The sequence below is a fragment of the Synechococcus sp. A15-44 genome (assembly GCF_014280115.1).
GTDB lineage: Bacteria > Cyanobacteriota > Cyanobacteriia > PCC-6307 > Cyanobiaceae > Parasynechococcus.
The window spans coordinates 1,199,075-1,309,588 of sequence record NZ_CP047938.1; the positions used below are offsets into that span (position 1 = coordinate 1,199,075).

Annotated in this window: 120 protein-coding genes, 1 tRNA gene and 2 pseudogenes (2 of these 123 only partly in view); 46 read left to right on the forward strand and 77 right to left on the reverse strand. The window is 61.0% G+C overall.

What is annotated here, in order from left to right:
- From SynA1544_RS06670 to SynA1544_RS06685, 4 genes are all read left to right on the forward strand, one after another.
- Positions 1-8, forward strand: partial view of a trans-aconitate 2-methyltransferase gene (locus SynA1544_RS06670; protein ID WP_370594106.1) — the final stretch only. It extends 670 nt beyond the left edge of the window; the window shows 8 of its 678 coding nt (coding positions 671-678); the start codon falls outside the window, past its left edge; it ends in the stop codon at positions 6-8.
- Between the two features lie 6 nt (positions 9-14).
- Entirely contained in the window at positions 15-1,661 is a 1,647-nt protein-coding gene (locus SynA1544_RS06675) for a peptide chain release factor 3 (protein ID WP_115008995.1), read from the forward strand.
- Between the two features lie 69 nt (positions 1,662-1,730).
- Positions 1,731-1,952, forward strand: a complete 222-nt coding sequence (locus SynA1544_RS06680) for a hypothetical protein (RefSeq protein ID WP_115162081.1) — start codon at positions 1,731-1,733, stop codon at positions 1,950-1,952.
- A gap of 41 nt (positions 1,953-1,993) precedes the next feature.
- A complete protein-coding gene (locus tag SynA1544_RS06685; RefSeq protein WP_186515292.1) occupies positions 1,994-2,689 on the forward strand; it encodes a CPP1-like family protein in 696 nt (231 codons plus the stop codon).
- Positions 2,690-2,692: 3 nt separating this feature from the next.
- Here the strand turns inward: SynA1544_RS06685 and hslO are convergent, their stop codons facing one another.
- Both hslO and SynA1544_RS06695 read right to left on the reverse strand, forming a co-directional pair.
- Positions 2,693-3,610 (reverse strand): Hsp33 family molecular chaperone HslO, encoded by a 918-nt coding sequence (hslO, locus tag SynA1544_RS06690; RefSeq protein WP_186515293.1) that lies wholly within the window; start codon positions 3,608-3,610, stop codon positions 2,693-2,695.
- A 14-nt stretch (positions 3,611-3,624) separates the two neighbouring features.
- Positions 3,625-4,263, reverse strand: coding sequence for an ABC transporter ATP-binding protein (locus SynA1544_RS06695; RefSeq protein ID WP_186515294.1), 639 nt, complete (start codon positions 4,261-4,263; stop codon positions 3,625-3,627).
- A gap of 41 nt (positions 4,264-4,304) precedes the next feature.
- Between SynA1544_RS06695 and SynA1544_RS06700 the strand changes: the two genes are divergently transcribed.
- The gene (locus SynA1544_RS06700; protein WP_186515295.1) at positions 4,305-4,754 is read left to right on the forward strand and encodes a DUF3531 family protein; all 450 of its coding nucleotides are present in this window, start codon (positions 4,305-4,307) and stop codon (positions 4,752-4,754) included.
- Positions 4,714-5,478: a 16S rRNA (uracil(1498)-N(3))-methyltransferase gene (locus tag SynA1544_RS06705; protein WP_255477761.1), complete on the forward strand. Its 765-nt coding sequence runs from the start codon at positions 4,714-4,716 to the stop codon at positions 5,476-5,478. The genes SynA1544_RS06700 and SynA1544_RS06705 overlap by 41 nt, the downstream gene beginning before the upstream one ends.
- Here SynA1544_RS06705 and SynA1544_RS06710 read toward each other — a convergent pair.
- Positions 5,468-5,884, reverse strand: a complete 417-nt coding sequence (locus tag SynA1544_RS06710; protein ID WP_186515296.1) for a hypothetical protein — start codon at positions 5,882-5,884, stop codon at positions 5,468-5,470. The genes SynA1544_RS06705 and SynA1544_RS06710 overlap by 11 nt on opposite strands.
- An 86-nt stretch (positions 5,885-5,970) precedes the next feature.
- Here SynA1544_RS06710 and SynA1544_RS06715 point away from each other — a divergent pair, with 86 nt between their 5' ends.
- Positions 5,971-6,690 carry a TIGR00297 family protein gene (locus tag SynA1544_RS06715; protein ID WP_255477762.1) on the forward strand — a complete coding sequence of 240 codons (720 nt, stop codon included), beginning with the start codon at positions 5,971-5,973 and terminating at the stop codon, positions 6,688-6,690.
- Here the strand turns inward: SynA1544_RS06715 and SynA1544_RS06720 are convergent, their stop codons facing one another.
- On the reverse strand, positions 6,691-7,416 hold the full coding sequence (locus SynA1544_RS06720; protein WP_186515299.1) for a sigma-70 family RNA polymerase sigma factor: 726 nt from the start codon (positions 7,414-7,416) through the stop codon (positions 6,691-6,693).
- A 113-nt stretch (positions 7,417-7,529) separates the two neighbouring features.
- On the opposite strand from SynA1544_RS06720, the gene SynA1544_RS06725 reads away from it, so the two are divergent.
- Complete coding sequence (locus SynA1544_RS06725) at positions 7,530-7,694, forward strand: PCP reductase family protein (protein WP_115082491.1); 165 nt, start codon at positions 7,530-7,532, stop codon at positions 7,692-7,694.
- 3 nt (positions 7,695-7,697) lie between these two features.
- On the opposite strand, the gene SynA1544_RS06730 is transcribed toward SynA1544_RS06725, so the two are convergent.
- Genes SynA1544_RS06730 through SynA1544_RS06755 form a run of 6 tightly spaced genes read right to left on the reverse strand, consistent with a single transcriptional unit; the run spans position 7,698 to position 12,949 of the window.
- Positions 7,698-7,865, reverse strand: coding sequence for a hypothetical protein (locus tag SynA1544_RS06730; RefSeq protein ID WP_011364263.1), 168 nt, complete (start codon positions 7,863-7,865; stop codon positions 7,698-7,700).
- 54 nt (positions 7,866-7,919) lie between these two features.
- Positions 7,920-8,606, reverse strand: coding sequence for a GDSL-type esterase/lipase family protein (locus SynA1544_RS06735; protein ID WP_186515300.1), 687 nt, complete (start codon positions 8,604-8,606; stop codon positions 7,920-7,922).
- On the reverse strand, positions 8,603-10,135 hold the full coding sequence (locus SynA1544_RS06740; protein ID WP_186515301.1) for a phosphonate ABC transporter: 1,533 nt from the start codon (positions 10,133-10,135) through the stop codon (positions 8,603-8,605). Before SynA1544_RS06740 ends, SynA1544_RS06735 begins: the two co-directional genes overlap by 4 nt.
- Entirely contained in the window at positions 10,114-10,818 is a 705-nt protein-coding gene (locus SynA1544_RS06745) for an ATP-binding cassette domain-containing protein (protein WP_186515302.1), read from the reverse strand. Before SynA1544_RS06745 ends, SynA1544_RS06740 begins: the two co-directional genes overlap by 22 nt.
- Positions 10,815-11,738 carry a putative selenate ABC transporter substrate-binding protein gene (locus tag SynA1544_RS06750; protein WP_186515303.1) on the reverse strand — a complete coding sequence of 308 codons (924 nt, stop codon included), beginning with the start codon at positions 11,736-11,738 and terminating at the stop codon, positions 10,815-10,817. Before SynA1544_RS06750 ends, SynA1544_RS06745 begins: the two co-directional genes overlap by 4 nt.
- A 32-nt stretch (positions 11,739-11,770) precedes the next feature.
- Positions 11,771-12,949 (reverse strand): pyridoxal phosphate-dependent aminotransferase, encoded by a 1,179-nt coding sequence (locus tag SynA1544_RS06755; protein WP_186515304.1) that lies wholly within the window; start codon positions 12,947-12,949, stop codon positions 11,771-11,773.
- An 86-nt stretch (positions 12,950-13,035) separates the two neighbouring features.
- On the opposite strand from SynA1544_RS06755, the gene SynA1544_RS06760 reads away from it, so the two are divergent.
- The 4 genes from SynA1544_RS06760 to SynA1544_RS06775 are packed head-to-tail and all read left to right on the forward strand — an operon-like array spanning position 13,036 to position 16,598.
- Positions 13,036-13,437: a VOC family protein gene (locus tag SynA1544_RS06760; RefSeq protein WP_186515305.1), complete on the forward strand. Its 402-nt coding sequence runs from the start codon at positions 13,036-13,038 to the stop codon at positions 13,435-13,437.
- On the forward strand, positions 13,434-13,997 hold the full coding sequence (locus tag SynA1544_RS06765; protein ID WP_186515306.1) for a uracil-DNA glycosylase: 564 nt from the start codon (positions 13,434-13,436) through the stop codon (positions 13,995-13,997). Before SynA1544_RS06760 ends, SynA1544_RS06765 begins: the two co-directional genes overlap by 4 nt.
- A 20-nt stretch (positions 13,998-14,017) precedes the next feature.
- On the forward strand, positions 14,018-15,214 hold the full coding sequence (gene ispG, locus SynA1544_RS06770) for a (E)-4-hydroxy-3-methylbut-2-enyl-diphosphate synthase (RefSeq protein ID WP_115162065.1): 1,197 nt from the start codon (positions 14,018-14,020) through the stop codon (positions 15,212-15,214).
- 34 nt (positions 15,215-15,248) lie between these two features.
- A complete protein-coding gene (locus SynA1544_RS06775) occupies positions 15,249-16,598 on the forward strand; it encodes a S41 family peptidase (RefSeq protein WP_186515307.1) in 1,350 nt (449 codons plus the stop codon).
- Between the two features lies 1 nt (position 16,599).
- Here SynA1544_RS06775 and SynA1544_RS06780 read toward each other — a convergent pair whose 3' ends face one another.
- Together SynA1544_RS06780 and mfd are read right to left on the reverse strand one after the other, a co-directional pair.
- The gene (locus SynA1544_RS06780; RefSeq protein WP_006849887.1) at positions 16,600-16,767 is read right to left on the reverse strand and encodes a hypothetical protein; all 168 of its coding nucleotides are present in this window, start codon (positions 16,765-16,767) and stop codon (positions 16,600-16,602) included.
- Between the two features lie 79 nt (positions 16,768-16,846).
- Entirely contained in the window at positions 16,847-20,425 is a 3,579-nt protein-coding gene (mfd, locus tag SynA1544_RS06785; protein ID WP_186515308.1) for a transcription-repair coupling factor, read from the reverse strand.
- A gap of 37 nt (positions 20,426-20,462) precedes the next feature.
- Between mfd and SynA1544_RS06790 the strand changes: the two genes are divergently transcribed.
- Together SynA1544_RS06790 and SynA1544_RS14700 are read left to right on the forward strand one after the other, a co-directional pair.
- Positions 20,463-20,726, forward strand: a complete 264-nt coding sequence (locus SynA1544_RS06790) for a hypothetical protein (protein ID WP_255477763.1) — start codon at positions 20,463-20,465, stop codon at positions 20,724-20,726.
- Between the two features lie 40 nt (positions 20,727-20,766).
- Positions 20,767-20,901 carry a hypothetical protein gene (locus SynA1544_RS14700; RefSeq protein WP_006851938.1) on the forward strand — a complete coding sequence of 45 codons (135 nt, stop codon included), beginning with the start codon at positions 20,767-20,769 and terminating at the stop codon, positions 20,899-20,901.
- Between the two features lie 30 nt (positions 20,902-20,931).
- On the opposite strand, the gene SynA1544_RS06795 is transcribed toward SynA1544_RS14700, so the two are convergent.
- Complete coding sequence (locus SynA1544_RS06795) at positions 20,932-21,438, reverse strand: hypothetical protein (RefSeq protein WP_186515309.1); 507 nt, start codon at positions 21,436-21,438, stop codon at positions 20,932-20,934.
- 289 nt (positions 21,439-21,727) lie between these two features.
- Here SynA1544_RS06795 and SynA1544_RS06800 point away from each other — a divergent pair, with 289 nt between their 5' ends.
- On the forward strand, positions 21,728-21,922 hold the full coding sequence (locus SynA1544_RS06800; RefSeq protein WP_114989119.1) for a hypothetical protein: 195 nt from the start codon (positions 21,728-21,730) through the stop codon (positions 21,920-21,922).
- A gap of 214 nt (positions 21,923-22,136) precedes the next feature.
- Here the strand turns inward: SynA1544_RS06800 and SynA1544_RS06805 are convergent, their stop codons facing one another.
- Positions 22,137-22,892, reverse strand: coding sequence for a hypothetical protein (locus tag SynA1544_RS06805; RefSeq protein WP_186515310.1), 756 nt, complete (start codon positions 22,890-22,892; stop codon positions 22,137-22,139).
- A gap of 38 nt (positions 22,893-22,930) precedes the next feature.
- Between SynA1544_RS06805 and SynA1544_RS06810 the strand changes: the two genes are divergently transcribed.
- From SynA1544_RS06810 to SynA1544_RS06820, 3 genes are read left to right on the forward strand one after another with little or no spacing between them, the layout of a single operon-like run.
- Complete coding sequence (locus SynA1544_RS06810) at positions 22,931-23,668, forward strand: DUF475 domain-containing protein (protein WP_115162059.1); 738 nt, start codon at positions 22,931-22,933, stop codon at positions 23,666-23,668.
- On the forward strand, positions 23,658-23,996 hold the full coding sequence (locus SynA1544_RS06815; protein WP_186515311.1) for a DUF6464 family protein: 339 nt from the start codon (positions 23,658-23,660) through the stop codon (positions 23,994-23,996). Before SynA1544_RS06810 ends, SynA1544_RS06815 begins: the two co-directional genes overlap by 11 nt.
- Positions 23,997-23,999: 3 nt before the next feature.
- Positions 24,000-24,650, forward strand: coding sequence for a hypothetical protein (locus SynA1544_RS06820; RefSeq protein WP_186515312.1), 651 nt, complete (start codon positions 24,000-24,002; stop codon positions 24,648-24,650).
- 1 nt (position 24,651) lies between these two features.
- On the opposite strand, the gene fmt is transcribed toward SynA1544_RS06820, so the two are convergent.
- The 11 genes and pseudogenes from fmt to SynA1544_RS06875 all read right to left on the reverse strand — a co-directional run bounded on the left by fmt (position 24,652) and on the right by SynA1544_RS06875 (position 34,651).
- Positions 24,652-25,668, reverse strand: a complete 1,017-nt coding sequence (fmt, locus tag SynA1544_RS06825; RefSeq protein WP_186515313.1) for a methionyl-tRNA formyltransferase — start codon at positions 25,666-25,668, stop codon at positions 24,652-24,654.
- A gap of 2 nt (positions 25,669-25,670) precedes the next feature.
- Entirely contained in the window at positions 25,671-27,041 is a 1,371-nt protein-coding gene (locus SynA1544_RS06830; RefSeq protein WP_186515314.1) for a TldD/PmbA family protein, read from the reverse strand.
- Positions 27,041-28,451, reverse strand: a pseudogene (locus SynA1544_RS06835) (TldD/PmbA family protein). Before SynA1544_RS06835 ends, SynA1544_RS06830 begins: the two are co-directional and overlap by 1 nt.
- Before the next feature lie 32 nt (positions 28,452-28,483).
- A complete protein-coding gene (gene acsF, locus SynA1544_RS06840) occupies positions 28,484-29,554 on the reverse strand; it encodes a magnesium-protoporphyrin IX monomethyl ester (oxidative) cyclase (protein ID WP_186515315.1) in 1,071 nt (356 codons plus the stop codon).
- 66 nt (positions 29,555-29,620) lie between these two features.
- Positions 29,621-30,058 (reverse strand): DUF2996 domain-containing protein, encoded by a 438-nt coding sequence (locus SynA1544_RS06845; protein ID WP_186515316.1) that lies wholly within the window; start codon positions 30,056-30,058, stop codon positions 29,621-29,623.
- 45 nt (positions 30,059-30,103) lie between these two features.
- Positions 30,104-30,589, reverse strand: coding sequence for a hypothetical protein (locus SynA1544_RS06850; protein WP_186515317.1), 486 nt, complete (start codon positions 30,587-30,589; stop codon positions 30,104-30,106).
- Positions 30,586-31,194 carry a flavin prenyltransferase UbiX gene (locus tag SynA1544_RS06855; RefSeq protein WP_186515318.1) on the reverse strand — a complete coding sequence of 203 codons (609 nt, stop codon included), beginning with the start codon at positions 31,192-31,194 and terminating at the stop codon, positions 30,586-30,588. Before SynA1544_RS06855 ends, SynA1544_RS06850 begins: the two co-directional genes overlap by 4 nt.
- Positions 31,195-31,197: 3 nt before the next feature.
- A complete protein-coding gene (locus tag SynA1544_RS06860; protein WP_186515319.1) occupies positions 31,198-33,534 on the reverse strand; it encodes an RNB domain-containing ribonuclease in 2,337 nt (778 codons plus the stop codon).
- A gap of 100 nt (positions 33,535-33,634) precedes the next feature.
- Positions 33,635-33,952 (reverse strand): TMEM165/GDT1 family protein, encoded by a 318-nt coding sequence (locus tag SynA1544_RS06865; RefSeq protein ID WP_115132611.1) that lies wholly within the window; start codon positions 33,950-33,952, stop codon positions 33,635-33,637.
- A gap of 2 nt (positions 33,953-33,954) precedes the next feature.
- Positions 33,955-34,287, reverse strand: coding sequence for a TMEM165/GDT1 family protein (locus tag SynA1544_RS06870; RefSeq protein WP_186515320.1), 333 nt, complete (start codon positions 34,285-34,287; stop codon positions 33,955-33,957).
- The gene (locus SynA1544_RS06875) at positions 34,277-34,651 is read right to left on the reverse strand and encodes a YkgJ family cysteine cluster protein (protein WP_186515321.1); all 375 of its coding nucleotides are present in this window, start codon (positions 34,649-34,651) and stop codon (positions 34,277-34,279) included. The genes SynA1544_RS06870 and SynA1544_RS06875 overlap by 11 nt, the downstream gene beginning before the upstream one ends.
- Before the next feature lie 108 nt (positions 34,652-34,759).
- On the opposite strand from SynA1544_RS06875, the gene psb30 reads away from it, so the two are divergent.
- Positions 34,760-34,867, forward strand: a complete 108-nt coding sequence (psb30, locus tag SynA1544_RS06880; protein WP_025362280.1) for a photosystem II reaction center protein Ycf12/Psb30 — start codon at positions 34,760-34,762, stop codon at positions 34,865-34,867.
- A gap of 10 nt (positions 34,868-34,877) precedes the next feature.
- Here the strand turns inward: psb30 and recJ are convergent, their stop codons facing one another.
- Positions 34,878-36,776: a single-stranded-DNA-specific exonuclease RecJ gene (gene recJ / locus SynA1544_RS06885; RefSeq protein ID WP_186515322.1), complete on the reverse strand. Its 1,899-nt coding sequence runs from the start codon at positions 36,774-36,776 to the stop codon at positions 34,878-34,880.
- A gap of 32 nt (positions 36,777-36,808) precedes the next feature.
- Between recJ and SynA1544_RS06890 the strand changes: the two genes are divergently transcribed.
- The 3 genes from SynA1544_RS06890 to SynA1544_RS06900 are packed head-to-tail and all read left to right on the forward strand — an operon-like array spanning position 36,809 to position 38,863.
- Positions 36,809-37,588 carry an HAD-IA family hydrolase gene (locus tag SynA1544_RS06890; RefSeq protein ID WP_186515323.1) on the forward strand — a complete coding sequence of 260 codons (780 nt, stop codon included), beginning with the start codon at positions 36,809-36,811 and terminating at the stop codon, positions 37,586-37,588.
- Entirely contained in the window at positions 37,585-37,896 is a 312-nt protein-coding gene (locus SynA1544_RS06895) for a DUF565 domain-containing protein (protein ID WP_186515324.1), read from the forward strand. The genes SynA1544_RS06890 and SynA1544_RS06895 overlap by 4 nt, the downstream gene beginning before the upstream one ends.
- Complete coding sequence (locus SynA1544_RS06900) at positions 37,886-38,863, forward strand: phosphoribulokinase (RefSeq protein ID WP_186515325.1); 978 nt, start codon at positions 37,886-37,888, stop codon at positions 38,861-38,863. The genes SynA1544_RS06895 and SynA1544_RS06900 overlap by 11 nt, the downstream gene beginning before the upstream one ends.
- Here the strand turns inward: SynA1544_RS06900 and rpmF are convergent.
- The gene (gene rpmF, locus SynA1544_RS06905) at positions 38,827-39,003 is read right to left on the reverse strand and encodes a 50S ribosomal protein L32 (RefSeq protein WP_006851068.1); all 177 of its coding nucleotides are present in this window, start codon (positions 39,001-39,003) and stop codon (positions 38,827-38,829) included. The two genes, SynA1544_RS06900 and rpmF, sit on opposite strands and share 37 nt — an antisense overlap.
- Positions 39,004-39,090: 87 nt before the next feature.
- On the opposite strand from rpmF, the gene ftsH reads away from it, so the two are divergent.
- The gene (ftsH, locus tag SynA1544_RS06910) at positions 39,091-40,890 is read left to right on the forward strand and encodes an ATP-dependent zinc metalloprotease FtsH (protein WP_186515326.1); all 1,800 of its coding nucleotides are present in this window, start codon (positions 39,091-39,093) and stop codon (positions 40,888-40,890) included.
- Positions 40,887-43,631, forward strand: coding sequence for a UPF0182 family protein (locus SynA1544_RS06915; protein ID WP_186515327.1), 2,745 nt, complete (start codon positions 40,887-40,889; stop codon positions 43,629-43,631). Before ftsH ends, SynA1544_RS06915 begins: the two co-directional genes overlap by 4 nt.
- 43 nt (positions 43,632-43,674) lie before the next feature.
- On the opposite strand, the gene SynA1544_RS06920 is transcribed toward SynA1544_RS06915, so the two are convergent.
- The gene (locus tag SynA1544_RS06920) at positions 43,675-44,277 is read right to left on the reverse strand and encodes a peroxiredoxin (RefSeq protein WP_114989138.1); all 603 of its coding nucleotides are present in this window, start codon (positions 44,275-44,277) and stop codon (positions 43,675-43,677) included.
- A gap of 121 nt (positions 44,278-44,398) precedes the next feature.
- Between SynA1544_RS06920 and SynA1544_RS06925 the strand changes: the two genes are divergently transcribed.
- Both SynA1544_RS06925 and SynA1544_RS06930 read left to right on the forward strand, forming a co-directional pair.
- On the forward strand, positions 44,399-44,707 hold the full coding sequence (locus tag SynA1544_RS06925; protein WP_186515328.1) for a hypothetical protein: 309 nt from the start codon (positions 44,399-44,401) through the stop codon (positions 44,705-44,707).
- Positions 44,708-44,754: 47 nt separating this feature from the next.
- Positions 44,755-44,828 (forward strand) — tRNA-Met (locus SynA1544_RS06930).
- A 62-nt stretch (positions 44,829-44,890) separates the two neighbouring features.
- Here SynA1544_RS06930 and SynA1544_RS06935 read toward each other — a convergent pair.
- From SynA1544_RS06935 to SynA1544_RS06960, 6 genes are all read right to left on the reverse strand, one after another.
- A complete protein-coding gene (locus SynA1544_RS06935) occupies positions 44,891-45,940 on the reverse strand; it encodes a peptidoglycan DD-metalloendopeptidase family protein (RefSeq protein ID WP_186515329.1) in 1,050 nt (349 codons plus the stop codon).
- A 72-nt stretch (positions 45,941-46,012) separates the two neighbouring features.
- Positions 46,013-46,504: a tRNA (cytidine(34)-2'-O)-methyltransferase gene (locus SynA1544_RS06940; protein WP_186515330.1), complete on the reverse strand. Its 492-nt coding sequence runs from the start codon at positions 46,502-46,504 to the stop codon at positions 46,013-46,015.
- On the reverse strand, positions 46,501-47,085 hold the full coding sequence (cobU, locus tag SynA1544_RS06945; protein ID WP_186515331.1) for a bifunctional adenosylcobinamide kinase/adenosylcobinamide-phosphate guanylyltransferase: 585 nt from the start codon (positions 47,083-47,085) through the stop codon (positions 46,501-46,503). Before cobU ends, SynA1544_RS06940 begins: the two co-directional genes overlap by 4 nt.
- Positions 47,072-48,220, reverse strand: coding sequence for a proton extrusion protein PcxA (gene pxcA, locus SynA1544_RS06950; RefSeq protein ID WP_186515332.1), 1,149 nt, complete (start codon positions 48,218-48,220; stop codon positions 47,072-47,074). Before pxcA ends, cobU begins: the two co-directional genes overlap by 14 nt.
- Positions 48,221-48,247: 27 nt before the next feature.
- Positions 48,248-48,919: a photosystem II repair protein Psb32 gene (gene psb32 / locus SynA1544_RS06955; RefSeq protein WP_186515333.1), complete on the reverse strand. Its 672-nt coding sequence runs from the start codon at positions 48,917-48,919 to the stop codon at positions 48,248-48,250.
- 33 nt (positions 48,920-48,952) lie between these two features.
- A complete protein-coding gene (locus SynA1544_RS06960) occupies positions 48,953-49,375 on the reverse strand; it encodes a tellurite resistance TerB family protein (RefSeq protein WP_255477764.1) in 423 nt (140 codons plus the stop codon).
- Positions 49,376-49,422: 47 nt separating this feature from the next.
- On the opposite strand from SynA1544_RS06960, the gene SynA1544_RS06965 reads away from it, so the two are divergent.
- Positions 49,423-50,073, forward strand: coding sequence for a cofactor assembly of complex C subunit B (locus SynA1544_RS06965; RefSeq protein ID WP_186515334.1), 651 nt, complete (start codon positions 49,423-49,425; stop codon positions 50,071-50,073).
- Here SynA1544_RS06965 and lptC read toward each other — a convergent pair.
- Complete coding sequence (gene lptC / locus SynA1544_RS06970; protein ID WP_255477765.1) at positions 50,018-51,184, reverse strand: LPS export ABC transporter periplasmic protein LptC; 1,167 nt, start codon at positions 51,182-51,184, stop codon at positions 50,018-50,020. The two genes, SynA1544_RS06965 and lptC, sit on opposite strands and share 56 nt — an antisense overlap.
- Positions 51,171-52,715: a methionine--tRNA ligase gene (gene metG, locus SynA1544_RS06975; protein ID WP_186515335.1), complete on the reverse strand. Its 1,545-nt coding sequence runs from the start codon at positions 52,713-52,715 to the stop codon at positions 51,171-51,173. The genes lptC and metG overlap by 14 nt, the downstream gene beginning before the upstream one ends.
- 86 nt (positions 52,716-52,801) lie before the next feature.
- On the opposite strand from metG, the gene SynA1544_RS06980 reads away from it, so the two are divergent.
- Entirely contained in the window at positions 52,802-54,589 is a 1,788-nt protein-coding gene (locus tag SynA1544_RS06980; protein WP_186515336.1) for an FAD-dependent oxidoreductase, read from the forward strand.
- Here the strand turns inward: SynA1544_RS06980 and SynA1544_RS06985 are convergent.
- From SynA1544_RS06985 to rpmG, 3 genes are read right to left on the reverse strand one after another with little or no spacing between them, the layout of a single operon-like run.
- Positions 54,577-56,607 carry a ribonuclease catalytic domain-containing protein gene (locus SynA1544_RS06985; RefSeq protein WP_186515337.1) on the reverse strand — a complete coding sequence of 677 codons (2,031 nt, stop codon included), beginning with the start codon at positions 56,605-56,607 and terminating at the stop codon, positions 54,577-54,579. The genes SynA1544_RS06980 and SynA1544_RS06985 overlap by 13 nt on opposite strands.
- Before the next feature lie 10 nt (positions 56,608-56,617).
- Positions 56,618-56,839, reverse strand: a complete 222-nt coding sequence (gene rpsR, locus SynA1544_RS06990; RefSeq protein ID WP_006041316.1) for a 30S ribosomal protein S18 — start codon at positions 56,837-56,839, stop codon at positions 56,618-56,620.
- A gap of 38 nt (positions 56,840-56,877) precedes the next feature.
- Positions 56,878-57,072: a 50S ribosomal protein L33 gene (gene rpmG, locus SynA1544_RS06995; protein WP_006851071.1), complete on the reverse strand. Its 195-nt coding sequence runs from the start codon at positions 57,070-57,072 to the stop codon at positions 56,878-56,880.
- Positions 57,073-57,199: 127 nt separating this feature from the next.
- Between rpmG and pheT the strand changes: the two genes are divergently transcribed.
- Positions 57,200-59,623: a phenylalanine--tRNA ligase subunit beta gene (gene pheT / locus SynA1544_RS07000; protein ID WP_186515338.1), complete on the forward strand. Its 2,424-nt coding sequence runs from the start codon at positions 57,200-57,202 to the stop codon at positions 59,621-59,623.
- Here pheT and rlmD read toward each other — a convergent pair.
- Positions 59,613-61,010 (reverse strand): 23S rRNA (uracil(1939)-C(5))-methyltransferase RlmD, encoded by a 1,398-nt coding sequence (rlmD, locus tag SynA1544_RS07005; RefSeq protein ID WP_186515339.1) that lies wholly within the window; start codon positions 61,008-61,010, stop codon positions 59,613-59,615. The genes pheT and rlmD overlap by 11 nt on opposite strands.
- 100 nt (positions 61,011-61,110) lie before the next feature.
- Here rlmD and SynA1544_RS07010 point away from each other — a divergent pair, with 100 nt between their 5' ends.
- Positions 61,111-61,605 carry an allophycocyanin subunit alpha-B gene (locus tag SynA1544_RS07010; protein ID WP_114989152.1) on the forward strand — a complete coding sequence of 165 codons (495 nt, stop codon included), beginning with the start codon at positions 61,111-61,113 and terminating at the stop codon, positions 61,603-61,605.
- Between the two features lie 756 nt (positions 61,606-62,361).
- Entirely contained in the window at positions 62,362-62,892 is a 531-nt protein-coding gene (locus SynA1544_RS07015) for a YqhA family protein (RefSeq protein WP_255477766.1), read from the forward strand.
- Between the two features lie 65 nt (positions 62,893-62,957).
- On the opposite strand, the gene SynA1544_RS07020 is transcribed toward SynA1544_RS07015, so the two are convergent.
- Positions 62,958-63,905, reverse strand: a complete 948-nt coding sequence (locus tag SynA1544_RS07020; protein ID WP_186515340.1) for a molecular chaperone DnaJ — start codon at positions 63,903-63,905, stop codon at positions 62,958-62,960.
- Between the two features lie 78 nt (positions 63,906-63,983).
- Positions 63,984-65,524: pseudogene (locus SynA1544_RS07025) on the reverse strand (DUF3370 family protein).
- 154 nt (positions 65,525-65,678) lie between these two features.
- Here SynA1544_RS07025 and SynA1544_RS07030 point away from each other — a divergent pair.
- Complete coding sequence (locus SynA1544_RS07030; protein ID WP_186515341.1) at positions 65,679-65,864, forward strand: hypothetical protein; 186 nt, start codon at positions 65,679-65,681, stop codon at positions 65,862-65,864.
- Here SynA1544_RS07030 and SynA1544_RS07035 read toward each other — a convergent pair.
- The 3 genes from SynA1544_RS07035 to SynA1544_RS07045 are packed head-to-tail and all read right to left on the reverse strand — an operon-like array spanning position 65,849 to position 68,102.
- The gene (locus SynA1544_RS07035) at positions 65,849-66,529 is read right to left on the reverse strand and encodes a sigma-70 family RNA polymerase sigma factor (RefSeq protein WP_186515342.1); all 681 of its coding nucleotides are present in this window, start codon (positions 66,527-66,529) and stop codon (positions 65,849-65,851) included. The genes SynA1544_RS07030 and SynA1544_RS07035 overlap by 16 nt on opposite strands.
- A gap of 30 nt (positions 66,530-66,559) precedes the next feature.
- The gene (locus tag SynA1544_RS07040; protein ID WP_186515343.1) at positions 66,560-67,405 is read right to left on the reverse strand and encodes a DUF4922 domain-containing protein; all 846 of its coding nucleotides are present in this window, start codon (positions 67,403-67,405) and stop codon (positions 66,560-66,562) included.
- A complete protein-coding gene (locus tag SynA1544_RS07045; protein ID WP_255477767.1) occupies positions 67,395-68,102 on the reverse strand; it encodes a SpoIID/LytB domain-containing protein in 708 nt (235 codons plus the stop codon). The genes SynA1544_RS07040 and SynA1544_RS07045 overlap by 11 nt, the downstream gene beginning before the upstream one ends.
- 246 nt (positions 68,103-68,348) lie before the next feature.
- Here SynA1544_RS07045 and SynA1544_RS07050 point away from each other — a divergent pair, with 246 nt between their 5' ends.
- The gene (locus SynA1544_RS07050) at positions 68,349-69,077 is read left to right on the forward strand and encodes an SDR family NAD(P)-dependent oxidoreductase (RefSeq protein ID WP_186515345.1); all 729 of its coding nucleotides are present in this window, start codon (positions 68,349-68,351) and stop codon (positions 69,075-69,077) included.
- Here SynA1544_RS07050 and SynA1544_RS07055 read toward each other — a convergent pair.
- Positions 69,059-69,454, reverse strand: a complete 396-nt coding sequence (locus SynA1544_RS07055) for a DUF2237 family protein (protein ID WP_186515346.1) — start codon at positions 69,452-69,454, stop codon at positions 69,059-69,061. The genes SynA1544_RS07050 and SynA1544_RS07055 overlap by 19 nt on opposite strands.
- Positions 69,455-69,565: 111 nt before the next feature.
- On the opposite strand from SynA1544_RS07055, the gene SynA1544_RS07060 reads away from it, so the two are divergent.
- Positions 69,566-69,796, forward strand: coding sequence for a hypothetical protein (locus SynA1544_RS07060; RefSeq protein WP_006851429.1), 231 nt, complete (start codon positions 69,566-69,568; stop codon positions 69,794-69,796).
- Positions 69,797-69,830: 34 nt separating this feature from the next.
- Here SynA1544_RS07060 and SynA1544_RS07065 read toward each other — a convergent pair whose 3' ends face one another.
- From SynA1544_RS07065 to SynA1544_RS07075, 3 genes are all read right to left on the reverse strand, one after another.
- Positions 69,831-70,103 (reverse strand): DUF4090 family protein, encoded by a 273-nt coding sequence (locus tag SynA1544_RS07065; RefSeq protein WP_114989215.1) that lies wholly within the window; start codon positions 70,101-70,103, stop codon positions 69,831-69,833.
- Positions 70,104-70,150: 47 nt separating this feature from the next.
- Entirely contained in the window at positions 70,151-73,777 is a 3,627-nt protein-coding gene (gene metH, locus SynA1544_RS07070; RefSeq protein WP_186515347.1) for a methionine synthase, read from the reverse strand.
- Positions 73,778-73,840: 63 nt separating this feature from the next.
- Positions 73,841-74,755, reverse strand: coding sequence for a branched-chain amino acid transaminase (locus tag SynA1544_RS07075; RefSeq protein ID WP_186515348.1), 915 nt, complete (start codon positions 74,753-74,755; stop codon positions 73,841-73,843).
- 65 nt (positions 74,756-74,820) lie between these two features.
- Here SynA1544_RS07075 and cobN point away from each other — a divergent pair, with 65 nt between their 5' ends.
- A complete protein-coding gene (cobN, locus tag SynA1544_RS07080) occupies positions 74,821-78,549 on the forward strand; it encodes a cobaltochelatase subunit CobN (protein WP_186515349.1) in 3,729 nt (1,242 codons plus the stop codon).
- Here the strand turns inward: cobN and SynA1544_RS07085 are convergent.
- Genes SynA1544_RS07085 through SynA1544_RS07115 form a run of 7 tightly spaced genes read right to left on the reverse strand, consistent with a single transcriptional unit; the run spans position 78,539 to position 84,650 of the window.
- Positions 78,539-79,093 carry a hypothetical protein gene (locus SynA1544_RS07085; RefSeq protein ID WP_115009061.1) on the reverse strand — a complete coding sequence of 185 codons (555 nt, stop codon included), beginning with the start codon at positions 79,091-79,093 and terminating at the stop codon, positions 78,539-78,541. The genes cobN and SynA1544_RS07085 overlap by 11 nt on opposite strands.
- A 27-nt stretch (positions 79,094-79,120) precedes the next feature.
- The gene (locus SynA1544_RS07090) at positions 79,121-79,768 is read right to left on the reverse strand and encodes a PHP domain-containing protein (protein ID WP_186515350.1); all 648 of its coding nucleotides are present in this window, start codon (positions 79,766-79,768) and stop codon (positions 79,121-79,123) included.
- Between the two features lie 13 nt (positions 79,769-79,781).
- Positions 79,782-80,354: a protoporphyrinogen oxidase HemJ gene (hemJ, locus tag SynA1544_RS07095; protein WP_115132641.1), complete on the reverse strand. Its 573-nt coding sequence runs from the start codon at positions 80,352-80,354 to the stop codon at positions 79,782-79,784.
- Between the two features lie 35 nt (positions 80,355-80,389).
- Entirely contained in the window at positions 80,390-81,886 is a 1,497-nt protein-coding gene (locus SynA1544_RS07100) for a cryptochrome/photolyase family protein (RefSeq protein WP_186515351.1), read from the reverse strand.
- Between the two features lie 2 nt (positions 81,887-81,888).
- Positions 81,889-82,176, reverse strand: coding sequence for a hypothetical protein (locus SynA1544_RS07105; RefSeq protein WP_115162014.1), 288 nt, complete (start codon positions 82,174-82,176; stop codon positions 81,889-81,891).
- Positions 82,173-84,158, reverse strand: a complete 1,986-nt coding sequence (gene uvrC / locus SynA1544_RS07110; RefSeq protein WP_186515352.1) for an excinuclease ABC subunit UvrC — start codon at positions 84,156-84,158, stop codon at positions 82,173-82,175. Before uvrC ends, SynA1544_RS07105 begins: the two co-directional genes overlap by 4 nt.
- Before the next feature lie 9 nt (positions 84,159-84,167).
- Positions 84,168-84,650, reverse strand: a complete 483-nt coding sequence (locus SynA1544_RS07115) for a flavin reductase family protein (RefSeq protein WP_115009275.1) — start codon at positions 84,648-84,650, stop codon at positions 84,168-84,170.
- A 69-nt stretch (positions 84,651-84,719) separates the two neighbouring features.
- Here SynA1544_RS07115 and coaD point away from each other — a divergent pair, with 69 nt between their 5' ends.
- On the forward strand, positions 84,720-85,211 hold the full coding sequence (coaD, locus tag SynA1544_RS07120) for a pantetheine-phosphate adenylyltransferase (protein ID WP_186493222.1): 492 nt from the start codon (positions 84,720-84,722) through the stop codon (positions 85,209-85,211).
- Between the two features lies 1 nt (position 85,212).
- Entirely contained in the window at positions 85,213-86,232 is a 1,020-nt protein-coding gene (locus SynA1544_RS07125; RefSeq protein ID WP_186515353.1) for a hypothetical protein, read from the forward strand.
- On the opposite strand, the gene dacB is transcribed toward SynA1544_RS07125, so the two are convergent.
- The 5 genes from dacB to dapF all read right to left on the reverse strand — a co-directional run bounded on the left by dacB (position 86,177) and on the right by dapF (position 91,044).
- Positions 86,177-87,484, reverse strand: coding sequence for a D-alanyl-D-alanine carboxypeptidase/D-alanyl-D-alanine-endopeptidase (gene dacB / locus SynA1544_RS07130; protein WP_186515354.1), 1,308 nt, complete (start codon positions 87,482-87,484; stop codon positions 86,177-86,179). The genes SynA1544_RS07125 and dacB overlap by 56 nt on opposite strands.
- Positions 87,481-87,987, reverse strand: coding sequence for a DUF4330 domain-containing protein (locus tag SynA1544_RS07135; protein WP_186515355.1), 507 nt, complete (start codon positions 87,985-87,987; stop codon positions 87,481-87,483). The genes dacB and SynA1544_RS07135 overlap by 4 nt, the downstream gene beginning before the upstream one ends.
- A gap of 62 nt (positions 87,988-88,049) precedes the next feature.
- Complete coding sequence (locus SynA1544_RS07140; RefSeq protein ID WP_186515356.1) at positions 88,050-88,766, reverse strand: DUF1995 family protein; 717 nt, start codon at positions 88,764-88,766, stop codon at positions 88,050-88,052.
- A 12-nt stretch (positions 88,767-88,778) separates the two neighbouring features.
- Positions 88,779-89,951: a cysteine desulfurase family protein gene (locus SynA1544_RS07145; protein ID WP_186515357.1), complete on the reverse strand. Its 1,173-nt coding sequence runs from the start codon at positions 89,949-89,951 to the stop codon at positions 88,779-88,781.
- On the reverse strand, positions 89,938-91,044 hold the full coding sequence (dapF, locus tag SynA1544_RS07150; RefSeq protein WP_186515358.1) for a diaminopimelate epimerase: 1,107 nt from the start codon (positions 91,042-91,044) through the stop codon (positions 89,938-89,940). Before dapF ends, SynA1544_RS07145 begins: the two co-directional genes overlap by 14 nt.
- Positions 91,045-91,071: 27 nt before the next feature.
- On the opposite strand from dapF, the gene SynA1544_RS07155 reads away from it, so the two are divergent.
- The gene (locus tag SynA1544_RS07155) at positions 91,072-91,293 is read left to right on the forward strand and encodes a hypothetical protein (RefSeq protein ID WP_186497802.1); all 222 of its coding nucleotides are present in this window, start codon (positions 91,072-91,074) and stop codon (positions 91,291-91,293) included.
- 46 nt (positions 91,294-91,339) lie between these two features.
- On the forward strand, positions 91,340-93,949 hold the full coding sequence (gene leuS, locus SynA1544_RS07160; RefSeq protein WP_186515359.1) for a leucine--tRNA ligase: 2,610 nt from the start codon (positions 91,340-91,342) through the stop codon (positions 93,947-93,949).
- A gap of 12 nt (positions 93,950-93,961) precedes the next feature.
- Here the strand turns inward: leuS and SynA1544_RS07165 are convergent, their stop codons facing one another.
- Positions 93,962-95,560 (reverse strand): glucose-6-phosphate isomerase, encoded by a 1,599-nt coding sequence (locus tag SynA1544_RS07165; protein ID WP_186515360.1) that lies wholly within the window; start codon positions 95,558-95,560, stop codon positions 93,962-93,964.
- Positions 95,561-95,675: 115 nt separating this feature from the next.
- Between SynA1544_RS07165 and SynA1544_RS07170 the strand changes: the two genes are divergently transcribed.
- A complete protein-coding gene (locus SynA1544_RS07170) occupies positions 95,676-96,446 on the forward strand; it encodes a helicase DnaB (protein ID WP_186515361.1) in 771 nt (256 codons plus the stop codon).
- A 127-nt stretch (positions 96,447-96,573) separates the two neighbouring features.
- Here the strand turns inward: SynA1544_RS07170 and SynA1544_RS07175 are convergent, their stop codons facing one another.
- The gene (locus SynA1544_RS07175; protein ID WP_186515362.1) at positions 96,574-97,200 is read right to left on the reverse strand and encodes a MarC family protein; all 627 of its coding nucleotides are present in this window, start codon (positions 97,198-97,200) and stop codon (positions 96,574-96,576) included.
- Between the two features lie 313 nt (positions 97,201-97,513).
- Between SynA1544_RS07175 and SynA1544_RS07180 the strand changes: the two genes are divergently transcribed.
- Positions 97,514-97,669: a hypothetical protein gene (locus SynA1544_RS07180; protein ID WP_186515363.1), complete on the forward strand. Its 156-nt coding sequence runs from the start codon at positions 97,514-97,516 to the stop codon at positions 97,667-97,669.
- Complete coding sequence (locus SynA1544_RS07185) at positions 97,644-97,898, forward strand: hypothetical protein (RefSeq protein ID WP_186515364.1); 255 nt, start codon at positions 97,644-97,646, stop codon at positions 97,896-97,898. Before SynA1544_RS07180 ends, SynA1544_RS07185 begins: the two co-directional genes overlap by 26 nt.
- Positions 97,899-98,316: 418 nt before the next feature.
- Here SynA1544_RS07185 and SynA1544_RS07190 read toward each other — a convergent pair whose 3' ends face one another.
- The 4 genes from SynA1544_RS07190 to SynA1544_RS07205 all read right to left on the reverse strand — a co-directional run bounded on the left by SynA1544_RS07190 (position 98,317) and on the right by SynA1544_RS07205 (position 99,378).
- Positions 98,317-98,625 carry a hypothetical protein gene (locus SynA1544_RS07190; RefSeq protein ID WP_186515365.1) on the reverse strand — a complete coding sequence of 103 codons (309 nt, stop codon included), beginning with the start codon at positions 98,623-98,625 and terminating at the stop codon, positions 98,317-98,319.
- Between the two features lie 112 nt (positions 98,626-98,737).
- Complete coding sequence (locus tag SynA1544_RS07195; RefSeq protein ID WP_186515366.1) at positions 98,738-98,971, reverse strand: hypothetical protein; 234 nt, start codon at positions 98,969-98,971, stop codon at positions 98,738-98,740.
- A gap of 5 nt (positions 98,972-98,976) precedes the next feature.
- Positions 98,977-99,060, reverse strand: coding sequence for a DUF3104 domain-containing protein (locus tag SynA1544_RS15040; protein WP_186515489.1), 84 nt, complete (start codon positions 99,058-99,060; stop codon positions 98,977-98,979).
- A 102-nt stretch (positions 99,061-99,162) separates the two neighbouring features.
- Positions 99,163-99,378 (reverse strand): hypothetical protein, encoded by a 216-nt coding sequence (locus tag SynA1544_RS07205; protein ID WP_255477769.1) that lies wholly within the window; start codon positions 99,376-99,378, stop codon positions 99,163-99,165.
- Positions 99,379-99,769: 391 nt separating this feature from the next.
- Between SynA1544_RS07205 and SynA1544_RS07210 the strand changes: the two genes are divergently transcribed.
- The gene (locus SynA1544_RS07210; RefSeq protein WP_255477770.1) at positions 99,770-100,069 is read left to right on the forward strand and encodes a hypothetical protein; all 300 of its coding nucleotides are present in this window, start codon (positions 99,770-99,772) and stop codon (positions 100,067-100,069) included.
- Positions 100,070-100,086: 17 nt separating this feature from the next.
- Here the strand turns inward: SynA1544_RS07210 and SynA1544_RS07215 are convergent, their stop codons facing one another.
- The 4 genes from SynA1544_RS07215 to SynA1544_RS07230 are packed head-to-tail and all read right to left on the reverse strand — an operon-like array spanning position 100,087 to position 103,282.
- Positions 100,087-100,326: a TIGR03643 family protein gene (locus tag SynA1544_RS07215; protein ID WP_186515367.1), complete on the reverse strand. Its 240-nt coding sequence runs from the start codon at positions 100,324-100,326 to the stop codon at positions 100,087-100,089.
- Between the two features lie 37 nt (positions 100,327-100,363).
- A complete protein-coding gene (locus SynA1544_RS07220) occupies positions 100,364-101,251 on the reverse strand; it encodes an N-acetylmuramoyl-L-alanine amidase (protein ID WP_186515368.1) in 888 nt (295 codons plus the stop codon).
- Positions 101,233-102,930, reverse strand: coding sequence for a M61 family metallopeptidase (locus SynA1544_RS07225; RefSeq protein ID WP_186515369.1), 1,698 nt, complete (start codon positions 102,928-102,930; stop codon positions 101,233-101,235). The genes SynA1544_RS07220 and SynA1544_RS07225 overlap by 19 nt, the downstream gene beginning before the upstream one ends.
- A gap of 1 nt (position 102,931) precedes the next feature.
- Positions 102,932-103,282, reverse strand: a complete 351-nt coding sequence (locus tag SynA1544_RS07230; RefSeq protein ID WP_186515370.1) for a DUF1257 domain-containing protein — start codon at positions 103,280-103,282, stop codon at positions 102,932-102,934.
- Positions 103,283-103,354: 72 nt separating this feature from the next.
- On the opposite strand from SynA1544_RS07230, the gene purN reads away from it, so the two are divergent.
- Positions 103,355-103,915, forward strand: a complete 561-nt coding sequence (purN, locus tag SynA1544_RS07235) for a phosphoribosylglycinamide formyltransferase (RefSeq protein WP_222930167.1) — start codon at positions 103,355-103,357, stop codon at positions 103,913-103,915.
- Here purN and argC read toward each other — a convergent pair.
- Positions 103,906-104,979, reverse strand: a complete 1,074-nt coding sequence (argC, locus tag SynA1544_RS07240) for an N-acetyl-gamma-glutamyl-phosphate reductase (RefSeq protein ID WP_186515492.1) — start codon at positions 104,977-104,979, stop codon at positions 103,906-103,908. The two genes, purN and argC, sit on opposite strands and share 10 nt — an antisense overlap.
- 137 nt (positions 104,980-105,116) lie before the next feature.
- Between argC and ribBA the strand changes: the two genes are divergently transcribed.
- Positions 105,117-106,712: a bifunctional 3,4-dihydroxy-2-butanone-4-phosphate synthase/GTP cyclohydrolase II gene (ribBA, locus tag SynA1544_RS07245; protein ID WP_186515493.1), complete on the forward strand. Its 1,596-nt coding sequence runs from the start codon at positions 105,117-105,119 to the stop codon at positions 106,710-106,712.
- Here ribBA and SynA1544_RS07250 read toward each other — a convergent pair whose 3' ends face one another.
- Positions 106,713-107,156 carry a peptidylprolyl isomerase gene (locus tag SynA1544_RS07250; RefSeq protein WP_186515372.1) on the reverse strand — a complete coding sequence of 148 codons (444 nt, stop codon included), beginning with the start codon at positions 107,154-107,156 and terminating at the stop codon, positions 106,713-106,715.
- On the opposite strand from SynA1544_RS07250, the gene mtnP reads away from it, so the two are divergent.
- Positions 107,155-108,105: an S-methyl-5'-thioadenosine phosphorylase gene (gene mtnP / locus SynA1544_RS07255; protein WP_370594107.1), complete on the forward strand. Its 951-nt coding sequence runs from the start codon at positions 107,155-107,157 to the stop codon at positions 108,103-108,105. The genes SynA1544_RS07250 and mtnP overlap by 2 nt on opposite strands.
- Here mtnP and murQ read toward each other — a convergent pair.
- The 4 genes in view from murQ to dnaK are tightly spaced (at most 43 nt apart) and all read right to left on the reverse strand, a layout consistent with a single transcriptional unit that may run on beyond the window.
- Positions 108,087-109,037 (reverse strand): N-acetylmuramic acid 6-phosphate etherase, encoded by a 951-nt coding sequence (gene murQ, locus SynA1544_RS07260; protein WP_186515374.1) that lies wholly within the window; start codon positions 109,035-109,037, stop codon positions 108,087-108,089. The two genes, mtnP and murQ, sit on opposite strands and share 19 nt — an antisense overlap.
- A gap of 3 nt (positions 109,038-109,040) precedes the next feature.
- On the reverse strand, positions 109,041-109,514 hold the full coding sequence (locus tag SynA1544_RS07265) for a DUF3110 domain-containing protein (protein WP_186515375.1): 474 nt from the start codon (positions 109,512-109,514) through the stop codon (positions 109,041-109,043).
- A gap of 43 nt (positions 109,515-109,557) precedes the next feature.
- Positions 109,558-110,454 (reverse strand): DnaJ domain-containing protein, encoded by an 897-nt coding sequence (locus SynA1544_RS07270; RefSeq protein WP_186515376.1) that lies wholly within the window; start codon positions 110,452-110,454, stop codon positions 109,558-109,560.
- Positions 110,438-110,514, reverse strand: the final stretch of a protein-coding gene (dnaK, locus tag SynA1544_RS07275) for a molecular chaperone DnaK (RefSeq protein ID WP_186515377.1). The gene runs 1,915 nt beyond the window's last position; the window shows 77 of its 1,992 coding nt (coding positions 1,916-1,992); the start codon falls outside the window, past its right edge — the gene reads right to left on this strand; the stop codon is at positions 110,438-110,440. The genes SynA1544_RS07270 and dnaK overlap by 17 nt, the downstream gene beginning before the upstream one ends.

Sequence of the window (110,514 nt, forward strand, 5' to 3'; positions counted from 1 at the left end):
AGTCCTGAAATCCGATGAGCGGCAGTCAAGCGACCACTGATGGTGATCTGGCCCAGGTTCTGGCCTCGGCGGTGGATCGCCGTCGCAACTTTGCGATCATTTCCCACCCGGACGCGGGAAAAACAACTCTCACTGAGAAGTTGCTGCTCTACGGCGGTGCCATTCAGCAGGCCGGTGCGGTGAAAGCCCGGGGCGAGCAGCGCAAGGTGACCTCCGACTGGATGGAGCTTGAAAAGCAGCGGGGGATTTCGATCACCTCCACGGTGCTGCAGTTCGATTACGACGCCACCACGATCAACCTCCTGGACACACCAGGTCACCAGGATTTTTCCGAAGACACCTATCGAACGCTGGCAGCGGCTGACAACGCCGTGATGCTGGAAGATGCCGCCAAGGGCCTGGAGCCTCAGACGCGGAAGCTGTTCGAGGTCTGCCGCATGAGGCAGATCCCGATCTTCACCTTCATCAACAAGATGGACCGCCCGGGGCGGGAACCGCTCACCCTGCTCGATGAAATCGAGTCGGAACTCGGCCTCACCCCCTGGGCAGTGAACTGGCCGATCGGCAGTGGCGAGCAATTCCGTGGTGTGATCGATCGCCGCAGCAAGGAAGTGGTTCTGTTCAGCCGTGCTGAACGGGGCAAGCAGGCCAGTGAGCAACGCCTCTCGCTGGACGACCCTGCCCTGCGCGAGTTGGTGGAAGAGGACTTGCTGGATCTGGCCATTGAAGAAATGGAGTTCCTGGAGGCGGCTGGCGCCGAGCTGGACATTGAGATGGTCCATGCCGGTGAGCTCACCCCGGTGTTCTTCGGCTCGGCCATGACCAACTTCGGGGTCCGTCCGTTCCTCGATGCCTTCCTTGAGATGGCACAACGGCCGATCGCCCGATCCAGCAGCGAAGGTCTGGTGGACCCGTTGCGTGAAGGGTTCAGCGGCTTCGTGTTCAAGCTTCAGGCCAACATGGACCCCAGGCACCGCGACCGGGTTGCCTTCGTCCGTGTCTGCAGCGGCCGCTTCGAAAAAGACATGACGGTGAAGCACGCCCGCACGGGCAAAGCGATCCGTCTCTCACGTCCTCAAAAGCTGTTCGGTCAGGACCGAGCCGTGGTGGAAGACGCCTATCCGGGTGATGTGATCGGTCTCAACAACCCCGGCATGTTTTCCATTGGCGACACCCTTTATGTGGGTTCGAAAGTGGAATACGAAGGCATTCCCTGTTTCAGCCCGGAAATTTTCAGTTGGCTGCGCAACCCCAACCCTTCAGCCTTCAAGAACTTCCGCAAAGGGGTGAACGAGCTGCGGGAAGAGGGGGCTGTGCAGATCCTTTATGACACCGACGAGAGCAAGCGGGATCCAATTCTGGCGGCCGTTGGACAACTCCAGCTTGAGGTGGTGCAGCACCGCCTTGAAAACGAATATGGCGTGGAAACCCGCCTTGAGCCCATGGGTTTCCAGGTTGCCCGTTGGATCAACGGCGGTTGGGCTGAACTCGAAAAGGTGGGCCGGATTTTCAATTGCAAGACCGTGCGTGATGCCTGGAATCGGCCTGTGCTGTTGTTCAAGAACGAGTGGAATCTCAACCAGCTTCGGGAAGACCACCCCGACCTTGAACTCAGCAGTGTTGCCCCGGTGGTGAGTGGAGTGGAGCCGATCAGTCTCTGAACCGCGCCGATCACCCCATCCACACCTCCACGGCTCTCTCGCCAGAATCTTGCGGAGCCTCCAACTTCCGTGAGTACGTTCTGGCTGCTGAGGAACAACGCTGACGGTGGCACCGAATACGTGTGTTTCCGTGGCGATGATGAATCAGTGGAAATGCTGGAGGGTTACCACCTTCCTCCGCAGATGCCGTTGATCAAACGGCGCTCCTGGATGAACCGGGTGGATGCCCTCAGCTGCCGGAGCAGGCTTGAGCGGAGCGAGGGTTTTCGTCACGGTGCACCCCTCTTCTGAACAGGCCCCGATACGCTCTTCAAAGGAACCCGATCGACGCAATGGCAGCCCTGGGTGAATCTGGTCCCGATGCAAACGCAGATGATCCATTTGCCCGTCTCGGCCTAAGCCGCGATGCGGGCTTTGAGCAGGTTCAGGCGGCCAAGGCACGTTGTCTCGCCGAGGTTTCCGGAGATGATCAGGCCCGAGCCAAGATCGAAGCGGCCTACGACGCCGTCTTGATGGCGCGTCTTCGTGACCGGCAACAGGGTCAGGTGAGTGCTGCAGCAGCGACGGCGTCGGAGCGGGAGGCGATGGCGGGATCCATGCCTTCTCCACCAGCTCAGGCACCGATGGGCAATGTGTTGGCGAACCTCCGCAACAAACTGCCCGACCCCTCCCAGTCCCTCTCAGGCCTCAAGCCCGATTGGGCCCTGGTGGAAGGGCAGGGGCGTTCCGTGCGCCTCATTGCCGGAATCATCGGCGTTGCTCTGTTGCTGATCTCGGCCGGCAGCATCCAATTGGTGCTGGCCCTTGGAACCATCGGTGTTTTTCTCAGTCAGGTTCGCCGTGGTCGTCGCCCACTGGCATCCCTGGGCTGGACGTTGCTGGTGCTCAGCGTTGGTTTGGCGGCGGGGTCTTTGCTGAACCTGGCGCTCTCCCCCACTGCTGTTGAGCAGCTTGCTCTCAGTTCGCTGCAGATCCAAGCCCTGCCTGCCGCTTTGCTGCTGTGGGCTGCAGCCCTGTTCCTGGCCTGAGCATCAGGCCGCCGTCGGTAGGCCGTCAATCAGCTCCTGCAGCTCCGCAGCGCTCACGTCATAACGGTCGTTGCAGAAATGGCAGGTCAGTTCCGCGCCACCGTCCTTGTCACGCATGTCGGTGAGTTCGTCCCTGCCCAGCAGGAGCAGTGCCGCTTTGCTGCGTTCACGGCTGCAAGGACAGAAAAAACGAAGTTCCTGACTGGCCTCGGCTTCGTCGAGGGGTTTGGGATCAAGGTCGGGGAAGACGTCCCGAAGAAGATCCTCCAGCTGGTCTCCACTTGCCGCCAGCCGCTGACTGAATCCAGTGATCTCGCGGCAACGCTGTTCAATCAGCTCCACCAGGGCCGGCTCTTCCGCTGCTTTGGGAAGGATTTGAACCAGGAGGCCACCGCTGGCATGGATGCCGGCGCTGTTCACTTGCTCACCCACAAACACGGCTGAAGGCGTCTGTTCGGAGTGGAGCAGATAGGAGGCCACATCCTCACCAATGCCTCCACTGACGAGTTCAACGGTGCTGTTGAAGGGCTCACCCTTGCCGTCATCACGCATCACGTGGAGGTAGCCGGTGCCAGCGGCCTCCTTGAAGTTGAAGCTGAAATGGCCTGCTTCATCCTGAATCGGGTCGAGCTCCAGGCCCGGCTCGCCCACGTACCCACGAACGGTTCCGTTACGGCCGGCATCCACCATCAAGTTCTTGATCGGTCCGTCGGAGCCGAGGCGCAGGTTCACCCGGCCGTGCCGCACCTTCATCGAACTGGCCAGCATCAATCCAGCGGCCATGGCTCGTCCAAGCATCACGCTGGTGAGGAACGACAGCCCATGGCGCTCCCTCGCCTCACGCACGATGTTGGTTGTTGATACCGCCACCAACCGGATGCCGCCCTCAGCGGCTGTTGCGCGCACCAGCCGGTCGGCCATATCCCCTCGGAAGCTCAGGGCAATGTAGTCATCGGTTCGAGCCGTCCGCCCTGCAAGCGCAGTCTTTGGCAGTCCCAGTCCTGAAACAGCTCGGGTTCATGGGTGACCACGATCAACACCTGCTCACGGGCGAGGCTGGCGAGCAGATCAAGCACGTCCCGTCGCACCGACCAATCCAAACCTGCGGTGGGTTCATCCAGGAGGAGCACTTCAGCGCCGCGGAGCATTTGCACGGCGAGGGCAAGCCGCCGTTGCTGCCCGCCGCTCAGCCGTTCTGGCGCCATTGTGGAGGCGATGCTGTCGAGGCCAACCCGTTCGAGCACGCTCTGTTCGCGCTCATGACCGAGCCGCCGATGCCCCAGCCGCAGTTCCTGAGCCACGCTCAGCCCGAGGAAATGGCGCTCGGGAAACTGGAAAACGATGCCGCAAAGCCAGCGCAGCTGCCGTCGTTTCATTGCGCTGCCGTTCCAGCGGATGCTGCCGGATGTGGCCGATGCCAGGCCGCTGATGATTTCCAGCAGCGATGTCTTTCCGGATCCACTGGCGCCAGCAATCAGCAGCGGCCGTCCCTTCTGCGTCTGAAAACCGACGCCGTCGAGGATGGGGGCACCCGCAGTCGCAGGTTTATAGGTGATTCCTGAGAGCTCGAGCATGCGTTCAGCTTGAACGATGATGACGGTGTCGCGATGGCCCCATGGACATTCGTTTTCGTGAAGTCGATCCCTTCAATTGCTGGTTGTGGATCCGTTTCTCGGAACCTCCCAGCCAGGGGGAACGGAATTACGTCGATGGCGTGTTCGACAGCTGGTACGTGATCGGGCGTTTGGGCGGCTTCAACGCAGAAAACCTGCAGGTGCATGACGCGGGCTCCGATCTCAGTTGGATGGGCTACGACAACGATGGGGCTGAGTCGGCCATGCCAGCCCTGATGCACAACATGGGGCAGCTCGAATACCAGAACGACTGGGGACGTTGCTGGGTGGATCTCGGCACGTCGGATGGAGTTGCCATCGATGTTCTGATCAATGCCCTGCGTCAACTGGACTCCGACGTGGTTCAGATCGAAGAGTTGGTCGTTGGTGGGGTCAATGAGAATTGGCCGGTTGGAGACCATCCCGACAGTGTTTTCCCTGCCGGTGGCTGAACGCCGGCGCTTGCTTCTGACGTCGGATCGCCTGGAGCAGGGTGGATCGGTTCTGCTCAACTCCGAAGAGCAGCACTACCTGCGAAGAGTGTTGCGTCTGCGCTGTGGCGAGCAGGTGGATCTGATCGATGGTTGCGGCCGGCTCACGACCGCAACCCTGATGGAAGCCAAGCTGCTCGAGCTCGATCGGCCAGCGCAACTGATTGAGCCCCAGGCCCAACCTCAGCTGGGCCTGGCCGTGGCCTTGATGCGGCGGGGGATGGATGAGGTCGTCCGGATGGCTTGTGAGCTCGGGATTGATCGGATTCAGCCCCTGCGCTGCGATCGCTGTGTCCCCCAGGCCGACCACCGACCCGAGCGCTGGGCCACGATCATTCGTGAAGCGGTGGAGCAGTGCGAACGGTTGTGGACGCCACAGCTGCTCGATCTCAAAGACTTATCTCAATGGATGGGAGATGAGCGGGGCCAGCGTCTGGTGGGGGTGACCCGCGAGACGGCACCACCGGCCTTGGATCAATGGTTGCTTCATCAGGCCGATCCTGTTCAGCTCACATGGCTCATGGTCGGCCCGGAAGGGGGCTGGACCGAAGAGGAACTGAAGCAGTTCACCCAAGCCCAGATTCAGCCTGTCCAGATGGGATCAACCATCCTGCGCAGTTCGACGGCCGCGGTGGCTGGTGCCGTGGAACTGGTTCGTTGGCGTGATCGGCTGATCAGCTCTTGAACAGATCCTGAGCGATCCCCCGGAAGGATTTCAGAGCTGCTCCAGGCCGGCGGCTGCGCTGCCGCAGTCCGCTACCAGGCATGAGGTTGCTGGGGGCAAAGGTGGAGTAGGTCACCGCCGGGCGGGATGCCTCTGCTGCAGCCAGTTCAGCGGCGATTGCTTCTGCTGTGGTGAGTGAGGCTGCGGGCTGAGCGCTGGATGCAGCGCTGGTTTCTGCAACGGTCTCTTCAACAGCTTCGGGGGCTGAAGGCTGGGCAACCTCTGAGGGCTCGGAGGCTGCGACCACAGCTGCCTCGACCGGTGCCTCTTCGGTTGCTGGAGCCTCTTGTTGAGGCAGCTCGAGGGTGGCCGGAGCGGCGGCGTCATCCAGGGTGAGGAAAAAGCCCTTGTTGCTGTTGAACACCATCCGGTCGACCAGAGAACGAACGCACCCGATTCTCCCTCTGCAATGGCCGCAGGCAGGAGATGCTTAGGGCACTGCAACACGGTGTGATGTCAGCACTCTGGATTCAGGCCCTGCTGGTGAACACGGTTTTGATTGCCCTGGCGCAGCGGACATCTGTTCTCGCCCGCAGTGGTTGGGTCCATGCGGCTGCCTTGGGCACGATCCTCTGGGGGTGTTTGGGGTGGTCGGGCTGGTTGGCCGTCGTCGCCTATCTCTGTCTGGGAAGTCTGGTCACCAAGATCGGCTTTCAAAACAAGCAAAACCGGGGCCTTGCCGAAGCCCGCGGTGGGCAGCGCGGCCCTGAAAACGTCTGGGGTTCTGCGGCCGTTGGAGCCTTCCTGGCACTGCTCATCGGTGCCGGTGTCGAACCCCGTGAGCTGTTGTTGGTTGGTTTTGCGGCGAGTTTTGCCGCCAAGTTGGCCGACACCTTCGGCAGTGAGATCGGCAAACGATTCGGGCGCACCACGGTGTTGATCACCAGCCTGCGGGTTGTTCCACCAGGAACCGAAGGAGCCATCAGCCTTGAGGGAACCCTGGCCAGTGCCGCCGGCAGCATCGCCATGACCCTGGTGATGCTGGCCCTGCAGCTGGTTCCTTCATGGCCTGTGGCAGTGCTGGTGATGCTGGTTGGCCTGGTGGCGACCCTCGGCGAAAGCCTGCTCGGTGCTCTGGTGCAGGATCGCGTGGCCTGGTTGAGCAATGAGCTGGTCAATGCTCTCCAGACCCTCTTGGCTGCAGTTCTGGCGATGCTGCTGATGGTGCTCTGATCAGCTGGTTTGGATGGGCATCAGACCATCGCGCTGGGCCCATTGCTGCAGCAGTTGAACGCCCTCATGGAGATGAAGTCGCAGGGATGAGCGGCTGCAATTCAGGGCCTGAGCCAGATCCTTGAGGCTCTGGCCTTCGATCAAGTGGGCTTTCAGCACCGTGCCGGCCAGGCCATCCACCTGATGCAGCACGCTCTTGAGCCAGTCCAGGTGTTCGTCGATCTCACAATTTTGTGTTGGCTCCACTGGGGTGGCGCTCAGATCGACGACCTGGCTGGCCCCATGGCTCAGAACGGCGGCTGCCCAGCGCTCCGGGTGAACCGAGAGTGCGTCGGCCAGCTCCTGATCGCTGAGAAGCGGTTGCCGGTTCTGTTCGCGTTCCCGCTGGATCTTCATTCCGGCTGCGTAAAGATCACGCAGTCGCCAGGGAATCCGAATGGTGCGTGATCGATCCCGGCGGTAGTGGAGGATTTGGCCGGTGGCCCGCGAGAGCAGATAGCTGCTGGGGCGGAGGCCTCGTTGTTGATCAAACCGTTCAAGGCCACGGATCAATCCAACCCGGGACTCCTGCAGCAGGTCGTCGAACTCTTCAGGCCCGCGTTGCTGTTGGCGACGGGCCGCGCAGTGGGCCAGGCCCAGGTGCTTGAGAGCCTGCTGATTGCGTCGTGCAATGCAGGGCGGCAGTCCACGCCGGGACTCCTGGTGCAGGTGACGTTGAGAAATCAAGGGATCAGTGCAACTGATCCAACGGTTCAACGATCAGCCCCGAAGCGGTTGGCCCTTTGGTGCCGCAGATCGGCACTTTCGTGCCGGATCATGGATGCAACGGTTTTGGATGGATGGACTGGCAACCAGAAGCACTGGCAGCACTCAAGAAAGATGTTCCGTTCTTCGTACGGCCTGCTGTTCGTAAACGGGTTGAGGCGATGGCGGATTCAGACGGACGTTCCGACATCGATCTGGATTTCTACAAATCCGCCAAGCAGGCCATGGCCCCGAGCTGATCCTCAGGAGGGGTCGAGATCGCAGCGCTGCAGTTCCGGCTGGGTCAAGCGGTCAACGATGCGTGCCATATCCAGGGCTGTGAGTTCACCGTTTTCATCCCACTTGAGCGTGGTTTTGCGCTGGGCAGGGGGGTGGCCGGCAGCGCGTTGTGCAGAGCGGTCAGGTCCCAAGTTCGATCACCAATGTCAGGAGAGCCACACATTAGTCGCCGCTGCGGGTCTCGTTTACATGCTGATAGGTGTTGATGTGTTAAAGGCAGCGAGTCCGGCCCACTCCTGCAGAGGCGCCCACTGACCCAAGCGCTGGTCGAGCCAGCGGTGGCCATCGGCATTGAGGTGGATCCCATCGGGTTCCATCCAGGTCAACCAGTCGGGCTCCTCCTGCATCTCCTGATGCATGGACAGGAAGGGCACATCAGCCTCACGGCACTGTTCGGCCATCACGGCCTCCGTGGCCGCGATCTGGCTGTTGCTGTACCAGAGGCAGCCGGCAAAGGGCATCACGTGTTCATCCACCGCAGTGAGGCCCAGCACAAACACCTGCACCTCCTGGGTCATCTCATTGAGAAGTTGTCCCAGGCCAAACGAAAAGGCCTCCACATCCAGTTGGGGTCTGCCGTCGATCCGACCAACGCGGGCGGTGTCATTCAGCCCGACACTGAGCAGAAGTCCTCCCGGTGTTTGGCGCCGCAGTTCGCCGCGGCAGCTCCACTCGCTGCGCCAGCGGGCGGCCACGCGTTCCAGACCATCCCCGCGGATGCCAAGGGGGTACACCACTGGAGCGCTGGGCAGGTTCATCCAGCGCAGGCGCAGCCGCTGGCACCAGCCACCCGATTCACGATCACCCCAACCATGCACGCCACTGTCCCCGAGCACGATCAGCTGACGGGGGGCGTCGTTCGCACCGCTCATAAGGCCATGGCCCGGCTGTTCCAGCTCCCCTGAAGTCGTTCCCCCAGGCTCTCACCCAGCAGTGTGAGCACTGCGGAAATGAGCACGATCCAGAGCACCAACCACCAATGAAACGAGCTGAGGGCCTCCATCAGCTGCCAGCCCAGACCAGCTCCCCCCACCATGCCGATGATCGCGGTGTCGCGCAGGATCACATCCAATCGGTAGGTCGCATAGGTGAGGTAAGCGCGACTCACATCCGCCAGGGGGCCGTAAAGCCAGCTCACCCGGTTGGGGGCGCCGCAGGCCTTCATGGTCTGGGCGGAACCCAATCCCGTGCTGCGGATGTCGTCGATCAACACCCGACCCATCACACCGCCGTGGTGCAGCCCCAGGGCCAGCCCCGCCAGGGCCAGGCTTGGTTTGGCCAGCATCAGCAGCAGGAGTGCGGTGAGAGGGGCCGGGATCAGTCGCAACGCCCCCCACACCACTCCCTGCAAACGAAGGCTGGCCTGGCTGGGCCAAACCAGCAGCAACAGCGGTGGAAGGCCGGTGGCAACACAACCGGCGATCAGGGTGATCCACACCGTGGCACCAATCACCCCGGGCCAGGAGATCTCAAGGGCAGCATTGAATCCCTGGGATCCGTCGATGAGGTTGCCGACAACCATCGACCACTCAGCCACTGGCCAGGCCAGCTGCAGATCCAGCTGTGTTCCCCAGCCGAGGGCAACCCAGGGGCTGGCCATGGCCACGGGAAGAATCAGCATGCGTGACCAGCTGCGCAGCGTTCGCAGCAGTCGGTCGAGCACCACCATGGCGATGGCCAGCATCCAAAGCCCACTCCACAGCTCCTGAAATTGGAGCGAGCGCAGGCTGAGGCTGAGGTCTGTCCCCAGTCCTCCGAGGCCGAAAACACCCAGAATCAAGGCTGAACGAAGTGCGCAATCGAGGCGGTGGCCGATGTGGTCGCTGATCGGCTCCGCCAGCGGTGGGACCAGCCCGGTGAGCATCACGGCCCATGGCGTGGCGCCGGCTCCCTTGAGGACGGGAATGGCCGGTGAAACGTGGCAATCCACCTGATCGGCGATCACCCGCGCCATCAGAACCGTGTAGGGAATCGCGATGGCGCAGATCGCAACCCAGCCATTCAGCCCGAACACCTGCAGCAGCAACAGCCCCCAAATCAGTTCATGCACAGCGCGCAGGGGCGCCAGCCAACGGCGCAAGATCACGGCAGGCCAACGCACGCCCGCTTGGATTTCCCAGAAGGTGCTTGAGCTCAGGAGTCCGAGACCCACGCCGAGAACACTGCTGATGCCCCAGGACATCACGGCGATCACCAGGGTGATCTGGAGCCCCTTGAGCAAGCTGCCCAAAACGATGGGGTCGATGGAGGGCTGCACGGCCCCAGCCGCGAACTGTTGAAGAACTGAAATTCCGCCGCCGTGACCATCGCGCAACAGCACCCCAAGAACGCCGAGCAGGCTGAGGCCCGGCAGCAATGGGATCAGCGGCAGGGCTGGCTTCAGGCTGATGCGTAGAGCCATTCCAGCTGATCCCGGTGAATGGTGTCTGGAGCCGCATCGATCACCAGGGCACCACCACGGAGCCCCAGAACCCGATCAAACCGATGAATCAGATCCGGCCGATGCATGCTGATCAGACAGCCCGGCAAGAGAAGCAGGGTGTTGAGAACGTCTTCGGCGAGGCTGGGATCAAGGGCGGAGAGGGGTTCGTCCGCCAGCACGAGTTCAGGCCGCTGATGCAACAGACGGCCCAAAGCCACCCGTTGGCGCTGCCCTCCGGAGAGCTCACGCACGGGCTGTTCAAGCAGATCGGCCTCCAGTTTCACCTGGTGCATCAGCTCCAGGCAGGTGTTTGGGTCCAGCGGACCCAACAGGTTTCGAATCGCCCAGAGCAGCCCATGGCGTCCCAGGGCACCGCTGTTGATGTTCTGGATCACACTCAGTTCCTCCACCAGGCGCAGGTCCTGCCAGAGCGTGCCGATCTGGCGCCGTTGCCGGCGGGACAACTGCTGATGGGGGCGACCGCACCAGTGCACGGATCCTGCATCGGGGCTTAAGGCCCCGTTGCAGAGCTTCAGCAACGTGGTTTTGCCGGCGCCACTGGCACCGAGCAAAACCACACGCTGGTCCGCACGAAGGGTGAGGGTGATCGGTTGGAGCCGTTGCCCCAGGCAGGCCTGGTGCAGCTCCAGCAGCGCCGTCAACGGATCTTTCCGAGTTGGCGACCCACCGTTTCGATCATCACGTAGTCCTCGTCCTTGGCGGGGATGAAGCGTTCGGCACCGAACAACTCGAGAATCGTGGCGCCGTTCTCTGTGTCTGCCGACAGGTCCAGCAACGCGCTCTGCAGCTTGTCGGTGAAACCATCGCCAAAGCGATCATCCAGACCGGGTCGTACAACCCAGTGGTAATCCACGTAGGGCGGTGTCCTCCAGATCACCGACACCTTGCCGGGATCCACGCGGCCGTCCGCCACATTGCTGCGCCAGACCTGCTCGTTCAAGGCGCCCACCTCGTAGGCACCGCTCTGCACCACAGCAACGGTGGCGTCGTGGCTTCCGCTGAAGCCAGGGCCGCCCCCCGCCAGATCCTCAGGTTTCACGCCGTTTTCCCCCATGAAGAACTGGGGCATCAGGCGGCCGGAGGTGGAACTCTCCGAACCGAAGGCCAGTCGGCGTCCCTTCAGTTCAACCAGTTGGTCAGCACTGGTGAACGGGCGCAAACCACTGGCGCCATTGGCGATGAACACACTGGTGAACTCTGCATCGATGTCCCGTTGCGCCAGCACCCGGGCTCCAGGCGTCTGCAGCCTGGCCTGCACACCGGTGAGTCCACCGAACCAGACCAGATCAAGGCTGCCGGTGCGGAAGGCACTCACCGCCGCCGCGTAATTGCTCACCGGCGCATACCGCACGGGAACATCCAGCTTTTCGCTGAGTTCCGCAGAGAGCGTGCCGTAGAGGCGATTGAGTTTCTCGGGGTTCTGGTCGGGGATGGCACCGATCTGCAGAACGGCCTGTTTGGCGTCGTTCTGAGGTGCGCCGCAACTGGAAACACTGGCCGTGAGGGCGATGCCGGCAATCAAACCGGTGGCCACCACGGCCCTGCGTTCTCGTACAGACATTCAGAAAAAGGTAGTGATCAGATCAGATCGGATCAGAAGGAACGAAGCAGCCTCTTCAATCGCATCAGTCCATCGTTGATCATCTCATCCGCTACGGCACAGGAGAGTCGAATGCAGCGGTCGTCGCCGAAGGCCAGACCCGGAACCACGGCCAGGCCTTCCTGTTCCAGGGCTTGCCGGCAGAACTCCATCGAATCGGGCACGCCGTCCGGCAACCGGGGGAAGGCGTAGAAGGCCCCTTGAGGGGGCGTCAGGGTGATGCCCTCAAGAGCCTGCAGCCCTTCAGTGAGCAGAGTTCGGCGGCGGTTGTAGCTGATGGCCATCTCGCGCACGCAATCTCGAGGCGCTTCGATCGCCGCCAGGGCACCCCGTTGAGCAAAGCTGCACACATTGCTAGTGCTCTGGCTCTGCAGGGCAGAAGCGGCCTTGATCACTGCAGCATCTCCAGCCAGATAACCGAGGCGCCAGCCGGTCATCGCCCAGCCTTTGGCAAAACCGTTCACGGTGAAGCAGCGCGAGCGGATCTCTTCGGCAATGGCCGCAAAGCTGCAGTGCTGCTGACCATCAGCCAGGAGATATTCATAGATCTCATCGCTCATCACCATCAGCTGGGGATGACGGGCCACCAGCGCGGCCAGGGCCTCCATTTCGGCCCGTGTCATCACCTGGCCGCTGGGGTTGCCAGGGGAATTGATCACCAGCAGTCGGCTACGGGGGGTGATCTGCTGCTCCAGCAGATCGAGGTCGAGACGGAAGCCTTCCTCCGCTTTGGTGGGGATGATCTTCGTGCTCGCCCCGGCCAGGGCGGCCATCTCGGGATAGCTCAGCCAGTAGGGCGCCGGCACCAGAACTTCGTCGCCGGGATTGAGCAGCACCTGGAACAGGTTATAAATGGCTTGCTTGCCACCGTTGGTGACCAGCACCTGCTCGGGCTGGGTTGGAATCCCGTTTTCGACGCTCAGTTTGTGGGCCAGAGCAGCACGCAGATCGGGGTCCCCCGCGGCGGGGCCGTAGCGGGTGAAGCCGGATCCCAGAGCATGCTGAGCCGCTTCAACGATGAATGCAGGCGTCGCAAAGTCCGGCTCACCGGCACTGAGGCTGCAGATGTCCTTACCGCTATCGCGCAGTGCTTTGGCCTTGGCGCTGATCTCCAGCGTCAGCGACGGTTTGAGGGCGACAGCCCGGTCGGAAAGTTCTGGCGGGCGCGGCATCGGTAACGCACCTCCCCGCGGTGCGTTTAAAACGTCATCATCCTGCCGCAGATGGTGTCGCAGACAACCTTGATTTCTCAGCGTCCATGAATGCGATACAGATCAGCTGGGTCTTGGCCGCAGAGGACAGCGCCAGATTGGCGACGTTCTATAGCGAGCTGTTTCGAGCCACGTTGAGGCCTGGGCTGGCGGAGCACCACTGCATCGTTCAATTCAGCGATGGCACCCAGCTGGAGATCTACAGGCCCTCACGCCGGCGCTCTTTTCCAGCCCGAGGGCGAGCGCTCGCGCCCTGCTTGCGGCTCTCCCCATCGCAGGAACCCCTGCCTGAACTGCAACGGCTGCTCAACAACGCCCTGCAGCGTGGCGGATCGCTCCTCGAGGAGGCGCGGCTTGAGCCCTTTGGTGCTGAGGCCTGGATCCACGATCCGGAGGGCAATCCCCTGTTGCTCCTGGCGCCCTTGGAATCTGTTGCTCCGACGTCATGACTCTCTCCCGCCTGGAGGCCTGCAGTTCTTGCGCTGCCTGTGATCTGGCCAGCACGCGCCAGACCGTCGTGATCAGCCGCGGCAACCCCAAGGCGGATCTGATGCTGATCGGTGAAGCACCCGGAGCTCAGGAAGATGCTCAGGGCGTTCCGTTTGTCGGGCGTTCAGGACGTGCCCTCGATCAACTGCTGCGGGATGTGGATCTGGATCCCGAGCATGACCTCTACATCTGCAACGCGATCAAATGCCGTCCGCCCAACAACCGACGGCCGAAAAAGGCTGAGTTGGCCGCCTGCCGGGCCTGGCTAGACCTGCAACTGGAGACCGTTGATCCCACGGTGATCGTGCTCACTGGAGCCACCGCTGTGGAGGCCATCCTTGGCATCAAGGGGGGTATGACCCAGCTTCGTGGTCAGTGGCAGAGCTGGAATGGACGGGCGGTGATGCCGATTTTTCACCCCTCCTATCTGTTGCGCAATCCTTCCAAAGCAGCCGGCGCGCCCCTGGATCTGACACGGCAGGATCTCGACGCGGTTCGGCGCAGGCTGTGCGAACGTTGACGCGCTTCACCACCGGCCCCATGACTGCCCTGGATCGGCGCTACGACACCCAGATCCACCGCCGTGTGACCCGCACTGTGATGGTGGGGGATGTGCCCGTGGGCAGCGAGCACCCGATCGTGGTGCAGTCGATGATCAACGAGGACACCCTCGATATCGAGGCTGCTGTAGCCGGCATCATCCGCCTTGCGGAAGCGGGCAGTGAGATTGTGCGGGTGACGACCCCTTCGATGGCCCACGCCAAGGCGATGGGACAGATCCGTCAGGAGCTTCGTCAGCGCGGCTGCACCGTTCCCCTGGTGGCGGATGTTCACCACAACGGCGTCAAGATCGCCCTGGAGGTCGCCCAGCACGTCGACAAAGTCCGGATCAATCCCGGCCTGTTCATTTTTGATAAGCCAGATCCGAACCGCCAGGAGTTCAGCCCCGAGGAATTTGCCGCCATCGGTCAGCGCATCCGTGAGACGTTCGAGCCCTTGGTCACCCTGCTGCGGGATCAGAACAAGGCGCTTCGAATCGGTGTGAACCATGGCTCCCTGGCGGAGCGGATGCTGTTCACCTACGGCGACACCCCTGAGGGGATGGTCGAGTCAGCGATGGAATTCGTGCGCATCTGCCATGAGCTTGATTTCCACAACATTGTGATTTCGATGAAGGCCTCCCGGGCTCCGGTGATGCTCGCGGCATACCGCCTGATGGCGGACACCATGGACAAGGAAGGTTTCAATTACCCACTCCACCTGGGCGTGACCGAAGCCGGTGATGGTGATTACGGCCGGATCAAGAGCACCGCAGGCATCGCCACTCTGCTGGCCGATGGTTTGGGAGACACCCTCCGGGTCTCACTGACGGAGGCCCCTGAAAAGGAAATCCCCGTCTGCTACTCGATTCTTCAATCCCTGGGTCTGCGCAAGACCATGGTCGAGTACGTCGCCTGCCCCAGCTGCGGTCGCACCCTGTTCAATCTCGAGGAGGTGTTGCATAAGGTGCGCAACGCCACATCCCACCTCACGGGTCTGGACATTGCCGTGATGGGGTGCATCGTCAATGGTCCCGGCGAGATGGCTGACGCCGATTACGGCTACGTCGGTAAAACCCCGGGAGTGATTTCGCTGTATCGCGGCCGTGATGAAATCCGCAAGGTGCCTGAAGCTGAGGGCGTTGAAGCCCTGATCCAGTTGATCAAAGAGGACGGTCGCTGGGTGGAGCCCGCCTGATCTCGTTAGTCTGAAGAATCAGTCATGAAGGGCCATGGTTCGGAGTCAGCGCCTGCGTTCTTTGGTTCGGTCGACTCCGTTGCTGTTGATGCTGGGGGTTGGTGGTGTGGTCACCGCCCTGGGTATCAGCTCGCCAGGTCTTTCCCTGCCATCGGCCTCCGGCGGATCGATTCACGACAGCCCCAAGGAGGTGATTGATCAGGTCTGGCAGATCGTTTATCGCGATTACCTGGATTCAACGGGCTCCTACGACGAAAGAACGTGGCGCCAGTTGCGGAGCAATCTGCTGCGCAAGTCCTACGGGGGCAGCGCCGAGTCCTACGAGGCGATCCGGGGCATGCTGGCCAGCCTAGATGACCCCTACACGCGTTTCCTTGATCCGAAGGAGTTCAAGGAGATGCAGATCGACACCTCCGGGGAGTTGATGGGCGTGGGGATCCAGCTCAGTCTCGACAAAGACACGAAAGAGCTGATTGTTGTCTCTCCGATTGAGGGCACCCCTGCATCCCGTGCAGGCGTTCAGCCCAAGGATGTGATCGTGTCCATCGATGGTGCCTCCACCAAAGGCATGACCACCGAGGACGCCGTCAAGTTGATCCGTGGTCCGGAAGACACCGATGTCGTACTGGGACTCAGGCGCCAGGGTCAGGTGCTGGATGTGCCCTTGAAACGGGCGCGCATAGAGATTCATGCCGTGAAGGCGATGCTCAACACGGCGCCCAATGGCCGCAAGGTGGGCTACATCCGTCTCAAGCAATTCAATGCCAACGCCACGCGTGAAATGCGTGCAGCCATCAAGGATCTGGAATCTCAGGCTGCTGAGGGCTATGTGCTGGACCTGCGCAGCAATCCCGGCGGCCTGCTCGAGGCCAGCGTGGACATCGCCCGCCAATGGCTCAATGAAGGCACCATCGTCAGCACCCGAACCCGCGAGGGCATTCGCGATGTGAGGCGCGCCACAGGCAGTGCGATCACCGACAAACCCCTGGTGGTATTGATTGACCAGGGATCTGCCAGTGCCAGCGAAATTCTTTCAGGGGCACTCCAGGACAATTCCCGTGCCCAACTCGTTGGACAGAAGACCTTCGGCAAAGGGCTTGTCCAGGCCGTTCGCGGATTGGCCGATGGATCCGGTCTGACGGTCACGATTGCTAAATACCTCACACCCAAGGGAACCGATATTCACAAGAACGGAATCCAACCGGACATCGAAGCGGCGATGTCGAAGCAGGAGATCAAAAACTTCTCGGTTGAAGACCTGGGAACCCAGAAAGACAGTCAGTACCGGACGGCAGAGGGGACCCTCATGAACCAATTGAAGAAAATTCAGGCGGGCACGACCTATCAACCCGGCCGAGCCAACCTCAGCTACGCGTTGCAGTAGCTCAGGAGATCGGCTGCATCAGTCCGCCGCCGCCACCACCGTTGGAGTCGTCATCGTCTGAAGCGCCGGGCTGGAACAGGGCATACACACCAAGGGCGGTGGCACAGAAAACGCCGCTGATCAGTTCCAGAGAGACGCCACCAGCACCGATCTCGACGAATTCACCCATGTCCAACGGATTTTGTTGGAACTAATGTAACGAAGAATTGCGTGGTTGGTAACGTTTTTCTCAGAATTGGGTTCAGGCATCAGACCTGAACCACCTCTGCATTCTTGGCACGCAGTTCTTCCTGCCGCTGTGCCTCCGTTTTGCCATCGGCATCGGGAATCTGGGCTGCCATCAAACGCAGCCATTCCATCAGCTGTTCCAGTTGCTTCTCGATGGGGAGAACACCAAGACCGCGGGCCATCACCTTGTGCTGGATGCCGCTGCCGGCCTGATACACCAAGCGGCCATGCAGATGCTGGGGCAACCCCTGGCGCAGCAAACGGAACGCCGGTTCCTCCATGGGAGTTTCGAGCACGATGTTGGGCTTCTCAGGTTTGATCCTGGAGAAGCCGCACCGCTTCGCCAGCAGTTTGAGTTCCATCAGCTGCAGGAGCGACACCACGGCAGCGGGCAGCGCTCCGTAGCGATCGGCCCAACCCGCAGCCAGCTCCACCAGGGCCTCGGCGGTGAGGCAGTCGGCGGCAGCACGGTAGGCCGCGATCTTTTCATCGGGGTCAGTGATCCAGTCCGCAGGCACAAAGGCCGTGACGGGGAGGTCCACCTGGGTGTCTTCAACGCTGGGGATGTCTTGACCCTGAATTTCCGCCAGGGATTCCTGCAGCATTTCCATGTAGAGGTCAAAGCCGATGGTTTCCATCTGGCCGCTCTGCTGCACGCCGAGGAGATTTCCGACCCCACGGATCTCCATATCCCGCATGGCGAGCTGATACCCACTGCCCAGTTGGGCGAACTCCTGAATGGCGCGCAGCCGCTGACGGGCGCTGTCGCTCAGCGATGCGTTGCCCGGATAGAACAACCAGGCATGGGCCTGAATCCCACTGCGACCGACCCGTCCCCGCAATTGGTACAGCTGAGCCAGGCCAAAGCGGTGGGCGTCCTCAATCAGGATCGTGTTGACGCGAGGAATGTCCAGGCCGCTTTCCACAATCGTGGTGCAGAGCATCACGTCGGCTTCACCGGCGTTGAACGCCACCATGGCGTTCTCCAGTTCGCCCTCGGCCATCTGACCGTGAGCCACCAAAAGCTTCAGGCCTGGCAGCATTTCCCGTAGGCCTGCAGCCACCTCCTCGATTCCTTCCACCCGAGGAACCACATAAAAGACCTGGCCCCCACGATCCAGTTCCTGGCGGATGGCGCTCCGCACCGCCTCCGGATCCAGAGAAGCCAGGTGCGTCTTGATCGGACGGCGCAGTGGCGGTGGTGTGGTGATCAGACTCATCTCCCGCACCCCCGAAAGGCTCATGTAGAGCGTTCTGGGAATCGGAGTTGCCGACAGGGTGAGGACGTCCACGTCCTTCCGCAGCACTTTGATCTTTTCCTTCTGGTTCACACCGAAGCGCTGTTCTTCATCCACCACCAACAGACCAAGCTCTTGGAACGACGCTCCTTTGCTGAGTAACTGGTGGGTTCCCACCACGGCGTCGATGGTTCCCTGCTTCAGGCCATCGAGAATGGATTTGCGTTCCGACGCTGTTCGGAAACGATTCAGCAGAGCCACCTTGATCGGATACGGCGCGAAGCGTTCCGAGAGAGTGCGCCAGTGCTGCTGAGCCAACACGGTTGTAGGAGCCAGCATCGCCACCTGCTTCCCTGCGGTGATGGCCTTAAAGATGGCGCGGATCGCAACTTCGGTCTTGCCGAAGCCAACATCGCCGCACACCAGTCGGTCCATCGGCTCCTGCCGTTCCATGTCCCGTTTCACGTCGGCCGTGGCCTTCAGTTGATCTGGCGTCGGGTCATAGGGGAACGACTCCTCCATTTCCACCTGCCAGGGGCCGTCGGTGGGGAAGGCAAAGCCAGCAGCCTGTTGCCGTTCCGCATAAAGCTTCACCAGATCAAGGGCAACCTTGCGAACCGCCTTCTTGGCCCTATCCTTGGCCTTGTTCCAAGCCGTGCCACCCATGCGGTTGAGCTGCGGAGGTGTTTCACTCGTGGCGCGGTAACGGCCCAGGCTGCCGAGTTGATCGGCGGCAACCCGAAGGATTCCATCGGCGTACTGCACCACGAGGTAGTCGCGGATGTCGCCTGACATCGCGAGTTTTTCCATGGCTTTGAAGCGGCCGATGCCATGGTTCCGATGCACCACGAAATCGCCCGGGCGCATCTTGTTGGGATCCACCGTGCGGCTGGCGGCCTTGCGACGACGGCGCACATAGCCACTGGAACTGAGGCTCTGCTGGCCAAAGAATTCACGGTCGGTGACCAGAGCAATCCGCCAAGCCGGCAGCTGCAAACCCTCAAGTTCGGCCGTGCCCCTCACCTTCAGGGCGACGGGGGTGTTCTGCTCAATCAGACGGGAGATGGCATTGCTGTCTCCCGCGTTCGGCACAAACCGACTGATGCAGTCGTGCTCCTCCAGCAGAGCAACCGCTCGGCTGGGTTGTGCAGACACCAACCAAACCGCCGTGCGCTCGCTTTGAAATCCCTTGATCAGTTCCCCGAGTTTTCCGAATTGGTTGGGGTAGGCCGCAACAGGGCGGCTGGCGAGGTCAAAGCTGTTGGGGTGCTGGTCAACTTCCAGCAGTTCTGCCATGTCAAAGCCATGGAAGACCTCCGTCAGGGCATAGGCGGCTTCAATCTCACGGTGCAGAACCGCTGGCCAGAGCCGATCACGATCGCCCTCGTCCAGACCCGCCTCAGCAGCCATGTCGTGGTGATGTTCCTCCACATGGCTGAGCCACTGTTGTCCGTGGGCTAGGCCCTGGCGTCGCTCATCGATCACCACTGTTGTGGTGTCCGGCAGGTAGTCGAGAAGCGAGGCAGGTTGCTCCCAGGCGAGCCCCATCAGCCGGCGCATGCCTTCCGGGGTACCGCCGTTCAAAAGCTGCTCTGTGCCCTCGCTACCAAGCAATTGCTCCAGTCCATCGGGCATCGTCTCCCTGAGCTGGTCTGCAATCAGAGGCCCAAACCCTGTTGGTGTGAGTCGAAGCGCATCGACGGGGTCCAGTGAGCGTTGGCTGGCGGGATCGAATTCCCGCAGCTTGTCGAGCTCCTCTCCGAAGAATTCGAGTCGAACAGGCAGCTCACTGCTCACCGGGAAGATGTCGACGATGTCGCCGCGACGGCTCCAGCTCCCCTCCTGCTCAATGGTGGTGACCCGCTCGTAGCCAAGTTGGGCCAGCGTTTCGCCCAGTGCCTCCAGATCAACCTCATCCCCTTTGCGCAAGGTGCGCGTTTTCGTTTTCAGAACATCCGGCGGGGGGAGATGGGGCTGCAGACAACGTTCCGTGGCCACGATGGCCCAGGACGCCGTATTGCCTTCCCCCAGCAGGTCACTCAGAACCTGAAGTTGCCCCCAGGTGATTTCACTTGTGGGATCGAAGGGTTCATAGGGAGAGCCTTCGCTGGTGGGGTACAGGCTGGCCTGGCTCCATCCCATTAATTCCAACAGCGCTGTCCAGCGTCCCGCTTCCTCAAGCGTTGGCACCACCACGAGCAGAGGTGCGCCCCGCCGCTGTGAGAGCGCGCTGGCCACCAGAGCTCGGCTGCAACGACCTGCCCCGCGCATCAACAAACGTTCGCGGCGGCTCGAGCGCTCATCAAGCTCACCGGTGAGTGCAGTTTCCTGCAACTTGGTCACCAGGGAACGGAGCGGCATGGAGCAGGCCTCGGCAATCCATGATCTTCGCAATAAGGTGCCTGCAGCTGCGTTTCACCGGTCGATGCCGCGCTACCGCTGCCCCTCCTGCTGTTGCGGCCCGGCCTTGGTGTTGCATCCACCCAAGGGGGTTGTTCCGCTCTGCTCCAGCTGCGCGACACCGTTGCAGCGTCAGCCCCTGGTCCGGCCCATTCCGCTGCTGGTGTTGCTGACTGTGGGCGGCGTGCTGGTTGCTTCCTCGGTCCCCATCCTGTTCACCCCCGAACCAGCTCCCAGCTCAAGGCGCGAAAAACTGGCCTAAGGCGGGGTGTTCGGTTCAATACGTCGGTATTGGTGCCTTCATGACCCTCGGCCGTTTTCTGATTTTCTTCGTGATCGGGCTTGTGCTCGCCCTCACCATTCCTCAGTTGACCTGGTTGCTTTGGCCTCTGGCAGCTTCAGCGCTTTTTGTTGTTGTTCAACTGATCCGCTCCTGAATTCCGGTGCGTTTAAGGCCGAACCGGCACTCAAGACAACCAGCAGGCATCCACTGAAAAGGTGAGCGCGTCGTGGGCATCACGATGGTCTCCCGACGTAATGGCAACACAGGCCAGCTGACCATCGTCAAAACAAGTTTTCGACTTCAGCACAAATTTGGCGGCGTCACTGTGGGACCAGACCGCTAGACCCTGCTGTTGGGCTTCGTCGTTGTAGATGTCCCAGAGCTCTGAGAAACGTTCTGCCTCCGGACCCTGCAGAAATTCATTGAGGGCTTCATCAGCACCAACTTCACGGAAGCGACCCAGAAACGACCGCATCAAGGGATCATCGATCACGTTGCTGGTGGCGATGGCACCAGTGATGCCGCGCACTGAGGTTCGAACAACCCGGTTGGGTTCTCTTCGGGCATCAATGATGACGACGGGGCATTGGAGATCCCAAGTGCTGCGATTTCTGAGTTCACGGCCCGCTTCGGACATGTCATCCCGAAGCTCATTGATCAGCTGCCGTACAACAAGGGTTGGGTCATCCATAGGTGACCTTATCGCAAGTGCAGCTGATGAATTTGGCAGGTTAAAGATTCAAAACGTTGATATATCAGCTGACATTCAGGCCAAAAACGCTCGCTAGGAGCATCCGCCTCAGCTGGTTATCGATTCCTCGCGGTGTGGCCAATCGCCTTGGTCTAAAACGCGTTCACGGAATTGCAGGCCTCAAATGATTTATCTGCACTGAAAAGCATGCTGTATAATTCTCCCAGAGAAAGCCAGATCCATCACAACGGCAATATCTTCAAAGGCATCAAGCCAGAAATCTGATTATTTGGCTAAAGCTGCGGAGTACTACTCACGAGCCAAGCAATTGATCGAAGTCGATCAAGACTGGCAGGCCTCGGGCTCCATGATCCTCAAAGCACTTGCCGAGGAGAGGAAGTCTGAAAATACTGGTCTTCAGGTGATGAATGTGATCAAGTACCAAAAGCCCAAAACGAAGCTGGAGTTCAACTTCCGCAGTTGAGTTATCAGCTGAACAACCCTTCACGACAGAGCTCTGATCTCATTACTGCCCCATAGGGGCCATTCCCCCCTTCAGGAAAGAAGCGGAGGGAACGACCGGGCTGCGCAGAGTGTGTAGACGATTCACCCTGCTGCAATCGGCATGGACGCCGTATCAGTCCCTGCCGCAAACCCGTTGTAGGCCACTAGCTCCGACCATTCCTGAGTGTTAGTGCTTATTTGGCCTGGCTGAGCGTCTGCTCCTCCAGCAGCATGTTGAACTGCAGAAGCTGTTCATCACTGAGTTGTTGACGACTGGTCGCCCCAAGTTGTTGTTGGAGAAAGGTCCTGGCTTGATCGGAGCTCCAGCCCAGCTGCTTCAACATTGCATCTCCTTGTTGAAGCAGCTCACCACGACGGATGGGTGCTGGTGCGGTGGACGCGTCGTCGTTGGCTTGGATCAACTTCAACTGACGCAGATAGGCCACTAGATCGGCATAGCGCGTGAGCTTGTGGCGGCTGCCGAGCCCAAAGGCCCGGGTCAAATACTCCTGCTCCTGCTCTCGAGACCAACCAATGCGTCTGATTTCCATATCGATGGCGGTCAGCTCATCACTCCAGTCGTCAGGATCCGTTGGTGTTTCAGAGGGGGCGTTGTCAGCAGGGGTAGCTGGGACCTGATGGCTGGCAGGGGTGGGTGGAGCAGACGAGGGCTGGGTCTGCTCAATTTTTCTCGGCCGCTCCACGGGCACCTGCTTCGGATTTGGCTCATCCACCCGGGGGGCTTCAGGGCGAGCTGAATTCACGGGCTGTCGTGGCCCCTTAGTGGACCCCAGCCTGGAGTTCAGGCGTCGCAACGCTCTCTCCTCAGCCTCTTCAGCAGTGGCGGCTTCACCGAGGGCGCTGCCCTGCAGAGAACCGTCGAGCCAGGCCTCGACCCGCACGATGCATCTCAGGGTGTCGACGTGACACAGCTCGGCCCGGATCTGCATCGCAATGGAACAGCGCTTGCACTTTCTAGGCTGCCGGGATGGACATCACTTCGCTTCCCTCACTGTCGGATTTCTTCGAAGGTGCCGATCAATGGGGTGAGGTTTTGGCCCTGCTGCCTGTTCTTGTACTGCTGGAGCTGATCCTGTCGGCTGACAATGCCGTGGCCCTCGCGGCCATCGCCCGCAGCAGCCGCCAACCGGAGCGGGAAGGCCTTGCCCTCAACCTGGGCATTGGCATTGCACTGGTCTTGCGGATCGCCTTGATCGTTGTGGCCCAGTGGGTGTTGCAAAACGCCTGGGTGCAACTCCTCGCTGCGGCCTATCTGGTTTGGCTGGTGGTTGATCACTTCAACAACCGATCAGGCGATGATGCCGAGTCCAGCGAAGGACATGAATCCAACGGTCTGTCTCGCCCGTTTCTGAACACGGTTTTACTGCTGGCTTTCACAGATCTGGCCTTCTCCATCGATAGCGTCGCCGCAGCCGTGGCCATCAGTGATCAGATTGTGTTGATCAGCACAGGTGCCTTCATCGGCATCGTGGCACTGCGTTTTACATCCGCCCTGTTCATCCGCTGGCTTGATCTGTATCCACGGCTTGAAACGGCTGGGTTTCTCGCCGTTGCTTTCGTGGCGCTGCGCTTGATTGTTCATGTTGTCGTGCCCAGCCTCAATCAACCCGATTGGCTCACCTTGGTGGTGGTGCTGTTGCTGTTTGCCTGGGGAATGTCGATCCGCAGCAAGGAACTTGATCAGGACGAAGGCCATGCTTGTTGAACTTCGCCATATCAGTGGAGACCGTTTGCTCCATCGCGTTGATCTTGAGGATCCGCCACAACCGGGGCGATGGCTTGTTGTGGAACAGCAATCCTTCCTCGTGATGCAACGTCGTCACCGTTACGCCCTTCGCAACGGTCGCTATGTGATGGCCTCAGTGGCCCTGTTGGTGAAACCCCAGACGCGTCCCGCCGATGCAACACCCTGGAGACATGGCTGGGTGGTCGGTGATCCCAATTGCCGTTTCAATGCCCGTAGTCCTTTGCTCCGCTGTGCTGTATGGCCGGAAGGCCCCTGCGAGAACTGCAGCCACCGTGAACTGCGCTGACCCATGAACGCTGAATGGCTGACGGGACGTCTCTGTGCTGGCCATGGTGTCGCCTCTGGGAAGAGCAACGAATCTCCATATCCGGATGGCACGATTCGAATGCAATCCCCTGTGTTCAAGGCCTTAGGGCTTGACTTGTCGGGCTGCTATTTCGGCACGCTGAATATTAATTTTGCACCGCTCGAGGTGTCTCTCGCGAATCCAGATCACCTGTTTGAGAAGCTTCATTGGACCGAACTCCACCCCCCTGAAACATTCTCGTTCTGGCGTGTGGAGATCAAAGCGAGCGAAGCTGATGTTGTGAACGGCTGGGTTTACTACCCCCACCCCGAGACCAAGGAACGGCATTGGCAGCCCCCAACAACATTGGAGTTGCTTGCACCGCAATTAAGTGGGGTGGAACCAGGCTGCACCATTTCTCTCCGCGATCAACGCAGACGGATCAAACTTGTGGACACGACTCGTTTGCGCGCACGCTTGCTTGAATTTCTCAAATTCAGGGTGCTCGCGTCCCAGCAAACATTTTTTGAGGTCGACACGCTGGCAAAACGGCAACAATGGCTCGCGGCGATGTTCCCGGAAGCTCTACAACTCTCCGAACAGGATCTTGATCGCGTCTGGGCTCAAGCGCGTTCGTTGTATACGGAATCCTGAATCAACCGTCGCCGAAGCGATCTCCCACAGTGGCCTTAAGTTGCTGCAACAGAACGGGTGCTGTGCTGCGCGCCTTGCCTTCCAGCTGTGCCTCCCGGATCAGAAGAGGACAGCCTGAACTGCTCACCACCAAGCCCAGATCCTCGATCACCGCCAGGATCGTCCCCGGAGGATGCTCTCCGGTGGGCCATTGGCCCACGAGGTTGCGTCCCTCAGGACTGAGTTGATTCTGCAGGCGCTCGATCAACGGCTCCGTGCGCAACACCTTCAGGCGTTTGCCCTGCCACTGAGTGAACGCTCCGGGATGAAGCCCCATCACCTTGCGATGAATGCTGAGAGCAGGGGCAGACCAATCCAATTGGAAATCCTGCTTCTCCAGCATGCGGGCATACGTCGACCCCTCGGCCTGAACCCGCACGTTGAGCCTTGCCAATCTCTCGTCTTCTGGACCCGGTCCCGCCGCTTCAATCAGTGGCATCGCCTGAACCATCAGCTCTGCAGTGAGAGCACTGAGCCGTTCGGCCAAGGCGATGGAAGGTTCCAGCAGCTGGATCGGGGTGCGTTGCTCGAGCAGAACCGGACCAGTATCGAGCCCTTCTTCCATGGCCATGATCCCCACACCCGTTTCCTGATCCCCTTCGAGCAGGGACCACTGGATGGGACCAGCACCGCGCCAACGCGGTAGTAGTGATCCGTGGCCGTTCCAGCAGCCCAGGGGAGGCTGCTCCAACACATCCTTGGGAAGGATCTGTCCGAAGGCCACGACCACAGAAGCATCAGCACCGAGTGCAGCGAGCTTGGCTTTGCAATCGTCATCCCGTCGGATCCGTTCAGGGGTGAACACAGGAAGACCGAGTTCTTCCGCCCTCGCCTTCACCGGTGATGGAACTAGCTGTTTGCCTCGACCCCGCCGACGATCCGGCTGCGAGACGACCCCAACAATGGTGTGGCCCGCATCATGCAGTGCATTAAGGGTTGGCACCGCATAGACCGGTGTCCCCCAGAACAGAATCTTCAACGTCAGGCTTCGCCGGTGATGGAGAGTTCATCCACCCAAACATGAGGGGAAACGCCTCGGTGGGTGATTTCAGAAACAGCTTCCAGATGAGCAATGCCGTTGAGTACAGAGCGGATGTCACCGGCAACCGTTGCTGCTTCAACGGAAACCCGTTCGCCGTTGTTCACCAACCATCCATCGAAGGGCAAGGAGAAGGATCCCTGGGTGGCTTTCACACCGGCGTGAAGCGCTGACAGATCCTCAATCAGCACGAAGGGGCCTGACTCGGTGCGGTGGTTGAGGCTGTTACCGCTGCTCACCTGCGGGTTGGAACCAACCACGAACCAGTCTGGACCCACCGAAACCTTGGCACCGAGGCCGGCGTGGCCGGTGGGTTGAACACCGAAGGCTCGGGCCGTGGCTTCCGAGTGAAGGAAATTCTGCAGGGTTCCGCCCTCAATCAAGGAGAGACGTCGGGTTGGTGTTCCCTCGCCATCGAAGGCAGCCGCACTGATGTGTCCGGGGTGGAGGCCGTCATCGTGGAGGTTGAAGAAGGGAACAGCCACATCGGATCCAATCGAATCCCGCTGGCTCAGGCTCACCCCATCGAGCACCGAACGCGCATTGAACATGCTGCTGAAGGCACCAAGCAGTGAGAGAAAGGCCTCGGGGGTGAAGCAAACCCGGTAGCTCCCGGTTTCAATCGGTCGATAGTCCAGATGGCTGACGGTGCGATCAACGGCCTCAGTGATGCAGCCTTGAACATCCAGTTCGCTGCTGCCAAGACCCAAACGAACAGCACCTCCACTGCGGGGCTTACGACCTGTTTCCTCCGCCCTTGCGTAGAGATACAGGCTGGCTTGGGTGCGCTCCATCTGGCGCAGTGCTCCATCACTGTTGAGATAGAGGCTCTGGGACAGGGATTCCGCCAGTCCGTTGTAGGGGACGGTCTGGATCGCAGGGTGACGACCCAACAGATCGGCTTCCGCATCCCGAAGGGTGTCCAGCAGGGGGAGGATTCCTTGGCGTGGTTGAAGCGGGCGATCGAGCTCGGGCAGTGGAGCCGTGGCGAGGGGGGAGAACTCAGGGATGTCCTCGGGATTGCCAAAACGGCTGGCCGTATGGGCTCCCACCAGGGCTTGCTCCAAGCCGCTGTCGGAGAGGTCGGTGGTGCTGGTGATGCCTACCAGGCCATCGCTGTTCCAAACCCGGACGGTGATGGAGCTCCGCTGCGAGGCCTTCAGTTGTTTGGCTTCACCACGATCCACCTGAACAGAGCAATCGTCACTGCAGGCGGCACCAAGATCCCAACGACGAATGCCTTCGCGCGAGGCGAGGGTCTGAAGGCGATCCCTGAGATCCGTGGCGTTAAGGCTGTTGTTGCTGCTCATCATCAACGGCCCCCCACCGTGATCGAATCAACTTTGATGTGGGGTTGGCCCACGGTGACGAACACACTTCCACTCACGGATCCGCAGAACCCGGCAGCCAGTTCCAGATCGTTGGCGCACATGGAAATGCGTGGCATCACCTCCTTGGCATCACCGATCAACGTCGCCCCTTTCACCGGTTTGGTGAGTTTGCCGTTCTCAATCAGATACCCCTCTTCAACGGAGAAATTGAACTGACCTGTCGGGCCGACGCTTCCCCCCACCCATGGCCTTGCAGTAAAGGCCTTGATCGACGGATTCAATCAACTGCTCAGGGGTATGCGGACCGGCGTCGATGAAGGTGTTTCGCATCCGGCTCGCAGCTGCAAAGGCATGGCTCTGACGCCGGCCGCTTCCGGTGCGTTTGTGGCCCGTGCGCAGTTCACCGGCCCGGTCACTGATGAAGCGTTGGAGCACCCCGTCTTTGATCAGCACGGTGCGCTCAGGTTCCATTCCCTCGTCATCCATCGAGATGGAACCGAAGGATCCACCACTCAGCCCTTCATCGATGGCGGTGACTGCAGGGTGAGCGATCAGTTCACCAACCCGGTCTGCGAAGGGCGTGGTGCCCCGTTCAATCTGGGTTGTTTCGAGCAGGTGGCCGCAGGCCTCGTGGAAAATCACGCCACCGAACCGGTTGGCGAGAACAGCCGGCATCTGTCCGGCATCAACGTAGTCGGCCCGCAACATCATCCCAGCGCTGTTGCACACTTCAGCTGCGCTGGCTTCGGAATCCCAGTCCCGAAGATCGTCCGGACGATCGGAACTGCCATAGCGGCGGCTAATGCTGGATCGGTGATCGCCGTCGGCGGCAAGAACGGAGAGACCGGTCGACTGATGCAGGCGGATGTCGCGGGCAAAAGTTCCATCGGAAGCAGCCACCAGCACTTCCTGCCAGTCGCGGGCGTAACTGCCACGGCGCACCTGCAGGTGCTGACCAAGACGATTGAGATGGTCTGTGCCTTTGAGCAGGCACTGGCTGGCCTGATCCAGGGAGGGGCAGCGTTCCAGCCAGTCGGCTTTGTTCAAGCCATGGTCGGTCAGCTGTTTCAACCCTTCAAAAGCTGTAGGGGACGTGAGCTGTTGCGCCTCGAGACCGAGCATGGCGAGGGCTTGATCGAGGGCGCGCTGGAGGCCGGCTTCGCTGAGATCGTTGGTACTGACAAAGCCATCACGGCCATCACGGAACACCCTGAGGCCAGCTCCCCGGGCGAACGACGGATTCACACTGGTGATCCGATCCTGTTCGGCAAGCAAACCGATGTGGTCGGTGCGCTCAAGAAACACCTCCACCAGGTCGGCTCCTGCGGAGTTGCCACGGTGCAGCAAGGACTCCAAGAGTCCTTGCCACTGATTCGAAAAGGCGTTGGTCAAGAAATCTCCTCGATTGGGCCGGGGGAGTCCCCTCAGCGCACAGCTGGCTGGAAACGATCGCTGTCGATCGCTGGCATCAGGAACAGCTTGGCCATCTCGGCAGCGTTTCCGATCCAGAAGGGCAGCTTGCGAAGCACTTTCAATGGAGCGATGGCATCACTGGCATCAGCCTTTTCCAATGCGGCGTTGTTGGCCACCAGCCGCTCGAGGCGTGTCCAGAACTTGTCGTTGTTCACATCAAGAACAACGGGGAAAACGCGCGCTGACGTTTCGTTGGTCTTCTCGATCACCATCTTGTCGTAGGTGCGAGCATCCAATCCGAGAGCCTCGTAGAACTCTTTGCGGGCCACGTCGCGCACGTACATGGTGGCGAACACCGCCAACAGGAAGAAGCGGCACCAGAGTTTGGCGATGGGGCCACGAACCGTGTCCGGTTGGGCCTTCATCAGGGCATCAAAGAAGTCACCATGACGGTTTTCGTCCTGACACCAGTTCTCAAAGAAGTTGAAGATCGGGAAGATCTTGCTGTCGGGGTTCTTTTCGAGGTGGCGGTAAATGGCGATGTAACGCCAGTAGCCGATCTTTTCAGACAGGTAGGTGGCGTAGAAGATGAATTTCGGCTTGAAGAACGTGTAGTCCTTGTTCGCGGTCAGGAAGCCGAGATCCAGCTGCATGCCGAAATCACTCATCGACTTGTTGAGGAAGCCGGCGTGGCGAGCTTCATCCCGAGCCATGTGAGCAAAGCACTCGGCCAGAAGAGGGTTCTTCGCCTTAATGCGGCGGCTCAGTTCCTTGTAGAGCAGGAATCCTGAAAATTCCGATGTGCAGCTCTGCTCAAGGAATTCGATAAACACCTTGCGGGTTTCAGGATCCAGCTTGTCCGCAGCACCCTCGAACTCCTCGTTACGAACGAAGTGGTGGCGGTTGTAATCCTTCCTGAACTCTTCACAGATGGCTTCAAGTTCAGCCTCATTGGGCTGAAGATCCATCGCCGCCATCGCTTCAAAATCGGTGGTGTAGAAGCGGGGGGTCAGGATTGTGTCCTTGACAGGATCCTTGATGGCTACAGCGCTGCCTTCGGCCACGGCGGTGGGAGGGACCATCAGTTGCGTTTCACGATTCTGCCAATGTAGGCGTGTCAGTCCGACCCCCGAGGCCAACGCGGCCGGTTAGTTACCTCCCAGCCACTTTTGGCCGTTCAGCCGTTGCAACAGTCGGGAGACAAGAAGGGGCAAGGACATCCGCTTCTCATCGATCAGAAAGCTCTCCAGCAGCGTTGGCTCGCTGCCGGCATCTGCCAGGGCAATCACCTTGTCGCTGTTGATGTCGGCCTTGGCGAAGCACACCCAGAAGCGACGCCCGCCAGGCAGTTCGCCGATCACCATTGGACATTCACCACCGACGACGGGACGCTGCCCATCCACGCGCTCGAGCCGATCAGCGGTGATGTCATGTTCGGCCAACTGTTTGGCGACGGCCGGCAAAAACAGTGTGTCGATGAATTCAGGGAAGGGCTTGTCCTCCGGCTTGGGCGGCTTCGCTTTGGGCGCCGCTTTGGCAGGGGCCTCTTGACCTGAAGACTGCTTCTCGACTGGGGTTTCGCTCACCGATCCAGCATTGCTGGCGCAACTGTAAGCAGCTTGGTGCGCTGCTTACCAGTTCGCCTCCGGATCATCTCCCCAATCACTGAACTCCTGAGAAGGAGAGCCCACGGCTGAAGCGCCTGATGAAGCCTCTGATGGCGGGGGGACTGACGAAGGGCGTTGAATCACGCGGTAGGCCACAGACACCGTTGGAGCCGGTTCTCTCACATCTCGTTCGGGGCCTGGGTTTGTGCTGGATCTGGGTGTCGGTTCGTAGTCGGTGTAGCCCCTCTCCTCAAACTCCGGTTGAACAGGGGAACGCCTCTGGCGACTCAGAGGACGCTCCACTGGGGAGACCAAAACCGCTGCGACAGCGGCTCCGGCCGCACCACCAACGCCAGCCAGCGCTGTCCACGCCCCAACGGGGAGCGGAGGTGTTGTCCAAACCAGCAGACGGATCCGGGTCTTGTCTCCGACATTCGTGGCCGAAAGAACCAGCAACGCCAGCAGTGGCGCCAGGCAGGGAATCAGCAGCAACCGCTGAAACATGCTCATTCCAGGGGGCCCTGCCAGCGCTTCAGGGGTGCAAGGTCCTCCTCCAGGCCGTCGAACAGGCGCACCACCAGAAAGTCCACCATCTCCTCCAAGGAATCGGGCCGGGTATACCAGGCCGGAATGGGAGCGGCAATGGTGGCTCCAGCTTCAGAGAGGCCGGTGAGGTTGCGGAGGTGAATCAGGTTGAAAGGCATCTCCCGGGGAGCAATCACCAGGGGCCGACGCTCCTTGAGATGCACATCCGCACAACGTTCGATCAGATCTGCGGCGATACCGGCATGGATCCGCCCGACGGTTCCCATGCTGCAGGGAACGATGACCATCGCCCGGGTTCTGTAGCTGCCACTGGCAATGCAGGCAGCCTGATCATTCCAGCGATGACAGGTGAGCTCGCCACTCTCCACCGACAGCCTCTCTCGCCAGAACGCACGTTGTTTCAGGGGATCAACAGGGATCGTCAGGCCCTGTTCCGCACGAAACACCTCATGGGCACCATGGCTGAGCACAAGATGCACCGAGCGCCCGCGCTGCAGCAGCAGCTGTAGGGCACGCTCGGCCAGTGGTTGAGCGGATGCACCGGTGACTGCCAGAACGTAGGGATGCATCACTCAGCGCTCGCTGAGGGCAACGGGCAGCGGCTCCGAGGATTCAGGCGCTGAGGATTCAGGTTCCGTGGAGCCATTGGAACCCTGGCTGATGACCTCAAGGTCGATCTGGTTGCGCAGAACATCCACATTGATCACGCGCACCTGTACGGCGTCGCCAAGTTGATAGGTCTGACGGTTCTTGCGCCCGACCAAGCGATTCTGGCGTGATCTGTATTCGTACCAGTCATCGTTGAGGGAGCTCACATGCACCAGCCCTTCAACGCGACTTTCACCAACTTCCACGAAAAAGCCATAGCTCTGCACACCACTGATGCGCCCTTCCACCTGTTCGCCGATCAGAGGTTGGGCTGAACGGGCCTGGATCATCGACAGCAGATCCTTTTCCAGTTCCAACACCTGACGCCGTCGCGTGTTGAGCCGCTGCACGGTGCGCTCGTTCACCAATCCGTTCAACTTCTCGCCCTGGGATGCGGTGAACAGGGGCCACGTGAGATCAGCACCGGCACCCTTGAGGCCAAGATTCAGACGCGTCTTGTGACGGACAGTTGGACGATCCTTGGCATCGGTCAGCAGCGCAACGATCACCTGTTGATTCACCAGGTGGGCGTAGTGCTGGGTGGCACAGGTCCATGGGGTTAGTGAGCTGTTCCGGCTTGACGCAGCAACCTCGTCCCCATCGGAATCTGCTGCCGCAGGGGGGGCCTCTGTGGATGCCACAAGGGTGAGAGGTGGCAGGGCTTGACTGAGTTGTTGTTCCAGCACCCGGCGCTGACTGCTGTCTTTGAACACCTGAACCAGCTCCGAAGCTGATGGACAGCCGTCGTCATCCAGTTCAAGGGGAAGATCCAGGGCAATGGCTGTCTTTGCCACATCGGTGAGCACGCTGCCATCGGGTTCATCCGCCTCAACGGTGATGCCCGGCAGTTGGAGCTCGAGTCGTTGTGCGGTCCACGCACGGTCGGCGGCCCTCAACAGAGGCTGAAGGAACGCATGGGGGTCGACCGGGTTGAACGCATCAACCCAGCGATGCCGCAACCCGGAGGGATCTGCGCTGCAGAGGTCACCAAGGGCCTCCAGCTGTGGAGGGCAGAGATCGAGCTGCACAACCCCGTTGGCACGCTCCTGCTCCAACAACAGCGTGCTGCAGAAGCGCAGGGTCTCCAGCTGACCGAGTTGGTCTTTGATCGGCTTGAGGGCGGTCGGGACGCTGCGCGCCTTGGGTTTGCGTTCCGCCAGGGCGACCAACTGATCGGCGCTCACCTTGGCGACGGGGCGCACCGTGCTGAGCATGAACTCCCAGTCGCTCACCTCACCGTTGGCAGAGACGTCGAGCCGAACGCTGATGGCATCAGCCTCGGACCCGGCCGAGAAGCTGGTGGCCTTGTGGAGGGCCGGAGTGAGAAGAGGTTGCCAGACTTCACCGAGGCAAAGGGCTTCACCACGGTCCCGCAGGCAGGCATCGAGGCTGTTGCCCAGACCGATCCGCTCGCCCACGCTGGGCGCATGGACCCAGAGGCGACAACCGCCGTCCCTGGCTTCAACGTGCACGGCAGGTAATCCCGGTGCATCGTCCTGACTCCATCCTTTGAGCAGCAGCGACGGTTGTGCGGTGAGATCGACCCGGCCTTTGGACGCAGGGGTTTTGCCAGAGCTCCTGGGTGCCGTTGGACGGTCCTGGAGACCAACCTTGGTCAGCAGCAGGTCCCGGTCGGCTGCTGGTCCGCCATTGAGCGGGAGAGATCGCACAACGTGGCCGGCCGCAGGATGCTGAGCCACGGGATAGCGATCGATGCGCACCTCGACAACGCTGGAGACCTCATCACCGGGCAGATGCTTGGAATCCTCTGCTGGCAGCTCAATGCCGGCAAGCACTCTGTCGTCCAGGGGGGAGGCGAGCAGCTGGTCGCTCTGCTGCTCCACCTGAGCCAGGAGAGATTGCGTGGCCCGTTCCAGGATGCATTGCACACCTCCTTCAGGAGAGCGGCGGCGTCCGCCCTCCCGCGTCACCCGCACCAGCACACGATCGCCATTCCAGGCGTGGTTCAGCTGATGGTCACGGATGTAGATGTCCTCGCCGCCGTCATCGCGTATGGCGAAGCAGAAGCCTTTGCTGCTGCAACGCAGGCGAGCATCAATCAGATCACTCTCCTGAGGCCGTGTGAGACCACCCTCACTGGTCTTTTCGATCACACCGATTTTCATCAGTGATGAAACGGCAAGCTCTAGCGCCGCTTTATCCGTCTTGTTGCTGAGCTTGAGGATCTTGACCAGTTGGTCGGGGTCAGAGGAGTGCTCCGTTGAGAGCTGATCCAGCAGATCGGCAACCGTAAATTTCATCGTGGCGTGCGCAGAAACCGACCATCAGGGCCGGGAGATAGGGAAGGGGTGGTCGACGCTCTTCAGCAGGCCGTGCAGAGTCAGCCCTTCAAAGATCACTTTAGGACTCAGAAGTTTGATCCCCGTCCGAGTTGGCTTCACCATCACGGACGAGAGGAACCAGCAAGCGGCCACCGATCACGAGGAAACCAACGGAAGCCAGCAGTTGAAGCAGATCGCTGGGAATCACGGTGGCAACGGAACCACCGGCGAAGGCCCCCAGCAAACTGGCCAGAACCAACGCCGATGATGAGCCGAGAAACACGGCCAGGGGGCGATTGGACGTGCCACTGATGGCAACGGTGGCGAGTTGGGTCTTGTCACCGAGTTCGGCCAGGAACACGGTCAAGAACGTGGAGATCAGAAGGGGAAAATCCATCGTCAGCTCGCTGCATTGAGCCAAAGGGAGCTGGCGGCCTGAAGACCGAGCCAGATGCCGAGCGCCACCATCAGCACCCCAGCCATCAGTTCAAGACGCTCAGGCGGAAGGGCTTTGGCCAACCATTGACCGACGAGAACGCCCACAAGGCTGGATGAAATCAACGCCAGCGCGGCACCGATGAACACCAGAACAGGAGAGCCGGACTGGGCCGAGAGCAACAGCGTTGCCAACTGGGTTTTGTCGCCCAGTTCAGCCACAAACACTGTGGTGAAGGTGCTGAACAGCACGGCAGCAAAGCTGCGCGACTCAGGGCTTGTTTGCTCACTCGTCAACAGAACCTCCCGCGGTCTGAGCGCGCTTGAACCTACGCATCACGCCACTGCGGCCGCCATAGGTGCTGCGGATCTGTTGTTGGCAACAGGTGATGGCGAAGGCATCGAACTGATCATCGGGAACGTCAAAAAGACGGCCCAGACCACTGACACGACAGAAATCAGGTCGCTCCTCATAAATCGTGCAGCGCTGACTGCCCGTGTCGTAGTGGATGCACCAGCCGTCAGGGCCAACCATGGCCAGATAGGTGCGTTGTTGCTCTTCGTTCAAGGCCGCCAGGGCATCAGCCCGTTCCTCCGGAGCGAGTCGGCAACAGGCTCCACAGTGTTTGATGCAGGACCATTGCGGCGTCTCTCGGCTCATGATTGAAGCTGTGACAAGCCATCACAGAGATCAGAACCAATCCGTCGCACTTGGGACAGAGCCCCGTAGCCTGGGAGGCGTAACGATTTTGGACAGCGCTGCATCGCCATGGGCTTTGACATTCACCTGATCGCCAACTTTGCCGCCCTGGCGATGATCACCATTGCCGGTCCCGCTGTCATCTTCATCCTCTTCTACCGCCGCGGCGCACTCTGATCGCCTTGTTTCAAGGACGTAGCCCCAATCCCAGGCAGGCTTCCTCGATCAACTGAATCACCCGCTGATCCCTCGCCAGATCGTTGTCGCTGGTGAGGGATTGTTCTTGTTGAATGCTCGCCTGAAGCGTCTCACCCTCGCCATTGGTGAGCTTCAGACCTGAAGTTTCCGTCAACTGGGCGATGTACTGCCGTGTGCCGCGGTCGATCAACACCAACTCCGTATGGGCACGGATGGCCTTGAGCTCAAGCTGCAGACGCTGTTCACCCTGCCAACGGTTGATCGAAATGCTGTAAGCCACGTCACAGCATGCGGGAACAGGCGCCGCTGGATCCCATCGCCAGGCGATGGCGCGACGCTCATTTTCACCCTGGCGCAGCGTCAGGGCCAGGTGTCCTCCTTTGAGGTCGCGCCGATCCTCAACGCTCACCCCCCGTGACCAGAACAGGGGTTTGGGATGACCGATGCCGAATGGGGCCAGGGATTGCAGGTGGCGCCACAGATCCCAGTTCACGTCCTTCAACTGCAGCAGAGCGTCAGGTTGCACGGGACGCCCCTGGGCCTGGGTCATCAACCAGCCATCGGCTTCGGCGCAGAGGCGCTCATGCAGAGCATGCACGAATTCCGCTTTAACGGTGAACCCCCCGGCAGCGGGATGGCCTCCAAAGCGGGTGAGTAGATCACTGCACTTGGAGAGGGCACGATCCACCGCGAAACCGATGGGTCCCCGTACCGAAGCCCGGAGACTGCCATCTCCATCACCGGCCAGAAGAGCGGTGGGGCGGTGATAGCGCTCCATCAGCCGCGCAGCAACAATGCCAATCACCCCGTGGTGCCAGTGGCTTTGCGCCAACAACAGGAATGAGGGGAGAGCGTCACTGGACTCCGCTTCCACCAGCGCCACGGCCTCCGCTTCAATCGCGTCGCAGAGATCCCGTCGCTGGCGGTTGTAATCATCACAACGGCGTGCGAGGGCCATGGCTGAATCGGGATCTTCAGCCGTGAGCAGATCCACCACAAGCCTCGGTTCCCCAAGGCGGCCCACTGCATTGATGCGCGGTGCAAGCTGAAACCCGATGTCTTCGGCCGTCAGCGGACGTTCCCCGAGACCCGCCAGGCGCTGAAGCGCTTGCACGCCCTTGCACTCGGAGCGATGCAGATGGTTCAGCCCCTCCAACAACCAACTGCGGTTGGCCCCCATCAGAGGAGCCATGTCGGCCACCGTACCGATGCAGAACAGATCCCGGGCCACGCGGATGGCTTCCGGTTTGTTCAGAACATCGGCAACGGCATGGGCCAGCACATAGGCCAGCCCCACACCGGCGAGTCCACGGTAAGGCGAGCCCTCCGGGGTGGTGGCCGGGTGTATGAGCGCGGTCATGGGCGGCCGTTCCGCCGGGATCGTGTGGTGATCGGTCACGATCACCTGCATCGACAAACTTGCGGCCAGTTCGAGGGCTTCCCTCGCGGCAACACCGTTATCAACGGTGACCAGCAGTCGCACGCCATCGTCGTAGAGCCGCTGCACCATGGCGGAATTGAGGCCATATCCCTCCTCCATTCGCGAGGGAATGGCAGGTTCCGGCTCAGCACCCAATGGGGCCAACGCCCGCAACAGCAAGGCTGTGCTCGTCATCCCATCGGCGTCGTAATCACCACAGATGCCGACGCGTTCACGGGATCGGCAGGCCGCTACCAAGCGCGTACAGGCCTGCTCGAGATCGGGGAAATGATCACGTGTGGGCGGTAGATCACCAGGGGAGAGAAAGCTCTCGGCCTCGGATGTTGAGCTGAATCCCCTGCGCCGCAGCACACAGCGCAGCGACAGCGGCAGATCAAGCCCTTGCAATGGCGATGGTTCCACCACGGCTGGAAGGGACCAGGACCAATGCAGCGGAACAGCCGGCAAGGGAACGCAACAGGCGGTGATGTCTCAGCATTGTGCCGTTGCTGCTCCTCAAGGTGAACAGGCTTTCAGCGGTCTTCTGGGATGTGGATGGCACCTTGGCCGACACGGAAATGGATGGTCATCGACCGGCCTTCAACATGGCCTTCAAGGAACTGGATCTCCCCTTTGTTTGGGATGAATCGCTCTACAACAGACTGCTGGCGATTCCTGGCGGGCTGCGCAGGGTGAACCTCCACGCTGAAACATGTGGGGTGCATCTCAGCCAGAACCAACTGGAGCAGGTGCGTGATCGCAAACGCGTCCATTACCTGGAACGGGTCCGCCAAGGGCATGTGCATCTCCGTCCCGGAGTGAAGAGGCTTTTGCATGAGTTGAACAGGGCCGGCGTGCAGCAGTGGATCGTCACCTCCAGCGGTTCAGCGTCGGTGATGGCTCTGCTGGAACAGATCCAGAAGCAAATTCCCAGCTTCGATGGGGTGGTGACATCGGATGACGTTGCTTCGGGAAAGCCAGCACCGGACGGCTACCGACTCGCTCTCGAACGCAGTGGGGCCAACAGTGCTGCCAGCCTCGCCATCGAAGATTCTGCGGCAGGTCTTTCGGCGGCAAGAGCCGCAGGTCTGCGTTGTCTGCTGACCCCTTCCCCCTGGGATGCCGATGCTCTGCGTGAGTCCGGAGGCGAGGCTGCTGCGGTGTTGAATCACCTGGGGGACCCTGGACAGCCAGCAACCGTGCTTTCCGGTGCCTCTTGCCAGGAGGGGGCAGTAACGCTGAAGTATCTGGAGTTCCTGCTGTCGGTGCCGGATCGATGAGCTCAATCCAGCGCACACGTCTGGCGGGGCTTCAGAACGAGTGGGGCGCTGGGATCCGGCGGTTCTGGTCTGGCCCCTGGTGGCGCCGCAGCGCTTCGTTGCTGCTGCTGCTGCTCGGATTTTTCATTGGCAGCAACCTTCCCGTCTACATCCTGGATGCTGTTGAACTCAGGACGTACACAGCGTTCTATGCCCTCATCGCCTGTGAATTGATGGTTCTTGGGCGCCGTCGTCTTCCCTGGCTGGACAACCTCCGGCTTGGATTCGTTTACGCCGTTGTTCTGGAGGCGTTCAAAGTTGGATCCTGAGGGCCAACGCCTCATCCCCAGCAAGGATCAGCAGCGGTTGCTGCAGCACCTCGAGTTGGGCGACCTTCCGAGTTGGTCTGCACTGCAGCGCAACTCTGGGTGGCATCGGGTCGCCATCGATCACTGGCATCCTCAGGCGACACCGGATTGGCTCTGGTCTGTTGGTCTGCCGCTTCTGAACCTGGGCCAGCAATGGCAGGGTCAACGCCGACTGCTCGGATTCAGTGCTTTGCCAGGTTGCGGGAAAACCACCCTGGGGCAGTGGATTGAAGCTGCCGCACGGGCACTTCACCTCTCGATCCAGGTGGTTTCTCTCGATGACTTTTATTTCGAGGCCGAACGGCTTGATGCGGCGATGCAGGGCAACCCCTGGGGTGTGCCTCGTGCGCTTCCTGGCAGCCATGACTTGGAGCTCCTGCAGGAGTGTCTTCAGACATGGCGACAGGGTGAGAAGGTTCTGATGCCTTGCTTCGACAAAGCCAAACGCCATGGCCGAGGAGATCGAAGCGGTTGGCGCCGTTGCGATGCCGACTTGCTGATTTTTGAGGGTTGGTTTGTGGGCTGCAGCCCAAATGACGACGCAACTGCGGATGAGCCCCATCTCGAGAGCCCCCTAACGGCGCAGGAGTTGGAGTGGCGCCTGAAGCTGCAACCCGTGCTCGCCCACTACGAACCCACCTGGAGGTGTTTCGATCAACTCTGGCAACTGCGAGCAACCGACTTCAACGCGCCTTGGCGATGGAAGCGCCAACAGGAAGCCACCCTTGAAGCGGAACGCGGTGCGTCGCTGTCGAATGCCGACTTGGATCGTTTTATCCGCATGATTCTCTGCTCGCTGCCATCGAGCAGTTTTCACACCATGCGAGCGGATGTTGTTGTGGAGGTGGATCCGGATCGAACTCTGCGGCGGATCCACCTCCCGAGTTCGACTCAGGATTCGCCGTCTTCGGACTCACTCACCGGATAAACAAAACCCTGGGCGCGGCCACTCAGCACAGACTTGCCGATGGACATGGCGCGCTGGGCGGCAACGGCTGCCTTGGCCTTCCAGGTGGCGCTGCGCTGGTTGCGCTTGGCCTTGGATGTTTTCTTCTTCGGGACGGCCATTGCGCCTGGTGAATTTCCAAACCGAGATTGTCTCGTTTGGAACCCCCTTGCGTCAAATCGCTAGGCTCCGTGCAGCGCAATGAAGTCGTGGCACCAGGTTCGGACGATTCCAGTGGTTCCGCGGCCCCTCAGAAGGCTCAACCTTCTTCGATTCAGGGTTTTTGGACGAAGCAGGACACGGTGAGTTACTCCACCCTGCTGAGAGATATCGATGCGAAAGAGATCAAACAGTTGGATCTTGTGCCCGGTCGTCGGGAGGTAAGAGTCGAATACAACGATGGCCGACGGGTCACGGTTCCTGTTTTCGCCAACGACAACCAAATTCTTCGGGCCGCTGAAAGCTCCGGCACGCCCCTGACGGTTGTTGACATCCGCCGCGAACAAGCAGGACGCGAACTGGCGGGAACCCTGATGTTGGTTCTGCTGGTGGTGGTCGGCTTGTCGTTTCTGTTGAAGCGTTCAGCTCAGATGGCGAACAGAGCTCTTGGGTTTGGGCGCAGTCAACCTCGGTTGAAACCCCAGGAAGACCTTCAGCTTCGTTTTGAGGATGTTGCCGGCATCAACGATGCGCGGCTGGAACTTGAGGAGGTGGTCACCTTTCTCAAGCAGCCCGAGGCCTTCATCCGCCTGGGCGCCAAGATTCCGCGGGGAGTGCTGCTGGTCGGCCCCCCTGGAACCGGGAAAACGCTTCTTGCCAAGGCGATTGCAGGCGAGGCGGGCGTGCCGTTCTTCTCCATCGCGGCCTCTGAGTTTGTTGAGCTGTTCGTGGGTGTTGGTGCGAGCAGGGTTCGCGATCTGTTCCGCCAAGCCAAGGAAAAGTCCCCCTGCATCGTTTTCATTGACGAAATCGACGCTGTGGGTCGCCAGCGGGGTGCTGGTATCGGTGGCGGCAACGATGAACGGGAGCAGACCCTCAACCAACTCCTGACGGAGATGGACGGCTTTGAGGAGAACTCCGGTGTGATTCTGCTGGCGGCCACAAACCGTGCCGACGTGCTCGACGCCGCACTGTTGCGTCCAGGACGTTTCGACCGGCGCATTGATGTGGGCCTTCCCGATCGCCGAGGTCGCGAGGCCATTCTCGCCGTTCATGCGAGAACTCGCCCCCTCGACGACGCGGTCTCGCTATCGGATTGGGCGAGCCGCACGCCGGGTTTTTCCGGGGCTGACCTCGCCAATCTTCTCAACGAAGCGGCCATCCTCACGGCCCGCCAGAACATGCTCCGTATCGGTCAGTTCCAGCTGGAGGGGGCCTTGGAGCGGATCACCATGGGGCTGAGCAACCGTCCCTTGCAGGACAGCGCAAAAAAACGGCTCATCGCCTATCACGAGGTGGGTCATGCCCTGGTGGCCAGTCTTCTTCCAGCGGCCAACGCGGTGGACAAGGTCACGATTCTTCCCCGGGGAGGGGCCGGTGGTTACACCCGCTTCATGCCTGACGAGGAGGTGCTTGATTCCGGGTTGATCACCCGCTCCTCCTGCCTCGCTGATCTGGTGGTGGCCCTGGGGGGACGAGCAGCTGAGCAAGTGGTTTTCGGGTCGCTCGAGATCACCCAGGGAGCCAGTGGAGATCTCCAGATGGTGGCGCAACTCGCACGGGAGATGGTGACGCGCTTTGGCTTTTCCAGCCTCGGACCGATGGCCCTCGAGGGTCCGGGTACGGAGGTTTTTCTGGGGCGCGATTGGTTCAACCAACGGCCGGGATACGCCGAATCCACTGGCCAGGCCATTGACGCTCAAATCCGCCAGCTCGCCAAGAGTGCTCTGGCGCAGGCCATCGCCCTGCTGGAGCCCCGCCGTGAGTTGATGGATCAACTGGTGGACGTTTTGATTGCCGAGGAAACGATCAACGGTGATCGATTCAGAGACATCGCTGGCCTCCCATGAGACGCCTCCTCCTTCTGCTGCCGCTGGTTGTTGTTGCAGCCCGGATGCAGATCGAGTGGCTCTGGTTCGATCAGTTCGCCTGGAGCGACGTTCTCCTCAAGCGCTGGCTTCTGCAGCTTCTCTTCGCGGGTGTGGCGATGCTGCCGCTGTTGGCAGCCCAGGCCTGGTCAAGGCAATTCAGGCAACACAGCTCGAGTTCATCCAAGGCGATGAGCCTGACCGGATGGTCCTTTGGATTCACGCTGTTGATCAGTGGTGGTGCTGTGCTGATCAGTGCCTTGCTCACGCTGGATCTGTTGGCGTTGGCCATCCACGATCCGTTTCAGCTTGGGGAATGGCAGCCAGTTGCGGGGCTCCAGCACCGCATCAGCTCAGCTGCAGGACTCGTTCAGGCAGGGGCGGTAGGGCTTGCGATGGTCTGGCCGCGGTTGAGGCTGTGGCTGGCACGGATCATGGCGGGTTCGCTGGTGGCTGTCGTCAGCCGGGCGTGGGGCATCTGGTCGCTGGCGCTATGGATTCCCGATGAATCCACGAGAGACCCCTTGCTGGGAGCGGATCTGAGCTTCGGCTTGGGGCGTTTTGCAGGATTGCATCTGGCCCTGGACATGCTGCTCTTGGCTGCCGCGTTCACCCTCGCCTTTGAGCTCTGGCGGGTGCTGGCGAGCTCAAAATCGATTTCTGACTGGGCCAGTCCAGCCTTCTCTGCGCGACAGATCCAACTGTTCAGGTTGCTTTCGGCGCTTCTGCTGGTCGGAGTGGCGGGGCAGGTGTGGTTATCGAGGCATCAGCTGCTGTGGACCCAACACGGCCTTGTGGCAGGGGCGGGCTGGCTCCAGGCCCACATGACCCTTCCGTTGCGCGGCTTCGCCACACTGCTGCTGGTGCTGATCGCATTTGCACTTCTTGTCCCGTGCCGGCGACGCCTCCGTCAGGGCCTTGCACTGGTCTTGGTGTCTCTTGTGGTGTTGGAAACGGTGGCAACTCCGTTAACGCGCTGGCTGGTGGTGCGGCCAAGGGAATTTGCACTGCAAGAGCGCTATCTGAACAATGCCATTGAGGCCACGCAATGGGGCTTCCAGTTGGATCAGATCAAGAGTCAGGTCGTCGACCCGACAAGGTTCAGCACCGCTGATCGCGAGCAAGGTGTTAGCACGCTCGAAAATGTGCGTCTCTGGGACAGCAGCCCTCTGCTGGAAGCCAACCGGCAACTGCAGCAACTGAGGGTGTACTACCGCTTTTCCAATGCTGCTGTTGATCGCTACCCGCTGAATGAAAACAGCGATTCGTCGCAGCAAGTGATCCTCTCGGCCCGCGAATTGGATCAATCCGCGTTACCGCGTCAATCCAAAACCTGGCAGAACCGTCACTTCATCTTCACCCATGGCTATGGATTCACCGTCAGTCCGGTGAATGACAGAAGCAGTGATGGCCTTCCCTCGTATTTCATTAAAGGTCTTGGCCCAGAAACAGTCATTGAGGGAAATCCAGAACTGGGGATTGAACGTTCGGAGGTGCAGGAGGCCATCCCCGTTGGTGATGCGGCGATCTATTACGGGATGCTTCCTTCGCCCTATGCCATCGCTCCAACGCAGATTGAAGAATTCGACTACCCCGAAGGCGACATCAATGTGATGACGCACTATCAGGGTGCTGGCGGAGTACCGATTGGATCCTGGCTTCAGCGATTCGCAGCAGCTGTTTATCTGCGTGACCCTCGATTGCTGATCACCACAACGATCAATGCTGATTCCAAACTTTTGATCCGGCGTGATGTGCGCAGTCGGGTTGAGGCCATCGCTCCATTCATTGATTTTCGTGGTGAGCCCTACCTGATCTCCATTCCAAACCCTGAGCAAGACAGCTCCAACACCACCACGGCAACTTCAGAACAACGCAGGCAACATCAGTATTGGGTTGTCGAGGGTTACACCCACAGTTCAACTCTGCCCTACAGCGCAGCGGTCTCAGCAGATGATCCGGATCGGTATTTAAGAAACTCAGTGAAGGCCATCGTTGATGCTTATAACGGCAGCATTCGGTTTTTCATCTCGGAGCCTGAGGATCCAATTGTGATGGCCTGGGCTCACGCTTTTCCAGGCTTGATGGAGCCGATGGAGGCAATGCCAAAGGCTTTTCTTGATCACCGCAGAGTTCCTGAGGACTTCTTCAATGCCCAGGTCAACCAATTGAAGCGGTACCACGTTTCGAATCCCAGAATTTTCTACAACAGTGATGATGTTTGGCAGGTGCCAAGCGAGATCTACGGCGGCCGCAAAGTTGATGTTGCTCCGTATCACATCACGGCTCAGCTTCAAAGCAACGACAACTCTGAATTTCTGCTGCTCCAACCCCTGACCCCCTTATCAAGGCCAAATCTCACGGCGTGGTTGGTGGCTCGGAACGATGGCGATCACTACGGTGAACTGAAACTGATCGACTTTCCCAAAGACAAATACATTCCCGGTCCTGAACAGGTTCAGGCTCTGATTCATCAGGATCCAGATGTGAGCGAGCAGTTTGGTCTATGGGATCAGGAGGATCTGGAACTTCTGCAGGGGAACCTGCTTGTGCTTCCCGTGGGCTCCGGACTTCTCTATGTGGAACCGGTGTATCTGCGCACCAAGAAGGTGGGGCTGCCTTCTCTGGCCAGGATTGTTGTGAGTGACGGCCGATTGGTTGCCATGGACCGCGACCTCAATCTTGCTTTGGATCAACTCATGAAAAAAGCCCCACCCGTTTGACGGGCAGGGCAAAACGAAGTGACCGATCGGGATGATCGAACGATCAGCCGATGGCGGAGAAGTACTCCTTGGAACCCTTGGGGTCAGGCTTCATGGTCTTTTCGCCAGGAGTCCAGTTGGCAGGGCAAACCTCGTCGGGGTTGGACTGCACGTACTGGAAGGCCTGCAGAACGCGCAGGGTTTCATCAACGTTCCGTCCCACAGGCAGGTTGTTGATGGTGGCGTGCATGATCACACCGTCGGGGTCGATGATGAACAGACCACGCAGGGCAACACCCTCAGCCTCGTCGAGAACGTTGTAGGCCGTGGAGATCTCCTTCTTCAGGTCGGCAACGAGGGGATAGTTGATATCGCCCAGGCCACCCTGATTGCGAGGGGTCTGGATCCAGGCCAGGTGGCTGAACTGGCTGTCCACGGAAACGCCGAGAACCTCGGTGTTCTTGCTGGAGAAATCGGCGTAGCGGTCGCTGAAGGCCGTGATCTCAGTAGGACAAACGAAGGTGAAATCCAGTGGATAGAAGAACAGCACCACGTACTTGCCCCGGTACTGGGACAGGGTGACTTCCTTGAACTCCTGGTCCACCACAGCGGTGGCTGTGAAATCAGGGGCCTGCTGGCCCACACGCAAGCAACCGGTGTCGGTCATGTTCGGGAGGTGAATGAGTGAGCTGAAGGCCGCGAACGACTTAACACGTAGTCGATTCGACTTCCAGTATCAGGTTTGAACCTATCACGACCCTAGCCATCCGTCGCCATAAACTCAGGTGATGACTGACCAACTCACGAGCTGGGATCCTGCGCTCCTGCGCAAGTTCAGTTCCACCGGACATTTCCGTCTGCTGAACCAGCTGAAGGGAGATCTGCGCAAGAAACCCCTGGATCGAGACCAGCGCACTGGCCAGCTGAAGACTCTGGTCGGGAATCGCGGCGCAACCCGACGTTCAACGGCAACGCGGAGCATCGAGCCGGCCCCAGCTCCAGCTCCAACACCGGTTGTCGAGACGGCACCCCCACTCACCAAGGACGATCAACCGAAATCCTTCCGCGATCGCCTTAATGCCATCGACATGCGCTGAGGCTGAACCCCTGAGATGTATGATGGGTACTGGCCTGAAGGGCCTGCGTCAGAGTAGCTCAGCTGGTTAGAGCACAGGATTCATAACCCTGAGGTCGGGAGTTCAAGTCTCCCCTCTGACATTCATTGATTCATGCTGTTGATCAGCTCGTTCGAACTCTCGTTGAGTTCGGGCATGCCTGATTCAGGCCTTGCGTGCCGGTAGTTTGACCAGGGGATTGAGAGCAGCGCCACCGGCCCGACGGATTTCAAAGTGAAGGTGAGGTCCGGTGCTTCGTCCGGTGCTTCCCATCAGTGAAATGCGAGCACCCCGGGGCACCATCTGCCCTTTTTTGACCAGAAGGCGGCTGTTATGGGCGTACCGCGTCGATTCACCGTCGCTGTGGGCGACTTCGACCAGATAGCCGTAGGCACCGCTCCAGCCGGAGTAAGTGACGATCCCATCGCGAGCGGCAACAATGGGCGTTCCAGTGTTGTTGGCGATATCAATGCCTTTGTGCATGCGTCCCCAGCGCCATCCATAACCGGATGTGAAAACACCCTTGGTCGGCCATTGGTAACCCACGATTGGTGGTTTGAGCCTGTTGGGCTGATCGGCTAATGGCAGGCGAGTTTGAGCAGGCCAAGCAGCACCTCCACTCCGCAGCGGACGAACAGCAAGAAGGGACTGCCTCGAGCCAGCCTGGGCGACCTGCAGTTCCCGGCCAACTGTCAAAGCACTCAGCTCAAGGCCAGGATTCCAGGCCTTGAGCTGTTCTTGAGTAACACCGTGGCGCTGAAGGAACGAAGCCAGCGAATCGCCTTTCTGGATTTTCGCGAGGGTATGAATCGTTGGTTGGGCAGAAACCGGAAGCGTCTGACGTTCACTGGAGCGGTTGAGTGACGACAACGTCACGGCAACACCCCGTGCGGAGACCGGCAGGGAAAGCCAACTCTCTTTTTCAAAAACGTGGGAGCTTGGCAGGTTGTTCAACGAGGCCAGCTCCTCACGATCGAGCTTCAACAGCTCAGCGAAACGCCGCAGGGACGTGGCACGAACAACTTTGAACCAGATCTGAGTGCTGGATTCGACTTTGCTGACAACAGCAACGGGATTGTTCGGGGAGAGAGCTGGCAGAGGGGGCAGCTCGGCAAGATCAAAAGTGGTGTTATCGGCAATCCCGGGCAGAGAACTCCACAGACCCAGGGACAGAACAGGGGTTACAGCAGCTGCCAGAGCAAGCGTTGCGCGCATGAAACCACTGAGACGCGTTGAAGGTAACGAGCCGAACATCCCCGCGCAAGGGGGTTTGGAGCAGTGGTGGGATCACCACAACCGCAACTGCTGTCCAGCCACGTAGGTCACCAGGGCGCAGGCCACGGAAAGATTGAGGCTGCGAACACCTCCCTGGCCTGCGTCATCAGCAGCTCCAGGCATGGGGATCGTGAGGATGCTGTCGCAGGCTTCGCGAACCGGTTCCGGTAGCCCCGTGTCTTCCCGGCCAAACAGCAGAACATCTCCACGTTGAAACGTGAACGAGGAGAGCGATGAACCACCACGACGACTGCAGCCGATCAACCTCTGCTCAGGACGAAGCTCAGCTTGGAACTCGGCAAAGTTCGAAGCGATGGAAAGCTGAACGTGGGGCCAGTAATCAAGTCCGGCACGACGAACGCTCCGATCGTCCACCTTGAAGCCGAGGGGTTCAATCAGGGTCAACGGCACCCTGAAGGCCGCCGAGGTGCGGGCGATGTTGCCGGTGTTCGGAGGGATCTGAGGTTCGAACAGGGCAATCCGCAGGGGGGCGATCTCAGTCATGGCACTACCTGGCCAAGGGCATGAAGATCAAGTGCACGACCCTGGAGAACGAGCCAGGCAGCGTCAGCAACGGGGTCAAGTGCCTGCGCGAGGGTTCCGAGACGATCACGGAACAAGCCTCCGATTCGTGTTGGGGGAACGACGCCCCAGCCTGTCTCTTCGATCACCAGAACAAACGTGCAGTGCGATGCCCTGATCGAGGCAATCAGCTGTTCACAGAGCTGATCCCACTCCTGGGCAGTGAGGTCCAGGTGGTGGGCAACAAAGCCACCGAGGGCATCAATCAGAACAGATTGCCCGGGAGCCAGGCCATTGATCACGCTCACCAGCTCTGCCCCACATTCAGAAACGCTCCAATGGTCGGGCCGCCGCTGCCGGTGGGCCTCCAAACGCTTTTGCCAATCACGGTCATCCGGCCTGGCGGCCGCCGTGGCGATGTAGGTGACAACAGGGTGGTGTTTCAACAGGTGCTCAGCCCAGCGGCTCTTGCCACTGCGGGTTGGCCCACTCACCAGGATCAGCCGGCTGGTCTGGCCGGCAACGGGGGGCTCCACTGAGGAAGAGAGGTCAACCACTGCCATTCATTCCCTTCAGCGTCGCGACGGAAGACGGAGACACACGGTTGAGGTATCTGAAAATCCAATACTTGAAGATCGTCGCCAACACCACCGGGAATGTCGCGATGAAGAGGTTGACGAAACTTTGGCTGGAGGGAAGGCCGAAATGCTCGGCTATCCCTTCCAGCAAGACCGACCAACCTTCCGGGCTGTGATAACCCACGAAAATGTCGGTGAACAGGATGATGGCGAAGGCCTTGGCGGAATCACTCAGCCCGTAAACCGCCTCATCAACAAATCCACGCAGAACACGCAGTTCATCGCGGCTCAGAAAACACACCACGGCGAAAGCGATCAGGCCCGCCAGATCCGCAAACACATTCTTGATCGCCTTGAGACTTTCCTCATCGGCATCGTGCTTGAGCTCAGTCGCCTTTTCGGTGAGCTTGTCGCGCAGCGCACCATCATCAAGGGGCTGCGCGCCCTTGAGGAAGGCATCGAATTCCAGTTCTTGCTTGTAGAGCCGAAGTTTTTCAGCCGCCTTCTCTTCCAGCTGAGGCTTCGGGTAGCTCAGGAAAGGGAGTTCGGGGGAAAACTGATTCACCGCAGGCGAGATCAGATAGGTGCCAGCAATCTGCTGGACAAGCAAGGGAACCAGAACGAGAAGAAGCAGAATCCTCAGGGAAATCAGCGTGCTGTCCCGTCGGCGTCGATACCCCGCCACGACGCTGTCTTCCGTTGAGGGATCCAACTGGAGGCGAATGCTGTCGAAGACACCCAGAAGCGATCGGGGGAGGGCATCCGGTGAGCGGCTGATCGACGGCGAACTGCTGGATCGTCGCGATCCATAGCGGCTCACGACGGATTCAATCAGTTGAAGTTGACGCAACTCCTGGGAATCCAGTTGGCCCCGTTGTTTCGAAAGAGTTGCTGCTGTATTGCGGCAGATGGCCAGCGCGGTTTTGAAGCGGCGAAGAATCGTGGCCTGAACAGAGCGCGGCACGGAGAGCTTGAGCTCCGGCCGAATCTGCCGGTCGCCGTAGTACTCCAACTCCAGGCTTTGGATGAGCAGAGCCGCCTCGTAGCCACGCTCAAGATCACTGGAGAGCTCGATCGCTTGGCTGTTGCTGAACAGGTTGATCCAGTTACGGCGGCTCATTGCAGTCGGCTCAACGCAGTCGGGTCATCAGCGCGAGAACACCCACCAGGTGGCCATCGGAATGATGGTTCCAAGCACCAACAGGATGACCACCCACTTGGTGGCATCGCTTTCAGCGGTTTCCGCCTTGGTGGGAATGTTGGTGGGCAGGGTGACCCGTTCGATCTCCTGCGGAGGGCCGGGATCCTCGCCACCCGAGAGAACGGTTGAAAGTCGGGTGAGTCCATCAACGGATGCCTGGCGATAACGATCGCCCTCCCGCAGGGGCACAGTCATCGTTGTACGGGCAGTGCTCTTCAGCAGGCTGGGCGGAAGCTGTGCCTCAAGCTCCTGATTGGCCACCACGGCGGAACGCTTGTTCGAGGCTTCGATCAACATCAGCAGCAAGGGATTGCCGCTGGGTGAGCTCCACGTCTCGAGGAGTTCCTCACCGAAGCTGTTCAAGGTGATGCCGTAATCCAAACGCCGAAGCGTGATCAGGCGGGCATCGACACGTTGATCTTCAAAGCTGCGTAATTTCGTTTCCAATTCACCACGGCTGGCGCGGCTGAACACATCGGCATCGTCGATCACCAATGCATCCGGCAGGCTTTCACCCAAGGCAGCAGGTGAGATCGCCAGACTGGCTGGGGCCCAGAGGAGAAGACAGACCCCGAAACTGAGCAGGCTGGCCAACAGGCGTCGGGCGGAACGGGGCATCCCTTCAAGCGTCATGACTGCCTCAGTCTGCCGTTAGCTGTCCAGCATGTCGCGGTTCAAAGCTGCAATTGCCTCAACAACCATGCGGGCTTCGTTGTCGGGCAGAGTCATCTGACGGGTGAGCTGGTCGAGGAGATCGGTTTCCTCCGCTGTGATCTTGCGGTCGGCATGCACCAGATGCGCTGCCACAGCCAGGGCGGACTGCTGCTGAATTCGATTGAGCTGAGGCAAGGCGGACGTGATCAAGCCCTGAACGCCCTGCTCCCGCAACAGCAACAGCAGGCGGTCAAACAATTCACCCATGGCCGCTTCAGAGCTGTCGCTGTAGAGCGATCGGTTCTCCAGCTGACGGCGCAGGGCATGGGCCTCATCCCGCCCCAACCTTCCATCACAGGCAATAGCGGCAAGGGCAACAGCAGCAAAAGCCTCGGGAGTCGTCATGGCAGAGACGCACATGTCCGTATTTGAGCAGGATGATTGCGTTCTGACAGCACCCTCTGTTGATGCCAGGTCCCGCCCGAGCTGTTCTGATCTGTGCGCTTCTGTTGCTGGGTCTGACCGTGACCAATGCAGGGGTAGCGCAGACCGTGACACCGGAATTTCAACGGGCCGAAGTTCTGGCGGGGATGGCAGCGGTGGGCCTGATGCTGGTGGCTGTGCTGTGGACACGGGCGAACCCCAAGTCAGCAGAGAAAGTTCCGTTGCAGGGGGAACAGGGACTTTTGATGGCGGATCAGTTCAGCGAAAACCAACAACAGGAGCTGGCCTGGGGCAGCCACATGCTGTTGACGGCGACGCCAGCTGCATCTGTGCTCGTGTTCTGGCGCCATCAGGTGGTGCTGCGTCGGGGCCTGATCAGTCAGGAGGCTTTCGAGCCAGGAGCGATCACCCAACGGGCCATGGAGCGTGAGCAAACCATTTCCTTGGTCAACACAACGCTCTTTCCAGGGCGAGCGGAATTCGACGCAATGCTGCCGTCACTACCCGCCATCGTTGTTTGCCCCATGGGAAACGAGGGGGCCGTGATCGTGGGTGGGTGGTCGACCCGTTGTTTCACCCGCTCCGATGAACGGTGGATTGAGGGCTGGACCCAGCGGCTCAGAACGACACTTGCGGCCGGCGAGGCTTCTCCTGTGCCGCCGGACTCAGCTTGATTGTCGATTCAACCCTCGCTCCGGCTTGGCCGAAGCGGATCGCACCATCATCCGAAATCTTGGCCTCCATGCGCGAAGCCCGCGTGATCTGCTCCGGTTCGGTCCGCTGCAGAACCACATCGCCATCAGCGACAACCCGTTCACTCCGCCAGTTCCAAGCGCAGCGTTGGGCCGTCAATGTTTCCAACGTCTGCTCAACGCGACATGAATTGGAAATGATCACGGTGCCAGTGCGCTGATCAAGCTTGAACCCCCTGCCCTGCACCTTGCTGTTTTTCAACTCAGCCTGAATGGGTTGATCGGATTGAAGTTGCTCCGCAGAAAACAGCCAACGCGTTCGGCCGGCAGTGATCCGACCGCGGTCGCTTTCCAGCACCAGCGTGACCGGTTGTTGTAGGTCGAGGTAACCCTGGCGGGTGTTGCCATCCAGTCCTGAAGCACTGAGCGTGCGGCCATCGCTGCGGATGGCCAGCACAGGGCCAGGCGCCTGCAACAAACCACTCTTCAGATTCCAGGTGCCGTTACCACCTTTCACCACCGTGGAAGCAGAACTGCTTTCATCAACACGGTTGAGCTGGGTTGGGCCCTTGAACTCCAGTACCTCGGTGTCCTGCTGGAACACCAGCTCGCGTGAACGAATTTGCGTCTCACCATCATTGGCCTTGGGACGTTGATTGATGACCATCCGCGACTGCGATGGCGTCCAAATCAGATTGTCTCCCTCAATCGTCAGCCCCCGTTGGTTCAACTGCCGCAGCTGGACCGATCCTTCAAGAACGACGAGCTCACCATCCCGCAACACCGTGGCGAGATCGGCGGTGATCCTGAAGTGCGGTTGATTATTCCGATAGAGAACGCCCTCGGGTCGTCGTGCACGGATGGTTCGACTGCTCAGGTCGTAACGCGCCTCGGGGCTGGTGAGATCCCAGCCACGGTTGCCATCGTCGGCCCGCTGGCTCAAATCCAGCGACCGGAAGACAAAGGACGGCGTGGGTTCAAGCGCAATCGGTCGCCGCGTTGTGCAACCGGTGAGCCATGCACTCGCCACAAGGGCTGCTGCCAGACCACAACGTGACCAGCGACCCAGCATGCTTTGTTCAGAGCGGTTCATCCAGTTCCAACCGCTGCATCACCGGTGTTGGCTTCGGCAGCACGGAACCGCTGCACAGCCTGCCCCAATTCAGCTGTTTCGACCAGTTGTCTTGATCCAGGCTTTCCCCAAGTTGAGACAGGATCCGCTCGCTGAGGTCGGGCAAGAGCGGGGCAAGCAGGAGTCCAACGATGCGGGTGGTTTCCAGCACAGCAAACAAATCCTCGGCCACGCTCTGCTCTTGACCGGGCTCCTTCATGCGACTCCAGGGAGCCGTGTCATTGAGATGACCGTTCGCGGCAATGGCCAACTGAAGGATCGACTCGGACGCGGTCTTGAACGCGAGCTGGGGCATCGCCTCCATCACCGTGCTGACGGTTTCCGCAGCCTTGAGGGCAAGGGGATGGTCAGCACTTGAGGCTGCTCCTGCCGGAGGAACGCCGTCATCGAACCATTTGCGCGCCATCGACGAGGTGCGATTCAGCAGGTTGCCGATGGTGTTGGCCAGATCGTTGTTGACCAGATCAACAAAGCGTTGCTGTTGGAAATCGCCGTCGTCTCCGAATTGGATGTCGCGCAGGAGGTACCAACGAACGGCATCACTGCCGCATCGCTCCAGCAACAGTTCGGGGTCCAGCACATTGCCGAGGGATTTGCCCATCTTCTGGCCCTCACGGGTGAGGAAGCCATGGCCGAACACCTTTTGCGGCACCGGCAGTCCTGCAGACATGCACATGGCAGGCCAGAACACAGCATGGAAGCGAAGGATGTCCTTGCCGATCACGTGCACGGAGGCGGGCCAACCGCAGGAGGCGAGCCGATCGAGCGATACCGCTTCTCCATCATCAAGCAGCGCTGTGAGATAACCCAGCAGGGCATCAAACCAGACGTAGAAGGTGTGGCCTGGATGGTCGGGGACCGGAAGTCCCCAGGACACATTCACCCGCGAAATGGAGAAGTCGCGCAGACCTTGAGCGACGAAGTTGCGCACTTCCTGTCGTCGGCTGGCAGGGGCGATGAAGTCATCGCGCGCCACCAACTCCTCAATGGCGGATTGATAGCGGGAGAGCCGAAAGAACAGGTTCTCCTCATCGCGCCACTCGAGAGGCTTGCGGTGGATCGAACAGGAGGGCGACTCCGCTTCGGCCGGATCATCCTTGTATTCCTCGCAATCGACGCAGTACCAGCCGGTCTGCTTGCCGACAACGATGTCGCCGGATGCCTTGACCCGTTCGTAGAACTGTTCCACCAATTCCAGGTGGCGCGGGTTGGTGGTGCGCACAAAGCGATCGTCAGAAATCCCCCACTGCTTCCAGAGATCGCGGTACCGGCTGCTGACCTTGTCGCAGTGGTCCTGGGGGCTCAGCTGCTGACGTTCTGCCGTGCGCTGAATCTTCTGGCCGTGCTCATCAACACCGGTCACGAAGGTCACCTTCTCCAGCTGCAGCCGCTCAAAGCGAGCCAAGGCATCACAGGCCAGGGTCGTGTAAGTGCTGCCCAGATGGGGACGATCGTTGACGTAATAGAGCGGAGTCGTAAGGGTGTAAGGCATCAGAAAAGTTCGAACTCCGCTGCACCGCAGCGACGACAGACTCTAACGAGCATGCCCATCTCGCTCCACGCGAAACAGCCCTCCTCATGACGCACCGCGACGTGGTGGTCTGGGGTGGTGGCTGCGGCGGCGTTGCTGCTGCGCTGCAGAGCGCAAGATCAGGAGCAGACACGACACTGCTCACCCCTGGCCCCTGGCTGGGGGGCATGGTGAGTTCAGCAGGAGTCTGTGCCCCGGATGGCCATGAACTCACCTGTTGGCAAACCGGGATCTGGGGCGCCTTTCTGCGGCAGTTGGAGTTGGAGGAGCCGAGCGGGCTCGACCACAACTGGGTGAGTTGTTTCGGATACAGGCCGCAAACAGCCGAACGGATCCTGCAACGCTGGGTGGCGGCTGAGCCCAGGCTGGACTGGCGTCCCCACTGCAGGCTGGAACAGGTTCACGGCAAGCAGGGTCGCCTCCAGTCTGTGGAGATCCACAGCGCCAATGGCGTCGAAAGCTTTTCCGCCGACGTGTTTGTGGATGGCAGCGATCTGGGTGATCTGCTTGCCCTGTCGTCCGCCCCCTTCCGCTGGGGGTGGGAAGCGAAGGAGATCTGGGATGAACCCAGCGCCCCCGAGCAGTCCCGGCTTGAGAGCGACGCATTCTTTCAAGAGCAACCGATTCAGTCACCCACCTGGGTGGTGATGGGCCAATTGCATGGGGAACTCGCTCCGCGCCATGCCGCAGCGATCCCGCGGATTCCGTTCGATCGGAGCACCGCCAGCTTCGGCCTCGAGAAAACCATCACCTATGGCCGTCTGCCCAGCGGCCTGGTCATGCTGAATTGGCCCCTGGAGGGCAACGACTGGCACAACGGCCTCGATCGAGCCCTCAGTGCTGATGGCGAGGTTCGGGCGGGGCTGGCCCAGGAGATGCAACGGCACAGTAAGGATTTCCTGGCGGCCCTGGAGGAATGCAGCGGTGGTTGGATCTCTGCCGGCAACGCCTTCCCGGGAGCCGATCCCAGCCTGGCGTTGATGCCGTACTGGCGAGAAAGTCGGCGACTGATGGGTCGCACAACGGTCACGGAACGCGACCTCTTGCCGATCTCCACACAAGCCATGCGGGGACCGCTCCCCATTGATGCCCAGGGACGCTGCACCAGCATCGCTGTGGGCACCTATGCCAATGACCATCACTACCCCGGCGACGACTGGCCCCTCGCCCCGAAAAGTGTTCGTTGGGGAGGACGTTGGAGCGGTACGCCCTTCTGCATCCCCTTCGATGCCCTGATCACAGACTCAATCTCCAACCTTGTGATGGCCGAGAAAGGCTTCAGCGTCAGCCACATGGCCAATGGGGCCACGCGCCTGCAGCCTTTGATCCTCAATCTGGGCCAGGTGGCGGGTCTGGCGGCGGCCATGGCCGTTCGCCAGGGCTGTGACCTTGCTGATCTGCAGGTTGAGGCCATCCAGTCAGCCCTGATCCATGAGCCGCAGGCCCCTGCAGCAGTCCTCCCGATCTTGGACTGGCCGCTCTGGCATCCGCACTGGGTCAAGGCACAGGAGCAGGGCTTGGCTCAGGCTGAGCACCTGGACGCCATGGGTCGCCTTTCAGGGCCACGGGTCAGCATGCTGCTTCCCCCTGGCGTGAACCAGGCGCCCAGTCAGCCCCATGAGGTTGGTCTCAGTGGCGTGCTTACCGGCAACCTCCATGAGGGCTACCAATTGGAAACCGCTGAAAGGATCTGGCCTCTGATCACCCTGGAACCGGCAATCCATCGCTGGCTATCCGACGAGGATCATTCGGGCCGAACCCTGAACCTCCGCGGCATTGAGAATCCCTGGGGACCCTGGGTGCGGATCACCGAGGTCCTGGATCAAGCCAACTGAAGCTGCAGCTCACCGCGTACCGGGTCAGCACGCCCCACCCTGAGTTCAAGAGCATCACCAGGAGCAGGGTCTGCTGCAGACACACAACCGACCAGATCCATAGCCAGCTCGCTCACATGAACCAGGGCCAAGCGATCCTGCGGGCGCAGCCAGCGCAGGAACACGGCCGACCAAACGGTGTTCTGATGCTCGGCGAACCACACCTGCTGCCAGTGGCGCTGATCCTCACGGCTGATCTGAATGGATTGGCGCAATGGATCATCGAGGTCATCGATCACTTCCCGCAGACGCTCTTCATCCATCGGTGCAAGCGCCGAGAGCTGGGCAATGATCTGCCGGTGGGCGACGAGATCGGCGTAGCGTCGGATCGGTGAGGTTGCCTGCACATAGGCCTCAAGCCCGAGGCTGAAATGGGGCATGGCTCGCGTGCCCTGCACGCCTCGGCTCAAGCAGCGCTTGATCGCCGCATCACGGGCTGGTCCCTCGGGGATTCGATCGAGTTCATCGCTGGAGGGCAGCTCCGCCGCAGGCTGACTGCGGAAGGGCAACGGCAGGCTGTGCTCTTGACCAAAGCCGGCCACAACAGCTCCCATCAGCAGCATCGCTTCACTCACCATCAGGCGGGAGGGTGAAGGGTCAATCACCTGCAGCGCCAAGGCTCCATCGCTGCGGCGGAAGCGTCCTTCAGGCCGGTCAAACATCACGGCTCCTTTGGAACGGCGCCAGCGCATGCGCAACATCAGGAGTCCTGAGAGATCCGAGAGGGCTTCATCCCCTGGGGGTGCCAACTCGATCAGCTCATCACCATCGGTGTAGGTGAGGCCATAGCGGGGTCGGATCCAGCTGCGCGCAACCCGTTGCTCCGCCACAGCACCATCCTCATCGAGGCGAACGGCCACACTGAGGGCTGCACAGCGCTGTCCAGCCCGAAGACTGAGGGGACCGGCCGCCAGCTCCAGAGGCAGCATGGGCATTACACCCTCCGCCAGATACAAACTGGTGGCTCGACGTCTGGCTTCCTGATCAAGGGGGGAGTCAATGTCGATCAGACGGCTGGGATCAGCGATGTGGATCCAGATCCAATCGACGCCATCACGACGCTCCAGCGAGAGCGCGTCATCAATTTCTCGAGTGCCCGCATCGTCCAGGCTGTAGGTGGCCAGGTGAGTGAGGTCGATGCGTTGCTCATCCCCAGGTCGCTCTTCATTCGAAAGAGCAACAAGACGATTCGCTTCCTCCACCAGATCAGAGGGAAAACAGCGGGACCAGACGCTGCCCCTCAGGCCAATGGGCTCATTGGGATCGAGCAACCCACGCACGATCAACCACTGCCGAAGATCGGCGGCATCTGATCCAATCGACAACGCTGCCGACCACTGCTGGAGATCCAGGTCGGAACCCACCGCAGCGGGATTGTCTTTCAGCAACTGAATCCAGTGGCTGAAGCGCTCGTCCCAAACCGGGTCCAGCTCCAGGCGTTCATCGTCGCTGAGGCCTCGCTCAGCCCGAAGCAACGCGAGCTGTCGTTGTTCATGCTGATGCGCCTGCCGCTCAGCTCGGCGTTGGCGCCGCAGGCTGGCCCTCTCTTCGCGGGAGAGTGGCTGGATCAAACGGTCACGACGCCAGCGGAACAACTGTTGGTTTCCATGCAGCCAGGCCCACAGCGCTGCCAGACCAGCGAGGTTGAGCGGGGTCAACACCAACTCGCCCAGCTCGCAGAGGCTCAGCCGAGCCAATCCCCCCGGTTGATCCGTTTCCAACAGCTGCCAGGCCTCCACAACGGCCCGCGCTGATGGAGCGCTGTCCTGCACCTGCTCAGGGGCAGGTAGTTCACTGCCATCGAACAGATGCTCGGGATCGATGGCAATCAGATCGCGCAGGGGCAGGCCCTGGTCACGACGTTGACCACCAAAAGAAAGAACCGCCTTGCTGCCCTTGATGGACAGAAGACGGCCGAAGAGAGGAGAACCCTTGAGAACAACCGCGACGGTGTCTCCGGGTTGGATTGAATTGTTCAACGCCCGAGGATCAACCTTCGGGGTTCACAAACGGCAGAAGGGCAACGATGCGGGCACGCTTGACGGCGTTGGTGAGATCGCGCTGCTGCTTGGCGGTGAGGCCGGTGAGGCGACGGGGAAGAATCTTGCCGCGTTCGGTGATGAACTTCTTGAGAAGATCCACATCCTTGTAATCGATGGGATCACCGGGCTTGATCGGAGAAAGACGCTTCTTGAAGAAGGAGCTGGACATGACTCAGGAACGGATGGAGGAAAGACGGACCTGCAAGGTCACTTGATCTCCTTATGGAGCGTGGACTTGTTGCAGTGGGGACAGAACTTTTTGATCTCCAGCCGTTCGGTGGTGTTCCGGCGGTTCTTTTCCGTCGTGTAGCGAGACACGCCGGGTGAACGCTTGGCGGGATTGGACCGGCATTCGGTGCACTCGAGAGTGATCACGATCCGGACGCCCTTGTTCTTGGCCATAAAGGACGTTGCGCCGCAGGTGCGAAGCGAATTGACAAACATCGAGCTTACTCCCTGACCCGACAGGTTCAGAGCAGCTCCCCCAGAGGGGACTTCCTAAGATCGCGCGCTGTCTGGCTTAGATCCGATGCGGGTATCCATCTCCTGGCTGAAGCAGCTGGTCCAGGTGAATGAGTCCGTGGACGATCTCTCCGAGCGCCTCTCGATGGCGGGCTTTGAGGTGGACGACGTTGATGACCTCAGCGCCCGGGCCCAGGGCGTGGTGGTTGGCCATGTGCTGGAACGGGAGAAACACCCCAATGCCGACAAGCTCAGCGTCTGCACGGTGGATGTGGGAGCTCAGGCCCCCATCCAGATCGTGTGTGGTGCCAGCAATGTGCGTGCCGGGATCCATGTTCCGGTGGCCATGGTCGGTGCCACCCTCCCCGCCGTTGGCTTGACGATCAAAGCCGGTGAATTGCGGGGTGTGGCCAGCAACGGAATGATCTGCTCCCTGACGGAGCTGGGCCTGACGGAGCAGTCCGACGGCATCGCCATCCTGGATGAGCTTGGGGAGTCGCTGCCGGGCAACGGGACGCCCGTGGCGCCCCTGCTGGGTCTCGACGACACCGTTCTGGAGCTGGCCATCACCGCCAATCGCCCCGACGGCCTCTCGATGGTGGGTATTGCACGCGAGGTGGCAGCCCTGACCGGTGGCAGTTTGAGCCTGCCCGAGCTGGATCTGGATCCCAGCACCACTGCGCTGAACGCAGAACTGGATGGCTGCTTCTACTCGATCACCAGGATCGAGGGTGTGGACGGCTCCAAGCCCTCACCCACCTGGTTGCGGCAGCGCCTTGAGCGTGGTGGCGTGAACAGCGTCAATGCGGTGGTTGACGTCACCAATCTGGTGATGCTGGAGCAGGGGCAGCCCCTCCACGCCTTTGATGCCGATGCGCTGGAACGACTGACCGGGCAACCGGTAGACGCCAAGAGTTTTGCCGTCCGTTCCGCTCGCGATGGGGAAATCTTCGTGGGTCTGGATGATCAGAAGCGAAACCTCGACAGCCGTGTGCAGGTCGTCACCTGCCATGACCGGCCTGTCGCCGTTGCTGGTGTGATGGGGAGTCTCGAGAGTGGGGTGACTGCCGGTACCCGGAACATCTGGCTTGAATCCGCTCTGTTTGCTCCGCCGCGGGTTCGTCAGTCGGCCCGGGCCCTGGGGCTGCGCACGGATGCCAGCAGCCGTTTCGAAAAAGGGTTGCCTGTGGAAATGACCCTGCCCTGTTCGGCCCGTGCCTCGGCCTTGTTGAGTCAGGAGTTTTCCTGCTCTGAGAGCGGCCGTTGGGTGGGCGGTAACGGTCCTGCAGAAGCGGAACCGGTGCTGTTGAGGCGCAGTGCCCTCCATCAACTGCTTGGCCCCCTTGATGCTGCCGATGGCCCGGAGGATCTCGATGACACCAGCATCGAAAACTGCCTGACAGCCCTCGGTTGCCAGCTCTCAGCCCATGAGCAGGGATGGCAGGTGATTGCACCGCCCTCAAGACGGCAAGACCTTCAGCGTGAAGTTGATCTGATCGAGGAGGTGGCTCGTCTTGTGGGCTTCGATCGGTTTGAGGCTCACCTGCCGGATCCGCTGGAGCCCGGTGCCCTCACCCCGCGCCAGCAGGCGGAACGGCGCCTGCGGCAGCTGTTCTGTTCCACAGGGTTGCAGGAGGTCACCACTCTGTCTCTCGTCCCGGCTTCGGAGCAGGAACAGCGCATCGCCATCAGCAATCCGTTGTTGGCCGACACAAGCCATCTGCGCACGAACCTCTGGGAAGAGCACCTGCAGATCTGTGTTCGCAATCTGAAGGCATCACAGCGCGGTTGCTCTGTTTTCGAGATCGGCAACACCTACAGCGGTTCACCGGAAGCCGTCAGCCAGACCGCCATTCTTGGTGGCGTGATCTGCGGAGATCGACGCCTCTCCACCTGGGCCACCAGCGGCAAGCCGCAGGCGCCCGACTATTTCCAGGCCCGTGGCGTTCTCACCCGGGTGATGGAGGCCTTGCAGCTGGAGCTGTCTGACCGTCGCCTCACCGACGACGCACGACTGCATCCGGGTCGTGCCGCCACCCTGGTGTTGGAGGGACGCCCCTTGGGTTGTTTCGGTCAGCTTCACCCAGCCATGGCTGAGGAGCTGGATCTCCCAGAAGCCACGTACCTGTTTGAACTGGATCTGACACGACTGGTGGATGCTGCAACCCGCAGCAACCGTTGGACGCCGGCCTTCAAGCCCTACCCAACCGTGCCGTTCAGCGAGCGGGATCTTGCCGTCATCGTCGACCGATCCAGTGCAGCTGCTGATCTGATCCAAGCCATCCGCAAGGCGGGCAAACCCCTTCTGGAGCAGGTGGAACTTGTGGATCGCTTTGAGGGCGAACAGCTGGGCGACAACAAAGTGAGCCAGGCCTTCCGTCTGCGCTACCGCGGCAAGAACGAAACCCTCACCGACGACAAAATTCAGCCTGTTCACGACAAGGTGCGTGCCGCTTTGAGCAAGCAGTTTCAGGCTGAGCTCAGGAGCTGACCCGTTTCAGCAGCGCCAACGATTCGAGGTGTGTTGTCTGGGGGAAGAAGTCCACGGGCTGGAGCATCTCCAGCTCGTAGGGGCCTGATGGGGCGAGCAGTGCTTTGAGATCCCGAGCTTGCGTGGCAGGGTCACAGCTGAGGTAAGCCAGCACGGCAGGTGGCCGCTCAAGGATGCTGTCCACCACGCGTCGATCGAGCCCCCTGCGCGGGGGATCCAACACCAGCGCCTGACAGTCGTCCAGCTGAGCAGCGAGAAGGTCGGCAACATCGCCGGCATCAAAGGCACAGCGGGAGGAAAGGCCGTTGTGCATGGCATTCAGCCGGGCCTGCTCCACCGAGTCGAGGTTGAGTTCCAGACCTTGAACATCAAAACCGGCCTTGGCCAGGGGCAGGGCAATGGTTCCGACGCCGCAATAGGCGTCGACCACCCGTGCGCCGGCGCACTGAGTCAAAAGCCAGTCTGTGAGGCGCTGAACGATCCGTTCCGCCTGCGGCGTATTCACCTGAGCAAAGGTGGTGCTGCTGAGGGCGAGCTTGATTCCGCAGAACTGTTCCTCAATGGTGGGAACACCGGCGAGGCAATGGGTGGTGCGACCGAGCACCAGGTTGTTGGCCTTGGGTTGAAGGTTGAGGCAGACCCCTTTCACCGCGGGCCAACGCTCCACCCAGCTCTGTGCGAGGGCCTCAAGGCCTCGAAGCTGAGCATGGCTGCTGATCAGCGTGATCAACACGTCTCCGGTGGCACTGGCCAGACGAAGCCCGAGGTGGCGCAGCCCCTGGGCTTGAAGCAGGTCATGGTCGGCCGGCCACCCCCCTGCATCCAGGTCCTGCTTGAGAGGTTCCACCAACGCGTCCAGGCGTGGATCGAGCACCGGGCAGTGATTCAGGTTGACGATCTTGTGGGTCTTCGGTCGGAAGTAGCCGGCCTTCAAGCGTCCGTTCTGGTCTCGCTTCAGCGGGATCAAGGCCCTGTTGCGGTAACCGAAGCAGCGTTCCGCATCAACAAGCGTGGGCTCAGGGGCAACGTCAATTCCCCCGATGCGCTGCATGGTCTGTTGAATCTGCTGGGCTTTCCAACGGGTTTGGGCGGGGTCATCCAGGCGTTGGAGGGTGCAACCACCGCAGTCATCGGCAAGGATGCAGGGAGGGCGGCGCCGATCTGCGGAGAACGTGATCTGATCCACCCGACGGCTCAACCAGCGCGCCTTCTGGCGTTGCTGCAGCTGTACCGTGGCGCGCTCCCCCGGCAAGAGATCAGGAACGACGATCACCCAGTTGTTCCAACGGGCCAGACCCTTGCCGTCGCGATCTAGGTCAACAGCCTCGAGCTCGATTGTGAGCCCGGGCCGCGGTTCACTGCTGTTCGGGCTGTCGACTTTGGTCATGCTCTCGATTCCCTGCCATTGCAATGGCGTAACACCCGGGCGGTGATGGGTCAGGTGAACGGGTCGAGACCACTAAACTCCACGAAGCCTGCCCAGTTCCATGAGCGTTGTCCGGGATCTCATCCTCCAGGCCGATGACGATCTGCGGTATCCCACCAGCGGAGAACTCCGCACCATGGTGGATTTCCTCGACCAAGGCGCCATGCGCGTTTCTGTGGTCAAGGTTCTGACCGAGAACGAAAAAAAGATCGTCGACGAATCCGCCAAGCAATTGTTTGGTCGCAAACCTGAGTACGTCGCCCCTGGCGGCAATGCCTACGGTCAGCGCCAGCGGGCCCAGTGCCTTCGCGACTACAGCTGGTACCTCCGTTTGATCACCTACGGAGTTCTGGCCGGCAGCACCGAAATGATCCAGGAGATCGGTCTGGTGGGTGCTCGCGAGATGTACAACAGCCTTGGAGTTCCGATGCCCGGAATGGTTGAAGCCATGAAGTGCATGAAGGAAGCGTCCCTGTCGTTGTTGTCGGAACAGCAGGTGAAGCTCACGTCTCCTTATTTCGACTTCTTGATTCAGGGCATGCAGACGTCCACCTGATTCAACGTTGAACGTTTCCAAAAGAGCCGGGCCCTCGAGCCCGGTTTTTATTGTCAATTTGTCTTGATTGAGACCGCTTTCTGGACCTGAAATGCGTCTTGAGTGAGATCAATGGGGTAGAGATTAGTTTTCTGTTTTCCTGCCAGCCATCCGTTGAAGCTGTGCTGGCCTGCTCTTGCTGATTCGGTCGCCTGACTGAGAGCGTCAGGCCTCTGCCTGGTCCATAGGTCGAGATTCTTGGGCAGCCGACCGGCGAAGCCTCGAGATGTCACTTCGTCGCGGATGAGACATTGATCGAGACTCATATCAAGTCCAGATTGAGCGACTTGGCTCGCGCCTCTGGCCTCAAGATGAACGAGAGGCCTGTGATTGGAGTCGTGAAGCGATTCCCGAATGAACAGCCGGAAACTGGTCTGGATTCGAGGTTGCGAGGCTCAAAAAGGTGAGGCTCTTATTGCGTACCTGTGTCTACAGCAGGTACGCAGGTCTAAAAACCCACGTTTTCAAGGGTTTTGCCGGTCACAGGCCACCCCTGGACTGGCCGTGGACTACAGGTAAAGCTATCAAGACAAGGGTTTTTGTGGAAGGAAGGGCGCTGCGACAATCTCGACTGCACGGCATATAAAAACCACCATTTTTTTAATCTTGTGAATTAGCGCTCGTTGCAGATAAGACTCTTATTGGGTCCTGAAGCGTGTCGCAGCCAAGACCTGAGATTCTATTGATCAGACTGCGAACGGATGATCGGATTGGACCATGGCGGCGCGATGGATTGAACGTCGGTTTGAACGGCTGATCTGGAAATTTCGGCTGATCAGCATCGTTCCGGTGGTACTGAGCTTGCTCGGAAGCGTTGGCTGCTTCGTCATTGGAGCGATTGAGGTCTTTAACGCTTTCCTTGTGATCATGCGCCTGCCCTTCACGGCCAAGAGCGTTGCGGCCAAAACCATCGCCCAGATGGTGGGAGGGGTTGATTACTTCGTGATCGGCATCGCCCTGCTGATCTTTGGCTATGGCATCTACGAGCTGGTGATTTCAGACCTTGATCCACGCCTGGAGGGTGGCAAAGAGCAGCACACCAACATTCTCTCGGTGAACAGCCTCCAAAGCCTGAAGAACAATCTGTCCAATGTGATTGTTGTGGGCCTGATTGTTGCGGCGTTCAAAAAGACCATCGGCTTCGAGGTGAACAACGCCACTGATCTATTGGCGCTGTGTGGCTCCGTGGCCATGTTGGCCCTCAGTGCTTGGTTGATTGTTCGAAGCCACGGAGCTGGCCATGATTGACAGCGCAGCCGTCTCAACCAAGACATGCACTTGGACTCGTCTTGCGTCTCAGCAGAGACAAGCGGTCAACGGTTTCTGTACAGCTCACGCAGCAGCCGATAGGCCTCATTGAGTCGGCGCATTGCATCGGTGGAACCACCCGCATCAGGATGTTCTTCAAGCGCCCGTTGCTTGTAAGCCTCCCGAATGGAGCTGAGAGTGACCGAAGTTCCTGCCTGGGTTGATAAACCCAACAGCTTGAGAGCCCCATGCACCGTCATGGTCGACTCAAGGGTTTCGAAGGAGGTGACCTGTCTGCTGCGGCGGAAACGGTTCACAAAGCGGCGGATCAGGGTCGGCATCCGTTCCGCCAATGAAGACGTGGCAAAGGGGTCCTCAAGAGCGCCAGCCACGACCATCACCCGACCAAGCGATGGGTCGCTTGACTCCCAGCTGGCACAGAGCGTCTCAACGGCTGCATTCGCAGCCGACCAGGTGAATGGACGCCCATCACTGGCATCGGTGCTGGACCAGACGTCTCGGGCCAGCCAGGTCATGGCTGCTTCAATCACTGTTGGGCCCGGTGGTTGGCCGTAGAGGGACCTCCAGTGTTCTTCTGCGGCAGCACTGGCCTCTCTTAGATCGGTGAGGTCCACCGTTGAGACAAGGGGGTCGTTCTGAGGGGAATCGCGTTGCTGCGGAGAGCGAAGCGTCGCTTTCAGCTGACTGGTGCGCTTGCTGACGAATCCCGGCAGGTCGATGCCTGAGGAGCCACCTCCCGAAGGAAGCCCAGAGGCCGAGGTTGGAGCGTCTTTACCCCCTTGCTGTTGGTTCCCCGTTGAGATCAGAACGAGACTGGTGACCTCATCGGGCCCAGTGGCGACCGCTGGTTCAGCATCGTCCTTGAGAGGATCGACCTCAGGATCCGATGCTGCATCCCCAGGGTCGAGCAGATCCTGGAGGAGCATTTCGAGCACCCGGCCCCGGGAACGGGCTCCGTATTCACCCTTGAGCTGGTCAATCAACGCGACCATGGGCTCTGACATCTCCACAGAGATGCGTTGACGTTTTGAGTCCTCGCCGCTCAAAAGTTCAATCCACCTTTGGGCAGGTTATCGACCCTGAAGCTGGAGCAACCACTGCTGCTGAGATCGAATCACATCGCCGTAAACGGGTCGGGCGACAGGCACCACAGCAGGAATCACAGGAGCCGGCCTCACAGATGCTGACCTCGAAGCTGCAGGGTTCACAACAACAGGCTTGGCTTCAGGAGAAGGAGGAGCGGTCTTCGGCCCCACCATGCGGGATTTACTGTCCGCGATCTTGACCTGGGCGTCCCGCTGTTGTTGCTTGCGGCGATGAAGCACGGCCAGCTGCTGAACGGGAACCACACTGAGGAGATGGCCTGGGGTGGCATCAGCCGGATAAACCAAGCTCACCTTCACCGCCTTGCGCGTTCCAGGGACCAGGTTGAGATCAGCCAGGGCCAGGCTCTCCCCTGAGCGCATGCCCACGTGAACCTCTTGAAGTGTTCGGTCCTGACGAATCTGCAGCGATCCACGGAAGGCTGTGAACGTCTTCTTGCCCGACACAACTGGATGACTGAGCACCAGTTGATGGGGCCCTGCACCAGCAACATTGAGGGTCACGTCGTAGCGAACCCCATAGGTGCCGACGTTGTTCAGAGCGGAATCAACCATCCGTGTGGTCAACGGATTGACCTGAACATCGCTGGTGCCGAAGTGATGCCGCTTCGTGCTGGTCAGGGGCACGTGGAGTGGACCCTGGTTGAGGTCATGGCTGATCTCAGCTTTGTAGGCATCGCCCAGGGCAACGCCGGCCACCCGTGAGAAAACACGACCCAGCTGGATCTCGCGAATTCGGTTGAGATAAATCCTTCCCGGTGCCAGTCGCCCCGACTGCAGCACTGCGAACAGATCGGCATCCTGTGCTGATTGCTCGGTGGCAACGACAGCCATCGTGAAAGGACCATTGCTGCGGCCCCTCAGCAGCCCGTTGGCAATGCCACGGGCAGGGAGCACCGTGCGCACCACAACCCTCTGCCCTCCTGCCGGAATCACGACCTGTTCGGGTAATTTCCGGTCCAGTTCACCGCGCAGCAGTTGAACGGCGGTGGCATCGCCAGGTCCTGTGTTCCAAGGACGCTTCCCGAGGGGTTTGACCCCCATCAAGCGATTCGGGTGATAGGGCGCTTCAAAACTGTTTTTGACGGAGCCTCGATCGAACTTCAGTGTGATCGGGCTTGACCCGGGATTCGTCGCGATCAGAGCAAGGGTCATCAAGCCCCTTGCTCGACGCCCCCCAACTTGGCTTGGTCTTGGGGGTAATACTTGTGGTGCATATGAACGCCGAACTCACCGTTGAAGGTGTGGGCAGCGTTGCGGAGCGGCTGGTTCGACTCGGCAGCGATGGCAGTTCCTGCAGCCGTGTTCACCAGGATTCCGGGCCCGGTGACAATTTCCGGTTGATTGGAATGAAGAACCGGAACGTTGTTGAAGGTGCCGTTGAGAGGTCGTGCCTTTTGGCCTGCCATCAGGGCGACGTAGGCCTCAGCGCTGCGCTGAGGTACGCACTCCAAACCCGCAAGCGAGACGCAGGCAAAGACCAATGTCGGGATTCGCCTGAGACTCATGCGGCTTGCTGTTGTGGTGTGCGGAACGACGTCGACACCACGAAGTGGATGCTCTTAATTCACACCGTAGTTCCACCTTCTGAGACAGCCAAGTAATTGGTGTGTCACACCACGCTTGAAAATCGGTCAGCATGCATTGAGCGTCGACGCTGACATGCTTCCTCCGTTTTTCTGCAGCCCCAGCACCGATCACACGAGCCTGCGTCGCCAGCATCAGGAACGGAAACTTTCGATGCTGCGGTTCTGGCGTGATGGTGCTGAGCGGCAGCTGGCGGCGCTCAATGCCGCCATCAAAACCCTTCAGGAACAGATGGATCGCGACGCTCAGGCTTCCGGCTGAGCAGCGTTCAACTTCTTCGCGATGGTGTTGAGTCCGCGTTTCACGCGCCTCTGAACTGTCATCGCTGAAACGCCAACCAGTTGCGCTGTCTGCCTCAGACTCATCCCATCAATGACGACCATCTGCAGGGCACATTGGTCGTCTTTCCCAAGGTTGCGGAAGAGCTTGTTCACCCTGCTCCAGGTCTCCGAGCGTTCGACCAGATCCATTGCTTGCGCCGTGTCGTCGAGAAGTTCGTCGTTGAATTCCACCCAGTGCTGCTTGCTGCGGTAGTGGTCAACCATGAGCGCATCGGCTGGGCTCAAAGCAGAGCCCTCCGAACTGCGGGCCATCTGCATGGCCCGTTCTTCAACGGCCCTGGGGAGTCGTATCAATCCGACTCTGTCGCGAAGGAAGTGGAGAATGGCTCCCCGGATGTGCGGCTTGGCGAAGCTTGGAAAGGGAGCTCCCCGCTGGGCGTCGTAGCGGTTGTAGGCCTTGATCAGGCCAAGACATCCCACTTGCAGTAGATCGTCGCTTTCTAGGCCTGTCTGTTGGGCGTAATGACGGGCAATTGGTCGAACCAGATGCAGGTTGTCCTGAATTTGACGGTTCCGACGCTTGAGGCAGGTCTTGTCCAATGGATGGTTGTGAGTTGCATCTCCAGCCTTGGCAGAGAGAAGCAAGTCAAGACATCCGTACCATCACTGAACTTTTCAGTCCTGCGTGTCGACAACAGCTTGAAGCAGGGCCTCCGGTCCAGAACGCTGAATCCACTCTCGATCGGAGGCATCAGTGCTCAACAAGGATCCGGCGAAGCCGAGGGCGTTGACACTGAAACCGCGAATCCCCTCCCTTCTGCGGCGAACCATGGCCATCCACTGCCGTGTGAGCAACAGGTTGTAAGCCCCTCGCGGGCAGTCATCGGTGCTGGGGTGCCCCAGACCGAGGTCTTCAGCCAGAGCGAGATACAACGCTTGAAGCATTTCACCCGTCAGGGTTGAACTGATCGCTGCGACCCGTGCACTGCGCAACAGAGGATCTTGAGCAGACGTGGTTGTGCCAGCCGCACAGAAACGGAACCAATCGTCCCGAGCACAGATCCGCTCCCCTTCTGACCGCGGTAACAACTGCAGATGTCGATGGGGCTGACTGGCGCCGGCATCAGGCCCGCTGTTGAAGAACCACAGCCCCGTCGTCGTGGCATCAATCCTGGCGAGGGAGTGCCAATCCTTCAAGGACAACCAACCGGTCTGGGGTTGCCAGTCCTGGGTGATGAGCAACATGTGGGAGGTCTGAACGGGATATTTGTTCAGGATCACGACGTGGGATTCACCGATCCGGTCAACCTCCAGACGTTGGTCCCAGGGAAGAAACGGATTCGGCTTTGGACCCGATGCTCGAAGGTGTTTTGGTGTGGCGCTGAGGAGATGGCGCAACTCAAAGCGACAGCCTCTTTCCCCGACCAGGTGGCTCAGTGAGGTGTCGAGCGGAACAAGAGCTCCGGATGCGGTCGCTGCAACCGTGACCTCCATCGCTTTTCGAAGCAGTTCACTGGTCATGCCATGTCAACCGTGCCAGCGAGGCTCCTGCGTAATACCTGCCGAGAATGGCATTGAAGGGAAGTCCCTGATGGGCAAGTTGCTGTGCCCCTGATTGACTCATGCTGGCGCCGAGATGGCCATGGGCTTCAGCACTCACCTGCGCATTTGACGCATAAAGGCTTTCCACAATGCCGCCGCTGTAACTCAGGATGATCCCGCGGGTTTCCCGTGTTGCTGAACGACTGGCCGGGGTGGTGCTTTGCTTCCCTGCAAACACCTGCCAACGGGTTGTATCCCCCAGGTGATAAGCCGTCGTTGCCGGTCGGGCGAGATGCGCCATCGCATAGGAGCGTGCTGCAACGGCTTGCGCCTTGAGGGCTTCCCCATGCCAACTGCTTGGCATTTCGGCGCCAACCACTGAAGCCACGTAGGTCTCCAGATCAAGCGAGACCACGGGGAGCCAATCACCTTGGCCTTTCAGCAGTGATACGTCGCCTTGATAATCCTGCTGGTTGATCTGAACAGGTCCACCTGAGCAATGAATCTCATGCTGAGGTGAGGAAGCGATCCTTTTCATCAGCTCTTGGGCAGGGATCACATCGCCGTGCTGGTAGCGACAGAGCACGTTGGGTCCGGGTCGGAAGGCGGTGATAGGGCTCTGGCTGACCAAACCGACGCGGATCTCCAGGGGCACATGGTCAGCACCAGGAGGCACCTTTGGAACCACTCTCGAACCAACGGTTGAATTGTGATCGAGCAGATCAGCCAAGCTTGATCTGAGCTGATCAGGCCGCTGTGAGAGCGGCCGAGCCAACCAGCCGATCAAAGCGGCCATGAAAAGACTTCCGATCGCGGCCGGGAGCCAGAAATGACAGCGCATCGGCACCAGAACTGCTGTCAGAGCCTCCAGCCGATGATGCCTGATTTCCGCTAGACGGTCTCCTCTTCGCAGCAAGTTCACATGGTCGAAGAAGCTCCGACCACTTGGGCTGGCTTGGCTCTGGTGGTTGGTCCAGGCGGGATCGGAGCGGCGGTGGCAGCAGAACTGAAGCGCACCTGCCCTGATCTGAAGGTGCTGACCGCTGGACGTCATGGACCTCCGAGGTCCTCACTGCAACTGGACCTTCAAAACGACAGTGATCTGGATGGTCTGAGCTCAAGCATGCGAGCCCAGGGGCTCCCCCTGCGTTTGGTGTTCAACTGCAGCGGCCGTCTGCATGGTCCTGGGCTTCAACCGGAAAAACGTCTTCAACAGATCGATCGTTCTCAGTTGGAGCAGCAATTCGGCATCAATGCCATGGCACCGATCCTGCTGGCCAAGGCGATCGAGCCCTTGCTGCAGCGGGATCAACCCTTTCATTTCGCCAGTCTCAGTGCTCGCGTGGGAAGCATCGGCGACAACCGCACGGGAGGCTGGTACGGCTACAGGGCGGCCAAGGCGGCTCAGAACCAGCTGCTGCGCTGCCTGAGCATTGAATGGGCCCGCCGCTGGCCGTTGGCCACCGTGAGCCTGTTGCATCCCGGTACGACCGACACAGCCCTGTCTCGTCCGTTCCAGAGCTTTGTGACACCAGACAAACTTTTCACTCCAGAACGGGCTGCGCGGCAGTTGGTTGAAGTGTTGCTGCAACAGACCCCGGAACAATCAGGAGCTTTTCTCGCCTGGGACGGTCAGTCGATCGATTGGTGAGCGTGCTGCTTCAGCTGCTCAAGGCTGACAACCGTCAGGGCTGTGTCTTCCGTGGCCTCCAGGCGCACCAGCGGTGCGACGCCATCGTCGTAGGCCTGCTTCCAGCGTGGTGCACAGACGCACCAGTGGTCCCCTGGTTTCAAGCCCGGGAACTGAAACGCGGGCATCGGTGTGCTCAGGTCATTGCCCTGGGCCTTGCTGTAACTGAGAAATTGCTCGGTCATCACGCAGCAGATGCTGTGCTGGCCGAGATCGGATGGATCGGTTTGGCAGAGACCATTGCGATACCAACCCGTCATCGGCTCACAACTGCAACTCTCCAGTGGGTCGCCAAGAACGTTCCTGGCCGGCGGAAATTCGGGGCTGCTGTTGGACATCTGAGCGCTCGTTTGAGGGGGAGTCTGCCCAAGGACTGGCACATTTTGACTTCAGACGGTTGACGAACCCCTGGGGGAGCGGGTTAAAGGTCATTCAGTCATGTCCACTCGATGGATTGGGAGTTCACTGAAGACGCTGCTTTTCTGGCGCTCTGCGACGCGTTTCGCGAGAGCGGCGAAAGCTCGGCGATCGAGTTCCTTGCCAATGGAGAGGGAGCCTTTCATTTCCAGGACCTGGCCCAGAACGCCGCTGGCGAAGGCCTTGATCTGAGCGAGTCCAGTGCTCTGGAATCGTTCCAGCAAGAGGTGATCGACACGATGGAGAAGCTCTGCCAGGACTGAGCCCGGCAGAGAGTGCTTCTGCGTCAGCAGGAGATCATCCGTAGAAGAAAGCGATCTCCTTGTCCTTCAGACCGTCCCATCCGGCCTCAAGGAGCCTTTGATTGAGCGTTTCCTGGTCGAAATGCTTGGCTCCGGTCTTGACCACCCGGTTGCGCATCGATTTCAGAACACCACTGCGGGCGCGCTGACTTTCCAGATCCATCACCTGGTTGTAAAGGGCGAGCATCGCTTCAGGGATTGGACTTCCATCAAGATCCACACCAGCTTTGATGGCGGCATCAACACCATCCGGTCCGGCAATGGCCATGGTGAACACAAACAGGGCGCCTCAGGCTATGGGACGCCCCTCAGGGCTCAGGCGCTGAAGTAACGGGCCTGGGAGTGCAGCGCCACCAATGCTGTGGTGCTCTGCTCCGGTTCGAGCTGGTCGCTGGCGTCCATGCTCAAGCCGATCCGCTCAGCCCCGAGCCAGTCCAGCTGCTGCCTGGAGTCGGCCACATTCGGGCAGGCGGGGTAGCCGAAGGAGTAACGGCTGCCGCGGTACCGCTGCGCCAGCACATCCCGCAGGGGCATGCCAGCTGGATCTGCGAAACCGAGTTCCGAGCGAATCCGTGCATGCACCCATTCGGCCATCGCTTCGGCCATCTGAACCGCCAGGCCATGGAAGTACAGGTAATCGCTGTAGCGATCGCCCTTGAACAGCTCCTGCGCCACCACAGAGGCCTTCTGGCCCATGGTCACGGCCTGCATCGGCAGCACGTCGGTTGGGCGTCCCTCAGCGTCCAGATCGTTGAAGAAATCGGCAATGCAATAGCGGTTGCCAGACCGTTGACGGGGAAGCTCAAAAGAGCCGAGTTCCAGCGTGCCATCGGCATCGAACACCCGAAGGGTGTTGCCATCGCGTCCCGCAGGGAAGTAGCCGTACACCGCCCGGGGGGTCAACAGTGACTCGTTGATGCAGCGCTGCATCCACTCCTGCAACACCGGCTCTGCCTTCTCCTGAAGCATCGCCTCGTAGTCGTCCCGACTCTGCTCCTTGGTTTTGCGGAGCATCCACTGGCCAGCGAAGAGGGCATTGCGATCGAGGTAGTGGAAGACCTCGGCAATGTCGATGTCGGCCTCAGTGATCACCGCAGAGCCGAGGAACGGCGGCACCGGTGCGGTTTCAGCGGGGACGGCGTCGGATCGATCTGAGCTCACCGGCGGCAGATCCGCAGCCGGAGCATCCGATGCGGAGGCGGATGTCTCCTCAGCGCTCTCAGAGGTTGTCGACTCTTCATCCAGGCCAACCCCCTGGGGAGCATCAGCCAGAAAGCCCTTGGTGTTGGTCCAGTTATCGCTGCGCTTCGCATCCATCAACGCATCCATGAAGCGCAGATCAGCGAAGGCATCACGGCCGTAGATCACCTTGCCGTCGTAAACCTCACGGCAGTCCTTCTGCACGAAGCGTGGGGTCAGTGCCGCACCGCCGAGGATCACAGGAACATCAATTCCCGCATCGTTGAAGGCCTGGAGGTTGTCCTTCATGAAGGCCGTGGACTTCACCAGCAGACCGCTCATGGCGATGCAATCGGCCTGATGTTCACGTTGGGCCTCAACGATGGCTTCACAGCTCTGCTTGATGCCCAGATTGATCACCTCATAACCGTTGTTGGTGAGGATGATGTCCACCAGGTTCTTGCCGATGTCGTGGACATCGCCCTTCACCGTGGCGATCAGGAACTTGCCCTTGCTTGTGCTCTCGCCCTCGCTTTTTTCCATGTGCGGCTCGAGGTGAGCCACAGCGGATTTCATCGTCTCGGCGCTTTGCAGCACGAAGGGGAGCTGCATCTGGCCACTGCCGAACAATTCACCCACCACCTTCATGCCATCCAGAAGGAAGGTGTTGATGATCTGCAGAGGGGGGTAGGTCTGCAACGCCTCATCCAGGGAGGGCTCCAGGCCGATGCGCTCTCCATCAATGATGTGCTGCTTGAGCCGTTCCTCCATCGGCAGATCCGCCAGCGAGGGGCCTGAAGCACGGGCTTCCTTGGTGCTGACTCCCTCAAACAGCTTGGTGAGTTCGGTGAGCGGGTCGTAGACGCAAATGCCGTCCTCGAAACGGCGGTTGTCATTGATCAGATCACGACACACCTTCTGGTGGTCGTCGCTGATCTTGATCAACGGGAGGATCTTGGCGGGGCTGACGATGGCCGAATCCATACCGGCTTCACAGCAGTCGTGAAGGAAGACCGAATTGAGGGTGATCCGGGCCGCCGGTGACAGGCCGAAACTCACGTTGCTGACCCCGAGCACCACGTGCACGCCGGGGAGGTTCTCCCGGATCATCCGGATGGCATCCACGGTGGCGCGACCATTCAGCCGGTCTTCCTCAATGCCGGTGGAAATGGGCAGAGCAAGGGGGTCGTAGAAGATCTCGTGGGCAGGGATGCCGAACTCGAGGGCATCGCGGTAGGCCCTCTGGGCGATGGCGAACTTCTTCTCGGCCGTTCTGGCCATTCCGTCTTCATCGATCGTGCCGACCACCACAGCGGCGCCGTAGCGGCGGGCCAGCTCCAGAACCTTGAAGAAGCGCTCGTCACCGTCTTCATAGTTGGTGGAGTTGAGGATGCATTTGCCCCCAGCCACCTTCAGGCCCGCCTCCATCTTCTGCCACTCGGTGGAATCGAGCATCAGGGGCAGGTTGACGTTGGTGACCAGACGGCTCACCAGCTCGTGCATGTCCCGTTCGCCATCGCGACCGACGTAGTCGACGTTGACGTCGAGCACGTGGGCGTTTTCCTTCACCTGACCACGGGCCACCGACACCAGCCCGTCCCAGTCTTCCTCCGCTAGAAGTTCGCGCACCTTGCGACTGCCACTGGCATTGAGCCGCTCACCAATGATCAGGAAAGAGTTGTCCTGGTGATAAGGCGTAACGCCATAGATCGATGAGGCTGCAGGCTCGTAATTGAGGCTGGGGCGCACATCCTCCGCGCTGGCGCGATCCCAGCGGGAGGGGCGTTCAGCCGGCTTGAGCTCCTGCGCCAGTTCCGCCAGGCTGCCGATGTGGGCCGGCGTGGTGCCGCAGCACCCACCGATCACCTGCACGCCGAGGTCTTCAACGAAGTGCATCAACTGCATCTTCAGCTCCACTGGCGTGAGGCGGTAATGGGCCACCCCGCCAACGTTTTCCGGCAGTCCGGCGTTGGGAATGCAGCTGACGGTGAAGGGGGAATGCTCAGAGAGGTAGCGAATGTGCTCCTTCATCTGCTCCGGACCGGTAGCGCAGTTCAGGCCGAGGATGTCGATCGGGAATGGCTCAAGGATCGACACCACAGCGGCGATATCCGTGCCAACGAGCATGGTGCCGGTGGTTTCCATCGTGACCGAAACCATCAGGGCCCGCCGCTCACCGGTGGCGGCAAAGGCCTCTTCGATGCCCTGGAGCGCTGCCTTGATCTGCAGCACGTCCTGACAGGTTTCGACGATGAACAGGTCAACGTTGCCGGCGATCAGTCCCTCAGCCTGCTCGCGGAACGAATCCCGCATCGTGTCGAAATCGATGTGGCCAAGGGTGGGCAGCTTGGTGGTGGGCCCCATGGAGCCCGCCACGAAACGGGGCTTCTCAGGGGTGCTGAATTCGTCAGCCATTTCCCGGGCCAGCTCGGCTGCCCGCTTGTTCAGCTCAAAAGCCTTGTCTTCCAGGCCGTATTCCGCCAGCACAATCGATGCAGCGCCGAAGGTATCGGTTTCGATGACATCGCAGCCCACCTCGAGGAACTGGCGATGCACAGCCTTGACTGCATCCGGCTGGGTGACCGCCAGGTTCTCGTTGCAACCCTCCAGGTCTGGACCACCGAAATCATCCGCCGTGAGCCCAAGCCCCTGAAGGCTGGTGCCGGTGGCGCCGTCGAACACCAGCACAGGACGCTGTGGCCCATGCAGGTACTCGAGAAATGCAGAGGTGGTGGCTTGCCGATCTGCCTGCGTCACCACCATCCATGCAACCTCTGGGAAGCACCAATCTTAAGAAAAGCTCAGGGCGAACTTCAGACCCTTCATTCAGGAGATCGGAATACGGGTCACCCAGTGCTCATAGGCGGGATCCCGTCCTTCAGTGATCGCCACGAGCTTGGCCTTCAGGGCATCCATCACAGGACGCTTGGCGTTCAGCACCGTTGATTCGATCTGACGGATCGGCGTCACCTTGGCGGCCGTACCAGAGAGGAACACTTCATCGGCGATGAACAACTCGGTTTTGTCCACCGGACGTTCAATCACAGGGATGTCCATCGCTTTGGCCAGCTCAATCACGCTGGCGCGGGTGATGCCCTCAAGGATGTCCTGATCAACTCCAGGCGTGATCAGCTGACCATCACGCACCAGGAACAGGTTCATACCGCTGGCTTCACTGATCTTGCCGCGACTGTTCAACAGCAAGGCTTCGTCGAAACCGCTCTGCACGGCTTCCGTCTTGGCCAGGGAACTGGTGATGTAGGCGCCGGAGATCTTTCCGCGGAGCGGCAGGGAGCGGTCCTCCTGGCGGGTCCAGCTGCTGATCCTGCAGCTCACCCCCTCCGGAGACAGGTAATCCCCAAGGGGGAGTCCGTAAATCAGGAAGTCGGTCTCGATGTTGTGCAGTCGCGGGGCGATGCCCAGATCGCTGGTGTACACAAAGGGGCGCAGATAGATCGGCTGATCAGGCTTGTTGGCCTGCAGCATCGACGTGAGAGCCGAGAGGATCGTCTCCTCACTCAGATCCGTGAGCAGCAACCGGGCGCTCTGGCTGAGACGCCGGGCGTGCCGATCAGCACGGAACAGCAGCATGGTGTTGCTGTTCTGGGGATCGGGAATGGCGCGCATGCCGCCGAAGGCACCGGTGCCGTAGTGCAGGGCATGGGTGGCAATGGAGATCCTGGCCTCCTCGAAGGGGACGCACTGGCCCTGGAACCAGGCATAGGGCAGGAACTGATGCATCACCGCGATGGATCCGATCGCTGAATCTTCTCACCACCGCGCACCGCAACACGGAGAATGGCGTCATGCATCGCCTTGCCACCTGTCCGGGTCTGGACCCACCGGAAGATGTGGTGCTCGTGGAGCAGCCGGGCGCGGATGTGCTGTTCCTCAGCAGCGCAGGCACCGACATCAGCTGCCTGGACGCCAGCCTGCCGAGCAACCCGGCCTGGAACGAGCGGATCCGGGCGTTGCCCCTGAGCTGCCTGGAGCACCCAGCACAGCTGGACCACTACCTCAACACCACCGCCCAGGCGGCGCACTTGATCGTGGTGCGTCTGCTCGGCAGCCGCGGGCACTGGAGCTACGGCCTGGAGCAACTGCAGCGTTGGTGCAGCGAAGCAAAACAGCGACAACTGATCGTTCTTGCAGGAACGGCTGATCAGAGCAACGAGCTGCATGGGTTGGGCTCCTGCAGTTCTGAACTGGCCGATCAGCTGTCGGCACTGCTGCGGGAAGGGGGCATCGACAACATGGGGCGGTTCCTCGGAGCTCTCGAGGCTCTGCTGGAGGGCACCCCCCCATCACCCGACAACGTTGCGGTGGTGCCTTGCCCCGATCCGATGCCCTGGGATTGGCGCGATGAAGCCGGGGCTGTGGTGGGCGTTGTTCTGTATCGGGCTCAGTTTCAAGCCGGAGATCTTGCCCTGGCGGATGCCCTCACGGCCGCACTTCGGAAGGAGGGACTGCGGCCCTGTCTGCTCTGGGTCAGCAGCCTGAGAAACCCGGCGGTGCAAGCCGGCGTCCACGACCTGTTGAATCAGCAAAACGCTGAGCTGGTGATTGCCGGCACGTCCTTTGCCTCGGTGCAGACCGAACAGGCCGGCCTTGGCAGCCCTCTCTGGGATCGGCTCGATCGACCGGTGTTGCAACTGCTCAGCAGCAGCCGCAGCCGGGCCCAGTGGCTGGAGAGCAGCCAGGGGCTGAATCCGATGGATCTGTCGTTGCAGGTGGTGATGCCGGAGCTGGATGCTCGGATCACCACGCGGCCCTGCGGTTTTCGTGACCACCTGCAGACCAGCGGCCCCCTGGCCACGGCCATTCCCTGCCTGCAGCCGGATCCATCTGGACTCGCGTGGCTGGCAGAGCACAGCCGACGCTGGGTGGAGTTGCGACAGGCCCCCTGTGCCCAGAGGCGCATTGCGATGGTGCTGGCCAACTATCCCGTTCGCGACGGTCGTGTGGCCAATGGCGTGGGCCTCGATACACCAGACAGCACGGCGCGGATGCTGCGCTGGCTGGCTGACGCCGGCCATGACCTCGGTTCAGGAGCCTTGCCGGATTCAGGCGATGGCCTGATGCAACAGCTGTTGTCCGGTCGCACCAATGCACCGGACGGACAGCACCGCCCAGCGCTGGATCATCTGCCCCTCACCACCTATCAGAAGTGGTGGACCAGCGTTCCGGAATCGGCGCGACGCTTGATCGAATCCCGTTGGGGACCTCCAGAAGCCGCCTGCGACCTGGATCCAAACAGGGGGTTTGCCATTCATGGCCTTCGCTTCGGCCATGTGGTGGTGCTGATCCAGCCGGATCGCGGCTACGACGCCGATCAGATCGCCGATCTCCACTCACCGGATCTGCCGCCACCGCACCGGTATCTGGCCCAGTACCTCTGGCTGCGCTGCGTGCATCAGACCCAGGTGATGCTGCATGTGGGCAAGCACGGCAGTGCGGAATGGTTGCCGGGCAAGTCGGTGGGGCTGAGCGATGCCTGCGGCCCCGAGCTGGCCCTGGGCCCGATCCCCCACCTTTACCCCTTCATCGTCAACGACCCCGGCGAAGGATCTCAGGCCAAGCGACGGGGTCATGCCGTGGTGCTGGACCACCTCACACCGCCCTTGGGGCGTGCTGGATTGCACGGACCACTGCAACGGTTGGAGGGCCTGCTGGATGAACTGGTGGAGGTGCGGCAACTGGGCGGCCAGCGGGCCCGGGTGCTGGAACAGGCGGTGCATTCCAGCCTGCTGTCCCTCAACTGGCCCGGAATCCCCAGCCAAGCGGAGATTCGCCGCCAACCGGAGCTGCTGGAGACCTGTCTGGATCAGGCCGAGACCTATCTCTGCGAGCTCAAGGAATCGCAGATCCGCACCGGCTTGCATCGGTTTGGTGTGGCGCCATCGACAGACGCCGCCGATGAGCTGCTGGTCGCCCTGGCCCGTCCCCCCCGGCAGGGGCAGCCCGGCTTGCTGCAGGCCATGGCCCTGGTGGCAGAACTGGACTTTGACCCCTGGCAGCAGGACGAAGGCGACAAGCTCTCGGAGGCGGATCAGACCCGCCTGAGGCTGCTGGGTGGCGCGAACTGCCGACGGGTGGGGGATGGTTGCGCCTGGCTGGAACAGCAGGCCCAGTTGTTGATCCGATGGATCATCCATGGGGAACAGGGGGACGGACTGGCGGAACCGTTCCGGACCTGGAGCCGAAAGGATCCCTGCCTGCAGAACCTGCACGACGACCTCTGGCCCCGTCTTAATGGTTGTGCCTCAGCTGAAAAAGAGGCCTTCCTGCGGGGCATTCAGGGGCAGCGCATCGCTGCGGGACCCTCAGGAGCACCGAGTCGTGGTCGCCCCGATGTGTTGCCCACCGGCAGAAACTTTTATTCCGTCGATCTGCGGGGCTTGCCCACGGAAGCCGCCTGGGATCTGGGGCGACGCTCGGCGGAGCAGTTGCTGGATCTCCATCTGCTGGAGCAGGGGGAACCGCTGCGCCATCTGGCGTTATCGGTCTGGGGAACAGCCACGATGCGCAATGGCGGAGAAGACATCGCCCAGCTGCTGGCCCTGATCGGTGTTCGACCGGTCTGGGATGGGCCCACCCGAAGGTTGGTGGACCTGGAAGTGATTCCAGCCCGTCTGCTGGGGCGACCGCGGGTGGATGTGGTGCTGCGCATCTCCGGGCTGTTTCGCGATGCCTTTCCCCAGTTGGTGGGCTGGGTGCATCAGGCCCAGTCGATGGTGGCGGCCCTTGATGAACCGGATGAACTGAATCCCCTGGCTGAGCTCACCCGTCAAAGCGGGCCCCAGGGCCGAATTTATGGATCCGCCCCCGGTGCTTACGGAGCCGGTCTGCAAGCCCTGATCGACAGTGGCGCCTGGGACTCCCGAGCAGACCTTGGCCAGGCCTTCCTGAGTTGGAGCCAATGGTCGTACGACGGTGCCGCCGCCCCCAGCCTTGATCGTTCCGGCCTCGAGCAGGCCCTGGGCAGGGTGCAGGTGGTGCTCCATAACCAGGACAACCGCGAGCACGACCTGCTCGATTCCGACGACTATTACCAATTCCAGGGGGGCCTCAGTGCCGCTGTGGAAGAGGTTTCAGGAGCACGGCCGCAACTGTGGTTCGGAGACCATTCCCGCCCCGAACGGCCTCGCCTGCACCGGCTCGAAAAGGAATTGGACAAGGTGATGCGCAGCCGGATGCTCAACCCCCGCTGGATCGAGGGAATGATGCAGCACGGCTACAAGGGTGCCTTCGAGATGGGGGCCAGCCTTGACTACCTCTTTGCCTACGACGCCTCCACCGATCGCGTTCCCGATTGGTGTTACGGCGCGCTGTGTGAACAGTGGCTCAGCCAGCCGGAAATCCTCGAGTTCCTCAAGGGGAGCAACCCCTGGGTGCTGAGGGACATGGCCGAACGGCTGCTGGAGGCCTCGAATCGAGGCCTTTGGACGTCAGCAACGAAAGACCAGCTGCTTCACCTGCAAGAGCTCGTGAACAGCAGCGAAGCCCAGATTGAACGGGGAAGCCCTATTTGTTGAGGTCGCGAACCATCTGACGGAACGGATCGATCGATCCAGGCTTGGAGGACGGCGCAGCGGAACCCGCCTTGGCCACCGGTTCCTCCTTGGGGTTCAGCTCTTCCTTACGGCCGAGGGGAGCAGCACCGGCGGGAGCAGGGGTGTTCACACCCGTGATAGCCGTGCCCTTGAGGCGCTTGCTCATCTCCTCGGTGCTCACCTGCTCAGCGAAGGTTTTCTTCACTGGGGTGGGAATGCCCGCGTTGAGGCTGATTGATTCTTCCTTCTTGACGACGCCACCGAGGCCTTCGCTGCGCTTCTCGAGCTTCTCGGTTTCGGCAGCCACCTCCATGATCTGCTCCTTGGTGCCGGGACTGTCGACGGTGCCGGGGAAGGTGCGGCGAATCGTCTTCGACTCGCGCATGTAGTTCACATCCCCGAGGGAGGAGGAAGCGTCGGCATCAAGGAAGAATTCGGCCGGCTTCTCCTTTGCCGGCTTGCGCGGCTGAATCGTGGAGTCGGAATCTGCGGAATCCTTTTTCAGCAGACGATCCAAGAAGCCCATGTCGACCGGAACTGAGATGGAATGAACTTAGCGGCCGCAAAGGTCAATTCCATGGGTATCGGTGCCACACGTACGCAAAAGGCCAAGGTTGCTCAGCTGACGATCGATGGCCTCGCAGATCAACGGGCTGGCGGACCAGGTTGGTTGCATCTCGTAGTCGTACCAGGCCTCACCACCATCGAAACCAAGCCGGGCCGCCTCATCGATCAGCACGTCATGGCCCAGGCGGTAACGGGCGGGATGGGCCAACACTGCCAATCCACCGGCTTCATGGATGGCTTTCACCACCGCCTCAGCCCTTAGCGGTTCACCGACGACGGCATCTCCACGGTTGTAGGGCTGGAGCGCAGGGTGGTTGAGCTCGAAGCCAAGGGCGAGCACATGAACGAGGCATCCCTTCAGCAGTGCACTGATTTCCATGCCGCTCCACACCGTGGGGACCTCAACACCACTGGCTCGCTGCTGATCCAGCCAGACCTGAATCTCCCGATGGGCATGGCTGCTGTGGTGATCCGTCACCGCCAGGTGCTTGAGCCCCCGCTCGGTGGCCTGCTGGATGAGCTCGAGCGGTTCGAGGCTGCCGTCACTGCAGATGGTGTGGCAGTGAAAGTTGTGCGTGGTGGGACAGCTCGACGGTCCCACCTGTTCGAGCACGGCTTTGAGGGGGTGGGTCATCTCAACCCTCATCTCAGGCTTTGGCGGAGGCTTCGGCCCGCAGGCGGCGCCAACGGGCATAGAACTGAATCGACGCTGCCATGAACACCACCAGGGCGACGATGAACCAGGTCGCTGCGCTGGTGGGGAACTGCGTTTTGAACACCACCAGCATCACCACGATCACCAGCAGCAGCGTTGGCAGTTCATTCAGGGCGCGCAGCTGCTTGCCTGACCAAGCACAGGTGCCGGCGTGGAGTTGGCCCATCAGCCGGTAACAAAACACGTGGTAAGCCAGCAGGGCCGCCACAAAACCGAGCTTGGCGTGCATCCAACCCTGCTGAAGCCAGGAGGGCTGGGCCAGCAGCAACCCGATGGCCATCGATACCGCCACAGCCATTCCCGGCGTAGTGATGATGTTGGCGAGCCGTTTCTCCATCAAGGTGTACTGATCGCGGAACGGCTGCTGCAGTTCCGGCGCCAGTTCCTCCGTTTCAACGTGATAGATGAACAAGCGCACCAGATAGAAGAGGCCCGCAAACCACACCACGACCCCAACGATGTGCAGGGTCTTGAACCAGAGGTAGGCCTCGGGCGAAAACGTCATCAACACAACTGATCTGGGGCGACCTTACGCAGGGTTCAGGTGAGCGCGTCAAGAAAATCGTTAGCTCGACGCTGATGGGCCAACAGAACGTCGGGAGCCATGCGATCCAGGTTCCGGGCCATCATCGCCAGCCGGTATTGGCGCCGGAAGAAATCTTGATGGCGATGGATGAACGTCCAGAAAAGGCCATCCCAGGTGTCACACCACTCACCTTTGCGGTAATCCGACATCTTGCGCACGTAGTTCGAGCCGGAGAGATAGGGCTTGGTGGTGAAGATGCCACCATCAGCGAACTGGCTCATGCCATAGACGTTGGGAACCATCACCCAGTCGTAGGCATCCACAAACAGCTCCATGAACCAGGTGTAGATCCGGGTTGGATGGAATCCGCAGAGGAGCATCACATTCCCCAGGAGCATCAGGCGTTCGATGTGATGGCAATAGCCGGTCTCCAAGGCATGGCGGATGGCGTCATCAATCGGGGGCAGACCCGTGGATGCGGTGTAGAAGGCGGAGGGAATCGGCCGGTCGTCGAAGCCCCAGAAATTGCCGTTGCGCATCTCCACCCCGTGGCGCCGGTACATCGCCGCCATGAACTCCCGCCAGCCGACGATCTGACGCAGAAATCCCTCCAATGAATTCAGGGGGATGTCACCGGCTTCAGCCCGCTCCAGCGTTTGATCCAGCACCTGCTGCGGCGTGAGCAGACCGATGTTGAGCATCGGCGTGAGCACGCTGTGCCACATCACCTGGTGCTGGGTGCTGATCGCATCCTCATAAGCCCCGAACTGGCGCAGGCGTTGTTCGAGGAATTGATCCAGCCAACGGGCTGCATCGCCATGGGTGACGGGGTAATGGAACCCGTCCCAGCTGCCGATGCCGGTCACCCCTTCCCCGATGAGCTGATGCCGGGCGGTTTCAACGATGGCGTTCGCTGCGCTGGAGCATTCGGCCGGGGGCTCTGGAACCAAGATTCCCTTGGGGAGCTTCTTGCGGTTGTCGGCATCGAAACTCCAGCGGCCACCGACAGGACCACCGTCAGGATCGATCAGCAGATCCAGTCGCTTGCGCTGCATCTCGTAGAAGCGACCCATCAGGGGCTTCTTGCCGGAGGCGAAATGGTCCTCGATGACGGCCTCTGGAGTGAGCAGCATCGGGGTGGCGACGATCTCCAGACCGCAGCCGTGGCGGGAGGCGAAGGCGGAGATCCGTTGGCTCAGAACATCGTCCACCGGATCCGCCAGATGAAAGGACCGATAGCCCTGATCGAGCAGATCTCCGAGGATTTCAGCGGTGCTGGCCGCCTGCCCCTGCAGCACCCGCAACACGGTGAAGCCCTTGGCCTGAAGCATCTCGGCATAGGCATTCATTGAGGCCCGATGCAGGAGCAGGCGCTGCCGATGCACCTGGATGGGCCAGCGGGGATCAGTGCCGAACAGCAACGGATCTTCGATCAGGGCAACGGCCCGTCCCGCCCGAAGCGCGGGATGGTGCTCAAACAGCTGATGGGGAAAAACGAGACTGAGATCCACCGTCAGCTGTCCTCCCCAGCAAGACGGCAGGCGCGACGACCCAGGGCGGTGGCATAGGCGCGATCCACGGGTCCGGCCATGGGGCTCAACTGGCCAGCCCGGCAATTCATCACCACTTTTTCGCGATGGCCCTGCTGATCGTTGAGCCGCAGCACCAGCTGCCAGTGGTTCTTGGCGCTGCGGGTGATGCCGTCGGCACACACAGGCCCGGTGCACAGCCCGGGAGACGCCCAGACCGGAGTGGCGAGAAGAAACACTCCTGCCAGAACCATGCAGAGCTGACGGATCATGCGGAGAGTTCCTGAGGCTGCTCTTCTAAAGCAGCCCTGGCATCAGCGTCGGCTCCGTCGTCGGAAGGATGGAAGAAATCGTGGATGTCGCGGGCCAGAGCCGGTCCTACGCCAGGGGCCTTGGACAGGGTCTCAACCGATGCCAGCTGGATGGCATCAATTGAATGGAAGTGGGCCAAGAGATCCTTGACCCGCTTGGGCCCAACTCCGGGGATGTCCGAGAGGCGTGAACGCTTCATCCGCTCACCACGCTGCTGGCGATGGAAGCTGACAGCGAAACGGTGGGCTTCGTCGCGAAGGCGGCGAAGGAGCACAACTCCGAGCTGATCCGGTTCACTCTCCAGCGGCTGGCTTTCGCCGGGGAGAAACACCTCCTCGCGCTGCTTGGCGAGGGAGCAGACGTTGAGATCCTCGTGCAGATCAAGCTCGCGCAGGGCCTCCATCACGGCAGTGAGCTGGCCTTTGCCGCCGTCGATCATCACCACATCGGGCCAGTCGTTGAGGCCGTCGGTCTGCAGAGCGCTGCCACCTTTGTGACGCAGGGCACCCACATCCACCCCTTCCGCCTTGGCCCGGGCCCAGCGCCGAAAACGACGGCGCATGATTTCCGCCATCGCCATGAAGTCGTCGCTGTGGCCAGCGCGGATGCTGCTGCTGCGGATCTTGTACTTGCGATAGTGCTGCTTGGCGGGCAGCCCGTCGATGAACACCACCTGGGAGGCCACGGCATCGCTGCCCTGGATGTGACTGATGTCGTAGCCCTCGATCCGCCGCGGCGGGGTGGGCAACTCCAGCAGTTGCGCCAGATCCTCCGTGGCCAACGACTGCTTCTCCTGACCTTGCTTGGCGCGGAGCAACTCAAACTCCGCGTTGCGCTGCACCAGTTCAATCAGGTCGGCTTTCTGCTGGCGCTGCGGGCAGTGGATCTGCACCCGACGCTCGCGCTGTTCCGAGAGCCACTCCTCCATCAGTTTCTGCTGGGGCAGAGCGTGCTGCACCAACAACTCGGGGGGCACCTCAACGGAATCCACCTGGCTGTAGTGCTCTTCAATCACCCGTTGCAGGATCAACCCAGGTTCCAGACCTGAGGCGTCAGCGGTGTAGCCAAGACGTCCCACCAGCTTCCCGGCGCGCATCTGAAACAGCTGCACGGCCGCCAAACGTTCATCGAAGGCAAGGGCCAGCACATCGCGACTTACCGAGGAATCCGGCAGGCTCATCTTCTGATCAGCGGTGAGCTGATCCAGCCCCTGAAGTTGATCGCGAACCCGGGCCGCCGACTCGTAGTCCATTCGCTCGGCATACCGCCCCATTTGCTCCTGAAGCAGCTGCTGCAGTTCATCGCTGCGGCCCTGAAACACCATCGCCACCTTGCGCAGGGTGCGGTGATAGTCCTCTGAGCTGATTTTTTCCTGGCAGACCCCCGGACAGCGCCCGATGCTGTAGTTGAGGCAGGTGCGATCGGGGTACATCGGCCGGGGGCGTTGCCGCAGCGGGAACACCCGCTTCACCAGGAACAGGGTGCGGCGCAGCAGACCCACATCGACATAGGGCCCATAAAAGCGATCCAGGGGGCTGCGGAAGCGACGGCGACGGGTGATGAAAATCCGCGGGTAGACCTCACTCCAGGTGATGCAGAGGTAGGGGTATTTCTTGTCGTCCTTCAGCAGCACATTGAAGTGCGGCTGATGGTTCTTGATCAGGTTCGACTCGAGAACGAGGGCCTCAGCCTCGCTGTCGGTGACGATGAACTCAATCTCACAGACCTGGCGTGTCATCAGCCGGATCCGTGGCGACAGGTCATGCCGACTGCGGAAATAGCTGCGCACGCGGCTGCGCAACGCCTTCGACTTGCCGACGTAGAGGATCCGGTCGTCGCCGTCCCGCATCAGATAGCAACCCGGCTCAGCGGGGATCTCCTTGAGCCGGCGTTCAAGACGCTCGGGCTGCGTCAGCAGCGGTGCACCGGAGGCGGCATCCACCAGGCCAGCTCAGCCGCCGTAATTCCAGCCGGTGCTGGCCAGGTTCAGGGCCTCGCCATCGGCGATCAGGCGCGCCGTTTTTACTTCGCCCACAAAAACGGTGTGGTCACCATGCTTGATCGATCCCACGAGTTCGCACTCCACACCACCGACGGCATCGGTGAGCAGGGGAAGACCAAGTTCGCCCTCCTCAAAGGGTGCCGCTTCAAAGCGACCACCGAGCGCCTTCTGGGGCTTGAAGAACACGGCTGCCAGATCTTTCTGATCGGCCCGCAGCACGTTGAGGGAGAACTTGCCGGTGGCCTCGATGATGGCGTGGCTGCTGCTGTCAGCCCGAACGCCCATCACCACCAAGGGCGGTTCGAACGAGCCCTGGGTCACCCAGCTGGCCGTGAAACCGTTGACCTCATCGCCGTTGCGCACGCCGCAGATGAAGAGTCCATGGGGGATCTTGCGAAGCAGGACCTTCTTGGCGTCGGCGTCGAGGCTCATGGCACGGATGCGTTGGCTGAAATCTAAACAGCGATCCGCTGCATAGGATCCGCCCATCGCTGATTCCCGATGCGGGCGCTCTACCCCGGCAGTTTCGACCCTCTCACCAATGGTCATATGGACCTGATCGAGCGGGCGGTGAGCCTGTTTGGTGAGGTGGTCGTTGCTGTGCTCAGCAATCCGAGCAAACGGCCTGCATTCAGCGTCGACGAACGGATCGAACAAATCCGCACGGCGACGCGCCATCTCTCCGGCGTTGAGGTGATCAGTTTCGATGGCCTCACGGTGAACTGTGCCGTCACCCATCGCGCCGACCTGATCCTGAGGGGCCTGCGAGCGATGAGTGACTTCGAATACGAACTGCAGATCGCCCACACCAACCGCTCCTTGGCAGACGATCTGGAGACTGTGTTCATGGCCACCACGGCCCGCCACAGCTTTCTCAGCAGCTCGGTGGTGAAGGAAGTGGCCCGCTTCGGCGGGTCAATCGACCACATGGTTCCGCCAGAGGTGGCGAAGGACCTCAACAGGCTCTTTAATTCGGCTTTCCCCGCCAGCTGAGATGAACGACGTCCGGTTCTCCGTTCTCGATCAACTCGATCAGTTGGAGGAAGTTGTGCTGGAGGGCAGTCGGCTGCCGTTCACCGGAGGACGATTGGTCAACGAAACCGATGCCGTTGAGCTGCTGGATGCCGTCCGCGATGAATTGCCGAAGGAGCTGGAGCGGGCCGTCAAGTTGCTGGATCGTCGGGACGAATTCATCAACACCGCCCGCAGGAATGCCGAAGAGATTGTCGAGCAGGCCCAGCGTCAGCGCGAACAGCTGGTGAACAACGCCGCCATCCGCCAGGAAGCGGAACGGCAGGTGAATGAGATGCGCGAACAGGCGCGTCAGCAATGTGAGCAGCTGCTCCAGAAAACGCGACAGCAGGGGGCGACGTTGGAGCAGGAGATGCAAGGCAAGCTGGCGCAGTTGGAGCAGCAGTTCGCCACCCGCCGCCAGCAGCTGGAGCAGGAAGCCCTGGAACGTCGCCAGCAACTGGATCAGGAAGCGATTGAGCTGAAGCGTCAACACGCCGAGCGACTCGACGCCAGCCGCCAACAGGCGCAGCAGCAAATCCAACAGATCGAGGCCAACGCAGCGGAACTCAAGCGCCATCACGCTGAGCAGCATGAAGCCAATCGACAGCAGGCGCTGCAGGATCTGGAGACGATTCGCCGTGAAGCCCTTCGTCTGCAGAAGGAAGGCCGCGATGAGGCCGAGCGAATCCACAACGACGCACTGCAGTTCCGCCAGCAGACCCAACAGCAGTGCGAGTCGCTGATCCAACGCAGCCGCCAGGAAGCCGCCGGCGTTCAGGACGGTGCCAACCGTTACGCCGAACAGACCCTGGGTGAGCTGGAGGTGCGCCTCAAGGAAATGGCCCAGGTGGTGATGGCCGGCCGTCAGGAGCTCTCCAAGATCCAGATGATCCGATCAGCAACTCCTGCCCCTAACGCTGGTGATGACAGCAAAACCGTGCCGTTCAGTCGATCCCAGCGGGCAGCGTCCCGGCTGCGCTCCATGCGGGGCAACGGCTGATCCGCTGGCTGGCCAGCAGGATCTGGCCCATTACGGAGTTGGGTGCATAGGACCCGTTGGCAATCATGCTCACGTAACGCGGTCCATCAGCGGTTTCAAGAATGCCGGAGATCGAACGAACTCCTCTGAGGGTGCCGGTCTTTCCCCAGAAGCGACCCACAAGTGGTGTGCCCCAGAAGTAGTTGCGCAGCGTTCCCCTCTGGCCTGCAATCGCCATCGAGGCCTGGTAGTAAGCCGCCAGGGGGTGTTGCGCCATGCGCCACAGCAGCACAGACAGGGAACGGCTGGTGAGACGGTTGCCCCGTGAGAGTCCGCTGCCGTCCCGCAGCCGAAGTCCCGTCATCGGCACACCCTGGGCTTGCAACCAGCGGGTGGTGGCGATGGACGCACGGTTCACATCCCAAACGTCCGCCGCCTCACGCATCAGCACCTCAGCAGTGAAGTTGTGGCTCTCCGTGTTGGCCAGGCTGAGCAGGGCGTGCATCGGCGCGGAATCCTCGCTGTGCAGAACCACACTTGCCCCCCTGCTCCGCGCGAGGGCCGCTTCCCGGGTCTGCTGATCGACCATCTGCAGGCGGATCTGTCCCCCTTGCTGCTGCACGGTGGAATTGAGGATCCGCTGCAGCCGTTGCGCTGGATCCATCACCGCCATGTGGAGGGCATTGCTGGTGAGAGCAAGGCGGGTGATCGGTGCGCCGTAGGCGTAGGAGCGATCCGCAGGATCCCAATCGGCGGGCCACCAGCGCTGACGCGGTTCCTCCCGCACCATCAGCTGAACAGGCGCAGAGGAGACGCTGGAGGTGCTGCTGGAGCCGCCCTGGCCAAGAGCCACCATGGCGAACCTCTGGATCTCGGCAATGCTGAGGTCGGGATCGCCCTCCCCCACGATCTCCAGGGACCCATCGGGATGACGCAACAGCTGCGTCTTCAGACGGAAGTCGGGGCCGAGGCGATCCAGGGCAAAGGCCGTGCTGACCAGTTTCTGATTCGATGCCGGGATCCGGGGGATCCCCCCGTTCAGATCAGCCAGCAGCTGACCCCGTTGATCGACAACGCTGACGCTCCACAACTGCTCTTCCGTGCCCACCGCTGATTCCAAGGCGGTCTGCAGGGCAGGGCACAGTGCACCGCCGCTGAGCATGGCCTGGCCCTGACGCTGCACCACCGGAGGTGGTGCCAACAGTTGAGGCGCTGCCCTGACGGGCAACTGGGGCGCCAGCACCAGCAGGGAGACCAGGGCAGAGCGAATCACAGAGGCATCACTCCGCTCACGACGCCGTTCAGGCGGTAGAGGCGTCCTTCCAGTTCAACGGGCACACCCACCTTGAGCTTGGTGCCACCGATCACAACGCCGGAGGGTTTGATCTCGGCCTGGGCCTCCATCACAAACCGGGCATGGCGTGGCTGAGCCGTGGCGGGGGCATCGGCAATCACCACCGAACCATCGGGCTGCACCGCCGTCAGGGGATTGGTGACGTCATCCACCGACACCAGGCTCACCCGACCGGCCGGTTGATTGCGAATCACGATGTTGAGGGCTGCTTCCTCCCGCACTGAAGTCAGCAGCTGCTCGGGATCAGCGCTGTACAGCCGCACCACATCAACGCTCACCTGCACAGGTTTCACAGCACCGGTGGCCTTGGCGACCGCATTGGAGAGCTTGGGGGACCAGACCACCCCGGCCAGAGCGGCCAAGGCGACGACTCCAGCCACGGCATCGATGGGTGAAAGGGATCGAAGCCTGTTGAGCACCATCGAAGGGGAGCCTGGGCTTGAACCTTAAGGAGGGTCTGAGCCTGGATCAAGCCAGAGGCGGCTCAATTGCGCAGACCATCAAGAAAGCGGTCGACCCCGGACAGCTGTTGCTTGATGCTGTCGGGATCTTCACCGGCCAGAAGCGCTGCTGTGGTGTCGGGATCCGGACGTTCAGGCAACACCTCAAGCTGGCGGTAACCATCGGGATCCTGGCGATAGAGACGCCAGTCATCGGGGAAGCAGCGCATCAACGCGCCTCCCTCCAGGGGCTGGAGCCAGTAGGCCTGCTGCCAGCTGGCCACGAAACCCTTTCGGCGCTCCCGGGCCACGCTGCCGATGCCGACGGCGGCGTCTTCGAGACGTCCATTCAGCATCAGAACCACTCCTGAGTGGTTCTCACACAAGGCCTGGAACTCCTCGTAATCCGCAGGGGAGGGGTTCACCGCAAGCAGAAGGCGGGTGTTGGGAACATCGCTCTCCGCCCGTTTGAGCTGATTGAAATCAAGGATCACCTCCTTGAGGTCCTCCGCATCGCGCCGGGCCAGGGCGGCAGCACCGGCATCGGGCCAAACCATCAACAGGTCCTGACCGGCAGCGATCAGTGCTCGGGCCAGCCGCAGCGCCACCGGAAGCAGGCGAAGCCCTTCAAAACGGAGGCTTGCGGCCCAGCGTTGACCGTCGCCGGATCCAACGGCCGCCAGGGCGGCTTGCAGCATGGCCTCCTCGGCGGCGAGTAGATCCGCGGGGAGGGCGAGACAGGAAGCGTCGGATTGAGTCATCGCCAAAGCATGTCAGGACAATGCCGTTAACGCGGAGGCAAAGCGGCCGGGAATGGCGTCGAGATCCTGATCCGACAACCAGGGGCCAAGGGTCAGCCGCAGGCCCGACTGACGTTCAGGCCCGGGAATGCCCATGGCCGTGAGCACAGCACTGTCGGCACTGCTGCCACTGCTGCAGGCACTGCCGCTGCTGCAGGCCACCCCCGCCGCCGCCAGCCGTCGCACCAGATCGCGTCCGGGCAGCGGCTGTCCACCAACGGTTTTGGCCAACAGCGCAATGTGATGGGGCAGACGCTGATCGGGAGAAGGGCCGCAGAGCTGAAGCTGGGGGAGCTCCAGCAGGCGTTCGAGCAGTTGATCCCGTTGACGACGGATCTGGGTTGAGCTGCCCGGTGGAACGTGCTGGCTGACGGGGTCAAAGCTGGGGAGGGCCATCAGGGCTTCGGCCATGCCGCCCACCAACGCAACAGGTTCGGTACCGGAGCGCAGGCCGTGCTCCTGGCCACCGCCGCCTTGGAGCGGTGAAAGCTCCACACCGGGGGCCCGAATCAACAGGCCCACGCCCCGGGGGCCGCGGAACTTGTGGGCGGAGAGGGTCAGCAGATCAGCCCCGAGCCGCTCGAAGGCGAAGCAACCCTGGGGCACAAGCTGGGTGGCATCGCTGTGGATGACGATGCCGCGCTCGCGGCAGGCCCGAGCGATCGTGCTGATCGGTTGCAATGCACCCACCTCGCCCTGGGCTGCAATGAGGGAAACCAATCGGGTTGGAGCGGACAACAACCGATCGAGCTGATCGAGCCGCAGTACGCCCTGCCCATCAACGGGCCATTCGGCAACGCTCCAGCCCAGGGCGTCCAGCTGGTGCGCCGCAGCGACCACCGCCGGATGCTCCACCGCAGAGATCACCAACCGGCCCGGGACAAGACCGGCGGCACAGCCGAGCAAGGCAAGATGCACGGATTCCGTCGCCCCTGAGGTGACGATCAACTGGTCAGGATTGACAGCGAAGCGCTCGGCGATGCGCCAGCGCGCTCGCTCCAGAGCTTCCGCTGCTGCCAACCCAGCCCCATGCAGGCTGCTGGGGTTGGCCCAGGCCGTCTGCTGGAGCTGCTGCATCACCGCGATCACCGCCGGCAGGGGAGGTGTCGTGGCAGCAGCATCCAGGTAGAGCTCAGGGGGTTCCACGCTCGAACCGCGCCTTGGTGCGCTGCTCCAGGGACTCACTGGCGAGATTGAGCATCGAGTCGAGGGAGGTGCTGCTGAGGAAAGCCTGCACCTTCTGCTGCGCCTCATCGCGGAGGCAGCGGTCGGGGCGCTGACACTGCTCAGCGCAATCCTTGGAGCAATCGAAGTCGGTTGCGGTCATCGGCGCAGGTGGAGCGGCAGGCGCTTCGCTGATCGAAGCCATCGAGGATCCTGCCGGCACCAGATCGGGCGTCAGCACCCCGTCAAACACCGCTTCGGCGGGTCCCGTCATCAGCACGGAACCGGTGCGATCACGCCACTCAATCATCAGCGGACCGCCGGGCAGCACCACCTCGGCGCAGTCATCGGCGAGGCCCAGCAGCACCGCCGCCACCAGGGTGGCGCAGGCACCGGTGCCGCAGGCCAATGTCGGGCCAGCACCCCGTTCCCAGACCCGGATCTCCAGCCGCTCACGGCTGTGCACCTGGAGGAAATGAACGTTGGTCTTGGCCGGGAAGGCCGGATGGACCTCCAGGGCAGCACCCCAGGCATCAAAGGGAATGCTGGCCAGGTCGTCGACGGGCACCACCACATGGGGATTGCCCATGCCAACGGCCGCCACCTTCAGTTGTTCTCCCTCCAGCAGCAGCACCCCCTGCGGCAGGCCGTCTTCGGGCATCAGGGTTGTGGGGATGCCCTCGGAGGTGAGGAAAGGGGGGCCCATGTCCACTCGCAACTGCCCATCGGCCATCAGTTCGGGGCGAATCATTCCCGCCAGGGTTTCGATGTCCCAGCGGCGGCCTGGGGCATCACCGTCGGTGTCGGCCAGGTAGCGGGCCAGGCAGCGAATGCCGTTGCCACACATTTCGGCCTCACTGCCATCGGCATTGAGAATCCGCATCCGCAGTTCTCCCTCCGCCTGAGGAGGCAGCGCCAGAATCAGGCCATCGCCACCAACGCCGAAGCGCCGATCACAGATGCGCCGCACCCAGGCGGGATCGGGATTGCTGATGGCATCGGGCAGTTGTCCCTGCCGGCCTTCAACGATCAGGAAGTCGTTGCCAAGTCCCTGATATTTGCTGAACTGCAGCATGCGTGGCCGGTATTGCCCCCGAATCCTATGGAGACATCTCCACTCGATCCAAGCCTTCCGGGGGTTCGGCTGCTGCAGAGCTGGATTCGTGAACAGCTCCCCCTCAGCATTGCTGTGGTGGGACAGGAGCCCATCGAGGGGCGTCTGATCTGGCAGGACCCTGAATTTCTGGCCATCGAACGGGCGGGTGCGAGCCGGCCCGTGCTGATCAACCGTCGGCAGATCAGCGTGATCCGCTCCCTCGGCTGAACACCAGGCATGTGGCACGATCGCAACCTTGCCGAGCGCTGGTTCCGTGAACGCTGCCAACCCTGCCGTCGACGCCAGTGCCCAGACCGGTCGTTATGACCCCACTGCGCTGGAGCAGCGCTGGCAGGAGAGTTGGAAGGCGGATGGGGTGGATACCACACAAGAAGCTGGTGAGAAGCCCGGATTCTTTGCCCTGTCGATGTTCCCGTACCCCTCGGGAAGCCTGCACATGGGCCATGTGCGCAACTACGTGATCACCGATGTGATCGCCCGGGTTCAACGCATGCGGGGCCATGCCGTGCTGCATCCGATGGGCTGGGATGCCTTCGGACTTCCCGCTGAAAACGCGGCCATCGAACGCAATGTGGACCCCGGCGAGTGGACCGACCGCAACATCGATCAGATGCGGGCGCAGCTGGATCGCCTTGGCCTTTCGATCGATTGGAGCCGCGAACAGGCGACCTGCCACAGCGACTACTACCGCTGGACCCAGTGGCTGTTCCTTGAACTGCTCGAGGGAGGGCTGGCCTATCGCAAGAACGCCACCGTCAACTGGGATCCCGTCGACCAGACCGTGCTGGCCAATGAGCAGGTGGATGGTGACGGCCGCTCCTGGCGCTCCGGAGCTCTGGTGGAACAACGCCAGCTGAACCAGTGGTTCCTGCGCATCACTGACTACGCCGAGCCGCTGCTCAACGACCTGGACGCCCTCAAGGGCTGGCCGGAACGGGTGCGCACCATGCAGGCCAACTGGATCGGCCGTTCCGAAGGCGCTGAGATCAGCTTCTCAATCGAAGGACAAAGCGATCAGACGATCACCGTGTTCACCACCCGACCCGACACCCTCGCGGGGGCGAGCTACGTGGTGCTGGCACCGGAAAACGAGCTGGTGGACAGCCTCACCAGCGCTGATCAGAAGGACACGGTGGAGGCCTTCCGCAAGGAGGTGGCTCGTCTGAGCACGATCGAACGCACCAGTGATGACAGGCCCAAACGGGGGGTACCCATCGGCAGTCATGTGATCAACCCCCTGACGGGGGCGGTGCTGCCGGTGTGGATCGCCGACTACGTGCTGGCCGAGTACGGCACGGGCGCCGTAATGGGCGTGCCGGCCCACGACCAACGCGACATCGCCTTTGCCCGGTCGAATGGTCTGCCGATCCAGCAGGTGATCGACGCCGAAGGAGCTGCTGAAGCCATCGCGGCCGGTCAGGCCTGGACGGATGCCGGAACACTGGTCAACTCAGGCAGCTTCGATGGCACGGCCTCCAGCGAAGCCAAGGGCGCCATCACCGGCCACGGCGCCGAGCAGGGTTGGGCCCGCAGCAAGGTCACCTATCGCCTGCGCGACTGGCTGATCTCGCGCCAGCGCTACTGGGGCTGCCCCATTCCCGTCATCCACTGCGACGACTGCGGTGCTGTTCCGGTGCCGCGCGAGGAGCTTCCGGTGGAGCTGCCCCGGGGCATTGATCTCTCGGGCAAGGGCGGTTCACCCCTGAGCCAGCAGAGCGACTGGGTCAACGTGGCCTGCCCCTGCTGCGGCAAGCCGGCCAAGCGCGAGACCGACACCATGGACACCTTCATGTGTTCCTCCTGGTATTTCCTGCGCTTCGCCGATCCCCACAACACCGAGAAACCCTTCAGCAAGGAGGCGGTGAACCGCTGGTTGCCGGTGAAGCAATACGTGGGCGGCATCGAACACGCGATCCTGCACCTGCTCTACGCCCGTTTCTTCACCAAGGCGCTGAAGGATCGCGGCCTGGTCGACATCAACGAACCGTTTGAACGGCTCCTCACCCAGGGCATGGTGCAGGGAATCACCTACCGCAATGCGACAACCGGCAAGTACATCGCTCCAGCGGACGTGGCAGATCCCGGAAATCCCCGGGACCCCAACACCGGCGACAAGCTCGAGGTGTTGTTCGAGAAGATGTCGAAGTCGAAGTACAACGGCGTTGACCCCGCGGCGGTGATCGACCGCTACGGCGCAGACACAGCCCGCATGTTCATCCTGTTCAAGGCACCGCCGGAGAAGGATCTGGAGTGGGATGACGCCGATGTGGAGGGTCAGTTCCGCTTCCTCCAACGGCTTTGGCGCCTTGTTGAGGCGGGTGCTACCCGCATCGACTCACTCGAGCCGATGCAACGGCCGGCCGATCTGAGCGATGCCGACAGCGACGTACGTCGGGCGCTGCACTTGGCCATCGAAGCCGTCAGCGAGGACCTCAGCGACGCGATCCAGCTGAACACGGCCATCTCCGAGCTGATGAAGCTCTCCAATGCCATCAGCTCCACCGGCATCGAGGCCCTGAGTGCACCTGTGTTGCAGGAAGCTCTTTCCGGACTGGTTCGCCTCCTGGCTCCGTTCGCGCCACATCTGGCGGAGGAGTTCTGGAGCCGTCTGGGGGGAAGCGGCAGCGTGCACCGTCAAAGCTGGCCGGTTCTGGATCCAACGGCACTGGTGCAGGACAGCGTTGAAGTGGTGATCCAGGTGAAGGGCAAGGTGCGGGGCAAGCTGCAGGTTCCGGCCTCCGCAGACAAGGAGGAGCTGGAACGGCTCGCCCTGGCCAGTGATGTGGCCGAAAAATGGTTGGAGGGCGCAGCCCCCCGTCGGGTGATCGTGGTCCCCGGAAAACTGGTGAACCTGGTGCCCTGATCCCAGGCGGGATCAGCCTTTGCTGAAACGCATCGAGGCGGGTTGGCTCCAGTCGCCCTGGGCACAGAAGCCGCGCTGGTTGCCGGTGAGGTGACGCAGAATCCAGAAGATGGATTCATCGGTGCCATCCCCGAGGGCCAGGCGGATTTCATCGGCGGAGCGGGCCACACCGTCGGCCAGGATCGCTTCCACACGACCTTGAAGGTCGAGAATCGCTGCCGCTGCCTTCTTGCCGGCTTCCACGCCGGGCTGGTGGTAGGCGTTGATGTTCACCAGTTCGCCGTAGAGACCGACGGCACGCTCGAACAGAGCGATCAAGGCGCCGAGACGGCGTGCATCAAAGCGGCGCATGCTGATCGTCATGCTCTGGCGGCCACCCTCGGTAAGGGCTGAACGGGTGCCCTGCAGGAAACCATCAAGGAAGTCGCCGGGGCATTCCCCGTCAAGCGTGGGGATATCGCTCACGTCTTCGAGCACTTCGATGAAGGTGGCAAAGAAATTGTCGACACCGTCGCGCAGCTGCTGCACATAGGCGTGCTGGTCGGTGGAGCCTTTGTTGCCGTAAACAGCGATGCCCTGGTGCACCACGTCACCGTTGCGATCCAGGCGCTTGCCCAGGGATTCCATCACCAGCTGCTGGAGGTAACGGCTGAACACCTCCAGACGATCGCGGTAGGGCAGAACAACCATGTCGCGCTGACCGCGACCACCACCGGCCACGAACCAGGAAGCGGCCATCAGGGCGGCTGGATTGCGGCGCAGATCCGCGGCGCGGGTGGCGGCATCCATCTGAGAGGCGCCGGTGAGGAAATCGCGGATGTCACAGCCAATCAAGGCACCGGGCAGCAGACCAACGGCACTGGTGATGCTGGTGCGCCCCCCCACCCAATCGAACAAGTCGAAGCGCTTGAGCCAAGCTTCCTTCTGGGCCTGCTGATCCAGCTTGCTGTCGAGCATCGTCACGGCAACGGCCTGGCCGGCCCACTGGCCCCCAGCGGCCTCGAGGCGGTGGCGAGCCTGCTCCATGCCGAGATGGGGTTCGGGCGTCCCCCCCGACTTGCTCACCGTCACCACCAGGGTGCGGTCGAGACGACCCTCCAACCCCGCCAGGACGTTGCTCATCCCATTGGGATCGACGTTGTCGAAGAAATGAAACGGAAGACCCTCGCCAGGGTTCTGCAGGGCCTTGATCATCAAGGCGGGTCCCAGACCACTGCCGCCGATGCCGATCCAGAGCACGTCGGTGAAGGCTTCGCCGTTGGGGGCCTTGATCGTTCCGTTGATCACATCGCGCCCAAAGGCTGCGATCAGATCGATTTCCCTGGAGATGTGCTGTTGAAGCTCTGACGAGGGAGCGAGTTCAGGGGTACGAAGCCAGTAATGCCCCACCTGGCGCTGCTCATCGGAATTGGCGATGGCGCCGGCTTCCAACTCCTGCATCGCCGCGAAAGCCTTGTCCATTCGCGGCTGCAGCCATTGCAGATCGGTAGCGTTCACATGCATCCGGCTGATGTCGAGCCAGACGCCCAGATCATCGTGATACCAGCTGAGATCGCAGAACCTCTGCCATTGAATATGAGCGTCGGAAGCGTTGAAATCCGGAAAGCTCATGCCGGGTGGACGGTGCAGACCTGCCGAACGTATCCAGAATCTGACGGGATGCCCACGGGAAAGGACACCACAGCTAGTTTCATGTCATCTTCCGCTAACCCCATGTCCAGCCCCCATGGCTGAGCCATTGCGATGGCCAACAGCACTCTTGGCGACGGCAGCGAGCCTGTGCCTGGTTGGTCAGTGGTCACACCCGGTTGCTGAGGTTGGGGATCAGGCGCCTGTTGTGGTGGAGGACAGGCTCGAGCCCACAGATTTCTCACCCGAAGAACTGAAGCTGCTGCAACGTCGCTTCGGGGTGCACGGCCCCCAGACGCAGCTGGCCCAGCTGTTCACCAGCGGGATGGATCAGCTCCAACCATTGCGCGCATCAACCTTGGATCGCCTGCGCGAGCTGAAGCCGGTGATCCTGCGCCAAGCAGCGGCGCATCAGGTGAATCCAATGCTGATCACCGCCGTTCTTTTCGACGAAATTCAGCACTCCAAGCCGGGGGAGAGCCTCCCCTTCATCGCCCATTCCGGTCTGGTGAAGACGCACGGACCGGCCCAGATCAGCGTTTCGGAACTGATCCATCAGAACCGGCTGCCGGCGAACCCAACGCAGGAGGAGATCACCTGGGCCCGCAATCAATTGCTGGACCCCGAGATGAACATCACCATGCTGGCGGCGAAGTTTCAACGGCTGAAGCTGGCCCTTGGCTTGCCAGAGAGCTTGATGCTGCAGGCGAGCCGTTCCTATTTGGATGCCAAGGCGATCGCCACCCTCACCTACCTCCACAACGGAAAATTGGATTACCCAGCACGGGTGTTGGGCTACATGCAGGACCCTGAACTGCACGGGTTGATTTACGGCGGTCGCCAACCGAATCCCGACATCACGGTTTAAACAATCAAACACTGGAGTTATAACGACTCCTTGGCTGGTCTAATCACAGGCATCCTCACCAACTGGAATTTCTAGTGCAGTAAGTCTTCGTTATGTCTTCCTTGTTTGATCGAAAAATCATGGGCATTTACGACGCAGACTGACTCAATGCTGGGGAGACTGAAATAAAGCCATTAATCAGCATCTGGATGGCAATCGCCGTAAGGAGAAGGCCCATCACCTTCGTTAGCACCTGCAACGCAGATGAGCTGATTCGATTGGCCAAGCGATCGCCAGCTGCAAAGATCACGTACACCAGCAAACCCAGCAACATCACGACAAAGCTGATTCCCACACGACCGCTAAGGCTTGCAGCCAATGGGTCGGCGATGACAACCGTCAACGTTCCTGGACCCGCAAGCAGCGGAATACCAAGAGGGACTACACCTTTTACAGAAGAAGACTGATCCCGAGCGATTGATTCAGGGTCGTGGTGCTCAGGAGGTGTCTGCGAACGCAACATCGAGAGCCCAATCAAGACCACGATCACACCGCCGGCAATCTGAAAGGCACCTCGACTGATGCCAAAAAATTCAAGAAGACCATTGCCGATCCATGTCGATAGCAGAAGGGCAATGGTGAATGTCAAAGCTGCGCTTCTGGCAATCGCACGATCCAGACGGGGATTTCCATCAGTGAATGACAAGTAGATTGGCAAGTTGCCGATTGGGTTGGCAATTGTGAAAACACCAATAGCGGTATGAAGAAGAGACATCAAAGAGAGAATTCTTTTGATTCATGTCTAGTTGGCATTGAACAATGGTGCATCCATTGTTTCGGCAATAGTTACGTCAGGCGCTGCCCGCAGGCAGAAGCGAGCGCGGGTGACAGTGGGGAGGGGTCAGAAGTGAAATTCAGGTGATTCAATCACTCACACAACAGCTCGACTCTGCTTGATTCCAGTTCTTCCATATCTGTGTGACCAAGCTCACAACCAGCAGAGACTCCCATCAACTCCTCAAACGCCTTTGCCGCGGACAGTGATCTCAGCCCGATCCACTGGGTGATTCGACAATCACTTCTCCGTCATGTCCTTCAACTCCTTCACCGCCGCTTCCCTCGCCCTCAGCGCTTCCGTCATCTCTGTGGTCGCTCCAGCTGCACGCGCTGATGTCTATGACTCCTTTGGCATCTACGGCAATTGCGATTCCAGCTCCCTTGGCCTTCACTGCCGGCGGCCGTGACTGCAGCGATGCACGCAAGTGGGCCTCCAAAGAAGCCTCTCGCAACCGTCGCCACGAAACACAATCACAGCTCCTCGACCTCGGCGGCAACCTCGTCACCGGTCTGATCCTCAACAGCCAGCAGCAAAAGCAACAACCCGCTGCACCCGCTGGTCCTTCAGAAGCCGAACTCGCTCTGATGAAGCAGCAACAAGAACTCGAACTGCTCAAACTCCAGCTCCAACTCTAGGCCCAGCAGCCACGCCCGGCTTACGGCTCACCCACAACCGTCAACTACGTCCCCGGCTATCCACAGCCCCCCATGGCTGATCCCCAGACCATGCACCCCTATGGCGCCTACCCCGCTGCTCCAGCTCACACCTACTGATCAACACCCATACCCAAATCCATAGCCATACCCATATCTGTAACCCACACAACAAGCAGCCCTCGACATCCTTCAGGGCTGCTTGATCACATCGAAAAAACAAATCACCCCGCCAGCGATGGCGGGGTGATGCGTGTGAGCTCTTGTCGAGAGATAGATCGCGACAACTCAGCGCCCCATGCTTTTCCCTTAATGGGTGTTGTATTGCTATCAGCAAAGAGGCATCAGAGTCATGGGTCAGTCGTGACTTCCTTGAGCGTTCCCCGCTCACATCACACCATCACGTCCCAGGCTCAGCCCAGATGCTTTGGCAACCAGGATCACGATCTAAGGCCGCCTTCTTTGCCCGATTGACTGCTTCATCTCCGAGATATTCACCCTTGATGAGAGTCGTCAGCCGCAGGACTGCGTATCGACCTTGCTCTTCACTGATCCAGCCAAGGTCGTAATAGGTGCAAGTCGCGTTGAGCCAACCTTGAGCCTCACCTTGAAGCGCGATCTCAAGCTCATCAAGAGGAGGTAATGCCACGGCGGAGGCGCCCCCAAAAACAGCAGAAGCTGTTAGCAAGGAAGCCAGAAGAAGTCTCATCGACATCTGACAAGGAGCTACCAATGATGCCGTCGATGTCGTGGGTTTTCACGCATTGCGGAGACCCCGCCCCAGGCGCTCAGCCCACCATCAGGTGGCAGTGCTGGTCAGATCAGGCTTCGACGTCAGCCTTTTCGTCGGAGTTGTGATGGGCCTCTACTGCGTTTGGTTCAACTGACTTGCCGCGAGGGCAGTCACCAGCGTTCGCACCGCCAATGAAAACAGCCAAAAACATGACCACAACGATCACGCCACCACCGATGTAGGCCAGATTCGGAAATTTCATGCCATTGACGCTAACGACATTGTCAGCCCCTTGGCACGTCATTTGATACCAGGTCAGCACTCATCTCAATCGCTTGGAACGATGTGAGTCACAAGGTCAGCCTTGACCCATTGGATAACGCCCGTATCGACATTAGCGACCCGAAACAGAGGTCCTCTTTAGGCGCTGCAACGCCGCTCGAATCTTCAACCGACAGACCCCTTCAGAAAGAGCGGACGAGTAGCCGTAGTCCGCCAGTTTTGGCAACGGGGTTAGCCGTCCCAGCGACGCCTGAGCTGCGGGATCACTAGAAAATCCATCACCGCAAAGCTGACGAGGCAGGGCAGAAACCCCTTCTCGACGAAGCTGCACACCAGCCGTCGCGGATCCAAGACGCAGACCACCAACTGGGCAATCCAAAAAATCACCACCTTGATGGCAAACGACGTGAAGGCAAAACGCCTTTCCGCTGCACTGAGAAGAAACACAGCCAGCCATCAACAGAAGACACACAATCGGCTGATTTGCCTCTGAAGGCAATGAGCTCTATGGCCGCACAGCTCCACGCCGCCGCTGTTTTGCCGACTGACGAAGGCACAACATCAGGCCGCAAGCCTCAGCACCGAAAACTCGCCCCATGGCCATCACCTCTTAGCACTGAACAAGCTGACCGCTGAAATGCCGTTCTTGGAATCGTTGCGGGAGGCTTTCCAACCCAACGGGTCATTGGTGACCCGTAAAACCCACCGGAACCATTTGTTCAGGGTGATGGGAATGGCACCCCCTCAGTTGAGGGAGAGAAGCCGCTCCGCCTCTCCCCCATTTGGGGGATGCGGAAACCCGCTGGTGGGAGAAGCATGAATCCAGCACGGTGAATCGATGAAACAACTCCTGTTACCCCTGGCCTTTGGCCTGTTTGTTCCATCAGCCGCACTGGCTCAGGTGGACGCCGAAGTGGCAGCGAAGTGCAGAGACGCCAGGGATTTCTATGGCTGCGTCAGGGCTTTCACCACTCCGGCACAGCGCCCAGATGACATTGCCTCTTTTACCGGAGTGATGGGGCAGGTGGCTGCGAGTCTGATCTCCAGGCCGACCTACCGCAACGCACCAACAAGCTTCTCCCGGGGCATGATTCCGGCTGGCCTTGTTGAAGGGATCCTGCGAGGCGTTTTGCGCTGAACCGAAGCAGGTCCCAATCACTTGTGACAGCTCGCCCGGAACCGATCGGAGCGGCTGGTGGCTGCGTGTTTGGTTTTGCGTCCGCTCACCCGCTTGCGCCAGAGCTTGAACGACGACGCTTTCATCTGTTGGCGCATCAGTGCGATCACCTGCGGCTCGGAAAGTCCGAATTGAAATTCAATCGCCTCGAAAGGAGTGCGGTCTTCCCAGGCCATTTCGATGATTCGATCGAAATCTTCGCTGGGGAGCGTTATCACCGACGCAGTACACAGAGATGCGAATTCTAACGACGCTTCAGCTCACGCAGAGGTCACCGAGGGCCGCCAGCCGCGTCTGAAGTTTCGACCAGTCGAAACTGCGGGGATCACCCCGTTCTCCGCCCAGATCGACATGGCGATGGGTGGTGATCGCCGCCGGCGGCAGATTGAAGGAGCGAATCCAACTGGACAGGACCAAGGCCAGCGCGTCGTATTGCTGCGTGGTGTAGCCCGCATGGGATCCATAGGAATTCGCCCCCGAAGGCGGAGTTTCCAGGCTCAGGTGCAAGGCGAAGTTGTTGACGGAGCCCTTGAGTTTCTTGTTGGTGATCGCCCACTCCCCCAGAAAGGCTGAATATCCCGCGCCGTAGGCCCGGCTCAACGGATCCACCAGATCCAGAACGCGCCCGTCTTGGCCCACCAACGTGTGATAACTCACCTGATCTTCATCCCGCGGGTGGGGCGTCATGAAAGTGTTCAAGGCGGAGCTCAGCGAGTAAACGGTTTCGTGCAACACCACCACCCTCGGCGTGGCGTCGATCACACGGCCGTAGGCATCCTTGTCGTAGCGCTCTCCGAAATTGGTTGGATCGATCTTGACGAACGAGCGCCAGGAACCCGAGCGGGCCTCGAGCTGGTTCAAACGCGACCGCAACGCGGTATCAACACCCGAACACTGACGAGCCAAAGGCGACTGCCAGGAGCGTGATTTCGGCGGTAACGGCAGCGAGGAGGAGGGGTTGTCCTCCCGTTGGCGACCACGCTCGATCACCACAGGGGAGAGCTCCCCTTGATCCATCAACAGCCAACCGGTCAGTCCCAGAGCCAACGCCCCCACTGCAGCCCCGCTGATGGCGAGCGACCGGTGCTGCTCAACGCGGTTCAACACTCCGCTCAAGCAACGGCTTAAACGATCTCGAACCATCGATCCCGCAACTGCCGTTGTTCCGTTGTGCACCCAGGATCCCAATCCAACGTCCAATGGTCTACACCCGTGTCAGGAAACAGACGGGTCTCCTTCATCAGGCTTCGGCGTGCGTAGGTGACGTTCACACATTCCTGCTTCTCAAGCAGAACGGAAAGGTCAATGCTGCGTCGCACCCGGTAGCCATTGATCGCCAACAGCTCATCGCCCACCACAAGTCCAGCCCGCTGCCCGGGACTGTCGCGCCGCACCCGCTGAATCAAAGCGGCTCCCTCAGCGTCCTTGAGGGCGAGTCCATGGTCGGGATGCTTGAGCGGCACAGGGTCCATGCGCAGCCCCAGAGCCTCCACACAATCGATCAGTGGAAGGGCCTCGGGTTGATCCAGCCATTGATCCAGATCCGTCGCAAGATCGCGATCCCAACGAGCCACGGCCGCCTTGATGTGATCACGGCTGTAGCCACGGGCCTGACGGCCGGGGCCATGCCACAACTCCCGCAGGATTGCGGCCATGGAGTGACCACGTTGGCGAAGGCGCACGTCGAGGCAGAAGGCAACCGCCGCACCGAGGCGGTAGTAGCTGATCTGGCTGTCCCGTGAGGCTGGCGTGGCTTTGTACAGCTTGATCCACGCCTCACGGGCACTGGCCGCCAACGACTGGATCGAGCAACCGGGTGACATCAGCACGCTGGACAGCTCCTCCCCCAGATCCTTGAGCAGAGTCGGTCGATCCGAACAGCCCGCCAACAGGGGGAGGCTGAGGTCGAAGTAGCTGGTGATTCCCTCGGCAAACCAGAGGCCTTCGGTGATCACCGCCTGCCCGTAGTCATAGGGGCGAAGCTCAACAGGCCGCAGCCGCCGCACATTCCACTGGTGCAGGTATTCATGGCCGATCAGCTGCAACAGCTGCCGGTACCCCTTGGGCTTGGCCAGAGCCGACCAGCTGAACTGCAGCACAGCACTGTGGTCGTGTTCCAGGCCGCCATAGCCCTGATCAAGCAGTTGAAGCACCAGCTGGTAGCGGTCCCCCGCCGGGGGAGGGGTTCTCAGCAAGCGACAGGTGGCACTGCACACCTTTTCGATGTCGCTGATGAAGTTTGGCGGCCAACCCATCGGCGGCGTGCCGATGAGCAGCAGCTCATGGCTCTTGCCCTCCACCGTGAAGGCTTCCGCCTGGAACGGCCCCGCATGCAGCGGGCTATCCACAAGGGCATCGAAATCAGCAGCAACCCAGCCCTCAGCTGTGACCTCCAGGGGCAGATGCACACTCCAGTGCTCCGGGGCCTTGACGGCAACATGATGTGGTGACCAGCGGCAGCCGTCGATCTCCATCGCCACAGCAGCGAGGCAGAGCGAGGCGAAATCAGGATCCAGCAACCCAGTGCGGACGGTCAGATCCCGGGCTTCAAGCTGATAGTTGAGCGTGAGCGGGCTCAGATCCGGCAGATCACAGAGCCACTGGTGCGGCGCCATGCGACGCACCGGCAGCTCCTCACCATTGGCCAGCAGCTGCAGGCTGTGCAAGTGCTGCGCGTGATCACGAACCGTGTAGGACCCCGGTGTCCACACCGGCAGTTGGAAGGTCTGGCGTTGGGTCTGCGGTGTCCACTGAATGGACACCGCAATGGTCTGTGTTTCGGGATGGCTCAGATCGAGCCGGATCTGAACCGGTTCGAACACGTCAGTTGGTCTGCAGGAACAGCTCAGCGGAACCCATTCCACCAAGGCGCACCTCGTCGATGGCGTGAAGCAGGGCATAGCGGCGGGTCACCCGCTGCAGGCGCTGCTCCAGCCCGGGCTGGCGGCTGATCCGTTGGATGTCGCCATGCATCACGATCGTGCCGTCCTGGCGCTGGGTCCAGCCCAGGGGCAGGGCTGAACCTTGGGATGCGAGCACATCCACGGCATGGGAGTCGTCCGCAAATCCCTGCAATTCGGTCGATCGCTTCACGGTGAAGCCTTCATCACAAAGGGCCTGCACCAGACGCTCAAGGTCGGTGAAGACAGTCGGCAGGATGGAGAGATGGGACATGGACCGAACCCCGCTTTGACTGACCCTAGCCACAACAATCGAGCTGACCAGGCCCCGCTGCAGCTGGGGGTGATGGCATCCGGAAGCGGCAGCAACTTCGAGGCCCTGGCCCAGGCCATTCAGACAGGGAATCTCAACGCGCGGATCCAGCGGCTGGTGGTGAACAATCCGGGCTGTGGTGCCCAGCAGCGGGCGGAGCGTCTCGGCATTCCGGTGTCGGTGCTTGACCATCGCCTGATCAAGGACCGGCGCGAGCTGGACGGCGAACTGGTGCGCCTGTTCCGCGCCGACCAGGTGGAACTGGTGGTGATGGCGGGGTGGATGCGGATCGTCACCGAAGTGCTGATCAGCGGCTATTCCGATCGACTGATCAACATCCACCCCTCACTGCTGCCCAGCTTCCGTGGCCTGGATGCCATCGGGCAGGCCCTGCAGGCCGGGGTGAAAATCACCGGCTGCACGGTGCACATCGTCACCGAGGAACTGGATGCCGGTCCGATCCTGGCCCAGGCCGCCGTTCCCGTTCTCGATGGGGATGACCACGCCAGGCTCGCCAAACGGATTCAGGAGCAGGAACACCTGCTCCTGCCAAAAGCACTGGCTGAGCTCAAGCCAAGCTGGCGTCAGGGATAGAACGACTGCAAGGGCAGGCCCGTTTCCGGAGCGAGACCCGCCATCAGGTTGAGACACTGCACGCCCTGCCCGGCCTGACCCTTGATCAGGTTGTCGATGGCACTCATCAACACCAGCTGGCCGGTGCGGGTGTCCACCTGAACCGACAGCAGAGCACGGTTGGTGTGGCGCGCCCACTTGGTTGCGGGATAGGTGCCCACCGGTAGAACCTGAACGCAGGGGTGGTGGCGGTAGATCGCCTCCAGAACCGTGGTGCAATCTTCTGCGGTGAGACCGGGATCGCGCAAGCGGGCATACACCGTGGACAGCAGACCACGCACCATCGGCACCAGATGCGGTGTGAACTGAAGCCGCACCTCCTGGCCAGCCACCTCCATTGCCATCTGCTCGATCTCAGAGGTGTGGCGATGGCCGATCACGCCGTATGGCGCGATGGATTCCGAGGCCTCTGCCAGCAGCATCGCCTCCTTCGGCACGCGCCCTCCGCCGGAGGTGCCCGTCTTGGCATCAATGATGATGCCGCTGGTCTCGATCAGGCCCTGCTTGAGGAACGGCAGCAGGGGCAGCAGGCTGGCGGTGGGGAAGCAACCCGGAGCGGCAACAAGCTTCGCGTCAGCGATGGCAGGGACGTTCCATTCCGGCAGGCCGTAAACGGCACTGCTGCAGAGCTCAGCATCCTGACGGTTGAGGGAGCCGGCCTCCTTGGCGTACACCTGCAGCCACTGCTCCAGGGAGCGGTAGCGGAAGTCGGCGGAGAGGTCCACCACCCGCACACCCCGCTCCAGCAGTTGCGGTGCCAACTGACAGGCCAGGCCGTTGGGGAGGCTCAGAACAGCAAAATCGGAACAGGCCGCAATCCGATCCGGATCCGCTGATTCCACCGTTGGGTCATCCGGCAGGGGCAGGAAGGAGCAGACGGAGCTCCAGCGTTGGCCAGCACTGCGTTCACCGCCAAGAAAACTCACAGACAGGCCGGGGTGGCCCTGAAGCAAACGGATCGTCTGCAGGCCGCCGTAGCCGGAGGCGCCGATCACAGCAACCCGTCCGCCCTTCACCGTTGCCATCGCTTCTACCGCCGACGTTGTCCTGCCTGCCATTGAACCAACCAGCCAACGGTCGATCGTACAGAGATCAATAATGAAGTCATCTCCCGGCGACCAGGCTCCTGAACCCCAGTTCCCTTGACCCCGCGAACGAACCGATCGCGTTTGATGCCATCAGCGACGCCCTGGCGGCGATCCGCAATGGGGAATGCGTTGTCGTAGTGGACGACGAACAACGGGAGAACGAAGGCGATCTGATCTGCGCGGCCCAGTTCGCCACCCCGGAAGCGATCAACTTCATGGCCACCGAGGCACGGGGCCTGATCTGTCTGGCCATGGAGGGACAGCGGCTGGACGAACTGGATCTGCCGCTGATGGTGGACCGCAACACCGATGCCAACGAGACGGCCTTCACCGTGAGCATCGATGCCGGCATCGAGCATGGGGTGACCACCGGCATCTCCGCCGAAGACCGCGCCGCCACGATTCAGGTGGCCCTCAACCCAGCCACACGGCCAGCCGAACTGCGTCGCCCTGGGCACATCTTTCCCCTGCGCGCCCGCCCCGGCGGCGTGCTCAAACGGGCCGGTCACACCGAAGCCGCTGTGGATCTGGCTCAGCTGGCGGGCCTCAGCCCCTCCGGAGTGATCTGTGAAATCCAGAACAGCGATGGCTCCATGGCCCGCTTGCCGGAGCTGCGCAGTTACGCCGATCGCTGGGGGCTGAAGCTGATCAGCATTGCTGACCTGATCCGCTACCGGCTGGAGAACGAGCGCTTCGTTCGCCGCATGGCCCAGGCCCAGATGCCCAGCCGCTTCGGCAGCTTTCAGGCGGTGGGCTACTGCAACGAACTGGATGGCTCCGAACACGTTGCCCTGATCAAGGGTGAGCCCAATGCCCTGAGCGAACCCGTGCTGGTGCGCATGCATTCCGAATGCCTCACCGGCGATGCCTTCGGCTCACTGCGCTGCGACTGCCGGCCCCAGCTGGAGGCGGCCCTGCGCCAGATCGAAGCGGAAGGCGAGGGAGTGGTTGTTTATCTGCGCCAGGAAGGGCGGGGCATCGGCCTGATCAACAAGTTGAAGGCCTACAGCCTCCAGGAAGCCGGGCTCGATACCGTTGAAGCCAACGAGCGGCTTGGCTTCCCGGCGGATCTGCGCAACTACGGCGTCGGCGCACAGATCCTCTCCGACCTCGGCATCCATCGGCTGCGGTTGCTCACCAACAACCCCCGCAAGATCGCCGGCCTCGGCGGCTATGGCCTGCAGGTGGAGGAGCGGGTGCCGCTGGTGATGGACCCCGGTGCCCACAACGCCGACTACCTGGCGGCCAAGCGGGAGAAGCTCGGGCATCTGTTCGAATCCGAGAGTCCCTGTGTGGTGCTGGCCCTGGCGGTGAACGTGGGCCCCGAAAGCTGGCCCACCATTCGCCAGGAAGTGGAGGCCATCGCCCAGCGCCATGGCTTCAGCCTTGAGGCCCTGCATGAACCCCGCTTGTTAGCGCTGTGGGATCGACCGCAATTCGTCTGGAAACTGATTCCCGACGGCGCCGATGCAACCCCCCTGCTCAAGAGCCTGGCGGCCCTGGCGGCCACCGAGCGGGTGGGTCTGATGCGCGTTCCCACGGAGCGGATGGCATTGCACCCTCCCCAGACCCTTGAACGGGTGGAGCATCAACTCAATGAGTTGATCAACCTGGGCAGTGACGGACTGCTCGAAAACGGGCCGTCACTGCTGCATTGGACCCGGAGCTGATCAGCCTTCCTGGATCGTCACTTTGTTGATCTTGGAGCCGTTGGCCAGCTTCAGCACCACATCCATGTTGCCGGTGTGACCGAACACGGTGTGCACACCATCGAGGTGAGGCTGGGCCTCATGGCAGATGTAGAACTGCGAGCCGCCGGTGTTGCGGCCGGCATGGGCCATAGCCAGGGTGCCGGCCTGGTGCTTCTGCTGGTTGATCTCGCAATCGATCTGGTAGCCGGGGCCGCCGGTACCGGCCATGCCGCGGGCGCCTTCACGGCTGTTGGGGCATCCCCCCTGGGCCATGAAGCCGGGGATGACGCGGTGAAAGGCCAGACCGTCGTAGAAGCCATCCTTGGCCAGCTTCACGAAGTTGGCGACGGTTTTCGGGGCATCGGCTTCGAACAGCTCGAGCTCGATCAGGCCTGCTTCAGTGTCCATCAAGGCCTTGGTCATGGTGGCGCGAGCAAAATTGGAGTGTAAAGAGACGCCGACCATGCCCGACCTCTCCCAAGCCCGCGTCGGTGTGATCGGCGGCAGCGGCCTCTATTCGATCCCCGGCTTGCGCCAGGTGGAGGAACGCACGATCGACACACCCTTCGGAGCACCATCCGACCAACTGCGCCTGGGTGAGCTCGAGGGCGTCGAAACCGTCTTCCTGGCCCGCCACGGCCGCCATCATCATCTGCTTCCCAGTGAAGTGCCCTACCGGGCCAACATCTGGGCGATGCGTTCCCTGGGGGTGCGCTGGCTGATCTCGCTCTCGGCGGTGGGGTCGCTGCAGGAGCATCTGCAGCCGCGCGACATGGTCGTGCCCGATCAGTTCATCGACCGCACCCGGGACCGGCCCGCCAGTTTCTTCGGCAACGGCTGCGTGGCCCACGTCAGCCTTGCGGACCCCTTCTGCCCCAATTTGAGTGCCCTGTTGGCCGATGCCGCCGAACAGGGTTTGCCGGAGGGTCGACGGCTGCACCGCGGTGGCACCTATCTCTGCATGGAGGGCCCCGCCTTCTCCACCCGGGCCGAAAGCAAGCTCTACCGCTCCTGGGAATGTTCGGTGATCGGGATGACCAATCACACCGAAGCCCGTCTGGCCCGGGAAGCCGAACTGGCCTATGCCTCCCTGAGCATGGTCACCGACTTCGACTGCTGGCATGAGGATCACGACGCTGTCTCGGTGGAGATGGTGATCGGCAACCTTCAGGCCAATGCCTCAGCCACCGAACCGATCCTGAGTGGATTGATGCAGCGGCTCAAACAGGACCCTCCCGACTCGCCGGCCCACACAGCCCTCGCCAACGCCCTGATCACCCCCAAAGATCAAGTCCCGGAACAGACCCGGTCCAACCTTGATCTGTTCACCGCCCCCTACTGGGGACCATTCGATCAGGCTTCCGCCAGCTGAGCGCCGCAGGCGGCCAAGGCCGGCCGCAGCTGTTGGTTGTGCTGCTGCAGAAGAGCCTTGGCCTGGTCCACCGACAAGACTGCTGCAGCCATCAACAGGGCGAGTTTCACCGATCCGCCGGCCTCCTCCAGCAGCGTCAGCCCCCGCTCCCGCTCCACACCAGCAAGATCCCGCAGGATCCGCAGCGACCGGTCCACCAGCTTGCTGTTGCTGGCGGCCACGTCCACCATGCGGTTGCCGTAGACCTTGCCCAGCTTCACCATCACGGCTGTGGAGAGGGTGTTCAAGGCCAGTTTTGTGGCGGTTCCAGCCTTCATCCGGGTGGATCCCGTCAGCAATTCAGGGCCCGTGAGCAGGCGGATGTCGATGTCGCAGGGCAGGGGCGCCTGCTCCGTAGGAACACAGGCCATGGCGATGGCGAGGGCTCCGATGCTTTTGGCGAACGCCAGCCCACCGCGCACGTAGGGGGTGGTGCCGCCGGCGGCGATGCCCACCAGGCAGTCCTTGGCGCAGAAGCCCCTCTCCTCGAGATCCGCACGTCCGGCGGCCTCAATGTCCTCAAGCCCTTCCGAGCTGCGCAGCAACGCGGCGGAGCCACCGGCGAGAACCCCCTGAACCTGTTGGGGATCACTGCAGAAGGTGGGCGGACATTCCGCGGCATCCAACACCCCCAGCCGTCCGGAGGTGCCAGCACCCAGATAGAAGAGCCGGCCTCCGGCACGGAGGCGCTCGGCAACGGCATCAACCGCCTGGGCCAGGGCCGGGGCCACCGCGGCGACGGCCTCCTGGGGGCGACGATCCTCGTCTGCAAACAACTCCACCAGCGCCAGGGTGTCGAGCTGATCCAGGCGTGAGCTGCGCTGGTTGCTCTGCTCAGTGAGCAGGTGGCCGCGGTCGCTGGAGGGCTGCAGATCGGGGTCGAAAACGGCCATGGCTCAGAGCAGACCCTCCAGGCGCCGACGCAGCTCATCCAGTTCAGGATTCGATTCCAGCTCGGTCTCCAGTCCCTGGCGCGCCGGCTCCCCGGCCTGCTGCTCTGCCACCCCGCCGTCAGAAACAGCCTCGTTCGAAACCGGATCGTTCGAAACCGCGTCGTCCTTCCAGTTGCTCACATCGCGGTTGCTCTGGGGCGGCGCCATGAACAGACGCTCCTCGTCATTGCTCGGCACAAAGCCCGACTCGATCAGCCGGGCCTCGTAACCGGCCTCACGGCAAAACAGATCCACGTCTTCCCGATCCAGGGCCTCCACCGTCGGAACCGGAAAGTCCTGGGCCTCCAGAAGACCGGCATACCGCTCGGCATCGTCGGGGTTCTCAAACAGCAGAACCACGGTTCGTCCGGCGATTTCAAGCGAGTGGATGCCTTCGCTATCCGTACCGGCATCAAAGAGCAGGACGTGGACGCGCATCGGGAAAACCGTCAGATCAACCGGTCCGGAGTCTCACCCATCGTCAACCACCCTGCCAGGATTCGCTCGCCAGTTCCTGAAGACGTCGGTAGAGGGCCCGTTCCGCATCACCCAGATCGGACGGAATCACCACAACGATCTCCACCAACTGGTCACCCCGCTCGTCATCCAGCTGCAGCCCGCGCCCCCGCAGCCGCAGCAAACGTCCACTGGATGAGCCTGGAGGAACCTGCAGCGTCACAGGACCATCCAGGGTCGGCACATCCACAGCGCAACCGAGGGCTGCATCCGGTGGGAACAGCATCAGCTTGTAGAGCACCCGCAGACCATCAATCTGCAGCCCGTCGTCGGTCACGACCCGGAGCTGCAGGAAATGATCACGGCCGCCAGGGGCAACGCCCTCAAGCCGCAGACGCCAGCCATCCCCAGCAAAGGGGGGCGTGTTCAGCTCGATCACGGTGCCGTCATCGAGCGTCAGTTCCACCACGGTTCCCTGGAGAGCCTGATCCGGAGTGAGATGAACCACCGACTCGAGATCTTCCACGGCACGCACCGGCGGCGGCGGCGGCGGTGCCGACACCGGACTTCGGAAGGGGGGATCGGGCTCGTCCTCAACCTCAACTGAGGAACGTCCTGTTCCACCGCCGAAGATCACATCGAGGTAGTCCTCAAAATTTGGGAATCCCTGGGCAAAGGGATCAGCAACATCCGCACGGGAGCCACCCCCCCGCTGCCAGGCCTCACGCCGGCGGGGATCGCTGAGCACCGCATAGGCCTCATTCACCAGCTTGAAGCGCTCTTCAGCAACGGGATCGTTGCTGTTGAGATCGGGGTGCCAGCGGCGCGCCTCCCGGCGAAAGGCCCGTTTCAGTTGCTGATCCGTGCAGTCGGAATCAACCCCCAGCAGAGACCAGTAATCAGGCTCAGCGGTAGATGTCATCGTCCCAAGGTGCAGGGTCACGCCGGCTCAGGCCACGGCCACGGTCACCCGGACGGCTGG

Bases quoted from the DNA above. Each gene is read 5' to 3' on its own strand.
- SynA1544_RS07165 (WP_186515360.1), bottom strand. From the start codon at position 95,560: ATGAGCTTTCCGGATTTCAACGCTTCCGACGCTCATATTCAATGGCAG.
- SynA1544_RS06675 (WP_115008995.1), top strand. From the start codon at position 15: ATGAGCGGCAGTCAAGCGACCACTGATGGTGATCTGGCCCAGGTTCTG.
- pheT (WP_186515338.1), top strand. From the start codon at position 57,200: ATGCGGGTATCCATCTCCTGGCTGAAGCAGCTGGTCCAGGTGAATGAG.
- SynA1544_RS07065 (WP_114989215.1), bottom strand. From the start codon at position 70,103: ATGGCCATTGCCGGACCGGATGGTGTTGATGCCGCCATCAAAGCTGGT.
- SynA1544_RS06700 (WP_186515295.1), top strand. From the start codon at position 4,305: ATGGACATTCGTTTTCGTGAAGTCGATCCCTTCAATTGCTGGTTGTGG.
- SynA1544_RS06760 (WP_186515305.1), top strand. From the start codon at position 13,036: ATGAATGCGATACAGATCAGCTGGGTCTTGGCCGCAGAGGACAGCGCC.
- SynA1544_RS06685 (WP_186515292.1), top strand. From the start codon at position 1,994: ATGGCAGCCCTGGGTGAATCTGGTCCCGATGCAAACGCAGATGATCCA.
- SynA1544_RS07230 (WP_186515370.1), bottom strand. From the start codon at position 103,282: ATGTCCCATCTCTCCATCCTGCCGACTGTCTTCACCGACCTTGAGCGT.
- mtnP (WP_370594107.1), top strand. From the start codon at position 107,155: ATGGTGGCGCGAGCAAAATTGGAGTGTAAAGAGACGCCGACCATGCCC.
- SynA1544_RS07090 (WP_186515350.1), bottom strand. From the start codon at position 79,768: ATGACCCACCCCCTCAAAGCCGTGCTCGAACAGGTGGGACCGTCGAGC.
- SynA1544_RS06960 (WP_255477764.1), bottom strand. From the start codon at position 49,375: ATGTGCGTCTCTGCCATGACGACTCCCGAGGCTTTTGCTGCTGTTGCC.
- SynA1544_RS06920 (WP_114989138.1), bottom strand. From the start codon at position 44,277: ATGACCGACACCGGTTGCTTGCGTGTGGGCCAGCAGGCCCCTGATTTC.
- SynA1544_RS07140 (WP_186515356.1), bottom strand. From the start codon at position 88,766: ATGACTCAATCCGACGCTTCCTGTCTCGCCCTCCCCGCGGATCTACTC.
- SynA1544_RS07075 (WP_186515348.1), bottom strand. From the start codon at position 74,755: ATGCATCAGTTCCTGCCCTATGCCTGGTTCCAGGGCCAGTGCGTCCCC.
- SynA1544_RS07265 (WP_186515375.1), bottom strand. From the start codon at position 109,514: ATGCGCGTCCACGTCCTGCTCTTTGATGCCGGTACGGATAGCGAAGGC.
- SynA1544_RS06915 (WP_186515327.1), top strand. From the start codon at position 40,887: ATGAGACGCCTCCTCCTTCTGCTGCCGCTGGTTGTTGTTGCAGCCCGG.
- SynA1544_RS06695 (WP_186515294.1), bottom strand. From the start codon at position 4,263: ATGCTCGAGCTCTCAGGAATCACCTATAAACCTGCGACTGCGGGTGCC.
- SynA1544_RS06850 (WP_186515317.1), bottom strand. From the start codon at position 30,589: ATGAGCATGTTTCAGCGGTTGCTGCTGATTCCCTGCCTGGCGCCACTG.
- SynA1544_RS07115 (WP_115009275.1), bottom strand. From the start codon at position 84,650: ATGAGCCTCGACGCCGACGCCAAGAAGGTCCTGCTTCGCAAGATCCCC.
- SynA1544_RS07250 (WP_186515372.1), bottom strand. From the start codon at position 107,156: ATGACCAAGGCCTTGATGGACACTGAAGCAGGCCTGATCGAGCTCGAG.
- SynA1544_RS06965 (WP_186515334.1), top strand. From the start codon at position 49,423: ATGCCAGGTCCCGCCCGAGCTGTTCTGATCTGTGCGCTTCTGTTGCTG.
- SynA1544_RS06755 (WP_186515304.1), bottom strand. From the start codon at position 12,949: ATGCCGCGCCCGCCAGAACTTTCCGACCGGGCTGTCGCCCTCAAACCG.
- SynA1544_RS06740 (WP_186515301.1), bottom strand. From the start codon at position 10,135: ATGGCTCTACGCATCAGCCTGAAGCCAGCCCTGCCGCTGATCCCATTG.
- SynA1544_RS06725 (WP_115082491.1), top strand. From the start codon at position 7,530: ATGGACTGGCAACCAGAAGCACTGGCAGCACTCAAGAAAGATGTTCCG.
- SynA1544_RS07055 (WP_186515346.1), bottom strand. From the start codon at position 69,454: ATGTCCAACAGCAGCCCCGAATTTCCGCCGGCCAGGAACGTTCTTGGC.
- SynA1544_RS07030 (WP_186515341.1), top strand. From the start codon at position 65,679: ATGCTTCCTCCGTTTTTCTGCAGCCCCAGCACCGATCACACGAGCCTG.
- acsF (WP_186515315.1), bottom strand. From the start codon at position 29,554: ATGGTCCCTCCCACCGCCGTGGCCGAAGGCAGCGCTGTAGCCATCAAG.
- SynA1544_RS07085 (WP_115009061.1), bottom strand. From the start codon at position 79,093: ATGGGCTTCTTGGATCGTCTGCTGAAAAAGGATTCCGCAGATTCCGAC.
- SynA1544_RS07270 (WP_186515376.1), bottom strand. From the start codon at position 110,454: ATGACATCTACCGCTGAGCCTGATTACTGGTCTCTGCTGGGGGTTGAT.
- cobU (WP_186515331.1), bottom strand. From the start codon at position 47,085: ATGGCAGTGGTTGACCTCTCTTCCTCAGTGGAGCCCCCCGTTGCCGGC.
- SynA1544_RS07040 (WP_186515343.1), bottom strand. From the start codon at position 67,405: ATGACCAGTGAACTGCTTCGAAAAGCGATGGAGGTCACGGTTGCAGCG.
- hemJ (WP_115132641.1), bottom strand. From the start codon at position 80,354: ATGACGTTTTCGCCCGAGGCCTACCTCTGGTTCAAGACCCTGCACATC.
- SynA1544_RS07135 (WP_186515355.1), bottom strand. From the start codon at position 87,987: ATGGTGCTCAACAGGCTTCGATCCCTTTCACCCATCGATGCCGTGGCT.
- SynA1544_RS07010 (WP_114989152.1), top strand. From the start codon at position 61,111: ATGAGCGTTGTCCGGGATCTCATCCTCCAGGCCGATGACGATCTGCGG.
- SynA1544_RS06830 (WP_186515314.1), bottom strand. From the start codon at position 27,041: ATGATGAGCAGCAACAACAGCCTTAACGCCACGGATCTCAGGGATCGC.
- SynA1544_RS07175 (WP_186515362.1), bottom strand. From the start codon at position 97,200: ATGTCTCTTCTTCATACCGCTATTGGTGTTTTCACAATTGCCAACCCA.
- rlmD (WP_186515339.1), bottom strand. From the start codon at position 61,010: ATGACCAAAGTCGACAGCCCGAACAGCAGTGAACCGCGGCCCGGGCTC.
- SynA1544_RS06820 (WP_186515312.1), top strand. From the start codon at position 24,000: ATGAACGCTGAATGGCTGACGGGACGTCTCTGTGCTGGCCATGGTGTC.
- SynA1544_RS07155 (WP_186497802.1), top strand. From the start codon at position 91,072: ATGGAGACATCTCCACTCGATCCAAGCCTTCCGGGGGTTCGGCTGCTG.
- SynA1544_RS07125 (WP_186515353.1), top strand. From the start codon at position 85,213: ATGAACGACGTCCGGTTCTCCGTTCTCGATCAACTCGATCAGTTGGAG.
- SynA1544_RS06935 (WP_186515329.1), bottom strand. From the start codon at position 45,940: ATGCGCGCAACGCTTGCTCTGGCAGCTGCTGTAACCCCTGTTCTGTCC.
- rpmG (WP_006851071.1), bottom strand. From the start codon at position 57,072: ATGGCCAAGAACAAGGGCGTCCGGATCGTGATCACTCTCGAGTGCACC.
- SynA1544_RS06860 (WP_186515319.1), bottom strand. From the start codon at position 33,534: ATGAAATTTACGGTTGCCGATCTGCTGGATCAGCTCTCAACGGAGCAC.
- SynA1544_RS07170 (WP_186515361.1), top strand. From the start codon at position 95,676: ATGGCTGAGCCATTGCGATGGCCAACAGCACTCTTGGCGACGGCAGCG.
- SynA1544_RS06865 (WP_115132611.1), bottom strand. From the start codon at position 33,952: ATGGATTTTCCCCTTCTGATCTCCACGTTCTTGACCGTGTTCCTGGCC.
- SynA1544_RS06895 (WP_186515324.1), top strand. From the start codon at position 37,585: ATGAGCTCAATCCAGCGCACACGTCTGGCGGGGCTTCAGAACGAGTGG.
- SynA1544_RS06925 (WP_186515328.1), top strand. From the start codon at position 44,399: ATGACTGACCAACTCACGAGCTGGGATCCTGCGCTCCTGCGCAAGTTC.
- rpmF (WP_006851068.1), bottom strand. From the start codon at position 39,003: ATGGCCGTCCCGAAGAAGAAAACATCCAAGGCCAAGCGCAACCAGCGC.
- SynA1544_RS07210 (WP_255477770.1), top strand. From the start codon at position 99,770: ATGAAACAACTCCTGTTACCCCTGGCCTTTGGCCTGTTTGTTCCATCA.
- SynA1544_RS06875 (WP_186515321.1), bottom strand. From the start codon at position 34,651: ATGAGCCGAGAGACGCCGCAATGGTCCTGCATCAAACACTGTGGAGCC.
- SynA1544_RS06795 (WP_186515309.1), bottom strand. From the start codon at position 21,438: ATGGATGACCCAACCCTTGTTGTACGGCAGCTGATCAATGAGCTTCGG.
- SynA1544_RS06715 (WP_255477762.1), top strand. From the start codon at position 5,971: ATGTCAGCACTCTGGATTCAGGCCCTGCTGGTGAACACGGTTTTGATT.
- SynA1544_RS06775 (WP_186515307.1), top strand. From the start codon at position 15,249: ATGGTTCGGAGTCAGCGCCTGCGTTCTTTGGTTCGGTCGACTCCGTTG.
- hslO (WP_186515293.1), bottom strand. From the start codon at position 3,610: ATGGCCGACCGGCTGGTGCGCGCAACAGCCGCTGAGGGCGGCATCCGG.
- SynA1544_RS06780 (WP_006849887.1), bottom strand. From the start codon at position 16,767: ATGGGTGAATTCGTCGAGATCGGTGCTGGTGGCGTCTCTCTGGAACTG.
- SynA1544_RS07060 (WP_006851429.1), top strand. From the start codon at position 69,566: ATGGATTGGGAGTTCACTGAAGACGCTGCTTTTCTGGCGCTCTGCGAC.
- rpsR (WP_006041316.1), bottom strand. From the start codon at position 56,839: ATGTCCAGCTCCTTCTTCAAGAAGCGTCTTTCTCCGATCAAGCCCGGT.
- SynA1544_RS06710 (WP_186515296.1), bottom strand. From the start codon at position 5,884: ATGGTGTTCAACAGCAACAAGGGCTTTTTCCTCACCCTGGATGACGCC.
- SynA1544_RS07190 (WP_186515365.1), bottom strand. From the start codon at position 98,625: ATGAGACTTCTTCTGGCTTCCTTGCTAACAGCTTCTGCTGTTTTTGGG.
- SynA1544_RS06855 (WP_186515318.1), bottom strand. From the start codon at position 31,194: ATGCATCCCTACGTTCTGGCAGTCACCGGTGCATCCGCTCAACCACTG.
- cobN (WP_186515349.1), top strand. From the start codon at position 74,821: ATGCATCGCCTTGCCACCTGTCCGGGTCTGGACCCACCGGAAGATGTG.
- purN (WP_222930167.1), top strand. From the start codon at position 103,355: ATGGCATCCGGAAGCGGCAGCAACTTCGAGGCCCTGGCCCAGGCCATT.
- SynA1544_RS06750 (WP_186515303.1), bottom strand. From the start codon at position 11,738: ATGTCTGTACGAGAACGCAGGGCCGTGGTGGCCACCGGTTTGATTGCC.
- SynA1544_RS06765 (WP_186515306.1), top strand. From the start codon at position 13,434: ATGACTCTCTCCCGCCTGGAGGCCTGCAGTTCTTGCGCTGCCTGTGAT.
- SynA1544_RS07020 (WP_186515340.1), bottom strand. From the start codon at position 63,905: ATGGTCGCGTTGATTGACCAGCTCAAGGGTGAATACGGAGCCCGTTCC.
- ispG (WP_115162065.1), top strand. From the start codon at position 14,018: ATGACTGCCCTGGATCGGCGCTACGACACCCAGATCCACCGCCGTGTG.
- SynA1544_RS06815 (WP_186515311.1), top strand. From the start codon at position 23,658: ATGCTTGTTGAACTTCGCCATATCAGTGGAGACCGTTTGCTCCATCGC.
- coaD (WP_186493222.1), top strand. From the start codon at position 84,720: ATGCGGGCGCTCTACCCCGGCAGTTTCGACCCTCTCACCAATGGTCAT.
- murQ (WP_186515374.1), bottom strand. From the start codon at position 109,037: ATGGCCGTTTTCGACCCCGATCTGCAGCCCTCCAGCGACCGCGGCCAC.
- lptC (WP_255477765.1), bottom strand. From the start codon at position 51,184: ATGAACCGCTCTGAACAAAGCATGCTGGGTCGCTGGTCACGTTGTGGT.
- SynA1544_RS07050 (WP_186515345.1), top strand. From the start codon at position 68,349: ATGGTCGAAGAAGCTCCGACCACTTGGGCTGGCTTGGCTCTGGTGGTT.
- argC (WP_186515492.1), bottom strand. From the start codon at position 104,979: ATGGCAACGGTGAAGGGCGGACGGGTTGCTGTGATCGGCGCCTCCGGC.
- SynA1544_RS07220 (WP_186515368.1), bottom strand. From the start codon at position 101,251: ATGGTTCGAGATCGTTTAAGCCGTTGCTTGAGCGGAGTGTTGAACCGC.
- SynA1544_RS06980 (WP_186515336.1), top strand. From the start codon at position 52,802: ATGACGCACCGCGACGTGGTGGTCTGGGGTGGTGGCTGCGGCGGCGTT.
- dapF (WP_186515358.1), bottom strand. From the start codon at position 91,044: ATGCTGCAGTTCAGCAAATATCAGGGACTTGGCAACGACTTCCTGATC.
- SynA1544_RS07015 (WP_255477766.1), top strand. From the start codon at position 62,362: ATGGCGGCGCGATGGATTGAACGTCGGTTTGAACGGCTGATCTGGAAA.
- SynA1544_RS07180 (WP_186515363.1), top strand. From the start codon at position 97,514: ATGTCCTTCAACTCCTTCACCGCCGCTTCCCTCGCCCTCAGCGCTTCC.
- SynA1544_RS06805 (WP_186515310.1), bottom strand. From the start codon at position 22,892: ATGCAGATCCGGGCCGAGCTGTGTCACGTCGACACCCTGAGATGCATC.
- SynA1544_RS06940 (WP_186515330.1), bottom strand. From the start codon at position 46,504: ATGACTGAGATCGCCCCCCTGCGGATTGCCCTGTTCGAACCTCAGATC.
- pxcA (WP_186515332.1), bottom strand. From the start codon at position 48,220: ATGAGCCGCCGTAACTGGATCAACCTGTTCAGCAACAGCCAAGCGATC.
- metH (WP_186515347.1), bottom strand. From the start codon at position 73,777: ATGGTGGTGACGCAGGCAGATCGGCAAGCCACCACCTCTGCATTTCTC.
- SynA1544_RS06735 (WP_186515300.1), bottom strand. From the start codon at position 8,606: ATGAGCGGTGCGAACGACGCCCCCCGTCAGCTGATCGTGCTCGGGGAC.
- metG (WP_186515335.1), bottom strand. From the start codon at position 52,715: ATGCCTTACACCCTTACGACTCCGCTCTATTACGTCAACGATCGTCCC.
- SynA1544_RS14700 (WP_006851938.1), top strand. From the start codon at position 20,767: ATGACCCTCGGCCGTTTTCTGATTTTCTTCGTGATCGGGCTTGTGCTC.
- SynA1544_RS06810 (WP_115162059.1), top strand. From the start codon at position 22,931: ATGGACATCACTTCGCTTCCCTCACTGTCGGATTTCTTCGAAGGTGCC.
- psb32 (WP_186515333.1), bottom strand. From the start codon at position 48,919: ATGCCCCGTTCCGCCCGACGCCTGTTGGCCAGCCTGCTCAGTTTCGGG.
- SynA1544_RS07105 (WP_115162014.1), bottom strand. From the start codon at position 82,176: ATGATCCGTCAGCTCTGCATGGTTCTGGCAGGAGTGTTTCTTCTCGCC.
- mfd (WP_186515308.1), bottom strand. From the start codon at position 20,425: ATGCCGCTCCGTTCCCTGGTGACCAAGTTGCAGGAAACTGCACTCACC.
- psb30 (WP_025362280.1), top strand. From the start codon at position 34,760: ATGGGCTTTGACATTCACCTGATCGCCAACTTTGCCGCCCTGGCGATG.